This window comes from Aurantimonas sp. DM33-3 (genome assembly GCF_014334315.1).
GTDB lineage: Bacteria > Pseudomonadota > Alphaproteobacteria > Rhizobiales > Rhizobiaceae > Aurantimonas > Aurantimonas coralicida.
The window spans coordinates 1-113,249 of the sequence record NZ_JACSGS010000015.1 but is presented as its reverse complement, the minus strand read 5'-3'; the positions used below and the strand labels follow the sequence as shown (position 1 = coordinate 113,249).

The 113,249-nt window shown below is 66.3% G+C and carries 93 protein-coding genes, 1 tRNA gene and 4 pseudogenes; 58 read left to right on the top strand and 40 right to left on the bottom strand.

The genetic code is table 11. The features are described from left to right. Positions 1-355: 355 nt before the first annotated feature. The 10 genes from H9Q09_RS17975 to groES form a co-directional block, all read right to left on the bottom strand. Complete coding sequence (locus H9Q09_RS17975) at positions 356-736, bottom strand: DoxX family protein (protein WP_187392162.1); 381 nt, start codon at positions 734-736, stop codon at positions 356-358. Between the two features lie 204 nt (positions 737-940). After that, positions 941-2,329 carry a class II fumarate hydratase gene (gene fumC, locus H9Q09_RS17970; RefSeq protein WP_187392161.1) on the bottom strand — a complete coding sequence of 463 codons (1,389 nt, stop codon included), beginning with the start codon at positions 2,327-2,329 and terminating at the stop codon, positions 941-943. 172 nt (positions 2,330-2,501) lie between these two features. Further along, positions 2,502-3,185, bottom strand: a complete 684-nt coding sequence (locus tag H9Q09_RS17965; RefSeq protein ID WP_024349267.1) for a hypothetical protein — start codon at positions 3,183-3,185, stop codon at positions 2,502-2,504. A gap of 26 nt (positions 3,186-3,211) precedes the next feature. Then, positions 3,212-5,368, bottom strand: coding sequence for a xanthine dehydrogenase family protein molybdopterin-binding subunit (locus H9Q09_RS17960; protein WP_187392160.1), 2,157 nt, complete (start codon positions 5,366-5,368; stop codon positions 3,212-3,214). A gap of 4 nt (positions 5,369-5,372) precedes the next feature. Then, complete coding sequence (locus tag H9Q09_RS17955; protein ID WP_009208293.1) at positions 5,373-5,831, bottom strand: (2Fe-2S)-binding protein; 459 nt, start codon at positions 5,829-5,831, stop codon at positions 5,373-5,375. Positions 5,832-6,103: 272 nt separating this feature from the next. Continuing rightward, on the bottom strand, positions 6,104-6,286 hold the full coding sequence (locus H9Q09_RS17950) for a CsbD family protein (RefSeq protein WP_187392159.1): 183 nt from the start codon (positions 6,284-6,286) through the stop codon (positions 6,104-6,106). Between the two features lie 95 nt (positions 6,287-6,381). Continuing rightward, entirely contained in the window at positions 6,382-7,152 is a 771-nt protein-coding gene (locus tag H9Q09_RS17945) for a sulfite exporter TauE/SafE family protein (protein WP_187392158.1), read from the bottom strand. A gap of 200 nt (positions 7,153-7,352) precedes the next feature. Further along, positions 7,353-7,772 carry an Rrf2 family transcriptional regulator gene (locus H9Q09_RS17940; RefSeq protein WP_187392157.1) on the bottom strand — a complete coding sequence of 140 codons (420 nt, stop codon included), beginning with the start codon at positions 7,770-7,772 and terminating at the stop codon, positions 7,353-7,355. Positions 7,773-7,905: 133 nt separating this feature from the next. Next, positions 7,906-9,564 carry a chaperonin GroEL gene (groL, locus tag H9Q09_RS17935; protein WP_024349262.1) on the bottom strand — a complete coding sequence of 553 codons (1,659 nt, stop codon included), beginning with the start codon at positions 9,562-9,564 and terminating at the stop codon, positions 7,906-7,908. An 83-nt stretch (positions 9,565-9,647) separates the two neighbouring features. Beyond that, on the bottom strand, positions 9,648-9,944 hold the full coding sequence (gene groES / locus H9Q09_RS17930) for a co-chaperone GroES (RefSeq protein WP_024349261.1): 297 nt from the start codon (positions 9,942-9,944) through the stop codon (positions 9,648-9,650). Between the two features lie 299 nt (positions 9,945-10,243). Here groES and H9Q09_RS17925 point away from each other — a divergent pair, with 299 nt between their 5' ends. From H9Q09_RS17925 to H9Q09_RS17910, 4 genes are all read left to right on the top strand, one after another. Then, a complete protein-coding gene (locus tag H9Q09_RS17925; RefSeq protein WP_187392156.1) occupies positions 10,244-11,134 on the top strand; it encodes a TIGR01459 family HAD-type hydrolase in 891 nt (296 codons plus the stop codon). After that, on the top strand, positions 11,134-12,114 hold the full coding sequence (locus H9Q09_RS17920; RefSeq protein WP_187392171.1) for a bifunctional riboflavin kinase/FAD synthetase: 981 nt from the start codon (positions 11,134-11,136) through the stop codon (positions 12,112-12,114). Before H9Q09_RS17925 ends, H9Q09_RS17920 begins: the two co-directional genes overlap by 1 nt. A 239-nt stretch (positions 12,115-12,353) precedes the next feature. Further along, positions 12,354-15,353, top strand: a complete 3,000-nt coding sequence (gene ileS, locus H9Q09_RS17915) for an isoleucine--tRNA ligase (RefSeq protein WP_246716221.1) — start codon at positions 12,354-12,356, stop codon at positions 15,351-15,353. 181 nt (positions 15,354-15,534) lie between these two features. Continuing rightward, positions 15,535-16,218, top strand: a complete 684-nt coding sequence (locus tag H9Q09_RS17910; protein WP_187392154.1) for a hypothetical protein — start codon at positions 15,535-15,537, stop codon at positions 16,216-16,218. 57 nt (positions 16,219-16,275) lie between these two features. Here H9Q09_RS17910 and H9Q09_RS17905 read toward each other — a convergent pair whose 3' ends face one another. After that, entirely contained in the window at positions 16,276-16,758 is a 483-nt protein-coding gene (locus H9Q09_RS17905; RefSeq protein ID WP_246716220.1) for a nucleoside deaminase, read from the bottom strand. A gap of 192 nt (positions 16,759-16,950) precedes the next feature. Here H9Q09_RS17905 and H9Q09_RS17900 point away from each other — a divergent pair, with 192 nt between their 5' ends. The 5 genes from H9Q09_RS17900 to H9Q09_RS17880 all read left to right on the top strand — a co-directional run bounded on the left by H9Q09_RS17900 (position 16,951) and on the right by H9Q09_RS17880 (position 22,947). Continuing rightward, on the top strand, positions 16,951-18,579 hold the full coding sequence (locus H9Q09_RS17900; RefSeq protein ID WP_246716219.1) for a pseudouridine synthase: 1,629 nt from the start codon (positions 16,951-16,953) through the stop codon (positions 18,577-18,579). Positions 18,580-18,585: 6 nt separating this feature from the next. Then, positions 18,586-19,146: a 16S rRNA (guanine(966)-N(2))-methyltransferase RsmD gene (rsmD, locus tag H9Q09_RS17895; protein ID WP_187392153.1), complete on the top strand. Its 561-nt coding sequence runs from the start codon at positions 18,586-18,588 to the stop codon at positions 19,144-19,146. A 108-nt stretch (positions 19,147-19,254) separates the two neighbouring features. Then, positions 19,255-20,709, top strand: coding sequence for a pitrilysin family protein (locus H9Q09_RS17890; RefSeq protein WP_187392152.1), 1,455 nt, complete (start codon positions 19,255-19,257; stop codon positions 20,707-20,709). 28 nt (positions 20,710-20,737) lie between these two features. Next, positions 20,738-22,069, top strand: a complete 1,332-nt coding sequence (locus H9Q09_RS17885; RefSeq protein ID WP_187392151.1) for a pitrilysin family protein — start codon at positions 20,738-20,740, stop codon at positions 22,067-22,069. Positions 22,070-22,074: 5 nt separating this feature from the next. Then, positions 22,075-22,947: a patatin-like phospholipase family protein gene (locus H9Q09_RS17880; protein WP_024349251.1), complete on the top strand. Its 873-nt coding sequence runs from the start codon at positions 22,075-22,077 to the stop codon at positions 22,945-22,947. Between the two features lie 18 nt (positions 22,948-22,965). Here the strand turns inward: H9Q09_RS17880 and H9Q09_RS17875 are convergent, their stop codons facing one another. Further along, positions 22,966-24,096, bottom strand: a complete 1,131-nt coding sequence (locus tag H9Q09_RS17875; RefSeq protein ID WP_187392150.1) for a DNA topoisomerase IB — start codon at positions 24,094-24,096, stop codon at positions 22,966-22,968. 177 nt (positions 24,097-24,273) lie between these two features. Between H9Q09_RS17875 and H9Q09_RS17870 the strand changes: the two genes are divergently transcribed. Beyond that, complete coding sequence (locus H9Q09_RS17870; protein WP_187392149.1) at positions 24,274-24,492, top strand: DUF2945 domain-containing protein; 219 nt, start codon at positions 24,274-24,276, stop codon at positions 24,490-24,492. Positions 24,493-24,555: 63 nt separating this feature from the next. Here H9Q09_RS17870 and H9Q09_RS17865 read toward each other — a convergent pair whose 3' ends face one another. Continuing rightward, entirely contained in the window at positions 24,556-26,448 is a 1,893-nt protein-coding gene (locus H9Q09_RS17865; RefSeq protein ID WP_187392148.1) for a monovalent cation:proton antiporter-2 (CPA2) family protein, read from the bottom strand. Between the two features lie 119 nt (positions 26,449-26,567). On the opposite strand from H9Q09_RS17865, the gene H9Q09_RS17860 reads away from it, so the two are divergent. The 6 genes from H9Q09_RS17860 to lpxK all read left to right on the top strand — a co-directional run bounded on the left by H9Q09_RS17860 (position 26,568) and on the right by lpxK (position 32,233). Beyond that, complete coding sequence (locus tag H9Q09_RS17860; protein ID WP_187392147.1) at positions 26,568-27,911, top strand: TldD/PmbA family protein; 1,344 nt, start codon at positions 26,568-26,570, stop codon at positions 27,909-27,911. Continuing rightward, complete coding sequence (locus tag H9Q09_RS17855; protein WP_187392146.1) at positions 27,908-28,705, top strand: 3'(2'),5'-bisphosphate nucleotidase CysQ; 798 nt, start codon at positions 27,908-27,910, stop codon at positions 28,703-28,705. The genes H9Q09_RS17860 and H9Q09_RS17855 overlap by 4 nt, the downstream gene beginning before the upstream one ends. Positions 28,706-28,815: 110 nt before the next feature. Further along, positions 28,816-29,052, top strand: coding sequence for a DUF4170 domain-containing protein (locus H9Q09_RS17850; RefSeq protein ID WP_009208313.1), 237 nt, complete (start codon positions 28,816-28,818; stop codon positions 29,050-29,052). Positions 29,053-29,106: 54 nt separating this feature from the next. Continuing rightward, positions 29,107-29,880 carry a lysophospholipid acyltransferase family protein gene (locus H9Q09_RS17845; protein WP_246716218.1) on the top strand — a complete coding sequence of 258 codons (774 nt, stop codon included), beginning with the start codon at positions 29,107-29,109 and terminating at the stop codon, positions 29,878-29,880. Beyond that, positions 29,877-31,205 (top strand): lipid IV(A) 3-deoxy-D-manno-octulosonic acid transferase, encoded by a 1,329-nt coding sequence (gene waaA / locus H9Q09_RS17840; RefSeq protein ID WP_187392144.1) that lies wholly within the window; start codon positions 29,877-29,879, stop codon positions 31,203-31,205. Before H9Q09_RS17845 ends, waaA begins: the two co-directional genes overlap by 4 nt. After that, entirely contained in the window at positions 31,202-32,233 is a 1,032-nt protein-coding gene (gene lpxK, locus H9Q09_RS17835; RefSeq protein ID WP_187392143.1) for a tetraacyldisaccharide 4'-kinase, read from the top strand. Before waaA ends, lpxK begins: the two co-directional genes overlap by 4 nt. Positions 32,234-32,250: 17 nt before the next feature. On the opposite strand, the gene H9Q09_RS17830 is transcribed toward lpxK, so the two are convergent. The 12 genes from H9Q09_RS17830 to H9Q09_RS17775 all read right to left on the bottom strand — a co-directional run bounded on the left by H9Q09_RS17830 (position 32,251) and on the right by H9Q09_RS17775 (position 55,599). Next, positions 32,251-32,463: a DUF2093 domain-containing protein gene (locus H9Q09_RS17830; protein ID WP_040325093.1), complete on the bottom strand. Its 213-nt coding sequence runs from the start codon at positions 32,461-32,463 to the stop codon at positions 32,251-32,253. Between the two features lie 97 nt (positions 32,464-32,560). Continuing rightward, the gene (gene mutL / locus H9Q09_RS17825) at positions 32,561-34,429 is read right to left on the bottom strand and encodes a DNA mismatch repair endonuclease MutL (RefSeq protein ID WP_187392142.1); all 1,869 of its coding nucleotides are present in this window, start codon (positions 34,427-34,429) and stop codon (positions 32,561-32,563) included. A gap of 122 nt (positions 34,430-34,551) precedes the next feature. Next, positions 34,552-36,606 (bottom strand): glycogen debranching protein GlgX, encoded by a 2,055-nt coding sequence (gene glgX, locus H9Q09_RS17820; RefSeq protein ID WP_187392141.1) that lies wholly within the window; start codon positions 36,604-36,606, stop codon positions 34,552-34,554. A gap of 13 nt (positions 36,607-36,619) precedes the next feature. Then, complete coding sequence (locus H9Q09_RS17815; protein WP_187392140.1) at positions 36,620-38,248, bottom strand: alpha-D-glucose phosphate-specific phosphoglucomutase; 1,629 nt, start codon at positions 38,246-38,248, stop codon at positions 36,620-36,622. After that, positions 38,245-39,696 (bottom strand): glycogen synthase GlgA, encoded by a 1,452-nt coding sequence (gene glgA, locus H9Q09_RS17810; protein ID WP_187392139.1) that lies wholly within the window; start codon positions 39,694-39,696, stop codon positions 38,245-38,247. Before glgA ends, H9Q09_RS17815 begins: the two co-directional genes overlap by 4 nt. Beyond that, positions 39,696-40,967, bottom strand: coding sequence for a glucose-1-phosphate adenylyltransferase (gene glgC / locus H9Q09_RS17805; protein WP_187392138.1), 1,272 nt, complete (start codon positions 40,965-40,967; stop codon positions 39,696-39,698). The genes glgA and glgC overlap by 1 nt, the downstream gene beginning before the upstream one ends. Positions 40,968-41,124: 157 nt before the next feature. Continuing rightward, a complete protein-coding gene (locus tag H9Q09_RS17800; RefSeq protein ID WP_187392168.1) occupies positions 41,125-43,611 on the bottom strand; it encodes a glycogen/starch/alpha-glucan phosphorylase in 2,487 nt (828 codons plus the stop codon). Between the two features lie 8 nt (positions 43,612-43,619). Continuing rightward, entirely contained in the window at positions 43,620-45,218 is a 1,599-nt protein-coding gene (pgi, locus tag H9Q09_RS17795; protein ID WP_246716225.1) for a glucose-6-phosphate isomerase, read from the bottom strand. A gap of 275 nt (positions 45,219-45,493) precedes the next feature. Further along, positions 45,494-46,855 carry an NAD-dependent succinate-semialdehyde dehydrogenase gene (locus H9Q09_RS17790; protein ID WP_187392136.1) on the bottom strand — a complete coding sequence of 454 codons (1,362 nt, stop codon included), beginning with the start codon at positions 46,853-46,855 and terminating at the stop codon, positions 45,494-45,496. A gap of 136 nt (positions 46,856-46,991) precedes the next feature. Then, a complete protein-coding gene (locus tag H9Q09_RS17785; protein WP_024349233.1) occupies positions 46,992-47,216 on the bottom strand; it encodes a hypothetical protein in 225 nt (74 codons plus the stop codon). A gap of 170 nt (positions 47,217-47,386) precedes the next feature. Further along, positions 47,387-53,662 carry a translocation/assembly module TamB domain-containing protein gene (locus H9Q09_RS22705; protein WP_187392135.1) on the bottom strand — a complete coding sequence of 2,092 codons (6,276 nt, stop codon included), beginning with the start codon at positions 53,660-53,662 and terminating at the stop codon, positions 47,387-47,389. Beyond that, complete coding sequence (locus H9Q09_RS17775; RefSeq protein ID WP_187392134.1) at positions 53,662-55,599, bottom strand: autotransporter assembly complex family protein; 1,938 nt, start codon at positions 55,597-55,599, stop codon at positions 53,662-53,664. Before H9Q09_RS17775 ends, H9Q09_RS22705 begins: the two co-directional genes overlap by 1 nt. A gap of 524 nt (positions 55,600-56,123) precedes the next feature. Between H9Q09_RS17775 and H9Q09_RS17770 the strand changes: the two genes are divergently transcribed. The 5 genes from H9Q09_RS17770 to H9Q09_RS17750 all read left to right on the top strand — a co-directional run bounded on the left by H9Q09_RS17770 (position 56,124) and on the right by H9Q09_RS17750 (position 63,013). Then, a complete protein-coding gene (locus H9Q09_RS17770) occupies positions 56,124-56,612 on the top strand; it encodes a (2Fe-2S)-binding protein (RefSeq protein ID WP_024349230.1) in 489 nt (162 codons plus the stop codon). A gap of 94 nt (positions 56,613-56,706) precedes the next feature. After that, the gene (locus H9Q09_RS17765) at positions 56,707-59,052 is read left to right on the top strand and encodes a xanthine dehydrogenase family protein molybdopterin-binding subunit (RefSeq protein WP_187392133.1); all 2,346 of its coding nucleotides are present in this window, start codon (positions 56,707-56,709) and stop codon (positions 59,050-59,052) included. Between the two features lie 136 nt (positions 59,053-59,188). Next, positions 59,189-59,995 (top strand): xanthine dehydrogenase family protein subunit M, encoded by an 807-nt coding sequence (locus H9Q09_RS17760; RefSeq protein WP_187392132.1) that lies wholly within the window; start codon positions 59,189-59,191, stop codon positions 59,993-59,995. Positions 59,996-60,201: 206 nt separating this feature from the next. Then, on the top strand, positions 60,202-61,446 hold the full coding sequence (locus tag H9Q09_RS17755; RefSeq protein ID WP_024349227.1) for a putative DNA modification/repair radical SAM protein: 1,245 nt from the start codon (positions 60,202-60,204) through the stop codon (positions 61,444-61,446). A gap of 103 nt (positions 61,447-61,549) precedes the next feature. After that, positions 61,550-63,013 carry a UdgX family uracil-DNA binding protein gene (locus H9Q09_RS17750; protein ID WP_187392131.1) on the top strand — a complete coding sequence of 488 codons (1,464 nt, stop codon included), beginning with the start codon at positions 61,550-61,552 and terminating at the stop codon, positions 63,011-63,013. Here the strand turns inward: H9Q09_RS17750 and H9Q09_RS17745 are convergent. Genes H9Q09_RS17745 through H9Q09_RS17735 form a run of 3 tightly spaced genes read right to left on the bottom strand, consistent with a single transcriptional unit; the run spans position 63,010 to position 65,595 of the window. After that, entirely contained in the window at positions 63,010-63,159 is a 150-nt protein-coding gene (locus tag H9Q09_RS17745; RefSeq protein WP_187392166.1) for a DUF2474 domain-containing protein, read from the bottom strand. The genes H9Q09_RS17750 and H9Q09_RS17745 overlap by 4 nt on opposite strands. After that, entirely contained in the window at positions 63,159-64,160 is a 1,002-nt protein-coding gene (cydB, locus tag H9Q09_RS17740; RefSeq protein ID WP_024349225.1) for a cytochrome d ubiquinol oxidase subunit II, read from the bottom strand. Before cydB ends, H9Q09_RS17745 begins: the two co-directional genes overlap by 1 nt. A 13-nt stretch (positions 64,161-64,173) precedes the next feature. Continuing rightward, the gene (locus H9Q09_RS17735; protein WP_024349224.1) at positions 64,174-65,595 is read right to left on the bottom strand and encodes a cytochrome ubiquinol oxidase subunit I; all 1,422 of its coding nucleotides are present in this window, start codon (positions 65,593-65,595) and stop codon (positions 64,174-64,176) included. Positions 65,596-65,813: 218 nt separating this feature from the next. Between H9Q09_RS17735 and H9Q09_RS17730 the strand changes: the two genes are divergently transcribed. The 7 genes from H9Q09_RS17730 to H9Q09_RS17700 all read left to right on the top strand — a co-directional run bounded on the left by H9Q09_RS17730 (position 65,814) and on the right by H9Q09_RS17700 (position 74,750). Continuing rightward, positions 65,814-67,130, top strand: coding sequence for a DUF4147 domain-containing protein (locus H9Q09_RS17730; RefSeq protein WP_187392130.1), 1,317 nt, complete (start codon positions 65,814-65,816; stop codon positions 67,128-67,130). Next, positions 67,127-67,810 carry a D-lyxose/D-mannose family sugar isomerase gene (locus H9Q09_RS17725; RefSeq protein ID WP_187392129.1) on the top strand — a complete coding sequence of 228 codons (684 nt, stop codon included), beginning with the start codon at positions 67,127-67,129 and terminating at the stop codon, positions 67,808-67,810. The genes H9Q09_RS17730 and H9Q09_RS17725 overlap by 4 nt, the downstream gene beginning before the upstream one ends. Positions 67,811-68,007: 197 nt before the next feature. Then, complete coding sequence (locus tag H9Q09_RS17720) at positions 68,008-69,567, top strand: ATP-binding protein (RefSeq protein WP_187392128.1); 1,560 nt, start codon at positions 68,008-68,010, stop codon at positions 69,565-69,567. Positions 69,568-69,774: 207 nt separating this feature from the next. Then, positions 69,775-71,052, top strand: a complete 1,278-nt coding sequence (locus H9Q09_RS17715; RefSeq protein WP_187392127.1) for a glycosyltransferase — start codon at positions 69,775-69,777, stop codon at positions 71,050-71,052. Between the two features lie 11 nt (positions 71,053-71,063). Beyond that, positions 71,064-72,248: a lycopene beta-cyclase CrtY gene (gene crtY / locus H9Q09_RS17710; protein ID WP_187392126.1), complete on the top strand. Its 1,185-nt coding sequence runs from the start codon at positions 71,064-71,066 to the stop codon at positions 72,246-72,248. Beyond that, the gene (locus H9Q09_RS17705) at positions 72,245-73,759 is read left to right on the top strand and encodes a phytoene desaturase (RefSeq protein WP_210315415.1); all 1,515 of its coding nucleotides are present in this window, start codon (positions 72,245-72,247) and stop codon (positions 73,757-73,759) included. The genes crtY and H9Q09_RS17705 overlap by 4 nt, the downstream gene beginning before the upstream one ends. Before the next feature lies 1 nt (position 73,760). Further along, the gene (locus H9Q09_RS17700) at positions 73,761-74,750 is read left to right on the top strand and encodes a phytoene/squalene synthase family protein (RefSeq protein ID WP_187392125.1); all 990 of its coding nucleotides are present in this window, start codon (positions 73,761-73,763) and stop codon (positions 74,748-74,750) included. 109 nt (positions 74,751-74,859) lie between these two features. Here the strand turns inward: H9Q09_RS17700 and H9Q09_RS17695 are convergent, their stop codons facing one another. After that, positions 74,860-75,816 (bottom strand): polyprenyl synthetase family protein, encoded by a 957-nt coding sequence (locus tag H9Q09_RS17695; protein WP_187392124.1) that lies wholly within the window; start codon positions 75,814-75,816, stop codon positions 74,860-74,862. A 148-nt stretch (positions 75,817-75,964) separates the two neighbouring features. Between H9Q09_RS17695 and fni the strand changes: the two genes are divergently transcribed. Beyond that, positions 75,965-77,035: a type 2 isopentenyl-diphosphate Delta-isomerase gene (gene fni / locus H9Q09_RS17690; protein ID WP_187392123.1), complete on the top strand. Its 1,071-nt coding sequence runs from the start codon at positions 75,965-75,967 to the stop codon at positions 77,033-77,035. A 10-nt stretch (positions 77,036-77,045) separates the two neighbouring features. On the opposite strand, the gene H9Q09_RS17685 is transcribed toward fni, so the two are convergent. Continuing rightward, entirely contained in the window at positions 77,046-78,038 is a 993-nt protein-coding gene (locus tag H9Q09_RS17685; protein ID WP_187392122.1) for a LysR family transcriptional regulator, read from the bottom strand. Between the two features lie 129 nt (positions 78,039-78,167). Here H9Q09_RS17685 and H9Q09_RS17680 point away from each other — a divergent pair, with 129 nt between their 5' ends. The 9 genes from H9Q09_RS17680 to H9Q09_RS17640 all read left to right on the top strand — a co-directional run bounded on the left by H9Q09_RS17680 (position 78,168) and on the right by H9Q09_RS17640 (position 87,667). Continuing rightward, the gene (locus H9Q09_RS17680) at positions 78,168-79,205 is read left to right on the top strand and encodes a class 1 fructose-bisphosphatase (RefSeq protein ID WP_187392121.1); all 1,038 of its coding nucleotides are present in this window, start codon (positions 78,168-78,170) and stop codon (positions 79,203-79,205) included. A 56-nt stretch (positions 79,206-79,261) separates the two neighbouring features. Continuing rightward, the gene (locus H9Q09_RS17675) at positions 79,262-80,137 is read left to right on the top strand and encodes a phosphoribulokinase (protein WP_187392120.1); all 876 of its coding nucleotides are present in this window, start codon (positions 79,262-79,264) and stop codon (positions 80,135-80,137) included. 26 nt (positions 80,138-80,163) lie between these two features. Continuing rightward, complete coding sequence (gene tkt, locus H9Q09_RS17670) at positions 80,164-82,164, top strand: transketolase (protein ID WP_187392119.1); 2,001 nt, start codon at positions 80,164-80,166, stop codon at positions 82,162-82,164. 34 nt (positions 82,165-82,198) lie between these two features. Beyond that, the gene (gene fba, locus H9Q09_RS17665; RefSeq protein WP_024349211.1) at positions 82,199-83,281 is read left to right on the top strand and encodes a class II fructose-bisphosphate aldolase; all 1,083 of its coding nucleotides are present in this window, start codon (positions 82,199-82,201) and stop codon (positions 83,279-83,281) included. A gap of 174 nt (positions 83,282-83,455) precedes the next feature. Continuing rightward, positions 83,456-84,916, top strand: a complete 1,461-nt coding sequence (locus H9Q09_RS17660) for a form I ribulose bisphosphate carboxylase large subunit (protein ID WP_187392118.1) — start codon at positions 83,456-83,458, stop codon at positions 84,914-84,916. A gap of 114 nt (positions 84,917-85,030) precedes the next feature. Next, entirely contained in the window at positions 85,031-85,453 is a 423-nt protein-coding gene (locus H9Q09_RS17655; RefSeq protein WP_024349209.1) for a ribulose bisphosphate carboxylase small subunit, read from the top strand. 130 nt (positions 85,454-85,583) lie between these two features. After that, entirely contained in the window at positions 85,584-86,525 is a 942-nt protein-coding gene (cbbX, locus tag H9Q09_RS17650; protein ID WP_029702687.1) for a CbbX protein, read from the top strand. Between the two features lie 21 nt (positions 86,526-86,546). Next, the gene (rpe, locus tag H9Q09_RS17645; RefSeq protein WP_187392117.1) at positions 86,547-87,227 is read left to right on the top strand and encodes a ribulose-phosphate 3-epimerase; all 681 of its coding nucleotides are present in this window, start codon (positions 86,547-86,549) and stop codon (positions 87,225-87,227) included. A gap of 134 nt (positions 87,228-87,361) precedes the next feature. Next, on the top strand, positions 87,362-87,667 hold the full coding sequence (locus tag H9Q09_RS17640; RefSeq protein WP_187392116.1) for a hypothetical protein: 306 nt from the start codon (positions 87,362-87,364) through the stop codon (positions 87,665-87,667). 55 nt (positions 87,668-87,722) lie between these two features. Here H9Q09_RS17640 and guaB read toward each other — a convergent pair whose 3' ends face one another. Beyond that, the gene (gene guaB, locus H9Q09_RS17635; RefSeq protein WP_187392115.1) at positions 87,723-89,228 is read right to left on the bottom strand and encodes an IMP dehydrogenase; all 1,506 of its coding nucleotides are present in this window, start codon (positions 89,226-89,228) and stop codon (positions 87,723-87,725) included. Positions 89,229-89,419: 191 nt separating this feature from the next. On the opposite strand from guaB, the gene H9Q09_RS17630 reads away from it, so the two are divergent. Next, positions 89,420-89,659: an excalibur calcium-binding domain-containing protein gene (locus H9Q09_RS17630; RefSeq protein ID WP_246716217.1), complete on the top strand. Its 240-nt coding sequence runs from the start codon at positions 89,420-89,422 to the stop codon at positions 89,657-89,659. A gap of 67 nt (positions 89,660-89,726) precedes the next feature. Here H9Q09_RS17630 and H9Q09_RS17625 read toward each other — a convergent pair whose 3' ends face one another. Beyond that, positions 89,727-90,764: an MBL fold metallo-hydrolase gene (locus H9Q09_RS17625; RefSeq protein WP_187392114.1), complete on the bottom strand. Its 1,038-nt coding sequence runs from the start codon at positions 90,762-90,764 to the stop codon at positions 89,727-89,729. A 193-nt stretch (positions 90,765-90,957) separates the two neighbouring features. Between H9Q09_RS17625 and H9Q09_RS17620 the strand changes: the two genes are divergently transcribed. Beyond that, positions 90,958-92,346, top strand: a complete 1,389-nt coding sequence (locus H9Q09_RS17620; protein WP_187392113.1) for an MFS transporter — start codon at positions 90,958-90,960, stop codon at positions 92,344-92,346. A 51-nt stretch (positions 92,347-92,397) separates the two neighbouring features. Here H9Q09_RS17620 and H9Q09_RS17615 read toward each other — a convergent pair whose 3' ends face one another. Further along, entirely contained in the window at positions 92,398-93,165 is a 768-nt protein-coding gene (locus H9Q09_RS17615; protein WP_024349201.1) for an RlmE family RNA methyltransferase, read from the bottom strand. Continuing rightward, a complete protein-coding gene (locus H9Q09_RS17610; RefSeq protein ID WP_246716223.1) occupies positions 93,162-94,487 on the bottom strand; it encodes a Ppx/GppA phosphatase family protein in 1,326 nt (441 codons plus the stop codon). Before H9Q09_RS17610 ends, H9Q09_RS17615 begins: the two co-directional genes overlap by 4 nt. An 809-nt stretch (positions 94,488-95,296) precedes the next feature. On the opposite strand from H9Q09_RS17610, the gene H9Q09_RS17605 reads away from it, so the two are divergent. From H9Q09_RS17605 to H9Q09_RS17585, 5 genes are all read left to right on the top strand, one after another. Continuing rightward, positions 95,297-95,370: transfer RNA gene (locus H9Q09_RS17605), tRNA-Gln, on the top strand. A 64-nt stretch (positions 95,371-95,434) separates the two neighbouring features. Beyond that, positions 95,435-96,004, top strand: coding sequence for a DUF6538 domain-containing protein (locus tag H9Q09_RS22805; protein WP_348646324.1), 570 nt, complete (start codon positions 95,435-95,437; stop codon positions 96,002-96,004). A 108-nt stretch (positions 96,005-96,112) separates the two neighbouring features. Further along, positions 96,113-96,436, top strand: a complete 324-nt coding sequence (locus tag H9Q09_RS17595; RefSeq protein ID WP_187392111.1) for a metalloregulator ArsR/SmtB family transcription factor — start codon at positions 96,113-96,115, stop codon at positions 96,434-96,436. Next, entirely contained in the window at positions 96,433-96,822 is a 390-nt protein-coding gene (locus H9Q09_RS17590) for a VOC family protein (RefSeq protein WP_246716216.1), read from the top strand. The genes H9Q09_RS17595 and H9Q09_RS17590 overlap by 4 nt, the downstream gene beginning before the upstream one ends. A 13-nt stretch (positions 96,823-96,835) precedes the next feature. Then, positions 96,836-97,351, top strand: a complete 516-nt coding sequence (locus tag H9Q09_RS17585) for an SRPBCC family protein (RefSeq protein ID WP_187392110.1) — start codon at positions 96,836-96,838, stop codon at positions 97,349-97,351. Between the two features lie 412 nt (positions 97,352-97,763). Here the strand turns inward: H9Q09_RS17585 and H9Q09_RS22800 are convergent, their stop codons facing one another. Continuing rightward, entirely contained in the window at positions 97,764-98,030 is a 267-nt protein-coding gene (locus H9Q09_RS22800; protein WP_348646323.1) for a LysR substrate-binding domain-containing protein, read from the bottom strand. Further along, positions 97,952-98,617: a LysR family transcriptional regulator gene (locus H9Q09_RS17580; protein ID WP_348646326.1), complete on the bottom strand. Its 666-nt coding sequence runs from the start codon at positions 98,615-98,617 to the stop codon at positions 97,952-97,954. The genes H9Q09_RS22800 and H9Q09_RS17580 overlap by 79 nt, the downstream gene beginning before the upstream one ends. Positions 98,618-98,840: 223 nt before the next feature. Between H9Q09_RS17580 and H9Q09_RS17575 the strand changes: the two genes are divergently transcribed. Beyond that, positions 98,841-99,998 (top strand): MFS transporter, encoded by a 1,158-nt coding sequence (locus H9Q09_RS17575; protein ID WP_246716215.1) that lies wholly within the window; start codon positions 98,841-98,843, stop codon positions 99,996-99,998. 64 nt (positions 99,999-100,062) lie between these two features. On the opposite strand, the pseudogene H9Q09_RS17570 reads toward H9Q09_RS17575, so the two are convergent. Further along, a pseudogene (locus H9Q09_RS17570) lies at positions 100,063-101,018 on the bottom strand (IS3 family transposase). A gap of 180 nt (positions 101,019-101,198) precedes the next feature. Further along, positions 101,199-101,960 (bottom strand): sulfite exporter TauE/SafE family protein, encoded by a 762-nt coding sequence (locus H9Q09_RS17565; RefSeq protein ID WP_187392108.1) that lies wholly within the window; start codon positions 101,958-101,960, stop codon positions 101,199-101,201. Positions 101,961-102,218: 258 nt separating this feature from the next. Between H9Q09_RS17565 and H9Q09_RS17560 the strand changes: the two genes are divergently transcribed. After that, the gene (locus H9Q09_RS17560; protein ID WP_348646325.1) at positions 102,219-102,416 is read left to right on the top strand and encodes a DUF2945 domain-containing protein; all 198 of its coding nucleotides are present in this window, start codon (positions 102,219-102,221) and stop codon (positions 102,414-102,416) included. Between the two features lie 83 nt (positions 102,417-102,499). Here H9Q09_RS17560 and H9Q09_RS17555 read toward each other — a convergent pair whose 3' ends face one another. Together H9Q09_RS17555 and H9Q09_RS17550 are read right to left on the bottom strand one after the other, a co-directional pair. After that, positions 102,500-103,030, bottom strand: a complete 531-nt coding sequence (locus tag H9Q09_RS17555; RefSeq protein ID WP_187392107.1) for an NUDIX hydrolase — start codon at positions 103,028-103,030, stop codon at positions 102,500-102,502. Then, positions 103,027-103,563 carry an NAD-binding protein gene (locus tag H9Q09_RS17550; protein WP_187392106.1) on the bottom strand — a complete coding sequence of 179 codons (537 nt, stop codon included), beginning with the start codon at positions 103,561-103,563 and terminating at the stop codon, positions 103,027-103,029. The genes H9Q09_RS17555 and H9Q09_RS17550 overlap by 4 nt, the downstream gene beginning before the upstream one ends. Before the next feature lie 561 nt (positions 103,564-104,124). Between H9Q09_RS17550 and rnk the strand changes: the two genes are divergently transcribed. The 11 genes and pseudogenes from rnk to H9Q09_RS17490 form a co-directional block, all read left to right on the top strand. Then, positions 104,125-104,541 carry a nucleoside diphosphate kinase regulator gene (gene rnk, locus H9Q09_RS17545; protein ID WP_187392105.1) on the top strand — a complete coding sequence of 139 codons (417 nt, stop codon included), beginning with the start codon at positions 104,125-104,127 and terminating at the stop codon, positions 104,539-104,541. Positions 104,542-104,606: 65 nt separating this feature from the next. Next, a complete protein-coding gene (locus H9Q09_RS17540; protein ID WP_187392104.1) occupies positions 104,607-105,149 on the top strand; it encodes a GreA/GreB family elongation factor in 543 nt (180 codons plus the stop codon). Between the two features lie 481 nt (positions 105,150-105,630). Next, a pseudogene (locus tag H9Q09_RS22520) lies at positions 105,631-105,780 on the top strand (DUF1127 domain-containing protein); the annotation flags it as partial. 881 nt (positions 105,781-106,661) lie between these two features. Continuing rightward, a complete protein-coding gene (locus H9Q09_RS17525) occupies positions 106,662-107,756 on the top strand; it encodes a carboxynorspermidine decarboxylase (RefSeq protein ID WP_187392101.1) in 1,095 nt (364 codons plus the stop codon). Positions 107,757-107,796: 40 nt separating this feature from the next. Next, positions 107,797-109,038, top strand: coding sequence for a saccharopine dehydrogenase family protein (locus tag H9Q09_RS17520; protein ID WP_187392100.1), 1,242 nt, complete (start codon positions 107,797-107,799; stop codon positions 109,036-109,038). A gap of 120 nt (positions 109,039-109,158) precedes the next feature. Then, entirely contained in the window at positions 109,159-110,034 is an 876-nt protein-coding gene (locus H9Q09_RS17515) for a DMT family transporter (RefSeq protein WP_187392099.1), read from the top strand. Positions 110,035-110,206: 172 nt separating this feature from the next. Then, positions 110,207-111,557, top strand: a pseudogene (gdhA, locus tag H9Q09_RS17510) (NADP-specific glutamate dehydrogenase). Between the two features lie 211 nt (positions 111,558-111,768). Continuing rightward, positions 111,769-112,203 (top strand): MucR family transcriptional regulator, encoded by a 435-nt coding sequence (locus H9Q09_RS17505; protein WP_348646322.1) that lies wholly within the window; start codon positions 111,769-111,771, stop codon positions 112,201-112,203. 260 nt (positions 112,204-112,463) lie between these two features. Further along, a complete protein-coding gene (locus H9Q09_RS17500) occupies positions 112,464-112,760 on the top strand; it encodes a hypothetical protein (RefSeq protein WP_187392097.1) in 297 nt (98 codons plus the stop codon). 46 nt (positions 112,761-112,806) lie between these two features. Then, the gene (locus H9Q09_RS17495; RefSeq protein ID WP_187392096.1) at positions 112,807-113,034 is read left to right on the top strand and encodes a hypothetical protein; all 228 of its coding nucleotides are present in this window, start codon (positions 112,807-112,809) and stop codon (positions 113,032-113,034) included. Positions 113,035-113,118: 84 nt separating this feature from the next. Next, positions 113,119-113,249: pseudogene (locus H9Q09_RS17490) on the top strand (IS481 family transposase); the annotation flags it as partial.

Below are 113,249 nucleotides of genomic sequence, written 5' to 3'. Positions count from 1 at the left end.
GCCGACAGGTCCTCGTTGATTCTTACGGCCATCGCTCTTTCCCTCCCTTCGCCAGACAGGGAATCACGAACGCCCAGGACAGGAAAATCACAGCTGAGTCAGATCAAGCGCAGGCGGGTATGACACGTTCCGTCATATTTCCCCCATCGAACCTGCTGGCCGGCGTCACGTGGCGAATCTCACGCGCCGCGATGCTATAAGAAGAAAATTCGATAAGGCAACAGAACTTACGTAAAGGCATCTCCGTTCGGCGGATGCCGGTTGGGGGTGCGGTTCGGGGGAGCGCACACGAAAAAGCCGCCCCGGCGCGTTGGCGACCGGAGCGGCTGAGGTGTTCCTTGGACCTTTAGGCCTGTCAGGCGTAGCGGCTTTCGCGCTTCGGCTTGTCGACGGCCAGCGCGCCGGCACCGGCGCCGGCAAGGGCGAGGAAGCCGCCGGCGAGGGCGATGTTCTTGAGCAGCGCGGTCTGGTCGTCGATATGGGCGAGGAGACCGGTGGCGACGCAGAAGGCGGCCAGCGCGATCGCCACGGCCCGCGTCTGGAAGCCGACGAGGACCGCGATGCCGGCGAGGAGCTCAAAGGCGCCGACGACATAGGCCATCACGAGCGGAGCGGGCACGCCGAGGCTGGACAGATAACCCGAGAAGCCTGCGGCACCGGCGAGCTTGCCGAAGCCCGACAAGATGAAGATGATCGACAGGAGAATCCTGCCGAGAAGGATGAGATTGGCGTTCATGGCGATGTCTCCTGGGCGGCGTCGTTGCGGTGGATGATGTTCCGCAGTGCCTTTGTTGGTTGAACCGATGCACAGGTAAACTGCCGCGCGGGAACTTGCATCCCGGCCTGGCGCCGACAATTCGTCAACCAAAAACGATACAATCCCAGTTCGGGTGGCGACGACCGATAGGCAGGCATCGATCGTCGCCGTCTGTCGGGCGGATCAGCCCGGCGCGATCATGGTGCGCGGGTCGACGATCCGGTCGTAATCCGCCTCGGATACGAGGCCGCTCGCGACGGCTTCCTCGCGCAGGGTCGTGCCGTTCTGATGCGCCGTCTTGGCGATCTTGGCAGCCGCATCGTAGCCGATGGTCGGCGCCAGCGCGGTCACCAGCATCAGCGACTGCTCCATCAGGCTCTGGATGCGCTCCTCGTTCGCCTCGATGCCGTCGACGCAATGTTCGGCGAAGCTGACCATGGAGTCGGCCAGAAGCCGGATCGAGGACAGGACGGCGTTGGCGATGACCGGCTTGAAGACGTTCAACTCGAAATGGCCCTGCGAGGCGGCGACCGTCACGGTCGTGTCGTGGCCAAAGATCTCGGTGGCGACCATGGTGATGGCCTCGGCCTGGGTCGGGTTGACCTTGCCCGGCATGATCGACGAGCCGGGCTCGTTGGCCGGCAGGTTGAGTTCGCCGAGGCCGGAGCGCGGGCCGGAGCCGAGGAAGCGGATGTCGTTGGCGATCTTCATCAGATCGGCGGCCAGCGAGTTGAGCGCGCCGTGGAAGAAGGTCAGCGCGCCGTGCGAAGCCAGCGCCTCGAACTTGTTGGTCGCGGTGCGGAACGCCTCACCGGTGAGCTTGGCAACCTCGGCGGCGACCGCCGTATCGAAGCCCTCGGGCGCGTTGAGGCCGGTGCCGACGGCGGTGCCGCCCTGGGCCAGCGCCAGGACACCGTCGAGAGCGTCGTTGATGCGCTTCTTGGAGAGTTCCAGCGCCGCGGCGTAGCCGGAGAATTCCTGGCCGAGCGTCACCGGCGTGGCGTCCTGGGTATGGGTGCGGCCGATCTTGATGATCGACGCATATTGCTTCGCCTTGGCGTCCAGCGAGCCGTGCAGCCGGTCGAGCGCCGGCAGCAGCAGGCGGCGGGTCTCCAGCACCGTGGCGACATGCATGGCCGTCGGGAAGACGTCGTTGGACGACTGGCTCATGTTAACGTGGTCGTTGGGATGGACCGGCTTCTTGCTGCCCATGGTGCCGCCGAGCATCTCGATCGCCCGGTTGGAGATGACCTCGTTGACGTTCATGTTGGTCTGGGTGCCCGAGCCGGTCTGCCAGACGACGAGGGGGAAGTGGTCGTCGAGCTTGCCGGCGACGATCTCGTCGGCGGCGCTCTCGATGGCGTCGGCGACCTGGCCGTCGAGGCGGCCCATTGAGGTGTTCACCCGGGCGACGGCCTTCTTGACGAGGGCAAGGGCGTGGATCAGCGGCAGCGGCTGGCGGTCGCCGCCGATGCGGAAATTGTTGCGCGACCGTTCGGTCTGGGCGCCCCAGTAGCGGTCGGCCTCGACTTCGATGGCGCCGATGGAATCGGTTTCGGTACGGGTGCTCATCTTCTGCCCTTCGCAGCTCGTGTACAGGTCGGGCATGGCTTACCGGGCGCGCCGCCGGATCGGAAGGGGCGGACGCAGGGTAAAATCGGTTTAGGCCGGCGGCGGAGCCCCAAACGAAACAGGCGGGCCCCGGGGGACCCGCCTGCAAGCTGTCGTCATGGATGCTGGCCGGTCAGCCGGCCGGGCAATGCGCCCCGGTCGCGGCCCAGGCCTCGTAGAGCGCGCCGAACTGCTCTTGCGTGCCCGGTACCTTCTCGCGGCCCTGGCCCGGATTCCAGCCCCAGCCGACCAGATCGTCGGCGGCCATGTGCTCGACGAGCTCGGCCAGGGTCTTGCCGCCATTGCGGTCCTGATCCTTGATCTGCACGCAGATCTCGGCCAGCGAACGGCCTTCCCAGGCCATCTCGATCGGCGCGACATGCCAGTTCGGATTGCCGGGGATCGAGCGGATGCCCTCGGCCTGCGCCACCACCTCGACATTCTCGGGGCCATGGCAGGTGTTGCACATCATGCCGGGGGCGCCGAAATTGGAATCGCCGCGCACGACAGGCGGCTGGTGCTCGCGCATCTCCATGCCCTGGAGCGGCGAATTGCCCGCCGGATGGCAGTTCACGCAGCGCGGATGCAGAAGCACCTTGCCGGTTTCCTCGAAGATGGCGATCGAGCGCTGGGTCTCGTCGGCGATCCCGTCGAAGGCCGAGACCGGCTTCAGGGTCCGCTCGGGATCGGCCTGCGGTGCGACGGCGGGCGTCGAGGGTTCGGGCGCTGCGGGCGCGCGTTCCTGCGCACCGGCCGGACCCATGACGAGGCCGGCGGCGACGAGGATGCCGGCGAAGCGGCCGGCCAGGGATGTCATTGACGTCACAGATGCTGTCCTGTCGTTCACGAGACGAGGTTGCCGACGATCGGCAGGCGGCGCACCGGCTGGCCGGTCAGGCGACGCCAGGCATTGGCGACGGCCGGTCCGATCGGCGGAGTGCCGGGTTCGCCGACACCCGTCGGCGGCTCGCTGGAAGGGATGATGGCGACCTCGACCTCGGGCATCTCGTTGATGCGCAGCGAACGATAGTCGTGGAAGTTGGACTGGACGACGCGGCCGCCGTCGCCGAGCGTGATCTGGTCGTAGAGGATCGCCCCGAGGCCGTAGCCGATGCCGCCCTCCATCTGAGCCCGGATGATGTTCGGATTGACGGCGACGCCGCAATCGACCGCGCACCAGACCTTGTGGACCTTCGGAGCCCCGTCCTCGCCGATGGAGACCTCGGCGATCTCCGCGACATAGGTGTTGAAGCTCTTGTGGACGGCGACGCCGCGCTGGCGGCCTTCCGGCGCGGGCGTGCCCCAGCCGGCGATCTCGGCGACCTTCTTCAGGACGGCCGTGTGGCGCGGATGCTCGCCGAGCAGTGCCAGGCGCCCCTCGACAGGATCCTTGCCAGCCTTTTCCAGCATCTCGTCGAGGAAGGTCTCGACGGCGAAGGCGGTGTGGGTGTGGCCCACCGAACGCCACCACAGGATCGGCACCGGCAGCTCGGTCTGATGGGCGTAGACCCGGCGATTGGGGATCGCATAGGGCAGGTCCGAGGCGCCCTCGACCGTCGTCTCGTCGAGCTCGGTCTTGTTCATGATCGACTGGCCGGCGATCTTGTGGTCCCAGGCGACGATGTTGCCCTCGGAATCGATGGCGCCCTTGATCGCGTGGACGTAGATCGGGCGGTAGAAGCCGCCGCGAATGTCGTCCTCGCGGGTCCACATGTGCTTGATCGGGCGGTCCATGCCGGACGCCTTGAAGGCGGCGGCGGCCTCGCGCATGTAGGGCGAGCCGAACTGGGCGCGGCGGCCGAAGCTGCCGCCGGCGAGCTGCATGTTCACCCGCACCTTCGACGCGTCGACGCCGCAGACCTCGGCGATCGCGGCCTTGTCCTGGCCGGGGAATTGCGAGCCGTTGTAGCAGTCGATCGAGCCGTCTTCCTGCTTGATCAGCACCGCGTCGAGCGGCTCCATCGGGGCATGGGCGAGGAAGGGGAAGACGAGGTCGGAGTGCATCGTGGTAATGCCGTTCGCCGAGGACGCGCCGTCGACGTCGCCCTCATTGGCAGCCTCGAGCCCTTCGCCGGAGAACAGCGCGCGGTAATCCTCGTAGATCTCCTCGCTGGAGCGCGACTCGGCGGTGGTCAGGTCCCAGACGATCTTCAGCGCATCGCGCGCCTTCAGGGCGGCGTAGGTGTTCTCGGCATAGACCGCGATGCCCTGCGGGATCTGCTGGATGTCGACGACGCCGGGGATCTGGCGGGCCGCCGTATCGTCGAAGCTCTGCACAGTGGCGCCGAAATGGGCCGGATGCGCGACCATGGCGATCATCATGTTGTCGGCGAGGACGTCGAGGGTGAAGACCGCCTTGCCGTTGGTCTTTTCCGGCGTGTCGAGCTTCGGCCGGTCGGTGCCGATCAGGACGAAGTCCTTCGGGTCCTTGAGGACCGGATCGGACGGCGCATCCATGGTGGCGGCCTTGTCGGCGAGTTCGCCGAAGCCGGATTCCTTGCCGGAGGCCGCATGGGCGATGCGACCCTTGGAGACGGTGATCTCCTCGGCCGGCACGCCCCATTCCTCGGCCGCCGCGGCGACCAGCATGGCTCGTGCCGTGGCGCCGGCCTTGCGCATCTGCTCGTAGGAATTGGCAATCGACGTCGACCCGCCGGTGCCCTGCAGGCCGAAGGCGAGGTTCTTGTAGGTCTCGTCCGCGGGCGCCGCGGCGGCGCGCATCTGGCTCCAGTCGGCGTCGAGTTCCTCGGCGACCAGCGTGGTCAGGCCCGTATAGGGCCCCTGGCCGAACTCGATATGCTTCGACAGGACCATGACCGTGCTGTCCGGGGCGATGCGCACGAAGGCGTTGAATTCGCTGGCCGGGCCGGCGGGGCCGGCCGGCGCACCCTGGATCAGGGCAGCGGCGGCCTTCGCCCGCGAGGCCAGCGCCACGCCGATGACGAGACCGGTGCCGATCAGGAAGTTGCGGCGGGTCGGGTTGATGGTCTGGATACCCATGGGATCAGCCCTCCAGCGTGTCGGAGGCGTCGTGGATCGCCTGGCGTATGCGTTGATAGGTGGCACAGCGGCAGATGTTGCCGGCCATGGCGTTGTCGATGTCCTCGTCGCTCGGCGTCGGATTGAACTGCAGCAGCGAGACGGCCGACATGATCTGGCCGGACTGGCAATAGCCGCATTGCGGCACGTCGATCGCGGTCCAGGCGGCCTGCACGGCCTCCGCTTCCGCGCCCTCGACACCCTCGATGGTGGTGACGCTGGAGCCGTCGACGGTGGAGATCGGCGTGATGCAGGAGCGCCGGGTCATGCCGTCGAGATGCACGGTGCAGGCGCCGCACTGGGCGATGCCGCAGCCATATTTGGTGCCGGTCAGGCGCTCGGCGTCACGGATGACCCAGAGCAGGGGCGTGTCGGGATCGCCGTCGAACGTCTTCTGTTCGCCGTTGAGTGTGAAACTGATCAAGGGAAGCCTCCTTCAGGGCGGCCGGTCAGGCAGGTGCCGCTGTGCGGCTCCGTCATGATTTGGATTGATTCCAAAATAGCCGAACAACGGGAAACGGCAACCACAATCGGGTGTCCGCACCGTCGTCGAGAGGGGAGGAGGGTTGGGAATTGCTGCGGCGCACACAGTGCGTCGAGTCGGGCTGTGACGGCGTGGTGCGCGGCGGGAATCCGTAAATGAAAAAGGCCGCCCCATGGGGCGGCCTCTCGATACGTCTTCGGCTCGTGGCGCGATCAGCTGGTCTGGTCGTTGACCGCGTCCTTGACCTTGCCGTAATTCTTCTGGGTCTTGCCTTCGACTTCGTCGGCCGCACCCTCGCCCTTCAGGCGCTCGTTGCCGGTCAGGTCGCCGGCAGCCTGCTTGAGCTTGCCACCGGCTTCGGTGGCGGCACCCTTGACTTCGTTCTTGTCGACCATTGGACATTCCTTTGCTTCGTTGCCGGCAGTGTCTGCCAAGCTTCGATATCCAAACGGCTTTCGGGTGCGGTTGTTCCGGGAAAACTGCGGCGGGTTCAGCGTATGAGGCCGACGATCTGCGTGATGGCCAGGCCGCAGACGAGAAGACCGACGATGCGCAACAGGGCCGTCTCGGGGATCCGGCGCACGATCACGCCGGCGAAGGGCGCCGCCGCGACGCCGCCGACGATCAGGCCGAGAATGGCGAGGCCGTGGGTCGTCAGATCACCGGCCTCCTCCCAATGTCCGGTGACGAGCGCGAAGACGAAGGTCAGCGAGACCGAGAGGGTGACGAGGAACTCGGCCGTGTTGACCGTGCCGATGACGTAGCGCGGCTGGCCGCCGGCGCCGAGCAGGCCGGAGGTCACGATCGGTCCCCAGCCGCCGCCGCCGACCGCGTCGAGGAAGCCGCCGCAGGCGGCCAGCGGCATGGAGGTCGCAGGCGAGACCGGCTTGCTGGGGATTTTCCGGAACGAGCGGACGAGAAGATAGACGCCGATCACCGCCAGATAGGCGCCGACATAGGGGCGCAGGATGCTGCCGGAGATGCTGGTCAGGACGTAGGTGCCGAGAACGCCGCCGAGAATGCCGAGAGGCACGAGGCGCCAGAACAGCTTCCAGTCGACATTGCGGTTGGCGAGATGCGCGGTGCCCGACGCGGCGGTGGTGAAGAGTTCGGCCGTGTGGACCGAGGCCGAGGCCGCGGCGGGCGCGACGCCGAAGGACAGGAGCACGGTGGAGGAGACGATGCCGTAGGCCATGCCGAGCGCGCCATCGACGAGCTGGGCGAGGAAGCCGACGGCAAGGAACAGGAAAAAGTCGCTCATGGAAGACCCGGTCGTTGGAGACCGGATCAGGCTATCTTATTCCTATCTCCTGGATAGGAATAGAAGTTCGGCGGAGGGGCTGCCGCGCGCACATCCTGTGCGTATTTCGCCGACCCATGAGATCGCTCATCTTCGACGCCGCGAGCGGTGCGACCGCATATGCCTGGGCGGACGCCGGGGCGGATGGGGCGCATCCCGGCCTAGGCAGGATCATCGGTCCGGTCCCCTTCGCCGAAATGCCGGGCTTCGAGAATGGCGGCGGTGGCGTCGCGCACCGCCAGAAGCGCGGTGCGGGTCTCGCAGGTCTCCACGTCGCGGCAATCCTCGCAGCGGCGATAGGCGGTGCGGGACGCGCAAGGGGCGAGCGCCAGCGGACCGTCCACGACGCGCAGGACATCGGCGAAGCTGATCTCGTCGCCGGGCCGCGCCAAGCGGTAGCCGCCACGCGCGCCCCGCAGGCTGACGAGGAGGCCGGCCTGTTTCAGCTCGGCCAGGATTGCTTCGAGGAACTTGCGCGGAATCTGCTCTTCGGCGGCGATGACGGCGGCCGATACGGGCGCGGCCCGCGGCGCGAGGTTCCTCAAGGAGCGGATGGCGTAGCGGGCGCGCTGCGAGATCATGGCTTGTCTATCGCAAGGCGGGCGCGGCCGGGCAAGCCGGTGCTGCCCGCGGCGGGCAGGGCGCATGAAAAAGGGGCCCGGCGATGCCGAGCCCCTCGATAGTCCGGATGAATGTCCGGCCGGTTCGGACTTCTTAGAAGTCCATACCGCCCATGCCACCCATGCCGCCCATGCCGCCGGGCATGCCGCCGCCGCCGCCGCCGGCCGACTCCTTCTTCGGAGCCTCCGAGATCATGGCTTCGGTGGTAACCAGCAGGCCGGCGACCGATGCCGCGTCCTGGAGAGCCGAGCGAACAACCTTGACCGGATCGACGATGCCCATCTGGATCATGTCGCCATACTCGCCCGTCGCGGCGTTGTAGCCGAAGGACAGGGACTCGTTCTCGAGGATCTTGCCCACGATGATCGAGCCTTCCGCACCGGCGTTCTGGACGATCTGACGGATCGGAGCCTGAAGCGCCTTGCGGACGATGGCGATGCCGGCGTCCTGGTCGGCATTGATGCCCTTGATGGTGACGGCGTTGGAAGCGCGCAGCAGCGCGACGCCACCACCGGCCACGATACCTTCTTCGACGGCCGCACGGGTCGCGTTGAGGGCGTCGTCGACGCGGTCCTTCTTCTCCTTGACTTCGACTTCCGTCGCACCGCCGACGCGGATGACGGCGACGCCGCCTGCGAGCTTGGCGAGACGCTCCTGCAGCTTCTCGCGGTCGTAGTCCGAGGTGGTCTCCTCGATCTGACCCTTGATCTGGCCGACGCGGGCTTCGATCTGGGTCTTCTCACCGGCACCATCGACGATGGTGGTGTTTTCCTTGGTGATCGAGACCTTCTTGGCACGGCCGAGCATGTCGAGGGTGACGTTCTCGAGCTTGATGCCGACGTCCTCGGAGATGACCGTACCGCCGGTCAGGACGGCGATGTCCTCGAGCATGGCCTTGCGGCGATCGCCGAAGCCCGGCGCCTTGACGGCCGCGATCTTCAGGCCGCCACGCAGCTTGTTGACGACCAGCGTGGCCAGGGCCTCGCCCTCGACGTCCTCGGCGATGATGAGGAGCGGCTTGGAGGACTGCACGACGGACTCGAGGACCGGCAGCAGCGCCTGGAGGTTGGAGAGCTTCTTCTCGTGCAGGAGGATGTAGCAATCCTCGAGCTCGGCGACCATCTTCTCCGGGTTGGTCACGAAGTACGGCGACAGGTAGCCGCGGTCGAACTGCATGCCTTCGACGACTTCGAGCTCTGTCTCGGCGGTCTTGGCTTCCTCGACGGTGATGACACCCTCGTTGCCGACCTTCTGCATGGCCGAGGCGATCATCTCGCCGATTTCCTTCTCGCCATTGGCGGAGATGGTGCCGACCTGGGCGACTTCGTCCGAGGTGTCGATCGAGCGGGCGGCAACGCCGAGCGCCTCGACGACCTTCAGGACGGCCGCGTCGATGCCGCGCTTGACGTCCATCGGGTTCATGCCGGCGGCAACGGCCTTGGCACCCTCGCGGACGATCGCCTGGGCGAGAACCGTCGCAGTGGTCGTGCCGTCACCGGCCTTGTCGTTGGTCTTCGAGGCCACTTCGCGCACCATCTGGGCGCCCATGTTCTCGAACTTGTCCTCGAGCTCGATCTCCTTGGCGACCGAGACACCGTCCTTGGTGATGCGCGGGGCGCCGAAGGACTTGTCGATGACGACGTTACGACCCTTCGGGCCGAGGGTCACCTTGACCGCGTCGGCAAGAATGTCGACGCCACGCAGCATGCGCTCACGTGCGTCGCGGCCGAACTTTACTTCTTTAGCTGCCATGTTCGTATTCTCCCGGGCGCGCCATCTGATCAGGCCGCGCCGTTTCGAAGTTTCGTGGAATTACGGAAATCGCAGGCGCCTGATCAGGCGACGACGCCCATGATGTCGGATTCCTTCATGATCAGGAAGTCTTCGCCGTTCAGCTTGACCTCGGTGCCCGACCACTTGCCGAAGAGGACGCGATCGCCCGCCTTCACGTCCAGCGGCACGACCTTGCCCGAATCGTCACGAGCACCGGAACCGACGGCGACGATCTCGCCTTCCTGCGGCTTCTCCTTGGCGGTGTCCGGAATGATGATGCCGCCAGCCGTCTTGGCTTCGGATTCCACCCGACGGACCACGACGCGGTCGTGCAGAGGACGGAAATTCACAGCTGCCATGTTCGTTGAACCCTTCGTTGACGGATATGGCCGGACCCGCTTTTCGGCATCCGGCGTGAACAACTGGCACTCACCTGGGGCGAGTGCTAACGACGATGGAGATAGTGTCGCAGCCGGCGCGGTGTCAAGCGGTCGGCGCATCGCGTCATCGAAGTTTCGTTAATCGCCGGCCGGATCGGTCCGGCATCCCTGGGCGGTGTTGACGCGGCAGGTGCGGGCGCTTGCGACAGCGCTTCGCCTTGACCGGTCGGCAGGCCGCCTCTATCGGCACGGGACAGGCAATGGCAGCGTGGACACCGATGGAAACTTCTCTCTCCGACACCGGCCGCGGGGCGGATACCGTCCGACCGCCGCAGGACGTCCGGCCGATCGCCGCGCTGGCCGAGATCGCCGGCGACTACGACGCGATCTTCTGCGACGTCTGGGGCGTCGTCCACAACGGCGTCGTCAAGCATCCGGCCGCCGAGGCGGCGCTGACGGCGGCGCGTGCGGCAGGCGTCAAGGTGGTGCTCCTGACCAACTCGCCGCGCCCGTCGGCCGGGGTGGTCGCGCAGCTTGGCACGATGGATTTCTCCCACGACGCCTATGACGCCATCGTCACCTCCGGCGACGCCACGCGCGCCCTGATCGCCGATGTCGCGGGACCGGTCTTCCACATCGGGCCGGAGCGCGACTACGACCTCTTCGCCGGCATCGACGTCGATCTGGTCGGTGAGGCCGACGCGAGGGCCGTGATCGTCACCGGCCTCTACAATGACGAGGTCGAGACGCCGGCGGATTATGCCGACATGCTGGCCCGGCTCCACGCGCTCGACCTGCCGATGATCTGCGCCAATCCGGACATCGTCGTGCATCGCGGCGAACGGCTGATCCCGTGTTCCGGGGCGCTGGCGCGCGACTACGGCCTGATCGGCGGCACGGTGCGCCTCGCCGGCAAGCCGCACCGGCCGATCTACGACGTCGCGTCGCGCGTCCTCGATCTCGGGTCCTCGTCGCGGGTGCTGGCGATCGGCGACGGGCTGATGACCGACGTGAAGGGCGCCAACGATTTCGGCGCCGACGCGCTGCTGATCACCGACGGCATCCATGGCGAGGAACTGGCGTCGGCGGATTCGGCGACGCAGACCGTCGCCGCCGTCCTGTCGGAACGCGGCCTGACGGCGCGCTACTTCATGGCTGCCCTGACATGATGCCAGACGCGATCGCGCGTCTCGGCTCGGTCGCGGACGTGCCGGCGGCTCTGCGCGGCGCCGTCGTGGCGGTGGGCAATTTCGACGGCGTGCATCGCGGCCATCAGGCCGTCCTGGAACAGGCCCGGACCATCGCGGCGGCCGCGGGGCGGCCGCTCGTCTGCCTGACCTTCGAGCCGCATCCGCGGTCGGTGTTCCGGCCCGACCAGCCGGTGGCGCGGCTGACGCCGGCGCCGATGAAGGCGCGCCTCCTGGAGATGCTCGGTTTCGACGCGGTGGTCGAACAGGGGTTCACCCGGGAGTTTGCCGGTCTCGCGCCGGAAGCCTTCGTCGAGACCGTGCTGGTGGAGGCGATGGGCGCCCATCACGTGGTCGCCGGCTTCGACTTCCATTATGGCGCCAAGCGTGGCGGCACGCCCGAGACGCTGGCCGAGGCCGGCCGGGTGCATGGCTTCGGCGCCACCCTTGTGCCGGCCTTCGTCGACGAGGGCGGCGAGACGGTGTCGTCGAGCCGGATCCGCGACTGCCTCGGGGAGGGCGCCGTCGCCGAGGCCGCGGGGCTGCTCGGCTACCGCTGGACGATTGCCGGCGAGGTGGTTGGCGGTGCCAGGCTCGGCCGCACGCTCGGCTATCCCACCGCCAACATGGTGATCGAGCCGGACAGCCTGTTGAAGCACGGCATCTACGCGGTGCGCCTGCGCCGTGCCGACGGCACACTGCATGACGGCGTGGCGAGCTTCGGCCGCCGTCCGACCTTCGACAATGGCGCGGCGCTGTTCGAGACCTTCCTGTTCGACTTTTCCGGCGATCTCTATGGCGAGACCGTTTCGGTGTCGCTGTTCGGTTTCCTGCGCGGCGAGGCGCGGTTCGACGACGCCGAGGCGCTGATTGCCCAGATGGATCGCGACGCGGACGAAGCCCGGGCGATGCTCGCCGCCGTCGCGCCGTTCGGTGACCTCGACCGCCGCATGGCGTTCTGAGCCTTCACCTGCGAGCGGCGACGCCAGCCCTGCAGCGGGGCGTTCTTTCCATCCGGGCTCGGAGTTGCTAAAGCCACGCCATGTTGGATCCACGCGCAATACTCCGTCCGGGCCGAATTAGTCGCCCGGCCTTCTGACCGGCCAAGCCGGAGAAGGTCCGGGTTGCCGGCCATTTGCGCCACCACGCCTCCTTTTCTCGCGCCGCCGTCACGACCGCGGCAGACGACATGGCTGAATTCATGAGCGACACCAAGAACGACACTGCGGCCGGTTCCGCCACCGGGATCGACTACGCCAAGACGCTGTTCCTGCCCGAAACGCCGTTTCCCATGCGCGCCGGCCTGCCCAAGGCCGAGCCCGAATGGATCGGCAAGTGGGACGCGATGGACCTCTACGGCACCCTGCGCCGGGAATCGGCCGGCCGGCCGAAATACGTGCTGCATGACGGGCCGCCCTACGCCAACGGCAACCTCCATATCGGCCACGCCCTGAACAAGGTGCTGAAGGACGTCATCACCCGCTCGTTCCAGATGCGCGGCTACGACGCCAATTACGTGCCGGGCTGGGACTGCCACGGCCTGCCGATCGAGTGGAAGATCGAGGAGCAGTACCGGGCCAAGGGCAAGAACAAGGACGAGGTGCCGGTCAACGAGTTCCGCAAGGAATGCCGCGACTTCGCCGCCCATTGGGTGGGCGTGCAGACCGAGGAGTTCCGCCGCCTCGGCGTCGAGGGCGACTTCAAGGACCCGTATCTGACCATGGCCTACGGGGCGGAGTCGGTGATCGCCGGCGAACTCCTGAAATTCGCCATGTCCGGCCAGCTCTATCGCGGCTCCAAGCCGATCATGTGGTCGGTGGTGGAAAAGACCGCGCTGGCCGAGGCCGAGGTCGAGTATCACGACCATGAGTCCGATACGATCTGGACCAAGTTCCCGGTGCGCGGCAGCGAGGCGCTTGCCGGTGCGGCCGTGGTCATCTGGACGACCACCCCCTGGACGATCCCGGGCAACCGGGCGATCGCCTATTCACCGCGCATCGCCTACGGCCTCTACGAGGTGACCGCCCGCGAAGACGCCGAGAACCCGCGCTGGGCGAAGGCCGGTGACCGGCTGGTGCTGGCCGACGCGCTGGCTGCCGACGTTCTGTCGAAGGCGCGGGTGCCGGAGGACGGCTATCGCCGCGTTGCGGACGTTCCGGCCGGCGATCTCGCGGGCCTCGTCTGCGATCATCCGCTGAAGGGTGTCGGCGGCGGCTACGACTTCGCCGTGCCGCTGCTCGAGGGCGACCACGTCACCGACGATGCCGGTACCGGCTTCGTCCACACCGCGCCGGGGCACGGCCGCGAGGATTTCGACGCCTGGATGGATGCGCGCCGCGATCTCGAAAAGCGCGGCATCGACACGACCATCCCCTTCACCGTTGACGACGACGGCTTCTACACCAAGGACGCGCCGGGCTTCGGCCCGGACGCGGACGGCGGAGCCGCGCGGGTCATCGACGACAAGGGCAAGAAGGGCGACGCCAACAAGCGGGTCATCGCCGCGCTGATCGAGCAGGGCAACCTGATCGCCCGCGGCCGGCTGAAGCACTCCTATCCGCATAGCTGGCGGTCCAAGAAGCCGGTGATCTTCCGCAACACGCCGCAATGGTTCGTCCATATGGACCAGGACCTCGGCGGCTACGGCCTCGACGGCCAGTCGGCAAACGCCGGCACCGAGGACACGCTACGCAACCGCGCGCTCGGCGCCATCGACGCGACGCGCTTCGTGCCGGCGTCGGGCCAGAACCGGCTGCGCGGCATGATCGCCGACCGGCCGGACTGGGTGCTGTCACGCCAGCGCGCCTGGGGTGTGCCGATCTGCGTCTTCGCCGACGAGAATGGCGAGGTGCTCAAGGACGAGGCGGTCAACGCCCGCATCCTCGAAGCCTTCGCGGCCGAGGGCGCCGACGCCTGGTTCGCCGACGGGGCCAAGGAGCGCTTCCTCGGCAACGAGCACGATGCCGACAAATGGACCATGGTCCGCGACATCCTCGACGTGTGGTTCGATTCCGGCTCCACCCACGCCTTCTGCCTGGAGAAGCGGCCCGACCTGAAATGGCCGGCCGACCTTTATCTGGAAGGCTCGGACCAGCATCGCGGCTGGTTCCATTCCTCGCTGCTGGAATCCTGCGGCACCCGCGGCCGGGCGCCCTATGACGCCGTCCTCACCCATGGCTTCGTCATGGATGAGGAGGGGCGCAAGATGTCGAAGTCGCTCGGCAACGTCGTCACCCCGCAGGATGTCATCAAGCAGTCCGGCGCCGACATCCTGCGGCTCTGGGTGGTCAGCTCCGACTATTCGGAGGATATGAGACTCGGCAAGACGATCCTGCAGACCAACATCGACAGCTACCGCAAGCTGCGCAACACGCTGCGCTGGATGCTGGGCACGCTCTCCCACGACGAGGGCGAGACGGTGCCGCTGGCCGAGATGCCGGAGCTGGAGCGGCTGATGCTCAACCGGCTGGCCGAGATCGACGAGATCGTGCGCAAGGGCTACGATTCCTTCGACTTCAAGCGGATCAGCCGGACGCTGCTCGATTTCGTCGTGGTGGAACTGTCGGCCTTCTATTTCGACATCCGCAAGGACGCGCTCTATTGCGATCCGCTGTCCTCGACGCGCCGCAAGGCGTCGTTGCAGGTGGTCCGCATCCTGTTCGACCACCTGGTGACCTGGATGGCGCCGATGCTGCCCTTCACCATGGAAGAGGCATGGCTGTCGCGTTATCCGGAGGCCAAGTCCGTGCATCTGGAGAGCTTCCGCGACGTTGATCCGGCCTGGCGTGACGGCGAGCTTGCTGCCCGCTGGCAGAAGCTGCGCCGGGTGCGCCGCGTCGTCATGGGCGCGCTGGAGGAAAAGCGCCGCGAGAAGGTGATCGGCTCGTCGCTCGAAGCCTCGCCGGTGGTCCATGTCGAGGACGCCGAATTGCGGGCAGAGGCGGCCTCGGTCGACTTCGCCGAGATCGCCATCACCTCGGGTCTCGTCATCTCGGCCGAGCCGGCCCCGGCGGATGCCTTCCGCCTGGCCGACACGCCGGGCGTCGCCGTTGTCTTCCGCAAGGCGGAGGGCACCAAATGCGCCCGCTCGTGGAAGATCACCGGCGATGTCGGCTCCGACCCGGCCTTCCCGGACGTGTCGGCGCGCGATGCGGCGGCGCTGCACGAGCTGAAGGCCGCGCGGCGGCTGACGGCGGCCTGAACGCGGCGGTCAATCACAGCGTGCGGCGGCCCCGACGGTGGCCGCACGCTTGCAGAACCCATTGCAGCAGCCTAGAACTGCGCCCGGAATTCGCCAGATTTCCGTGACATGCGCAGGGTCTGCCCGACCGGCCGCATGCCGGTATGGGGGGCGGAAATGATCGGCTAGGGGGCCGTACCGGATGACATCGAAGACAGTCCGCAATGCGCTTCGCGCTACGGCTATCGGAGCGGCCAGCCTGGCGCTGACCGGCTGTCTGGGACCGACCTACGGCACCGGCAAGTCGCAGGGCGAGACGCTGTTCGACGATCTCAACAACGTCGTCAGCCTCGGCGGCGACAACAAGAGCGCCGAGATCGCCTATGCGCCGCGCCCCGAGCTGGTGAAGCCCGAGAACACCGGTGTTCTGCCGGCGCCGCAGACGGCGCGCAACACGACCGGTGATCCGAACTGGCCGGAATCACCCGAACAGCGCAGCGCCCGCCTGCAGGCCGCCGCCTATCAGGGCGACGGGCCGATGCCGGCGGATGTCGCGACCGCCCGCAAGGAAGGCGTGACGCAGGCCTATCTCGATCGCACCAGCAGCGACGGCTTCGACTTCGGCAAGAACAACGACGACGCGCCCTTGTTAACGCCGCAGCAGCTGCGCAGCCGCGGCGAACTCGTGCGTGCCCGCCTCAAGGAGCGCGCACAGGGCAGCCCGGCCCAGCGCAAATATCTGAGCGAGCCGCCGGTCGCCTATCGCCAGCCCGCGGCCACCGCCCCGGTCGGCGATCCGGGCGTCGACGAGAGCGTCAAGGAACGGCGCCTGCGCGGCAGCGGCGAGGGCCTAGGCTCGAAAATCCGCGACCTCCTGCCGTTCTGATCACGCCCGTTCGCCCTTAAGACACGCGCATGGGATGTCGCCGGTTGGCGGAGGCGGTCAGGGCCGCCGCGCCCGGAAGAAACCGCGCAGAAGCTCCGCGCTCTCGCGGGCCGCGATGTCGGAATAGACCTCGGGCGCATGGTGGCAGGTGGGCTGGCTGAAGAAGCGCGGCCCGGCATCGACGCCGCCGCCCTTCGGATCGGCCGCGCCGTAATAGAGCCGCCGGATGCGCGCAAACGAGATCGCCGCCGCACACATGGCGCAGGGCTCCAGCGTCACATAAAGATCGCAGTCCGGCAGGCGTTCGGAGCCGAGCCGGGCACCCGCCGAGCGGATCGCGACGATCTCGGCATGGGCGGTGGGATCGTTGCGCTGGCGGGTCTCGTTGCCGCCGCGGGCGATGACCTCGTCGCCGCGCACGATGACCGCCCCGACGGGCGTTTCGTTCCGCGCCGCGGCCAGCCGGGCTTCCTCGAGGGCGATGTCCATGAAGGTCGGGCGGGGCAGAGGCGGCTCCTTGGTCTGTCGATCCGGCCTCATGGCGCGGTCCGAATCCCGTTCCCCTTTGACGGGCGATGCTGTAGAGCCACCTGCTAATCCATTCGCGGGTCGGCGCAAGCGTTCCAGCTCCTCAGGGGCGAACCGCTCCGCCGATCCTTTCACCATCTCGACGGTGGTGAGCCGGCGCGAGCGCCGGTCCGAGCAGATAGCCGCCGCATGAGAGGCAGTTGCATGAGCGATACGACGAACGGCGACGACGGAAAAGGTCGCGGACGCGGACCCGGTGGCAAACGGGGCGCAGGTGGCGGGGACCGCGAGCGCGGTGACCGGCCGAAGCCGCGCGAGGGCGGCAAGCCATTCACGCCGAAGAGCCGAGGCATGTTCTCCCATGGCGGCGCGCGCGACGACAAGGGCGAGGGGGCCAAGCCCCGCAGCTTCGGACGGCTGCAGCATGACGCGCCGAAAGGCGATCGCACGGAGCGGTCCGGCGGCGAGCGCCGCCCGGTGCGTGACGACCGGCCGAAGCGGGCGCCGCGCGACGACCGTGCGCCCCGCGCCGAGACCGAGTCCGCCGTTGGCGAGATGCGGATCGCCAAGCGCCTGGCGCGCGCGGGCATTGCCTCGCGCCGCGACGCCGAAGGCATGATCGCCGACGGCCGCGTCAAGCTGAACGGCAAGGTCCTCGACACGCCGGCCGTCGTCGTCACGGCCTCCGACCGGATCGAGATCGACAATGCGCCGCTGCCGGCCATCGAGCGGACACGGCTCTGGCTGTTCCACAAGGCCGCCGGCACGGTGACCACCAACCGCGACCCGGAAGGCCGGCCGACGATCTTCGACCGCCTGCCCGGCGACATGCCGCGGGTGCTCACCGTCGGACGCCTCGACATCAACACCGAGGGGCTGCTGCTCCTGACCAATGACGGCGGGCTCGCCCGAATCCTGGAGCTGCCGGCGACCGGCTGGCTGCGGCGCTACCGCGTGCGCGCCCATGGCGCGATCACCCAGGCGCGTCTTGACGAGCTGCGCCAGGGCATCGCCATCGACGGGGTCTTCTACGGCGCCATCGAGGCGACGATGGACCGCGAGCAGGGCTCCAATGTCTGGCTGACGCTCGGCCTGCGCGAGGGCAAGAACCGCGAGGTCAAGAAGGTGCTGGCGCATCTCGGCCTCGAGGTGAACCGGCTGATCCGCCTGTCCTTCGGCCCGTTCCAGCTGGGCGACCTGAAGGAAGGCTCGGTGCAGGAGATCAAGGGCCGCATGCTGCGCGACCAGCTCGGCGAGCGGCTGATCGAGGAATCGGGCGCCGATTTCGACGCGCCGGTGGCCAAGCCCTTCTCCAACCGCCCGGTCGAGGCCGAGCGCACGGAGCGGCCGAAGAAGTCCGACGAGTGGATTTCCGCCAGCGAGACCGCGCCGAACAAGAAGCGGGTCCGCGAGGCCAAGCGAGAGGATGCGCTGGGCCGGCTCGATACCCGTGCCGGACGGCCCGAGCGCGGCGACCGCAAGCCGTTCGGCGAGCGTCCGGGCAAGCGCTTCGAGGGCCCGAAGAAGCCCTATGGCGACCGCGAGGCCGCCGGCGGCCGCGACGACGCGGCAAGCCCGCCCAAGCGTCCGATCGATGCGCCCAAGCGCAGTGCCAATGTCTGGATGGCGCCGGGCGCACGGCCGCAGGGCACCAAGAAGGCGCTGGGCTCGCAGGCCGGCCGGACCGACCGGGGCCCGTCCCGCGGCGAACGGCCGTCCGGGCCGTCGGCGCCGCGTGGTGGGGCTGGCAAGCCCGCCGGTCGTCCGCCGCGCTCCGGCGGCGACGCGCCGCAGCGTCCGGGGCGCCCGCCGCGTCCGCCGCGCAAGGGCTGATCCGGCATGCGCATCGTCGGGGGTGACCTGAAGGGGCGGCGGCTGGCCGTCCCGAAGACCGATACGATCCGGCCGACCACGGACCGCAACCGCGAGACCTTGTTCAATATCCTGACGCACCGGCCCGGCTTCCAGCTCGACGGGGCCCGGGTGCTGGACCTGTTCTCCGGCACCGGTGCGCTCGGCATCGAGGCGCTGTCGCGCGGCGCCCGCTTCTGCCTGTTCGTCGAGGAAGGCGTCGAGGGCCGCGGTCTCATCCGCGAGAACATCGAGGCCTTCGGCCTGCAGGGGCGGTCCAAGATCTTCCGGCGCGACGCCACCAGCCTCGGCATCGTGGGAACAATGGAGCCATTTGACTGCGTCGTCGCCGATCCGCCCTATGGGCGCGGTCTCGGCACGGCGGCGCTCGTCTCGGCGCGCGATGGCGGCTGGCTGAAGCCGGGGGCGCTGGTGATCGTCGAGGAAGCCTTGTCCGCGCCGTTCGAGGTGCCGGGCGGGTTCGAGCAGACCGACGAACGCGCCATGGGCGAGACGGTGCTGCGCTTTCTTGTCGCCCCGGGTCGCTGACGCCATCCTCACGGCGACCTAAACAAACCTTAATTGGCAAGGATTCTCGGCATCCGGCATAGTCGCGAGGCTTGCAACAGGGTGCAACAACGAGGATCAGACCGAACGATGACGCATCACTTCCGCCCCATCGGCCTGCCGACGCTCGCCGTCGCTTTCGTGCTGCCCCTGACCTTGTCGGCCGGTGCCCAGACAGAGCCGGCCCCGGCGCAGGCCGAGGTGACCGGCCCGTCCGACACGGCGCCGACGACGCCCGAGACCGCGGCGCGCGAGAACGGGCCGGATCTCACCACCTTCACCCTCGACAACGGCCTGCAGGTCGTGGTGCTGCCCGACAATCGGGCACCGATCGTCACCCAGATGGTCTATTACCATGTCGGCTCGGCGGACGAGGCGCCCGGCAAGAGCGGCATCGCGCATTTCCTCGAACACCTCATGTTCAAGGGCACCAAGAATCATCCCACTGGCGAGTACTCGCGCCGCGTCGCCGATATCGGCGGCCAGGAAAACGCCTTCACTACCTCCGACTATACCGGCTACTACCAGCAGGTGCCGGCCGACGCGCTGGCAATGGTGATGGAGATGGAAGCCGACCGGATGGAGAACCTCGTTCTCTCCGAGGAGGCGGTCCTGCCGGAACGCGACGTCATCCTGGAAGAGCGCCGCATGCGGATCGACAACGATCCGGGCTCGCAGCTCTCGGAAGCCGTGCAGGCGGCGCTGTTCCAGAACAGCCCCTACGGCACGCCGGTCATCGGCTGGCGGCAGGAGATGGAAGGCCTGACGCGCGACGACGCGATCGCCTTCTACAACAAATACTACACGCCGAACAACGCGACCTTGCTGATCGCCGGTGACGTCGACGTCGCCGAAGTCCGCGATCTCGTCGCCGAGACCTACGGCAAGGTCGAGCGGCGCGCCGATCCGGGCGACCGGGTCCGTCCGGTCGAGCCGGAGCCGCTGGCTGAGCGCACCGTCACGCTGACCGATCCGCGCGTCACACAGCCGTCGCTGCAGACCGCCTATCTGGTGCCGTCGGAAACGACGGACGAGAACGGCGAGGCCGAGGCGCTGGACATTCTGGCGGACATTCTGGGCGGCGGCACCACCAGCCGCCTCTATCGCGGACTGGTCGTCGACCGGGCGCTGGCGGCCGCCACCGGCACCTATTACGGCGGCACGGCGCTCAAAGAGGCCCAGTTCGTGGTCTATGGAACGCCGCGCGACGGCGCCTCCCTCGATGCCGTCGAGGCGGCGCTCGACGAGGAAATCGCGACGCTGACCGAAGACGGCGTCACCGAGGCGGAACTGGACCGGGCCAAGAACCGGGTGCGCAAGAATATGATCTATCTGCGCGACAGCCAGACCTCCATGGCCCGCCGCTACGCCGCGGCCCTGGCCACCGGCCGCACCATCGAGGATGTGGAGGCATGGCCCGAGCGCATCGAGGCGGTGACCGTCGAGGACGTCAACGCCGTCGCCCGCAAATATCTGCGGCCGCAGCGCTCGGTCACCGGCTATCTCAGACCCGAGGCCCAGCCGGATGCCGACACGCGCTCCTGATCTTCCCCTTCGCAGAAGGAATCCCCCGTTGAAGTCATTCGTCCCCGCGCTCGGTGGCACGATCGCCGCCCTGGCCCTGTCGTTCAGCCTGTCCTTCGCATCGGTCGGCACCGCCGAGGCCGTCGATATCCAGACGGTCACCAGTCCCGGTGGCATCAAGGCGCTGCTCGTCGAGGATCACACCAATCCGCTGATCGCGATGAAATTCGCCTTCAAGGGCGGCGGCTCGACCCAGGACGAGCCCGGCAAGGAAGGCACCGCGAACCTGATGTCCGGTCTGCTCGACGAGGGGGCCGGCGACATCGACAGCCAGGAATTCCAGGCGCGGCTCGACGATCTCGGCGTGTCGCTGAGCTATGACGCCAGCCTCGACAATTTCTCGGGCAGCTTCCGGACCATCACCGAGGTCAATGACGACGCCTTCGCGCTTCTGAAGGCATCGATCAACGATCCGCGCTTCGACGAGGAGCCGGTGGCGCGGATCCGCGGCCAGATCATGGCCGGGATCCTCGCCGAGCAGAACGACCCCGGCGAGCTCGCCGGCAAGGCGTTCTCGCGCACGGTCTTCGCCGATCATCCCTATGCGCGGCCGACCAAGGGCACGCTGGAGACGCTGGCAACCGTCGGCGCCGCCGACCTCGAGGCATTCAGAAAGCGCATCTTCGCGCGCGACAATCTCTACGTCGGCGTCGTCGGCGACATCACGCCGGACGAACTCGGCAAGCGGCTCGACGAAGTCTTCGGCGCGCTGCCCGAAACGCCCGAGCTGAAGCCCGTGGCCGATATCCAGCCGGTCCTCGGCAAGACCGAGGCCGTCGACCTGGCGGTGCCGCAGACCACGATCCAGATGGCCCTGCCGGGCGTGATGCGCGACGATGACGAGTTCTTCGCCGCCTATCTGATGAACCACATCCTGGGCGGCGGCTCCTTCACGTCGCGGCTCTACGAGGAAATCCGCGAGAAGCGCGGCCTTGCCTATGGCGCCGGCTCGTTCCTGGCCAGCTACGACCATGCGGCGCTGCTCGGCATCCGCACCGCGACGCGGGCGGAAAAGGCCGAGGAAAGCATCGCGATCATCCGCGAGCAGCTGGCCGATCTCGCCGAAAACGGCCCGACGGCCGAGGAACTGGCGAAAGCGAAAGCCTATGTGAAGGGCGCCTATGCCATCCGCAATCTGGATTCCTCGGCGGCGATCGCCTCGACGCTGCTCGGCATCCAGCTCGACGATCTCGGCATCGACTATATCGACAAGCGCCAGGACCTGATCGACGCGGTCACCCTCGACGACGTCAAGGCGCAGGCCGAGGCGCTGCTGTCGGCTCCGCCGACGATCATCACCGTCGGTCCCGCGGGAGCCTGACGGCGGTGACGACGCTCGGGCTCGCCCTCGGCGGCGGCGGCGCGCGCGGGCTCGCCCATATCCACGTGCTCGAAGCCTTCGACGAACTCGGGCTCGTGCCGGATCGCATCGTCGGTTCGTCGATCGGCGCCATCATGGGCGCCGGCCGCGCCTCGGGCATGAGCGGCCGCGACGTCCGCGACTTCGTCCTCGACTGCTTTGCCGGCAAGAGCCTCGTCTTCGGCCGGCTCTGGCGCACCCGTCCGGGCAGCTTCCAGGAATTCCTTGCCGATGGCGGACTGCGTCTCGGCCAGCTCAATGCCGAGCGCGTCGTGCGGGCCTTCCTGCCGCTCGATCTGCCGCTGCATTTCAGCGAGCTGAAGATTCCGCTCGGGGTGATGGCCACCGATTTCTACGGCAAGCTGGAATGCGAGATCGATTCCGGCGAACTGTTCAGCGCGCTGGCCGCGACGGCCGCCCTGCCGGCGGTGTTCCGGCCGGTGCGCCGCGACGGGCGGATCCTGATCGATGGCGGCATCTTCAACCCGCTGCCCTTCGACCGGCTGCAGGGCAAGGTCGACAAGGTCATCGCCGTCGACGTCAATGGCGGACCGAAGGGCGGGCCGGACATCATGCCGACGCCGCTGGAGGCGCTGTTCGGGGCGTCGCAATTGATGATGCAGTCAATCATCGACACCAAGGTCCACATGCACCCGCCGGACCTCCTGATCTGCCCGCCGGTCTCGCATTACGGCGTCCTCGACTTCCTGCGCACCAAGCAGATCCTCGACGAGACCAGCCCGGTGAAGGAAGAGACCAAGCGGTCGCTCGACGCGCTGCTCTCGTCCAGGAACAGCGGTCGGCGTCAACACGGGATCACGTCGGTCAAGGCCGGATAGGCCAAACCGCCGGCCCGCCTATTCGGCGGCTTCGAGGATCCGCTCGTCCAGCCGACCGGTTTGCGGCGGCGTTTCCGCCGCCTCGCTCATGGTCTCGTCCTGCCCGGCCGTGACCGGCTTGCGGGCCGCCTGTTCGAGGAAGCGCATCAGCCCGGTCTCGACGCGGGTGAGTCCCTCGCGGCAGCGACCCTTCAGGAGGTCGGGCGACAATTCGCCGGCCTCGAAGGCGGCGACGATCTGCGGGTGGACATAGGACGCGCGGGCAACGGCCGGCGTGTTGCGCAGCACCTGTGACACTGATCGCATGGCCGCGGCGACGGCGCGCTTGCGCTTCGACTTGCTGTTCACCTTGTCCTCGGCATCCTCGACCAGATAGCGCAGCGCCTCGGCCGAGCCGTGGAAGGTGCGGAAGTCCTTGGCCGAGACCGGCGCGTCGGCGGCCTCGTGCAGATAGTCGTTGAGAAGGTTCGCGGTCAGCTCGCGCTGCTCCTTGCGGGCATCGGGGAAGCGGAACAGGCGCTTGCCCTTGCCCTTGCGGACCCGCTTCAGCGACTTGACCATCGGCCGGTCGACGATCTCGATGCGCTGCGGCTTGTTGGACTTGGCGACGAACTTCAGCACCGCCGCCTTCTTGAGGATGCGCAGATTGTCCTTGCGCAGGGAGGCGACGCCGCGCCCGCCATCGCTGGCATATTTCTCATGGCCGGGCCGCATGGCGGTCAGGTCGATCAGCCGGGTGGCGATCGCCGAGGTGGTCAGGCGGTCGAGCTTGCGGCGACGCATGTCCTTCTCGACGCGGCGGCGCAGCCGGGGCAGGGCATGGCCGAAGCGCAGCAGCCGCTCGGTCTTCACCGCGTCGCGCACATTCACCCATTCGTTGTGATAGCGATATTGCAGCCGGCCCTTCTCGTCGCGACCGATTGCCTGGATGTGGCCGCTCTCGTCCATGCAGATCTTCACCTCGGTCCAGGCCGGGGGAATGGCGAGCGCCTTCACCCGCTTGCGCAGGCGCTTGTCGGCGATGGGCTCGCCGTTGGAAAAGCAGATCTTGAACCCCTTGCCGCATTTGCGGCGCTCGACCTCGAACCGGTGCGGATCGGTGAGGGCGAGGCCGAATTGTTCGGCGTGAAAGGCAAGGCGAGGGTTCATGGACGGGGCCGATGGATGGAAGGCCGCAAGGGCCGGGACGAGTCTGCAAACGGCGGCCTTCGGGCTCCGGTTCCGCGCCCGGTCTGCGGCGATTTGGCCGGTCTGTACGCAAAGCCCTGCGGGAACGCATCCGCCGCGAAATCGCTTCGCGCCTATCCAATCAACAGGAGGCGAGCGATGGCGAAGTACCGCAAGGGCGAATGGGTCGAATGGAACTGGGGGGGCGGGACCGGCACCGGCAAGGTCAGCGACACCTTCACCGAAAAGGTCACGCGCACGATCGAGGGCAGCGAGATCACCCGCAATGCCGACGCGGACAACCCCGCCTACATGATCGAGCAGGAGGATGGCAGCCGGGTGCTGAAGTCGGAATCGGAGCTGTCCAAGCCGGACTGAGCTCCGGCTCCCGGACGCCTCGCAGGGCCGGGGTCGGCGGGTGATGCTTCGGCCTGTCGCGTGTCAGCGCGACTGGATCTTGCCGAAGTCGCGACGGCGCCCGCGGAAGGGGCGGCCGCGGCGGCGCTTGATCGGCGCCCCGTCCTCCGGGCTCGCGCCGGCATCGTCATCACTCGGCGAGCGCTCGATGTCCTTGAGGGCCGGGCGCGGCTTGACCAGCGGTTCGGGCGTCACGACGCGGTTGGTGATCATGTCGGTGCCGGCATAGAAGCCCTCGGCCTCCTGCAGCTTGAGACGGGCGAGATCGCGCCGGCGCACATCCTCGGTGATCCGGTCGGCCAGCTCGTCCTCGATGCCCAGGGCGTCGAGCGTCGCCCGCCCGAAGGCGAGGGCGGATTCCACCGTCTCGCGGATCTCGTAATCGACGCCCCGGGCGCGCAGCGACAGAGCGTGGCTGCGGTCATAGGCGCGGACATAGAGGCGGACATTGGGAAAATCGGCGCGGATCAGATCGACGATCCGATCGGTGGTTTCGCGCTTGTTGGTACAGATGGCGACCAGCCGCGTCTTGCGGATGCCGGCCGCTTCCAGGACGTCCTTGCGCAGCCCGGAGCCGAAATAGATGCGGAAGCCGAAGGCCTCGGCCGTGCGGATGCGCTCGGCCGAGGAGTCGATGATGGTCACGTCGGTACCGCTCGACAGCAGCACCTGCGCCGTCATCTGCCCGAAGCGCGAGAAGCCGATCATCAGCACCGAGGCACCGGCGCCGGCGAAATCCTCGTCCAGCACCTCCTCGTCGCCATTCGCCTCGGCGCTGAGCCGGCGTCCGAGCCAGGTGGTCAGCGGCGTCAGCATCATCGACAGGGTGACGATGGCGATGAGGAACGAAGCCGTTGCCTCGGAGATGAGCAGCCCCGCCGAGGCCGCGGTGAACAGCACGAAGCCGAACTCACCGCCTTGGGCGAGCAGGCCGGAGACGCGGGTGGCGGTGTTGCCGGTTTCGCCGAAGGCCCGCGACAGAAGATAGATGATCGCCGCCTTCGCCAGCATCAGCGCCGGCGTCAGGGCGAGGATCGCCAGCCAGTCGCGCATGACGACGGCGAGGTCGAGCGACAGCCCGACCCCCATGAAGAACAGGCCCAGCAGCAGGCCGCGAAACGGCTCGATATTGGCTTCGAGCTCGTGGCGATAGGTGGATTCGGCCAGGAGCACGCCGGCGATGAAGGCGCCCATGGCCATGGAGAAGCCCGCCGCCTCCATCAGCATGGCCGATCCCAGCACCACGAAGAGCGCGGCGCCGAGCATGACCTCGCGGGCGCCGGAGGTGGCCATGAGGCGGAACAGCGGATTGAGCAAATAGCGCCCACCGACCACCAGCGCCGCGACCGCACCGATCGAGATGGCGATTTCCACCGGGTCGATCGCCGTGTCGCCCGAGGCGGGCGCCAGGAAGGGGATCGCGGCGAGAAGCGGCACCACCGCCAGATCCTGGAACAAAAGGATCGAAAAGGCCGACTGGCCGTGGCGGGTATTGGTCTCGCCGGCCTCGTCGAGCAATTGCAGGCCGAAGGCGGTGGAGGACAAAGCGAGGCCGAAGCCGATCAGCACGCTCGCCTGCCAGGTAAAGTCGAACAGGAAGGCGACGCCCGCCAGCACCAGGCCGGACAGCACCACCTGGGCAAGGCCGAGGCCGAAGATCTGGCGCCGCATCGCCCACAAGCGGCCGACCTTCAGCTCCAGTCCGATGATGAACAGCAGGAAGACGACGCCGAGTTCGCCGATATGCAGGATTTCCTCGCCATCGGCGACGACGCGGAAGACCGGGCCGAGCAGAATGCCGGCAAACAGATAGCCCAGAACCGTGCCCAGCCCGATGCGCTGGAACAGCGTGCCTGCGACGATTCCGCCGCCGAGAAGCAGCACGACTTCCAGAAAGATCGAGGTTGTGTGCTCCACCGAAGCTCCCGTTCCCGGTTGCTGCACGCGCGGCCGGCTGCAATCGCGTGCAATGACGCCTTGATGGCTATGGCATCGCACAATAAATGGTTCGGTGACGAACACCAGCAGGCAGGTTCATGGACGACGACAGCACGCGGCTCCTTTCGGTCGCCGAGCGGCTCATCGAGACCGCACGAAAGGCCGGGGCCGACGCCTGCGACGTGGCGGTGGTCCGCTCCTTCGGGCGATCGGTTTCGGTCCGGCTCGGCGCGGTCGAGGATACGGAGAATTCCGAGAGCGAGGACATGTCGCTCCGCGTCTTCGTCGGTCGGCGCGTCGCCACCGTCTCGGGCGACATCCACAGCGATCCGCAGCCGCTGGTCGAGCGGGCGATCGCCATGGCGAAGGTTTCGCCGGAAGATCCCTTCGCGCGCCTCGCCGATGCCGACCGCCTGGCCGACGGCCGCGACGATCCCGGTCTCGATCTCTACGACGACACCGACCTGGCGACGACGGCGATGATCGAGGAGGCGCTGGCGATGGAAGAGGCGGCGCGCGGCGTTGCCGGCGTGACCAATTCCGGCGGGGCCTCGGTCTCGGCGGGGGCGGCAGGCCTCGTGCTGGCGACCTCGTCGGGCTTTGCCGGCCATCGCATGCGCTCGGGCTTTTCGCGCTCGATCAGCGTCATCGCCGGCACCGGCGTCGGCATGCAGCGGGACTATGATTTCGATTCCCGCATCCATTACGCCGATCTCGACGACCCCGAGGCCATCGGCCGGCGCGCCGGCGAGCGGACCGTACGGCGCCTCAACCCCGGCACGGCGGCCACCGGCCGCATGCCGATCCTCTACGATCCGCGCATCGCGCGGGGGCTGATCGGCAGCATCGTGGCCGCGGTCAACGGCGCCGCGATCGCCCGCGGCACGAGCTTCCTGAAGGACCGCATGGGGCAAGCGATCCTGCCGGAAAGCTTCACGCTGACCGACAACCCGCTTTTACCGCGGCGACCGGGCTCGCGCCCCTTCGACGGGGAGGGCGTGCGCGGCGCGCCGATGGCGCTGGTCGAGAACGGCATCCTGCGCAACTGGCTTCTCGACACGGCGACCGCGACGGAGCTGGGCCTTCAGAGCAACGGCCGGGCGGCGCGGGGCGGCAACGGCGTGTCGCCCTCGTCGAGCAATGTCCTCCTGTCGCCCGGGCAGATGTCGCGCGAGGCGCTGATCCGCGAGACCGGCACCGGGCTCTATATCGACGAGCTGATCGGCCACGGCACCAATCTGGTGACCGGCGACTACAGCTGCGGCGCCTCGGGCTATCTCATCGAGAATGGCGAGCTGACCACGCCGGTGTCCGAGCTGACCATCGCCGGCAACCTCACCGACATGCTGGCCTCGCTGACGGCGGCGGACGATCTCGACGAACGGTTCTCCACCGTGGTGCCGACCCTGCGGATCGGCTCCATGACCGTGGCAGGCGCGTGATCTTGTCGGGCTATCAGGATGATCTGGAACTGGTGAAGGCGGCGGCCGTCGAGGCCGGCGAGATCGCGCTCGGCTTCTTCCGCCGCGACCCCAAGGTCTGGTGGAAGGAGGGCAACTCCCCGGTCAGCGAAGCGGATTTCGCCGTCGACCTGATGCTGCGCAACACGCTGGTGGGCGCCCGCCCGGACTATGGCTGGGTGTCGGAGGAGATGCAGCCGGGCGACGCGCGGACGGGCACCGGCAGCCGCTTCTTCGTGGTCGACCCGATCGACGGCACGCGGGCCTATCTGCGCGGCGAGGACACCTGGTGCGTGTCGATCGCCGTGGTCGAGAACGGCCGTCCGGTGGTCGGCGTCATCGCGGCGCCCTCGATGGGCGAGATCTTCGAGGTGACCGCCGACGGCACGCCGCTGATGAACGGGGCCCCTTGCGCCGTCGCCGAGCCGGGGCCGGGCGAGCGGATGCGGCTGGCGATGCCCGATTCCATGCGCAAGCGCGTCGAGGCCTCCGATGGCGAGGCCTTCGCCAGCGAGAAGGCCGTGCCGTCGCTGGCCTACCGGCTGGCGCTGGTCGCCTGCGGGCGGCTCGACGGCACGCTGATCCGGCCGCGCGCCAGCGACTGGGACATCGCCGCCGCCGATCTCCTGATCGAGCGGGCCGGCGGCCTCCTGTGCGGCCGGGCCGGCCTGCCGACCGTCTATCGCAGCGAGGGGCGCCGGCACGAGATCCTGATGGCCGCCTCGCTGGCGGCGATGCCGCGGCTGCAAAGGCTCGCCGAGGCCGTTCCCGACTGAACGGCGCCGCCGCCTTGGAGCGGACGGTATTTTGGTGCAGGACAAGGCTGCACCCGGTAACAACACCCCAGTCTGCGCCGCGCGCGGCGCGGTGCAGGACGAAAGAGGACATGATGGAAGAGCAGAAACCCAAGCAGCTTCTTCACCTGGTCTTCGGTGGCGAACTGGACGATCTCCAGAGCGTCGATTTCAAGGACCTCGACAATCTCGACATCGTCGGCATCTTTCCCGACTACGCCTCGGCCCTGGCGGCCTGGCGGTCGAAGGCGCAGCAGACCGTGGACAACGCCGCCATGCGGTATTTCATCGTCCACATGCACCGGCTGATGGACCCGGACAAGCAGTGAGATTGGTCTGTCCCCGGACAGGCGGTCAGGCTGACGTCGATGTCGGATGAATTGATGGCACAGGCTCAAACCGGCGAGGACGGCGCTCCGTCGAAACGCCCGCGGGGGACCCTGCGCGCGTGGCGCAAGCGCGTCCGGCGCCTGCTCCGCAGCCCGGCGACCATGGCGGTCGGCGGCAGCGCGATCTATCGCGGCCTGCGCCTCGTCCATGCGACCCAGAGGGAAGCCCCCGGCTCGACCGACTGGCGGGCCCGGCTGACCGCCGAGCATCCGGCGATCGTCGGCCTGTGGCACGGGCAGCATCTCCTGGCGCCGTTCTTCCGGCCGGCCGAACTGCCCTATGTCGCGCTCCTGTCGCGCAATGCAGACGCGGAGATGAACGCCGCCGTGGTCGCGCGCTTCGGCATCGAGACGGTGCGCGGCTCGGGCGGACGCGCCGGGCCGGTGCGCGCCCAGAAGGGCGGGGCCAAGGCGCTGATCGCGCTGCGCCGCTATCTCGCCCGCGGCTTCGGTGTCTGCATGATCGCCGACGTGCCGAAGGGCGTGCCCCGCGACGCGGGGCTCGGCATCGTGACGCTGGCGCGGATCTCCGGCCGGCCGGTCCTGCCGTCGGCGGCGGTCACCAGCCGGCGCTACGTGGTCGAGAGCTCCTGGGACAAGACGACGGTGCCGCTGCCCTTCGGCCGCATCGCGGTGGTGGTCGGCGATCCGATCCATGTGGCGGCCGATGCCGACGCGGAGGAGATGGAGGCCAAGCGCCGCGAGATCACGCTGGCGATCGAGGCGGCGAATGTCGCGGCCGAGCGGCTGGTCGGGAGGGTTGCGTGAGCGATTTCCTGGCACGCGCCGCACTCGCCTCCTATCGGGCGGCGGGCACGCTCGTCTATCCGCTGCTCGGCCCCTATGTCGGCTACCGCACCTCGCGGGGCAAGGAAGACCCCCTGCGGCGCCGCGAACGCTACGGCCATGCCAGCGTCGAGCGCCCGGCCGGTCCGCTGGTCTGGGTGCATGCGGCGAGCGTCGGCGAAAGCGCCGCGGTCACGCCGCTGGTGCGGGCGATCGCGGCGGACGGCATCTCCGTCCTGATGACCACCGGCACGATGACCTCGGCAACGCTGGTCGCCGAACGGCTCGGCGACTGCGTCATCCACCAATATGTGCCGCTGGATCTCGGCCCCTCCATCCACCGCTTTCTCGACCATTGGTGCCCGGACGTGGCGATCGTGGCGGAGAGCGAGATCTGGCCGACGACGCTGATGGAGCTGAACCGGCGGCGCATCCCGCAGGTGCTGGTCAATGCGCGCCTGTCGGACCGGTCCTTCAAGCGCTGGAAATCGGCGCCGTGGCTGGCCGAAGCGCTGATGGAAACACTGGCGCATGTGGTCGCCCAGTCGGATGTGGACGGCGAACGCTTCCATCTCCTGGGCGCGCGGGCCGTCTCGGTGGCCGGCAATCTGAAGGCGGATACTGCTCCGCCGCCAAACCCCGGCGCGGCGCTGGACGAGATGATCGCGGCGCTGGGCGCGCGGCCCCGCTGGGCGGCGCTCTCCACCCATGCCGGCGAGGAGACGCTGGCCGGCGAGGTGCATCGCAAGCTGGCCGCGAGCCATCCCGGCCTTCTGAGCATCATCGTGCCGCGCCACACGACGCGCGGCGACGAGATCGAGGCCGAGCTGACCGGCGCCGGCCTCAAGGTCGCGCGGCGCAGCCGGGGCGACCTTCCCGATGCGGAAACCGATATCCTGCTCGGCGACACGATGGGCGAGATGGGGCTCTATCTGCGGCTCACCGACATCGCCTTTCTCGGCAAGTCGGTGACCGGCGAGGGCGGCCAGAACCCGCTCGAGGCAGCGATGCTGGGCACCGCGATCCTGTCGGGCCGCTATGTCCAGAATTTCCGCGACGCCTATCAGCGGCTGTTGAAGAATGGCGGCGCCAAGATCGTGCGCGACGGCGGCACGCTGGCCGCCTGCCTTGCGCAGATCCTCGACGATCCCGCGGCGCTCGCCCGCATGAAGCGGGCCTCGGCGACGACGGTGGAGGAGATGCGCGGCGCGCTGCCGCGGACCATGCAGGCGCTGCAGCCGTTCCTGCATCCGCTGAAGCTGTCGGTGGGCCTCGACCGCTGCAACCGTCCGGCGGCGCCGCGATGATGCGGGCCGAGACGCCGCCCTTCTGGTGGCGGCCGAAAGCCTGGCAGAGCCTGATGCTGGCACCGGCGGCGGCGGTCTACGGGCGGGTGGCCCGGCGCAATCTGGAGCACGGCGAGCGCGCCGATGTCGGGGTGCCGGTGCTGTGCGTCGGCAATTTCACCGTCGGCGGGGGCGGCAAGACGCCGACCGCCATGGCGCTCGGGCGCGCCGCGCTCGCCGAGGGGCTGCGCCCCGGCTTCGTGTCGCGCGGCCACGGGCGAGCCAGCCGCGGCGCAGTGCTGGTCGATCCGGCGCATCACAGCGCGGCCGAGGTCGGCGACGAGCCGCTGCTTCTGGCGAGTGTCGCGCCGACCTGCGTCGCGGTGAACCGCCGGCAGGCCGCGCAGAAGCTGCTCGCCGAGCTCGGGGTCGACTTCATCATCATGGATGACGGCTTCCAGAGCGCCCGGCTGGCGATCGACTTCGCGCTGATCGCGGTGGATGCGCGGCGCGGTCTCGGCAATGGCGCCGTGGTGCCGGCCGGACCGGTCCGCGCTCCGCTCATCGACCAGATCCGCTATGCCGACGCACTATTGGTGATCGGCGAGGGCAGCGCCGGCGACGCCGTCATCCGGCAGACGGCGCGGGGCAACAAGCCGATCTTCGAGGCGGCACTGGAGCCGGAGAACGGCGCCCGTTTCGCCGGTCTGCGGGTGCTGGCCTTCGCCGGCATCGCCGATCCGGCGAAATTCTACGCCAGCCTGACCGCACTCGGCGCCGAGATCGTCGAGACCCGCGACTTTCCCGACCACCATGTCTTTTCCAGCGACGACATGGACGATCTGTCGGCCTCGGCCTGGCGCGAAGGCCTGCAGATGGTGACGACGCGCAAGGATGCGGTGCGGCTGGCGACCGGATCCGCCGCGATGCAGCTGTTCCTGAAGGAATGCGAGGTGCTCGACGTGGCGCTCGGCTTTGCGCCGCAGAGCCTCGGCGCCCGCATCATCCGCGACACGCGGCGCGCCTTCCGGCGGCGCAAATTCGGCTGAACGCCGGAGCCGGCCGTTCAGCCCTTGCCGGCGACTTCCTTTTCGCGGCGGAACGAGGCCTCGCCGTCGACATAGGCTTCCTGGCGCTCGACGCTCCAGTAGCGCAACAGGTCGAGCGGGATCGCCTCGCCGGTCACGGCGCAGCGCACATAGGCGCCGGGCCGCACGACCTGAAAATCGGGCGTGCCGTAGCGCAGCTTCGCCTCGCCGCCATTCTCCATGCGGTTCATGGATGTCTCCGCTGTCGGTGGACCGGCCTCGCCAGCCGGTCGGTCGGCTTCTGACTAACGCCGGGCCGGGGAGCCGTCAAATGGCACCGCGCCGCGTTCAGCGGCGGCCGAACATCTTCTCGATGTCGGCGAGCTTCAGCTCGATGAAGGTCGGCCGGCCGTGATTGCACTGGCCCGAACCGGGCGTCACCTCCATGTGGCGCAGGAGCGCGTTCATTTCTTCCGGCTTCATCAGCCGTCCCGAGCGCACCGAGCCGTGGCAGGCGATGGTTGCGGCGACATGGTCGATGCGGCCGCGCACGGCATCGGCGGTGCCGGCCTCGGCGAGCTCGTCGGCGAGATCGCGCACCAGACGCTGGCAATCGACGCTGCCGAGGATCGCCGGCGTCTCGCGCACGGCCACCGCGCCGGGACCGAAGCGCTCGATGCCGAGGCCGAGCCGGGCAAAGGTCTCCGCCTGCTCGGCGAGGCGATCGACGTCGTCCTCCGGCAGATCGACGATCTCGGGGATCAGCAGCAGCTGCGAAGGGAGGGGGCGGCCGTGCAGGGCCGTCTTCAGCGTTTCGTAGACGAGGCGCTCATGGGCGGCGTGCTGGTCGACGATGACGATGCCGTCCTCGGTCTCCGACACGATGAAGTTGCGATGAAACTGCGCCTTGGCCGCGCCGAGCGGATGGTCGGCCCCGTTTGTCACGTCCTCGGCGGGCTCGGTGTCGGAGGCAGCGGAGGCGACGGGCGCCGGCGAGGTGGCGGAGCCGGCGTCAACTGCGCGGTCGAGGGTCGCGGCGTCGGCGCCCATATCGAAGGGCCGGTAGGGCGAGGCCTCGGCGGCATAGGCGGCCTGGCGCGGCGCGGCGAAGCCGCCGGGCGCGAAGCCGTCGAAACGGCGCGGGGCGGGCGTCACCGGTGCCGGCTCGGCCGGGGCGGCGCCCCGGAAGCGGGCCATCAGGCCGGAGGCATTGGTGGTCGCCGAACGCAGGCCGGCCTCGTTGAAGGCCTGGCGCAGCGAGCCGACGATCAGGCCGCGCACCAGCCCCGGATCGCGGAACCGCACGTCGGCTTTGGCCGGATGGACATTGACGTCGACAAGGGCCGGGTCGAGGTCGAGAAACAGGACTGCGACGGGATGGCGGTCGCGGGCCAGAACGTCGGCATAGGCGCCGCGCAGGGCCGAATGCAGCGTCTTGTCGCGGACCGGGCGGCCATTGACGTAGAAGAATTGCTGCTGGCCATTGCCGCGATTGTAGGTCGGGATGCCGGCAAAGCCGCGCAGCCGCACGTCCTCGCGCATGGCGTCGACGGGAATGGCATTGTCGGCGAAGTCCGGGGTCAGCACGTCGGCGATGCGCGGCAGCGGTGCGTCGCCGGGCACCGCCTCGAACACCGTCGTCGTGCGGTCGGGGCCGGACAACTCGAAGCGGACGCCCGGAAAGGCGATGGCGATGCGCCGGACGATCTCGGTGATGGCGCTGGATTCGGCCCGGTCGCTTTTCAGGAATTTCAGCCGGGCGGGCACGGCGTGGAAGAGATCACGGACCTCGATCACCGTGCCCCTGGACAGGGCGGCCGGGCGCAGCTCGGAGGGGCGGCCGGCCTCGACGCAAATCTCGTAGGCTTCATCGCTGCCTGCGGCCCGCGACTTCAGGCTGAGCCGGCCGACCGAGCCGATCGAGGGCAGGGCCTCGCCGCGAAAGCCGAGCGTGCCGATGGCGTCGAGGCCGCCGGCGAGCTTGGAGGTGCAATGGCGGCGGACCGCCAGCGGCATCTCGGCGGCCGGAATGCCGCAGCCGTCGTCGCTGATCCGGATGAGGTTCTTGCCGCCGCCGGCCGTGGCGATCTCGATGCGCCTTGCGCCGGCATCGAGGGCGTTCTCGACCAGCTCCTTGACGACGCTGGCCGGCCGCTCGACGACTTCGCCGGCGGCGATCTGGTCGATCAGGGCATCGGAGAGCTGCTGGATGGGCATGGGAAACGGGCCCGGTTCGCGGTCAATGGGGCGCGGAGCATCGCCGCGCGCCTGCCGTTCTTAACGGCTCGCCGGGGCGGCGGCAAACCGGTCCGGTGCCACGCCTGTGGACGGCGCCGCGATCAGAGCCGCTCCTCGAGGATGACGAACACCGAACGTGACTGGACGATGAGCCCGTCCGTCACGTCGATGCGCCGGGGCTCAAGCTGCGGCCAGTCCGACTGAAGATGCAGGCAATAGGCGTGGTCGGCGCGCGGCGACGGCAGCATCACCGCGACATCGGCGTCGCCGGCATTGAGATAGATCACCGCCCGTTCGCTCTCGATGTCGTCGGCGCCGCGCGGCGCATAGACCGACATGCCGAGGAAGCGCCGCTCCGGATCGGACCAGTCGCCCGGTTCCATGGGGGCGCCATCCTCGCGCAGCCAGACGACGTCCTCGACGTCGCCGCCCTCGACCGGGCGGCCGGTAAGGAAACGGTCGGCATTCAGCGCCGGATGGGCGCGGCGCAGTTGCGACAGCCGGGCGACGAAGGCGGCGAGATCGGTGTCGGCCCGCGCCCAGTCGAGCCAGGTGATCTCGTTGTCCTGGGCATAGCCATTGTTGTTGCCGCCCTGGCTGCGGCCGAATTCGTCGCCGGCGACGATCATCGGCGTGCCGCGCGCGATCATCAACGTCGCCAGCATGGCGCGGATGTCCTTGCCGCGCGCCTCAATGATGGCCGGATCGTCGGTGTCGCCCTCGACGCCGTTGTTCCAGGAGTGATTGTCGTTGTGACCGTCGCGATTGTCCTCGCAATTGGCGGCGTTGTGCTTGTCGGCATAGGCGGCGATGTCGGCGAGCGAGAAGCCGTCATGGGCGGCGATGAAATTGACGCCGCTCGACGGGCGGCGGCCGTCGCGATCGTAGAGATCGGCCGAGCCGGCGAGGCGCGTCGCCAGCGCTCCGACCATGCCGGCATCGCCGCGCCAGAAGCGGCGGACATCGTCGCGGAACTTGTCCTGCCACTCGAACCAGGGCCTGGGAAACCGGCCGACCTGGTAGCCGCCGGGGCCGATGTCCCAGGGTTCGGCGACATGGATGCGGTGCTTCAGGACGGGATCGGCGGCGAGCATGCGGAAGAAGGGCGCGTCGGTGGAGAAGCCGTCGTCCAGCCGTCCCATCACCGGGGCGAGATCGTAGCGGAAGCCGTCGAGGCCCGTCGCCTCGACCCAGGTCCGCAGCACGTCGATGCACAGCCGCGCCACCGGTTCGCGGTGGGTGGCGAGGGTATTGCCGGTGCCGGTGTCGTTGACGAGCAGGCCCGGCTCGTCCTCGGCGTGGCGGTAGTAGAGAAGATTGTCGAGACCGCGATAGCAGACCGTCGGCCCGTCCTCGTCGCCCTCGCCGGAATGGTTCAGCACAACGTCGAGCAGCACCTTGATGCCGCGCGCATGGAAGGCGTCGACCACCCGGCGGATTTCGGGAAAGCCGCCCGGCGCAAGCCGCGGATCGGGCGCCATGTGGGTGATCGGGTTGTAGCCCCAGGCATTGGTCAGGCCATGCGCCGAGAGGTGGCCCTCGTCGATCCAGGCGGCGAGGGGCATCAGCTCGACGGTCTCGACGCCGAGCTTTTCCATGTGGTCGAGGAAGACCGGTTCGGCGAGGGCGGCGACGGTGCCGCGGATTTCGGCCGGGACATCCGGATGGCGCTGGGAATAGGCGCGGACCAGCACCTCGTAGGTCAGGCCGGGGTCGGCGAAGGGCAGGGGCGTGGCATTGCGATCGAGCGCGGTGACGAGCGCCCGCGGCATGTAGGGCGCGCTGTCGAGCTGGCGCTCGGGCGGCGCTGCCAGCACCGGATGATAGAGGAAGGGGCGGTCGAGCTGCACCGCATAGGGATCGGCGAGGAGCTTGGACGGATCGAAGCGATGGCCGTCCATCGGTCGGTAGGGGCCAAGCGCCCTCAGCCCATAGCGGGCGCCGGCCGCCAGCCCCGGCACGAAGCCGTAATGCTGGCCTTCCTTTTCGCCGGGCAGGACGAGCTGCGCGGTTTCCCGCGTTCCGGTCGCGTCGAAGAGGCAGAGCTGGATGGCGTCGGCATTTTCGGAATGGACGGCGAAATGGACGCCGTCGCCGTCGAGCGTCGCGCCGAGCGCGGCGGGCCTGCCGCGCTCGGCCGTGATTGCGTAGGTCATGCCGTCCCTGCGGTCAGGTGATGACGTCCGGCGCGGTGCGGCCGGTGCGCTTGCCGATCTCGCCGATCGCCGAGGCCGTGTCGATGAGCTCGGCCAGCGCCTGTTCGGGGGCAATGTCGTGGCGGGTGCGGTCGGGCTCGTAGCGCTCGATATAGACGCGCAGGGTGGCGCCCTTGGTGCCGGTGCCCGACAGGCGGTAGACGATGCGCGAGCCGCCGGAGAAGACGATCCGCACGCCCTGGCCGGTGGCGACCGAGCCGTCGACCGGGTCCTTGTAGGAAAAATCGTCGGCCTCGGAGACGACCAGCGTGCCGAAGCGCTGGCCGGCCATGGAGGCGAGGCGGTCGTGCAGCGAGCCCATCAGCCCCTCGGCCGCCTTGGCGTCGACCTCCTCATAGTCGTGGCGCTGGTAGTAATTGCGCCCGAACTCGGCCCAGTGGCTTTCCAGGATCGCCTGCACGCTTTCGCGGCGCACGGCCAGGATGTTGAGCCACAGGAGCACCGCCCACAGGCCGTCCTTCTCGCGGACATGATCGGAGCCGGTGCCGGCGCTCTCCTCGCCGCAGATCGTCACCTTGCCGGCATCGAGCAGCGTGCCGAAGAACTTCCAGCCGGTGGGCGTCTCGTACATGCCGATGCCGCGCTTGGCGGCGACCCGGTCGGCGGCCTGGCTGGTCGGCATGGAGCGGGCGATGCCGGCAATGCCGTCCTTGTAGGCCGGCGCCAGATGGGCGTTGGCGGCCAGCACCGCCAGCGAATCCGACGGCGAGACGACGATGCCCTTGCCGACGATCAGGTTGCGGTCGCCGTCGCCGTCGGAAGCCGCGCCGAAATCCGGGCCGTTGGGCGCCATCAGCTGGTTGATCAGCGTCGCGGCGTGGACGGCGTTGGGGTCGGGATGACCGCCGCCGAAATCCTCCAGCGGCTCGCCATTGATCACCGTGCCGAGCGGTGCGCCGAGCCGGTTCTCCAAAATTTCCTTGGCATAGGGGCCCGTCACGGCGTGCATGGCGTCGAAGCGCAGGGTGAAGCCTGAGGCGATCAGGTCGCGGATCTGGCCGAAATCGAACAGTTTCTCCATCAGCGCGGCATAGTCGGCGACCGGATCGATGACCTCGACCACCATGTCGCCAAGCTTTGTCTCGCCGAGTTCGGCAAGGCTCGGGGCGTCGCCGGACCAGATGCGGTACTGCGACATCGTCCGCGTGCGCTCGAAGATCGCGGAGGTGATCTTCTCCGGCGCCGGACCGCCATTGGCGACATTGTACTTGATGCCGAAATCGCCCTTCGGGCCGCCGGGATTGTGGCTGGCCGACAGGATGATGCCGCCGGCCGCCTTGCGGATGCGGATCAGGTTGGAGGCGGCTGGCGTCGACAGGATGCCGCCGCGGCCGACGACGACGCGGCCATAGCCGTTGCCGGCAGCCATGCGGATCGCGGTCTGGATCACCTCGCGATTGTAGAAGCGGCCGTCGCCGCCGATCACCAGGGTCTCGCCGTCATGGCTGTCGGCGGCGTCGAAGATCGCCTGGATGAAATTCTCGGCGTAATTGGCCTGGCGGAAGTGCGGGACGCTCTTGCGCAGGCCCGAGGTGCCGGGCTTCTGGTCGTTGAAGGGCTTGGTGGCGATCGTCTCGATCATGGCCGCTGGTCTCCGATAAGATCGCGGAAGAGTTGGGCGTAGTGCCCGGCGCTGCTGCGCCAGGATACGTCGGATTGCATCGCGCTGAGCTGTAGCTGGCGCCAGGCAGCCGGGTCGGCATACAGCCGCTGCATCCGGTCGACGGCGTCGATGAGGTCGTCGCGCGTGGGCGGCGCGAAGATGAAACCGGTGGCAACGCCGGCGGTGATGGCGGCGTGGTTGGCGTCGATCACCGTGTCGGCGAGGCCGCCGACCTTGGCGACCACCGGAATGCAGCCATAGCGCAGGCCGTAGAGCTGGGTGAGGCCGCAGGGCTCGAAGCGCGACGGCACGAGGATCGCGTCGCCGCCGGCCTGGACCCGGTGGGACAGGGCCTCGTCATAGCCGATGCGCACGCCGATCTTGTTCGGATGCCGGGTATGGGCGGCCTGGAAACTGCCCTCGATCATCGGCTCGCCGGAGCCGACCACGACCATGCGCACGCCGCGTTCGACGAGGTCGTCGCAGGCGTCGGCGACGAGGTCGAGGCCCTTCTGCCAGGTCAGGCGGCTGACGACGGCGACGATCGGGCCGTCCTCATGGGCGAGGCCGAATTCGGTCTCCAGCGCGCGCTTGTTGCGCTGGCGCGCCTTGGGCGAGCGGGCGCTGTAATGATGCGGGATGTCGGGATCGGTCTTGGGGTTCCAGACGTCGGTGTCGATGCCGTTGACGATGCCGACCAGCCGTTCGCCGCGTCCGCGCAGGAGGCCGTCGAGCCCCATGCCGCCGCCCGGCGTCAGGATCTCCTCGGCATAGGTCGGGCTGACGGTGGTGACCGCGTCGGCGGCGTGCAGGCCGCCCTTCAGGTAGCCGACATTGCCGTAATATTCGACGCCCTCGATCGACCATGCGGATGGCGGCAGGCCAAGGCACGGGAAGATCTGGTAGGGAAAATTGCCCTGGAAGGCGAGGTTGTGGATAGTCACCACGGTGCGCGGCCTCGGCTTGCCGGACACGGCGAGATAGACCGGCGTCAGCGCGGCCTGCCAGTCATGGGCATGGACGATCGCCGGTGCGAAACCGGGGATCGCACCCTGGCCGATCTCGGCGCCGGCCTTCGACAGCGCCGCGAAGCGGGCCCAGTTGTCGGCGTGGTCGTGGCCGGCGCTCGACACATAGGGACCGCCGGTCCGATGGAAGAGATGCGGCGCGTCGAGGACGAGAAGGTCGAGCCCGCCGGCGGTCGCCGCAAGGACACGCGCCGGCCCGCCGAAGAGATCGTCGAAACGACAGGCGATGTCGGCGTTGTCGATCTGCCGCATGACATCGGGATAGCCCGGCATCAGCGTGCGCACGGCAAAATCGTGGGCCGCCAGCGAGGCGGGAAGCGCCCCCGCCACGTCCGCCAGCCCGCCGGTCTTGATCAGCGGGAAGACTTCCGAGGCGACGGAGAGCACGCCGGTGGTCATCAGTAGGTGAGCCTGTCGATCATCGGCTTGGTGACGAGGCAGATGCCGTTCGCCGTGCGGCGGAACCGCTTGGCGTCGAGCTCGGGATCCTCGCCGATCACCAGGCCGTCGGGGATTTCCACGCCGCGGTCGAGCACCGCCCTGGTGACGCGGGCATGGCGGCCGATACGGCACTGGGGCAGCACGACCGCGTGGTCGAGCATGGAATAGGAGCGCTGGCGCACCCCGGTGAACAGCAGCGAGCGGTGCAGCTGACCGCCGGAGATGATGCAGTCGCCCGAGACCAGCGAGGAGATCGCCGAACCCCGGCGGCCGTCCTCGTCATGGACGAACTTGGCCGGTGGCACCACGTCGGCATAGGTCCAGATCGGCCAGTCGCGGTCGTAGATGTCGAGCGGCGGAATGATGTCGGTCAGGTCGATATTGGCCTGCCAGTAGGCATCCACCGTGCCGACGTCGCGCCAGTAGGCCTCGTCGTCCGGCTCGTTCTCCGAGCGCACCACCGACAGGTTGAAGCGATGGGCGACGGCGCGGCCGTGCTTGACGATATGCGGGATGATGTTCTTGCCGAAGTCGCGGCTCGAGCCCGGATCGGCGGCGTCGCGGCGCAGCTGGTCCATCAGGAAGTTGGTCTCGAAGACATAGATGCCCATCGAGGCCAGCGCCGTGTCGGGACGACCCGGAATGGCGGGGGGATCGGCCGGCTTCTCGACGAAATCGGTGATGTTGTAGTTCTCGTCGACATGCATGACGCCGAAGGCGACAGCCTCCATGCGCGGCACTTCGAGGCAGCCGACCGTCACGTCCGCACCCGAATCCACATGCTGCTGGAGCATGATCTCGTAGTCCATCTTGTAGACGTGGTCGCCGGCCAGGATGACGATGTAGCGCGGCGCGTAGGATTCGATGATGTCGATGTTCTGGTACACGGCGTCGGCGGTGCCGGCGTACCACTGGTCCTCGGACACGCGCTGGCTGGCCGGCAGGATGTCGAAGCTCTCGTTGCGGCCCGGCCGCAGGAAGTTCCAGCCGTTCTGCAGGTGCCGGATCAGGCTGTGGGCCTTGTACTGGGTGGCGACGCCGATGCGGCGGATACCGGAATTGATGGCGTTGGAGAGCGCGAAGTCGATGATCCGCGTCTTGCCGCCGAAGAAGACGGCCGGCTTGGCGCGGCTGTCGGTCATCTCCATCAGCCGACTGCCGCGTCCGCCGGCCAGTACGTAGGCCATCGTCTCGCGGGCCAGCGGTCCGGCGCGTCTGTTCTCTGCCATGAACTCCTCCCTGGATCATCCATGGGGCAGACGGCTCTCCGGATGGCCGGCTGACTGGCCCGGCGCCCGAACGTTCCTCCCCCACGCATGTCGAACATAGCGCAGACGCGGCCCGACGCCATGCCGGATCGCGATCAATCGCCTCCGGCGACGGGAATCAGGCGTCCGGACCGGCCTTCCAGATGTCGCGGGCATATTCGCGGATCGAACGGTCGGAGGAGAACCAGCCCATCCGCGCCGTGTTGTGCACGGCCTTGGCCTGCCACTCGTCCTGGTCCTGCCAGAGCACGTCCAGACGGCGCTGGGTGTCCCAATAGGCCTGGAAGTCGGCGCAGGTCATCCACCAGTCATTGTTGTAGAGGTTGGAGACCAGGTCGTGGTAGCGCGCCGGGTCCTCCGGCGAGAAGACGCCCGAGGAGATCGCGTCCAGCGCCTCGCGCAGCAGCGGCAGTTCGGCGATGATCGAGCGGCCGCTATGGGCCTCGCGACGCCGCTGGGCGACCTCCTCGGCGGTCAGGCCGAAGATGAAGATGTTGTCCTCGCCGACATGCTCCAGCATCTCGACATTGGCGCCGTCGAGAGTGCCGATGGTCAGCGCGCCGTTCATGGCGAACTTCATGTTGCCGGTGCCGGACGCCTCGAGGCCGGCCGTCGAGATCTGCTCCGACAGGTCGGCCGCCGGCATGATGATCTCGGCGAGGCTGACATTGTAGTTCGGGATGAACACCACCTTCAGGAGGTCGCGGACCGCCGGATCGCTGTTGATCGTGCGGGCGACGTCGTTGGCGAGATGGATGATCTCCTTGGCCTGGGCGTAGCTCGGCGCCGCCTTGCCGGCGAAGATCTTGACGCGGGGCGACCAGTCGCGCTCGGGATGCGAGCGGATCTGGTCGTAAAGCGCGATCGCCTCGATGATGTTCAGGAACTGGCGCTTGTATTCGTGGATGCGCTTGACCTGGATGTCGAAGATCGCGCCCGGATCGACCTGCGTCGCCATGCGCTCGCCGATCAGGTTGGAGAGCTGCTCCTTGTTGCGGCGCTTGACCGCCGCGAAGCGCTCGCGGAAGGCGGCATCGTCGGCCAGCGGATCGAGATCGGCGATCTTCTCGATATCGTCGAGGAAGGCCGGGCCGATCGCATCGGTCACGAGTTCGGTGAGGCCGGGATTGGCCTGCATGAGCCAGCGGCGCGGGGTCACGCCATTGGTCTTGTTCTCGATCCGATCGGGATAGAGCAGGTGGAGATGATGGAACACCGTCTCCTTCATCAGTTCGGTGTGCAGCGCCGAGACGCCGTTGACGGCATGGCTGCCGACAAAGGCGAGCTGGCCCATGCGCACGCGCCGGCCATTGCCCTCGTCGATCAGCGAGATCGCGGCGATCCGGGAATCATCGAAGCCCTTCTCCTGCGCCGCCTCGCGGATGACGCCGGCATTGATGGCGTAGATGATCTGCATCTGACGCGGCAGGAGTCGCTCGAACAGATGGATCGGCCAGTGCTCCAGCGCCTCGGGCAGCAGCGTGTGGTTGGTATAGGAGAAGGTGTTGCGGGTGATCTCCCAGGCCTCGGCCCATTCATGGCCGTGCACGTCGATCAGGAGCCGCATCAGCTCGGCGACCGAGACCGCCGGATGGGTGTCGTTGAGCTGGATCGAGAACTTGTCGGCGAGGTTCGACAGATTCTCGTTGGCGTGGAGATGGCGCCGGATGATGTCCTGCAGCGAGGCGGAGGAGAAGAAGTACTCCTGCCGCAGGCGCAGTTCCTGGCCGGCCTGGTGCGAGTCGGCCGGATAGAGGATGCGGGTGATCGCCTCGGCCTTGTTGGATTCGACCAGGGCGCCGATGTGATCGCCGGAATTGAAGGCGTCGAGCAGGATCGGGTCGAGCGGCTGGGCGCTCCACAGGCGCAGCGTGTTCACGCGGCGTCCGCGCCAGCCGACGATCGGCGTGTCGTAGGCGACGGCGAGAACGCGCTCGGCCGGGCGCCAGACCTGGCGGGCCGGGCGGCCGGGCTCCTGGATGGTGGTGACCTTGCCGCCGAAGCCGATCTCGTAGGCGAGCTCGCGGCGCTCGAATTCCCAGGGATTGCCATGGGCGAGCCAGGTTTCCGGCAGCTCCACCTGGGCGCCGTCGGCGATTTCCTGGCGGAAGAAGCCGTGGACGTAGCGGATGCCGTAGCCGAAGCCGGGAATGTCGGTGGAGGCCATCGACTCCATGAAGCAGGCGGCGAGGCGGCCGAGGCCGCCATTGCCGAGCGCGGCGTCGGGCTCCAGCAGCTCGACGAGATCGAGATCGACGCCGTAGCGCGACAGCGCCTCGCGGATCGGCTCGGTCAGGTTGAGATTGTTGATCGCATCGCGCAGCAGGCGGCCGATCAGGAATTCCATCGACAGGTAGCAGACGCGCTTCTCGCCGCTGGTCTTGGCGCGCTGGGAGGATTCCATCCACTGGTCGATGATCCGGTCGCGGATGACCAGCGTCGTCGCCTCGAGCCAGTCGTAGCGCCGCGCCTCGGCCGGGGTCTTGCCAACGGCGTAGGTCAGCTTCTCGACGATCTGCCGGGCCAGCGTCTCCGGGTCGTTCTTGCGGGGTGCAGGTGTCGGGGCACCGGTTCCGTCCAGGGCGGAATCGACCTCGTTCGTCATGTCGGCCATCATGACCCCCTCAGTTTGTGGATTGCTGCAACGAGGCCGGCGGTGGAGCTGTCGCGCCCCTCTGCCGAGGTCTCGCCGGTGATGACGGGAACCAGCCGGTTGGCCAGTTCCTTGCCGAGTTCGACGCCCCACTGATCGAAGGCGTTGATGCCGTAGAGCTGGGCCTCGACGAAGACCCGGTGCTCGTAGAGCGCGATCAGGCGGCCGAGCGTGGCCGGGTCGAGCTGGCGGTAGAGAAGGGTGATCGACGGCCGGTCGCCCGGGAAGACGCGATGCGGCGCGATCCGCTCGGCCTGTTCGGGCCTCATGCCGGCGCCGAGAAGCTGCTGGCGCGCCTCGTCCAGCGTGCGGCCGCGCATCAGCGCCTCGCTCTGGGCCAGGCAATTGGCCAGCAGCAGATCCTGATGGACCCGCATCTCGGCCGGCTCGTGGGCATTGGCGCCGACCAGGAACTCGACCGGGATGATGTCGGTGCCCTGGTGGATGAGCTGGAAGAAGGCGTGCTGGCCATTGGTGCCGGGCTCGCCCCAGACCACGGGACCGCTCACGGGAACGGTTTCGCCGTCGAGGCCGACGCGCTTGCCGTTCGATTCCATGTCGAGCTGCTGGAGATAGGCGGGGAAGCGCGACAGCCGCTGGTCGTAGGGGATGACGGCGCGGGTCGGATAGTCGCAGAGCGCCCGGTGCCAATAGCCGACGAGCCCGAGCAGGACCGGCAGGTTCTGGTCCAGCGGCGCGGTGCGGAAATGCGTGTCCATCTCGCGGGCGCCGGCGAGGAAGTCGCGGAAGCCAGACGCGCCGATGGCGATCATCAGCGGCAGGCCGATCGCCGACCAGATCGAATAGCGACCGCCGACCCAGTCCCAGAAGCCGAAGATGCGCTCCGAGGCGATGCCGAAATCGGCGACCTTGTCGAGCGCGGTGGAGACGGCGACGAAGTGCTCGCCCACCGCGTCCTCGCCCAGCGCGTCGCTGATCCAGCGGCGGGCGGCGGCGGCGTTGGTCATGGTCTCGATGGTGGTGAAGGTCTTCGACGCGATGATGAAGAGCGTCGACGCCGGGTCCAGCGTCTTCAACGTGTCGGCGATATGCGCGCCGTCGACATTGGAGACGAAATGCGTGCGCGCTCCGTCGTGATAGGGCGCCAGGGCGAGTGTCGCCATGGCCGGGCCGAGGTCGGAGCCGCCGATGCCGATATTGACCACGTCGGTGATCTGCGTGTCGCGGGCGCCGGTGATGGTGCCGTTGCGCACGCCCTCGGCGAAGGCGCTCATCGCCTTCAGAACGTCCGCCACGGCGCCGCTGACCGGGTTGCCGGCGGCGCGGAAGCCGTCCATCGGCTCAGCGCGCAGCGCCATGTGCAGCACCGAGCGGTCTTCGGTGAAATTGATCGGCTCGCCGGCGAACATGGCGTCGCGCCGGGCCTCGACACCGCGGCTGCGGGCCAGTGCGATCAGGGCGTCACGGGCATCGTCGTCGATGGCCGTCTTGGAATAATCGAGGACGAGATCGCCCAGCGCGGCGGAAAATTCCGAATAGCGGCTCGGATCGTCGGAAAACAGCGAACGGATGCCGCGGTCGGCGGCCTGCCGGGCCATGCCGGTCAGTTCCGCAGCCGCAGGAGAAGCGCCGGAATCGGACGTCTGGCTCATGAATTGCCCTGCCATGATGTGTGATGCGGTCGTCGCAAGAAAGCGCCTGCCTGCGGCCTTTTATGCCGGTTGTGGATAGGAGGCAAACGCCGGGTCGGCGCCGCTCATGGCCTGATGTGCCCTATTATAGTGCACATTTTTGCGATGCTGCAATTCGCGCCGCTCTATTTCATGAAAGAGGGCCGGCAGTTGCAAAACCTGCCGGCCCCTTAGCTGTCGTCTCAGTCGATCGTGACGGTCTTCACATTCATGAATTCCAGCATGCCCTCATGCGCCAATTCGCGGCCGTAGCCGGAGCGCTTCACGCCGCCGAAGGGCAGACGCTGGTCGGAGGCGGTCATGCGGTTGATGTGGGTGCCGCCCTGGTCGAGCTCGCGAATGAAGCGTTCCTGCTCCGCGGGCTCCGTCGTCCAGGCCGAACCGCCGAGACCGAATTCCGAATCATTGGCGAGGTCGATGGCCTCGTCGATCGATTTGACCTTGAACATGATCGCGCAGGGGCCGAACAGCTCTTCGCGATAGGCTGGCGCGCTTTCCGGCACGTCGGCGAGGATCGACGGCTGGAAGAAATAGCCCGGGCCCTCCGGCGCCTTGCCGCCGGTCACGAGCTTGGCCCCGGCACTGACCGATCTGTCGATCTGGTCCTTCAGGTCGTCGACGCCGGCCTTCATGGCCAGCGGGCCCATGCCGGTGTCGTCGGCCATCGGGTCACCGAGCTTGATGGCTTCGACGGCCTCGGTGTAGCGGCCGAGATAATCCTCGTAGACGTCCTCATGGACGATGAAACGCTTGGCGGCGATGCAGCTCTGGCCGTTGTTCTGCATGCGGGCGGTGACGCCCACCTCGACCGCCTTGGCGATGTCGGCGGAGGGCATGACGATGAAGGGGTCGGAGCCGCCGAGTTCGAGCACGGTCTTCTTGATCTCGGAGCCGGCGGTGGATGCGACCGCCGAGCCGGCGCCCTCGCTGCCGGTCAGGGTGGCGGCGCGCACGCGGCTGTCCTTGAGGATCCCCTCGACCTTGGAGGAGGAGATCAGAAGGGTCTGGAAGACGCCCTGCGGCGCGTCGGCGTCGAGGAAGATGCGCTCGATCTCCAGCGCGCACTGACTGACATTGGAGGCGTGCTTCAGGATGCCGACATTGCCGGCCATGATCGCCGGGGCGGCGAAGCGCATGCACTGCCAGTAGGGGAAGTTCCAAGGCATGACCGCCAGAACCGGGCCGATCGGCAGGTAGGTCACGAAATTGCGGCCGGCGGGACCGTCCCGCACGTCGTCGGCGACGAATTTCTCGGCGTTCTCGGCGTAGAAGCGCAGGGCGTTGGCGCATTTGCCGACCTCGGCCTCGGCCTCCTTCAGCCGCTTGCCCATCTCCATGGTGGCGATGCGGGCGAGCTCGCTCTTGCGATTGTCCATCTGGTCGGCGGCCCGCATCAGGACCTCGGCGCGCCGGGCGAAGGAGGTCTTGCGCCAGTCGCGGAAGGCCAGTTCGGCATTGGCGAGGGTGCGCTCGATATCGGCGTCGGTGTGCGCGGCGAATTCCTCGATGGTCTCGCCCGTCGCCGGATTGATGCTCGTGGGCATGGTCTCTCCTGATGGTCACGCGTCGTTTCATGCACCGGTCCGCGCCGTCCGGCCGGGCCGCTCCGCTAGTTAGCACGAAGCCGGCGCGCGGACAGAGGCGCGGATCGGACCGTCGGACGAAGCCGACGGCGACGGATCAGGTGCGTGCGGCCGACAGCTTCTCGATCGCGGCATCGAGGGACTCGCTGGTGGCCTTCACCTCGGGCACGTTCGGGTCGTTCTTCAGGATCTGCTGCAGCGACGAGCGCCATTCCGACAGGATGGTTTCCTTCTCGCCGTCGGACAGCCGGTCGTCCTTCAGGACGTCCTCGGGCTTGTCGTACGAGCCATGGGTCGGGTGATCGAATTTCGACGACATCATTGTCGGTCTCCTGCCTGTCGTTTCGGGGCGGGCGCGGCGGGCCGGACATGCCGGCGCGCTCGTGCCTTCTGGGTCCCCAACGGGCCGACGGCGAGAAAGGTTCATCCGAGAATGTCGTGGCAAAGCCCTGGCGGTGGCGACACTGCGTCACCGCGCTCCGGGTCGGAAGGCTAGAACTCGCCTTCGTAGAAGACGCCGACCTCGCCGCCGCCGGAGGAGGTCACCGCGCCGCGGGCGCTGAGGCCCGAGCCGAGATCGAGGTCGATGGTCACCCGGCCGCTCGTGTCGACGCCGACATAGGTGTTCTCGTTCAGATACTTGCCGACACCGACCGCGGTGGTGCCGTCGGCGGCGGTGCGGATGTCGAGATCGTCGACGCCGAGCTGCGAGCGCAGATTCTCCAGAAGGCCGCTGCTGCCGCCGACGCCGGCGAGCGAGGCCGCGGCTTCAGCGAGCTGGGCGATCTGCAGCGGCGACAGGTCGGAGGTGCCCTGGCCGAAGATCAGCCGCGCCAGCACCTCGTCCTGGGGCAGGGTCGGCTCGGAGGAGAAGTTGAAGCTCGGATCGTCGGCCGGACCGGTGACGGTGATGAATACGGTGGCGTCGCCGGCGGTGGAACGGGCCACGAGGTCGAGATAGGGCGTCAGGCCACCGGTGAAGCTCAGCCGACCGCGATCGAAATCAAGGCGCTTGCCGAGGATGGAGAAGCGGCCACGCTGCAGGTCGAAGCCGCCGACGACATTCGGGAAGGCGGCCGAGCCGGTGATGGTGATCCGGCCGCCGAGTTCGACGTCGAGGCCGCGGCCGCGCACGAACACCCGGTTGGGCGCGTTGAAGGTCAGGTCGAGATCGATGCCGCCGCCGCTGTTGCCGCCATCGGCGCGCTCGGGCGAGATCTCGCGCTGCTGCTCGTAGACGGCGGGGGCGGCGTTGCGATGGGTCACGTCGATACGGGCGAGCGAACTCGGCAGGTTTTCCGGCACGAGGACGTTGATCTCCTCGGCATTGATCGTGCCGGCCAGACGCGGCGTGCCGGTCAGCGGCCCGGTGATGGTCAGTTCGGCGTCGAGCCTGGCGGTGACGAGTTCGCCCTTGTTGTAGCGGCCGTCGTCGAGGCGGATCGTGATGTCGGCCGGGAAGCCGCCGTCGAGACCGACCGTCCCGGAGACGTCTAGCGTGCCGCCGGCGGACAGGTTCGCGTCGAAGGCGCGGATCGTCGCGGTGCGTCCGTCGAGCGAGATGGTCGTCGAGATGTCGTTGAGGGCGAGGTTGGCGCCGGTGTCGATGAAGCGGGCGCCGGTGGTCGAGACCGTGCCGACGATCGCGGGCTGGGACACGGGACCGGTCACGCGGGCATCGACGAGCACGGTGCCCTGCACCGAACGTCCGCCTTCGGCGAGGATCCGGTTGGCGAGCGACAGCGGCGCCGAGCCGTTCAGCGAGAGGTCGAGCTGCGGGCCACCGGCAAGGTTGACCGAACCGTTGGCGCTGAAGTCGAGGCCGTCGCCGGTCAGGCTGGTGTCGGTGGTGACCACCTGGTCGGCGAAACGGCCGCTGGTGGTGACGGCCAGGGCGCCGACGCCGGCGGCGCGGGTCTGCTGGATCGACACGCCGCTGGCATTGATGTCGTAGGTGACCGACGGATTGGACGGGGCGCCGGTGGCGCGGACCGTGCCGTTGATGGTGCCCTGCGGGGCGATGCCGGCCGCCGCGGCGCTGGCGATCGAGGCGGGCAGGGCGCTGATCTCGGCGGTGATGTTGAGGGCGTCGGCGCCGGCCGAACCGGTGACGGTGATGGCGCCGCCGCCAACGTCGATGCGGGCATTGCCGAGGTTCAGCGTGCCGCCGGCATAGCGGCCCTCCGCGACCGCCTGCAGCGCCGGCGCGCCGGCGGCCCGGCTCTGGGCGACGGACACGTCGGAGGCGGTGATGTCGAAGCTGGCGTCGGGATCGGTGAGCGAGCCCGTGGCCGATGCCGAGCCGGAGATGGTGCCGCGGGCGCCAAGGCTGTCGACGAAGCCGTTGGCGAGCCCGACGGGCAAGGCGTCGATGGCTACATCGATGTCCAGCTGCTCACCGACTGTGCCGGTGGCCCGGAGCGAGCCGTCACCCACGGTGACGTCGGCGCGCTCGATGGTGGCCGTCCCATCGGCATAGGAGCCGGCGGCGTCGAGGACGAGGGGCGCGACGCCGGACTGGGCGATCTGCCGCGTGGTGATGCCGCTGCCGGCGAGATCGAAGCGGGCCTGCGGATCGGACAGAGAGCCGGTGGCGGTGGCCGAACCGGTGATCGTGCCCTCGGCGTCGAGGCCGTCGACGAAACCGTTGGCGAGGCCGACGGGCAGGGCGTCGATGCCAAGGCTTAGGTCGAGCTGTTCGCCGACGGTGCCGGTGGCCCTGAGCGAACCGTCGCCGACGGTCAGGTCGGCACGCTCGATGGTGGCGGTACCGTTCGCATAGGCGCCGGCGGCGTCGAGGGCGAAGGGGGCGACGCCCGACTGGGCGATCTGGCGTGTCGTGATGCCGGTGCCGGAAAGGTCGAAGCGGGCCTGCGGATCGGCGAGCGAACCGGTGGCGGTCGCCGTGCCGGAGATCGTGCCCTCGGCGCCGAGATCGGGGGCAATGCCATTGGCGAGGCCGACCGGGATGGCATTGACGGCGACGCGCAGGTCGAGGGTCTCGCCGATTGTGCCCTCGGCGGTCAGCGAGCCGTCACCGACGGCGATCTCGGCTTCGGAGAGGGTCAGCGTGCCGTCGGCATAGCGGCCGGCGGCGTCCACCGTCAGCGGGTCGATGCCGCTCTCGGCGATGGCGTCGGCGGTGATGCCCGAGCCGGTCAGGTCGAAGCTGGCGGTCGGATTGTCGAGCGTGCCGGTGGCGGTGCCCTTGCCGGAGACCGTGCCGCGGGCGGCGAGGCCATCGACGAAGCCGTTGGCGAGACCGACCGGCAGATTGGTCATGGTGACGTCGAGGTCGAGGTTCTGGCCGACGCGGCCGGTGGCGACCAGCGAGCCGTCGCCGACATTGATGACGGCGGTTTCCAGCGCGGCGGTGGCGTCGGCGTAGGTGCCGGTCAGGCGCAGGGCCAGCGGCGCGACGCCGGAGCGGGCGATCTGCCGGGTGGTGATGCCGGTGCCCGAGACGTCGAAGACGGCTTCAGGGTCGATGGTGGAACCCGACGCGGAGGCGGTGCCGGACAGGGTGCCGCTGGCGTCGAGGCCGGGGACGAGGCCGTTGATCAGGCCGACCGGCAGGCGGCGCATGGCCAGTTCGATGTCGAGCTCTTCGCCGATTGTGCCGGAGGCGCTCAGCGAGCCGTCGCCGACGATCAGTTCGGCGCGGTCGAGGGTCGCGGTGCCGTCGGCATAGGCGCCGGCGACCTCAAGGGTCAGCGGATCGATGCCGGCCGCGGCGATCTCCTCGGCTGTGATGCCGGTGCCGGACAGGGCGAAGGTCGCATGGGGATCGCTGCGCGGACCGGTGGCGGTCGCCGTGCCGGTCAGCGTGCCTTCGGCGTCGAGCCCGTCGACGAAGCCGTTGGCCAGCGCCACCGGGACGGAATCCATCGCGACCTCGATGTCGAGCTGGTCGCCGATCGTGCCGGACGCGTCGAGCGAGCCGTCGCCAAGATCGAGCCTTGCGGTCTTCAGCGTCAGCGTTCCGCCGGCATAGCTGCCGGTGAGGTTCGCCTGGATCGCCGGCACGCTGGCGGCCCGCGAACTGGCGACGGCGAGGTCGGTGCCGACAATGGCGAAGGTCGCTGCGGGATCGTTTGCCGCGCCGGAGACGGTGGCGGTGCCGCCGATGGTGCCGGTTGCGGCAAGGCCCGGCACGAAGGGATTGGCGGCGGCGGCCGGCACGTCGGTCAGGCGCAGCGCGAGGTCGAGGCTTTCGCCGGCGCTGCCGTCGAGGGAAAGGTCGCCGTCCCCGACATCGACGCGGATGCCGGAGAGGGTCGTCACGCCGTCCTCGATCCGCACGATGGCCTCTTCTGCGAGACGGATCGCGGCGTTCTCGATGTCGGCGGTCAAGCGGGTCAGGCGGACCAGGGTCGTGTCGGGCTCGAACAGCATATTGCCGGCCAGCGCGAAGGGCACGGCGTTGACCTTCGCCTCGGCGACGAGATCGGTGCCCTGTTCGTCCTCGCGCAGCGCCACGTCGAGGTCGCTGACGGCGATGCCGGGTGCTGCAATGGTGCGGGCGGTGACGGTGCCGGTCGGGCGCGGAATGCCGAGATAGTCCTTCACCGACAGGTCGATGCGAGCGCCATCGAGCGTGTTGCCGGCAACGGAAAGGCGCTCGCCGGTCAGGTCGATGGCGGCGACGGGCATGCCGTCGTTCTCGACGGTGAGGTCGACCTGCCCGACCACGTCGCCGGAGGCGTCGAGGCTGCCGAGCGCGGCCAGCGGGCCGATGTCGCTGACGTCGATGGCGAGGGTGCCGACCGGGGCGAAGGCGTCGGTCAGGCGCAGATCGCCGGTGATGCTGTTGGGACCTTGGCGGATGGCGAGGTCGGTGATCCGGCGGTCGCCATTGTCCAGCGTCTCGACGGTGGCATTGCCCGACAAGGGCTGGCCGTCGAGCGTGCCGGTGATGGCGACGCTGCCCGAGGGCGAGGCAGGGTTGAGCGTGCCGCGGGCCTCGACCTTGAGATCGGCGAGTTCGCGGCCGTTGATCGACAGGCCGTTGCCGGAGATCTGCAGATCGAGGTCGGGCTTTTCGACCGGGCCGGAGGCGGTCAGGCTGAATGTCGCGGCACCGGCGAGGGCACCGCTGACGGAGCCGGCCTCGTTGAGGGAACCGGAAATGTCGGCGGAGACCGTATCGTCGGTGAGGGCGGCGGTGCCCTCGATCGTCAGGCCGTCGCCGCGCACGGTCAGCGCCTCGGCGCTCAGCGCGCCGTCCGGGGTGCGGGCGAAGCGGCCGCCCACGGCGAGTTCCTCGCCGGCCAGCGGCACGACGGCGGCCGACAGGGCGCTGGTCTGGAAGCGCGACTGCACGTCGAGGGCGAAGGTCGAGAAGTTCAGCGCGGCCTCGCCCTCGAGCTGCAGATTGGCGACGTCGGTCACCGCCTCGCTCGGCCGGAAGGTCAGTCCTGTGTCGGTCAGGTTGCCGGCAAGCGCGATCTTCACCGGGCCGTTGAGGAAGCGCTGCTGGATGCCGTCGGGCGCGGCGACGGACTGGGCTTCCAGATCGGCGTCGAAGGCGCCCTTGAAGCCTATCAGGTCGAAGCCGGCGCTGGCGATCTTCGCGCTGATTCCCTGGGCCTGATATTCGCCGGAACCGGCGCGCGGCAGGCGCAGCGTCAGGTCGAGCGCTGTGGCGGAAAGCGCACCCTTCAGCGTGCCGTCGATGCCGGCAAGCTCGATCGTGGTCTCGCCCGGCGCCTCGCCGAATACGAAGGGGATCGGATCGCCGTCGCGCGAGGCGACCGACAGATTCAGGTCGTTGGCGGTGCCCGACAGGTCCAGCGTGCCGCCGGCCGTCGCCGAGAGTGCATCGGAGGAGAGGACCGCCTGCTCGATGGCGTAGGTGCCGTCGTCGCGGATCACCATCTGCAGGTCGAGCGCCGTGCCGCCGGCGACGTAGCGCTGGAACTGTTCGGGCACGAAGCGTTCGGCGGCGACATTGAGCGAGGCCGAGATGCGCAGGCCGGCATCGACGTCGTCGACGCGGGCGGTGAGGGTGGCGGCGGTCTCTGCGCCGACTTCCAGCGAGCCGTTGGCCATGAAGGCCGAAAGCGGCCCGGAGCCGTTGATGGTCAGGTCGACGGCCGGGCGGTCGGGAATATCGAGCAGCGTCGCGACGAGGCCGCCTGCCGGCTCGCTGGCCTTGACGTCGATCTTCAGCTGGTTCTCGGCCGGCGCATAGCCGATCTCCAGCGCGATCTGGCCGGGCTGGTCGAGCCGCTCGATGTCCGCCTTCACGTTCAGATCGGTTGGATCGGCGGCAAGCTGCAGGCTGGCATCGGCGCGCAGCCGGGCGCGGGTTCCGGCGATCGCCTCGCCGAGCACGAATTCGTCGATCGCCAGGCGGCGGATGTCGGCGGTGATCGAAGGCAGCGAAAAGCCGCCGGATCCCTCGTCGGGCGCGGCTTCCGGCTGGCCGGTCGGCAGGCGTTCCAGGACGATGCTGCCGGCGGTCAGCGCGTCGATCGAGACGTTGGAGCGGACGAGAGACAGCGGCGACCAGTCCATGGCGAGGTCGCTGGCGGTCAGGAACACGCCCTGCGGATCGGAGACGGTGACGTTCTCGATGCGGATGTCGCCGCTCAGCGCGCCCGACAGGCCCTCGATCTTCACCTGCATGGTGTCGGTCGAGACGAGGTTCTCGATCTGGGTCGCGAGGAATTGCTGGGCCTGCGCCGGGCGGCTCGGGGCGAGCGCCACGAAGCCACCCAGGACGAGGGTCGCCGCGATCTGCAGGAGACGTCCGGCACGTATCATCAGAAGGCCTGTCCGATTCCGGCGTAGAACTGGAAGCTGGCGTCGCGCGGGCCCGGATCGAGCGGCACCGCGACGTCGACGCGGATCGGCCCGAAGCTGGTCAGGTAGCGCAGGCCGACGCCGGCGCCGAGCTTGAACTCGTTGAAGTCGGGCACGAGGTCGTCCGACACGGTGCCGCCGTCGACAAAGGGCACGATCTGGATCTTGTCGGTCACCGCGACGCGGGCTTCGAGCGAGGCTTCGAACAGCGACAGGCCGCCGGTGGGCGTGTCGGTGAAGTCGGGATTGAAGCCGCTGCCGGCCGGCACGCTGGACGGATAATAGGGGCCGATCGACTGGAATTCGTAGCCGCGGACCGAGCCGCCGCCGCCGGCGAAGAAGCGTCGGTCGTTGGGCACTTCGCCGAGATCGGCGCCGAAGATGGTGCCGTAGCCGACGCGGCCTGCGAGAACGAGCCTGTCGTTCTCGGTCAGCGACAGGTAGCTCGACGCATCGACGCGCGTCTTCACGAAGGCGGCGCCGTCATCGACATTGTAGGTCGGCTCGGCGAAGGCCTTGGCGAAGATGCCCTCGGTGGGGTTCAGCTCGTTGTCGCGGCTGTCGAAGGTGTAGGTCACCGGCACCGAGGCGAGCAGATAGTCCCGCTCGCCGAGGAAGTCGCCGATGGTCTCGTATTCGCCGCGCACCGTGGCGCTCAGCTTCTGCTGCTCGTCGATCTTGTATTCGACGCCGCTGGTGACGGCGACGAATTCGCGGTCATAGGCCAGCGGCTGCTGCCGGCCGGCCTCGATGGAGCCGATATAGACCGAATCGGGACCGAGCACGCCGGGCTTCTTGAACACCAGCGAGGTGGCATAGTCCGGGCCGCTGATCTCGCGGGCCTCGTCGCTGATCGCGGTGGCGCCGATGCGCGAGATCGAGGCGTCGAGGCGGATCGATTCCGCCCGGCCGAACAGGTTGCGATAGCCGACATAGCCGGAGGCGCCGGCGCCCTCGGTGTTGGAGTAGGTGGCGCCGAGGCCGTAGAAGCCGAATTTGCGCTCGGCCACCTCGACCTGCACCGGCAGGGTACCGTCGGCGGCCTGGGCCGCGCCGGGTTTCACCGTCACGCTGGAAAACACGCCGAGCTCGACGAGGCGCTTACGGGCCGCGGCCAGCTCGTCGGGCGAGAAGACCTCGCCGGCCTTCACGCCGGCCATGTAGGCGACAAAGCCGGGATCGACATCGGTGGTGCCGTCCACCCAGGTCTCGCCGAAGGGGACGATGTCGCCGGGCGACACGTCGAGGGAATAGTCCAGCTCGTCCGTGGCGGCATCCGCCACGGTCTCGCGGCCGGTCACGGCGACGAAGGGGCGGCCCTGGTTGCGCAGGTCGCGCAGGAGGTTCGCCTCGCCTTCCAGGACATCGACGGAGTTCGCCGAGCCGCCGCGCACCAGGCCGTATTCGGCCGGATCGACGGGCAGGCCGCCGGTGGTGATCGCCACGCGGCCGAGTTCGTAGACCGGGCCGGGCGTCACGCGGATCGTCACCGGCACGGGGCGCGAGGTATCGAATTTCGTGTCCGGCGGCAGGTCGGCGAGGTTGCGGCCCTCGATGAAGATGTCGACGAGGCCGTCGTATCGGGCGTTCTCGTAGAGCGTCGCGACAAGCCGCTTGCGGTCGGTCTTCGCCTTGGCGATCAGGCCCAGCGATCCGGAGACCGGGTCGCTGGCGTCGGAGACCAGGACCGAGGCATCGTTCAGGGCGGTTTCGATGTCGCCGTCGGCGGTCACGCCCGGCGCCAGCGACAGGGATGCCGTGTAGGAGATCGGGTTGATGATATCGGTGGCGTCGTCGGTCTCGTCCTCGAAGAACTTGAATCCGAAGATCTCGAAGGCCGCGGCGCGCTGCGGAGCCGCCATGACGAGCACCGCCCCGAGGGCAGCGCGTGCAAGCATGTGGCTGGTGTGGAACCGATACCGCAAAGACGCCAGTTTCCCGTTGACCGCATTGACCGTTGGAGCGGCACCCGAAGCCGGCTTCACGATGTCCGGTGACGGCGCGCGAAAGGCTGCCGCGACCCCTCCTCGGGCTGGCGGTCAGCATGCTGGGATTTGATGAAATAACAACCTACTGGCGGGGATATTTCGTCCGGTGACGTTAACGTGTAGCTGATTTTCGCCCGTCCCGTGCCGCCGGGGTCACACCTGTCGGAACGTCACTGCGACGCTTGGCCGCGAGGTCGGGCGGCGGACGATTTGAAGGGCAGGCGCCGGCCTCTCCGCGCCGGTGGTTTCGGCTGCAACCAGACCCGCGCCGGCGACGCCGTACCATGGAACGATTCTGAAAAGCGCTTGAAGCGATCCCCGGCAAAGGGCAAGCTCGCGCCGGAGCCGCGGCGTGGGTAGTCGACGCCGCGCAGATATTCGCCCGTCCGGCAGCGATGCGGGACGATGCGATCAGACCCCCGGGGAGGATATCGATGAGTGACGTGACGATCACGGTGAACGGTCGGGAGATGAAGGGCGCGGTCGAAGACCGCACGCTGCTCGTCACCTTCCTGCGCGAAAATCTCGGCCTGACCGGCACCCATGTCGGCTGCGACACCTCGCAGTGCGGGGCCTGCGTGGTCCATGTGGACGGCAAGGCCGTGAAGTCCTGCACCATGCTGGCCGTCCAGGCCTCGGGCGCCTCGGTGACGACGATCGAGGGACTGGCCGACGGCGCCGAGCTGCATCCGGTGCAGACGGCCTTCCGCGAGCATCACGGCCTGCAGTGCGGCTTCTGCACCCCGGGCATGATCATGACGGCGGTGGATCTGATCCGCCAGCACGGCAGCGCGCTCGACGAGAAGGCGGTGCGCGACGGCCTCGAGGGCAATATCTGCCGCTGCACCGGCTACCACAACATCGTCAAGGCGATTCTGGCCGCCGCCGGCGCATCGCAGCCGCAGCAGGTCGCGGCCGAATAGGGAGGCAGGGCGGCCTTCGGGTCGCCACGGATCAGGGCGGCCGCAGCGATCCCGACGGTGATCCCGGCCCCCAGCGAAAATTGGGAGGTTTTCTATGGGTATCGAAGGCATCGGCGCAAAGGTTCTGCGCAAGGAGGATCGCCGGTTCATCACCGGGCGTGGCCGCTATGTCGACGACATGGTCGTGCCGGGCATGAAATACGCGGCGTTCGTGCGCTCGCCCCATGCCCATGCCACGATCTCCGGCATCGACATGGACGAGGCCAAGGCGATGCCGGGCGTCATCGGCATCCTGACCGGCGAGCAGCTGCAGGGCGACGGCATCGGCAATCTGATCTGCGGCTGGGCGGTCTCCTCCAAGGACGGCACGCCGATGAAGATGGGCGCCTGGCCGGCGCTGGCGGTCGAGAAGGTCCGCCATGTGGGCCAGGCCGTCGCGGTGGTCGTCGCCGAGACCCAGATGCAGGCACGCGACGCGGCCGAAGCGGTGATGGTCGACTATAACGAGCTGCCGGCCGTGGTCAGCGCCGTCGAGGCGCTGAAGGATGGCGCGCCGCAGCTCCATCCGGAAGCCGAGAACAACCTGATCTTCGACTGGGAGCTGGGCGACAAGGGCGCGACCGACGCGGCCTTCACCAATGCCGCGCACGTCACCAGGCTGCACATCGTCAACAACCGGCTCGTGCCGAACCCGATGGAGCCGCGCGCGGCACTCGGCCATTACGACGCCGCCGACGACCACTACACCTGCTGGACCACCTCGCAGAACCCGCATGTCGCCCGGCTGGTGATGAGCGCCTTCTACAATGTCGCGCCGGAGCACAAGCTTCGGGTGATCGCGCCGGATGTGGGCGGCGGCTTCGGCTCCAAGATCTACATCTATCCCGAAGAGATCGTCTGCCTGTGGGCATCCAAGCGCACCGGCGTGCCGGTAAAGTGGACGTCCGATCGCACCGAGGCGTTCCTGACCGACGCCCATGGCCGCGACCACGTGACCGAAGTCGAGATGGCGCTGGACGCCGACAACAAGATCCTCGGCCTCAAGGTCGACACGGTGGCCAATCTGGGCGCCTACATGTCGCTGTTCTCGTCGGCGACGCCGACCTATCTCTACGCGACGCTGCTGTCGGGCCAGTACGACATCCCGGCGATCCACGCCAATGTCAGGGCCGTCTACACCAACACCGTGCCGGTGGATGCCTATCGCGGCGCCGGCCGGCCCGAGGCGACCTACGTCATCGAGCGGACCATGGAGACGGCGGCGCGCGAGCTCGGCGTTTCGCCGGCGGAACTGCGCCGCAAGAACTTCATCCGCTCCTTCCCGCACCAGACGCCGGTCATCATGGCCTATGACGCCGGCGATTTCGACGCGACGCTGGATGCCGGCATGCAGGCGGCGGACGTCGCCGGCTTCGAGGCCCGCCGGGCCGAGGCACAGTCGCGCGGCAAGCTGCGCGGCCTCGGCATGAGCTGCTACATCGAGGCCTGCGGCATCGCGCCGTCGAAGGCCGTGGGCTCGCTCGGCGCCGGCGTCGGCCTGTGGGAATCGGCCGAGGTCCGGGTCAATCCGGTCGGCACGATCGAGATCCTCACCGGCTCGCACAGCCACGGCCAGGGCCACGAGACGACCTTCGCCCAGCTCGTCGCCGAGCGTTTCGGCCTGCCGGTCGACAACGTCCAGGTGATCCATGGCGACACCGACAAGGTCCAGTTCGGCATGGGCACCTACGGCTCGCGCTCCGGCGCGGTGGGCATGTCGGCGATCCACAAGGCGCTCGACAAGGTCGAGGCCAAGGCCAAGAAGATCGCCGCGCATCTCCTGGAAGCCGACGAAGGCGACATCGTCATCGAGAATGGCGAGGTGAAGGTCGCCGGCACCGACAAGTCGCTCGGCTGGCACGAGGTCTGCCTCGGCGCCTATACCGGCCACAATCTGCCGGACGGCATGGAGCCGGGCCTGAAGGAAGGCGCGTTCTACGATCCGACCAACTTCACCTTCCCGGCCGGGTGCTACATCTGCGAGGTCGAGGTGGATCCGGAGACCGGCACCACCGAGATCGTGCAGTTCGTCGCCGCCGACGATTTCGGCCGGGTGATCAACCCGATGATCGTCGAGGGACAGGTGCATGGCGGTCTCGCCCAGGGCATCGGCCAGGCTTTGCTGGAAGGCGCCCATTACGACGAGACCGGCCAGCTCGTGACGGCGTCCTACATGGACTACGCCATGCCGCGGGCCTGGGACCTGCCGATGTTCGACGTGTCGACCAACGAGACGCTGTGCCCCGGCAATCCGCTTGGCATGAAGGGCTGCGGCGAGGCCGGCGCGATCGGTTCGCCGCCGGCCGTCATCAACGCCATCACCGATGCCATCGGCAACAACGACCTGACCATGCCGGCGACGCCGCAGAAGGTGTGGCGGGCGCTCCACGCCGTCACCTGACGGCGACCTGATCGTCCGGCGGCCGCAGACCGGCCGCCGGCAGCCTTCCGGGACCCCTGGTCCCATCGAGACAGCCGCGCCGCGCGGCCCGCGCCTGGACAGGACAGGCGCGACCCGGCGCCAAGGGAGACCTGAGATGTACGAGACCACCTATCATCGCCCCTCGACCCTCGACGAGGCCGTCCGGCTGGTCGGCGACAGCGGCGGGGAGGGCAAGTTCCTCTCCGGCGGCATGACGCTGATCCCGACCATGAAGCAGCGTCTGGCCGCGCCGACGGCGCTGGTCGATCTGCGCCATGTCGCCGAGCTCAAGGGCATCAGCGTCGAGGGCCGCTCGATCCGCATCGGCGGCGGCACGACCCATGCCGAGATCGCCGCCCATGAAGGGATCAAGTCGACCTGTCCGGGCTTTGCCTCGCTGGCCGGGCTGATCGGCGACATCGCCGTGCGCCACATGGGCACGATCGGCGGCTCGGTCGCCAACTACGATCCTGCCGCCGACTATCCGGCCGCCCTGAAGGCGATGGGCGCGACGATCCACACCTTCAAGCGCGAAATGCCGGCGGACGAATTCTTCGTCAGCCTGTTCGAGACCGCGCTGGAAGAGGACGAGATCGTCACCGCGGTGTCCTTCGAGGCGCCGGACCAGTGCGGCTACGAGAAGTTTCGCAACCCGGCCTCGCGCTACGCCATGTGCGGCGTCTTCGTCGCCAGGCGCGGCGATGGCGTGAAGGTCGGCGTCACCGGCGCGGGCTCGAACGGCACGTTCCGCTGGGAAGCCGCCGAGCAGGCGCTGTCGGCGAATTTCGACGGCTCCGCCATCGAGGGGCTGTCGGTCGATCCGAGCGACATGCTGGCCGATCTGCACGGCTCGTCGGATTATCGTGCCAACCTCGTCAAGGTCGTCACCAAGCGCGCGGTCGCCAAGGCGCAGTCGCACTAGGCGCCGGCAACCCTTCCATGATGCGACGGCCGGGTTTTTGCCCGGCCGTTTTCGTTTGTGGCGTCGTCGCGCAGGACGGTTTCCCGCCTCCGATGCAGGCCGAAGCGCCCAAGGCGGCTCCGGGGCCACCACCTGCGACAGCCTGTAGCAGGGCAATCCGGCCGCGACCGCTCGCAGGAACATTCCGAGAACCCTATACAGGCGGGATGGCCAAGACCACGCTCATCGACAAGCTGGCGATCCTCTCGGACGCCGCCAAATACGACGCCTCCTGCGCGTCCAGCGGCTCGACCCGCCGCGACTCGTCGAAGTCCGGCGGCATCGGCTCGACCGAGGGCTCGGGCATCTGCCATGCCTACGCCCCGGACGGGCGCTGCATCTCGCTGCTCAAGATCCTGATGACGAATTTCTGCGTCTATGACTGCGTCTATTGCGTCAATCGCTCGTCGTCGAACGTGCCGCGGGCGCGTTTTTCGGTGCAGGAGGTCGTCGACCTGACGATGTCCTTCTACCGGCGCAACTACATCGAGGGGCTGTTTCTCTCCTCCGGCATCATCCGCAGCTCCGACTACACGATGGAGGAGATGGTGCGGATCGCCCGCAAGCTGCGGCTGGAGGAGAATTTCCGCGGCTACATCCACCTGAAGACGATCCCCGACGCCGCACCGGCGCTGATCGAGGAGGCGGGGCTGTTCGCCGACCGCCTGTCGATCAACATCGAGCTGCCGACCGACGTGACACTGGAAGCCTTCGCGCCGGAAAAGAACCCGCGCGATATCCGCAGGTCGATGGGGCATCTGCGCGCCAAGATCGAGGAGCACAAGGGCGAGAAGCGGGACCGTGCCAAGCCGAAGCGCTTTTCGCCCGGCGGCCAGTCGACCCAGATGATCATCGGCGCCGACGGATCGGACGACGACGCGATCCTTGGCCGGTCGGAAAATCTCTACGGCAATTATCATCTGAAGCGCGTCTATTACTCGGCCTTCTCGCCGATCCCCGACGCCTCGAGCCGGCTGCCGCTCTCCAAGCCGCCGCTGATGCGCGAGCACCGGCTTTACCAGGCCGACTGGCTGATGCGCTTCTACGGCTTCGACCGCGGCGAAATCGTCGCGGGCGGCGACGGGGGCATGCTGGATCTGGCGATCGACCCGAAGCTCGCCTGGGCGCTGAAGCATCGCGAGCGGTTTCCCGTCAACGTCAACCGTGCCGACCGCGAGATGCTCTTGCGGGTGCCGGGTCTCGGCACGCGGGCGGTGAACCGCATCCTGTCGACGCGGCGGCATCGCAGCCTGCGCCTCGACGACGTGGCGCGGCTCTGCCAGTCGGTGGACAAGGTTCGGCCGTTCATCGAGGCGCTCGACTGGTCGCCGGGCGCGGCGACGGACAGCGCCGGTTTGCGCGAACGCTTCGTGCCGAAGGTGCAGCGGACGGCCCAGCTCGAACTGTTCTGAGCGTCGCGCCTTACACAAGCCGCCGGCCGGGCCGCGGGGCATCGGCGGGAACCGCGGCACCGTCATGCAGGTTTCATTTCGTCCCGCAGGCGAGCCCGATCCCATGTATGTTGCGTGTCTTTCCTTCTCCGCCGATTTCGACGCGTGGCGCCAGGCGGCGCGCACGGCGCTGGCGCTCGGCGTGCCGCCGGATGAGATGAGCTTCACGGTCGGTGACGAAACCGCGGGCCTCTTCGCCGAGCCGCTGCCCCCGGCGCCCGCCGGCGCGCCGCAGCCGACCGCGCCGAAGGCGTTTCCCGAACTGGCGGCCAAGCTGGTCTGCCATGCCGATGCCGACCGCTTCGTCTTCGCCTATCGCCTGCTGTGGCGCCTGCAACGCGAAAAGAAGCTCCTGGAGATCGCGTCGGACCCGGACATCCTGCGCGCCGCCGAGATGGAAAAGGCGGTCCGCCGCGACAGCCACAAGATGAAGGCCTTCGTGCGCTTTCGCGAGATCGAGGACGACGAAGGCCGCCGCCACTACGTCGCCTGGTTCGAGCCGTTCCACCACATCGTCGAACACACCGCGCCGTTCTTCGCCCGGCGCTTCGCCGGGATGGTCTGGACGATCCTGACGCCGGAACGCAGCGCTCATTGGGACGGCTGCGAGCTGACCTTCCTGCCCGGCGCGACGAAGGACATGCGGCCGGAGGGCGACGACATGGAGGCGCTGTGGCTCACCTATTACGCGTCGATCTTCAACCCGGCGCGGCTCAAGGTGAACGCCATGCGCGCCGAGATGCCGAAGAAATACTGGGCAAACATGCCCGAGACGGCGCTGATCAAGCCGCTGATCGCCGGGGCCGAGGCGGCGTCGCGGCGAATGATCGAGACCGCGCCGACCTTGCCGAGCCTGCGGCACGAACGCCAGAAGGAGCGCGACATGGCACGACAACCCGATCTGGCGGCGCAGCCGGCAGACAAGCGCCCGACATCGATCGCCGCGGCGCGCGAGGCGGCCAGCCACTGCCGCGCCTGCCCGCTCTGGGAGCCGGCGACCCAGACGGTGTTCGGGCGAGGGCCGGAGGATGCACCGGTCATCTTCGTCGGCGAGCAGCCGGGCGACCAGGAGGACATTGCCGGCGAGCCCTTCATCGGGCCGGCGGGAAAGGTGTTCGACGCGGCGTTGGGCGAGGCCGGGATCGACCGCAGCCGCGCCTATGTCACCAATGCCGTGAAGCACTTCAAGTTCGCGCCGCGCGGCAAGCGGCGCATCCACGCCAAGCCGAATGGCGGCGAGGTGCGGGCCTGCCGCTGGTGGCTGGACCTCGAACGCGACCTGATCCGGCCGAAGCTGATCGTCGCGCTGGGCGCGACGGCGGCCTCCGCCGTCCTCGGCAAGACCGTGACGATCCGCAACACGCGGTCGAAGCTGATCGACCTCGACGAGGGGACCCGGGCGCTGGTCACCGTGCATCCGTCCTACATCCTGCGGCTGCCCGACAAGGCCACGCAGGAGCGCGAGCGCGAAGCTTTTCACGCGGACATGGCGCTGGTGCGCGAGACGGTGCCGGAACTGGCGCTCTAGCCGATCAGGACCAGACGGATGCCGTAGCCGACCGTGGCGACGGCGGCCACGCCGCCGAGCCACAGGAGCGCGAACCATCCGAGCCGGCTTTTCAGGCTACCCGGCGCCGGGTCCTCGTTCGCCGGGCGGTCGCCGTGCCGCGCCATCAATGGTGATACCCCTCGCCCTCGCGGACCTTGCCGCGGAAGACCCAGTAGGAATAGCCGGTATAGGCGAGGATCAGCGGGATCAGCACCGTCGCCCCGACCAGCAGGAACATCAGCGAGGATTCCGGTGCGGCCGCCTCCCAGATGGTGACGTGGGGCGGGATGATGTCGGGATAGAAGGTGATCCCGAGCCCGGCAAAGGACAGGACGAAGATCGCCAGGGCCGACAGGAACGGCCGGATCTCCTTGCCGGTCGCCAGCGACTGGAACAGGCTGAAGGTGGCCAGCGCGACGAGGATCGGCACCGGCGCCACGTAGAAGATCTGCGGGAAGGTGAACCAGCGCAGATAGAACTGGTCTTCCATGAACGGCATCCACAGGCTGACCACGCCGATCAGGACCATGGTGCCGACCGCCGAGATCCAGGCGTAGCGGCGGGCGATGTCGTGCAATTCGCCCTCGGTCTTCATGACCAGCCAGGTGGCGCCGAGCAGCGCGTAGCCGACGACGACGGCAACGCCGGTCATCAGCGAGAAGGGCGTCAGCCAGTCGAACCAGCCGCCGGCATAGGCGCGCCCGTCGATGTCGATGCCCTGGACCAGCGTGCCGAGGGCGACGCCCTGGCTGAAGGCGGCGACGATCGAGCCGACGAAGAACGAGACGTCCCACATCCAGCGCCCGCGCACGGTCTTGAAGCGGAACTCGAAGGCCACCCCGCGGAAGATCAGCGCCAGGAGCATGGCGATGACCGGGGCGTAGATGGCCGGCATGATGATGGCGTAGGCCAGCGGGAAGACCGCGAACAGGCCGCCGCCGCCCAGCACCAGCCAGGTCTCGTTGCCGTCCCAGATCGGCGCCACCGTGTTCATGGCGGTGTCGCGGTTCTCGTGCCGGCCGAGCAGCGGGAACAGGATGCCGGTGCCCAGGTCGAAGCCGTCGAGAATGACATAGGCAATCACCGCGAAGGCGATGATGAAGGCCCAGAGTACAGCGAGATCCATCTGCGTCGGCCTCCTATTCCGCCGGTTCGGGTTTGTTGCGGCCTTCCAGCGAGAAGGCGGGCGTGATGCCGGCCGAGCGCGTCGGATGATGATCCGGCGTGTCGTCCTCTGCCGGGCTTGGCAGCTTCGACATCAGGCGCATGATGTAGAATGTCCCGGCCCCGAACAGCACGAAATACACCACGATGAACGCCACCAGCGAGGTGCCCACCGCTTCGGCGGCGATCGGCGAATGGCTCTCGGCGGTCCGCAGCAGGCCGAAGACGGTGAAGGGCTGGCGCCCCATCTCGGTGGTGACCCAGCCGCAGATCACCGCGACGAAGCCCATCGGCCCCATGGCGATCATGGCGCGCTGCAGCCAGGGCGAATCGTAGAGCGAACCGCGGAAGCGCTTGAACAGCGACCACAGGCCGATGCCGAGCATGGCGAAGCCGATGCCGACCATTACGCGGAAGGTCCAGAAGATCACCGTCGAGTTCGGCCAGTCCTCGCGCGGGAAGGCGTCGAGGCCCTGCACCTCGCCGTCGAGCGAATGGGTGAGGATCAGCGAGCCGAGATAAGGCACGTTGACGGCATAGTCGGTCCGGCCTTCCTCCATGTTCGGGATGCCGAACAGGGTGAGCGGCATCGCACCGTCGGAATTCGTCTCGAAATGCCCCTCGATCGCGGCGATCTTGGCGGGCTGGTGCTCCAGCGTGTTGGTGCCGTGCAGGTCGCCGGCGACGATCTGGATCGGCGCGACGATGGTCGCCATCCACAGCGCCATCGAGAACATCGTGCGGGCCATCTGGTTGCTGCGGTCGCGCAGCAGATGGAACGCCCCGACCGCGCCGACGATGAAGGCCGTGGTGAGATAGGCGGCCAGCACCATGTGCACCAGCCGGTAGGGGAAGGACGGGTTGAAGACGATCGCCCACCAGTCCTCGGGCACGAACTGGCCGGCGGCGTTGTAGCTGAAGCCTGCCGGCGTCTGCATCCAGGAGTTCACCGATAGGATCCAGAAGGCCGAGAACAGCGTGCCGAGGGCGACGACGACCGTGGCGGCGAAGTGCAGCTTGTCGCCAACGCGCTTGCGGCCGAACAGCATGATGCCGAGGAAGCCGGCCTCCAGGAAGAAGGCGGACAGCACCTCGTAGCCCATCATGGGGCCGAGGATCGGACCGGTCTTGTCGGAGAAGACCGACCAGTTGGTGCCGAACTGGTAGCTCATCACGATGCCGGAGACGACGCCCATGCCGAAGCTCAGGGCGAAGATCTTGATCCAGTAATTGAAGGTGTCGATGTAGACCGACCGCCCGGTCGCCAGCCACAGGCCCTCGAGCACCGCGAGGAACGAGGCGAGGCCGATGGTGAAGGCCGGAAATATGATGTGGAACGAGATGGTGAAGGCGAACTGGAAGCGGGCGAGGGTGACCGGGTCGAAACCTTCGAACATGGTTTTGCCTTCAACATTTATCTGGCGCGTGGATGCACCCAAGATGGACGCTGCGACAAGGTCAGAGTAGGCCTCTGCGACCATTTTGCCAGCGTATGGGCGCAAGCCCCCGCGGCTTTTTCCGCGCGCCGTGACCCGATCTCGATCGCCACTTGTGCGGTTTCCCCGTGCCGTTCTTCTGGTATGGATGCCCCGGGACGATGCGGGGAGGGATTTGCATGAACACGACGGGATGGTCGGGGGACCTGACGACGATCTTCGAGGCGGCCGTTGCGGCGGCGCATCCGGCGAGCATTCTCGCCGCGCATCTGCCGCCGCCGCCGCCGGGGCGCATCGTCGTCCTCGCCGCCGGCAAGGCCGCCGCCTCGATGGCCGCCGCCGCAGTCGCCCACTACACGCAGACGCATGGCGTGCCCGCCGACCGGCTCACCGGCATCGCGGTCACCCGCGACGGCTATGCGCTCGATGCCGGGCCGATCCCGGTGGTCGAGGCCGGTCATCCGCTGCCCAACGAACACGGGCTGGCGGCGACGGCGGAGGTCGTTGCGCTCGCCGAAGCGGCCGGGCCGGACGACCTCGTGCTGGCGCTGATTTCCGGTGGCGGCTCGGCCAACTGGCTGCTGCCCGCCGAGGGCATTTCGCTCGCCGACAAGCAGGCGGTCACCAAGGCGATGCTTCGCAGCGGTGCCGGCATCGGCGAGATCAACTGCGTGCGCAAGCATCTGTCGCAGATCAAGGGCGGGCGCCTCGCCCATGCCTGCGGCGACGCGCGGCTGATCACCCTGGCGATCTCCGACGTGCCCGGCGACGATCCGAGCGTCATCGCCTCCGGCCCCACCGTGCCGGACGCAACGACCCTCGCCGATGCGCGGGCGATCATCGAGAAGCGCAGCATCGACCTGCCGGCCTCCTGCAAGGCCGCGCTGGACGATCAGGCCAACGAGACGCCGAAGCCGGGCAATCCGGTCTTCGAGCAGGCCGAATACAAGATCGTGGCGACCCCTGCCGCCTCGCTCGACGCCGCCGCGAAGATGGCCGAGCGGCTCGGCTACAGGGTGGTCAGCTTCGGCGCCGACGTGGAGGGCGAGGCGCGCGACGTGGCGGCCGAACATGCCCGCATCGCGCTGGAGGCCGTCGAGGCCGGCGACCGGGTCGCGATCCTGTCGGGCGGCGAACTGACGGTGACGATCCGCGGCGAGGGCCGCGGCGGGCCGAACCAGGAATACGCCCTGGCCCTGGCGCTCGCGCTCGGCGCCCATCCCGGCATCGCGGCGCTGTCCGGCGACACGGACGGCACCGATGGCGGGACCGGCCTTGCCAGCGATCCGGCCGGCGCCTTCGTCCTGCCGGACACGCTGGCAAGGGCGGCGGCTGCCGGGCTCGACGCCGAGGCGGCACTGGCGGCGAACGATTCGACCGGCTTCTTCGAGGCCATCGACGGCCTGTTCGTGCCGGGCCCCACCCACACCAATGTCAACGACTGCCGGATCATCCTCGTCGATCCGGCGGCGAGCTCCGAAGGGAGGCCGGCATGAAGCGTTCCCGCGTCAACGAGATCCTCAGGGAAGCGGATTCCTACATCCGCTCCTTCGGCTACGTCATGCCGCCCTTCGCCTATCTTTCCCCGAACGAGATGAAGGCGCGGCGGGCCGATCTGTCGACCATCGTGGAGCGCCGGCTCGGCTGGGACGTGACCGATTACGGCAAGGGCGATTTCGACCGGATGGGGCTGTTCCTGTTCACCACGCGCAACGGCGACGCGGCGGATCTGAAAGCCGGCGGCGGCATGCTCTATGCCGAGAAGATCATGATCTCCCGCCACGACCAGTATTCGCCGATGCATCGGCACATCGTCAAAGCCGAGGACATCATCAATCGCGGCGGCGCCAAGCTGGCGATACAGATGCATGAAAGCGCGCCCGACGGCTCCGTCGACGAGAGCGCCGAGGTCACCGTCGTCACCGACGGGATCACCCGGCGGCTGCCGGCCGGCGGCGTGCTGATGCTCGAGCCCGGCGAAAGCGTGACGCTGCTGCCCGGCAACTGGCACGCCTTTTGGGGCGAGGGCGGCGACGTCCTGATCGGTGAGGTCTCGACCGTCAACGACGATCTCACCGACAATGTCTTCCGCGAGCCGCTCGGCCGGTTTTCCGAGATCGAGGAGGACGAGGACCCGATGCTGCTGCTGGTCTCCGACTACGACAAGTGGCTCTGAGCCTGCCACGGCTTCGCTGAACGCTGTTTCGACGCGGGACGCCGGCCGGCGGTCGCGCCTTCCTGTGGACAGGTCGTCGCCGTCTCGACTCTCGCCGGGGCGGGCGTGATAGGTTCCGGCCACGTCCCCTCGACGACCGGACCGCGCCGCCAAGGCGGGCGGTCGTTCACGACATCGCCAGCACCGAAAGGCCTGCAATGACCGTTGCCGTCGATCTCGGCACGACCCAAACCGGCGAACCGGCGGAGCTCGATCTGGAGGAGCTGCTGTCGACGCGCCTGCTCGTCCAGGGCAATTCGGGCTCGGGCAAGTCGCATCTCCTGCGCCGCCTTCTGGAGCGCAGCGCGGACTGGGTGCAGCAGGCGGTCATCGACCCGGAAGGCGACTTCGTGTCGCTGGCCGAGCGCTACGGCCATGTGGTGGTCGATGCCAATCGCACGCCGGCCGAGCTGACCCGCATCGCGCGGCGCATCCGCGAGCATCGCGCCTCGGTGGTGCTCGATCTGGAAGGGCTCGACGCCGAGGTGCAGATGATGTGCTCGGCGGCCTTCCTGAACGGCCTGTTCGACGCCGACCGGGCGCACTGGTTCCCGATGCTGATCGCCGTCGACGAGGCGCATCTGTTTGCGCCGGCCATGTCCGGCGAGCATTCGGAAGAGGCCCGTCGCGCTTCGCTGGGCGCGATGACCAACCTGATGTGCCGCGGCCGCAAGCGCGGCCTCGCCGGGGTCATCGCCACCCAGCGCCTGGCCAAGCTCGCCAAGAACGTCGCCGCCGAGGCGTCGAACTTCCTGATGGGCCGGACGTTCCTCGACATCGACATGCAGCGCGCCGCCGACCTCCTCGGCATGGACCGGCGCGCCGCCGAACGCTTCCGCGACCTGGAGACCGGAAATTTCGTCGCGCTCGGACCGGCATTGTCGCGGCGGCCCATGCCGATCCGCATCGGTCCCGTCGAGACGGCGGGGCGCAGCGGACGTCCGTCGCTGATGCCATTGCCGGAGACGCCGCGCGAGGCGATGGAAGACCTGATCTTCACCGCCACGGAAGAGGACAAGGCAGCCGAGCGGCGCGCCATCGAGCGACCGCACTCCAACGCCGCCCCCCGCATCGAGGGCGCCGCCGCGGCGATCGCCACGCGCGAGCTTCTGGAGCGGGTGGCCGCAGCGCCGTCCGTCTCCGAGCGGCACGAGCCGATCGACGACGATCCCCGCTCGCCGGAAGAGCGCGCCGCCGCCGTGGATGCGATCTTCGCCGAGATGCTGCAGGACCCTGACGCGGCCTTCCGGCCGGTGCCGGTGCTCTACCAGGACTTCCTCACCCATTGCCGGCTGAAGCGCCTGCGCGGCGCCGAGACCGACATGGCGGCCTTCCGCCGGCGCCTGTCGCTGGCACGGGCCGGCGTGTCCTGCGAGACCGACGACGAGGAATGGCAGGGCGTCGTCGACCGGGCCGCCGATCTGCCGGAGGAGATGCAGGGCGTCTTCATGATGCTGGCGCGCGCGGCCCGCGACGAGGCGGAATGCCCCGAGGATGCGGCGCTGGCCCGCGCCTATGGCAGCCATTCGCCATCGCGCGGCCGGTTCCTGTTGTCCTTTATGGCCGAGCGCGGGCTGATCACCGCTGAAGCCGATTTCCGCGGCAACCGTGTCGTCGGCATCACCGGCACCGACTGGCGGACGAAACTGCCGCAGGTCAAGCTGGACGCGGCCGACGAGGCGCGAGCCCGCCGGGCGGCGCGTCTGGCACGCGGCTGAGGCCGGGACGACCGCGCTCGCCTTGATACGCCGAGCCGCAGTCCTGCGATCATCACGCCGGGACCTGACGCCGCAGGGATGGCTTCGCGCGGAAACGTGGTAGCAGGCGGGCAGCCGATCCTGTGGGTGTCGGTGCTCGGCCGGGCTGCAGGGCCGTCACTGCATGTCTTTCGCCATTCACGCTGAACCGGACGCAATATCGCCGCCATGGCTCATTTCGCCCTGATCTGTCCGCCCTATTACAGCCATCTGCAGGTCTTCGCGGTGCTCGGCGCGGAACTGGTGCGGCGCGGGCACCGGGCGAGCTTCGTCGTCAATGGCGGGGCGGGCGAACTGCTCGCGGCCAAGGCTCCGGCGGGGATCGCGATCCACGAGGTCGGGGCGGGCGGCCCAGATCGCCTTGAGCGGATCATCGCCCGGGCGGCACGGCCGAGCGGGCCGCTCGGCATCCTGCGCACGGTTTCCGATGCGGCCGGCCTGACCGACCAGCTCTGCCGCTTCGCCCCGGACATCCTGCGCGGGATGGGCGCGACGGCCATCCTCGGCGACCAGATGGAGCCGGCCGCCGGGCTTCTCGCCCGGCATCTCGGCCTGCCCTTCGTTTCGGTCGCCGCCGCCCTGCCGGTACATGCCGATCCCGCCGTGCCGCTCCCCTTCCTGCCCTGGCCGTACGATCCGAGCGGGAAGGGCCTGAAGCGCAATCGCGGCGGCGAACGCGTCGCCGACCTCCTGATGACCGCGCAGCGCCGCATGATCGCTGAATGGGCGGAGCGGTTTGGTCTTGGGCCGCACGCCGGGCACGCCGATTGCCTGTCCTCGCTGGCGCAGATCTCGCAGCTCGTGCCCGGCTTCGACTTCCCGCGCCCCGCCAACGCCCACCGCCACGCCGTCGGCCCGATCCGCCCGCCATCGGAAGGCCCACCGGACCTGCCGGCCACGCTTCAGGCGCGGCTCGACCCGGAACGGCCGCTGGTCTTCGCCTCGCTCGGCACGCTGCAGGGCCACCGCGCCGGCATCTTCCGCGCCGTGGCCGGGGCCTGCCGCGACCTCGGCGCGCAATGCGTCGTCGCCCATTGCGGCCGGCTGGATGCGCGACAGGCGGCGCGCATCGATGCCGATATCGTCACCGACTTCGTGCCGCAGCGGGCAATGCTGTCGCGCGCCGCGGTCTGCGTGACCCATGCCGGCATGAACACGGTGCTGGATTCGCTGGAAGCCGGCGTGCCGATGCTGGCCTTGCCGATCGCCTTCGACCAGCCGGGCATCGGCGCGCGGATCGTCCATCACGGTGTCGGCGAGCGGCTGCCCCGCGTCCTTCTGTCCCGCGCGAAACTGCGCAATTCGCTTGAGCGGCTGCTGGCGGAGCCTAGGTTCCGCAACGCGGCGCAGCGGATCGGCCAGGACATCCGCATGTCCGGCGGCACGCGACGCGCGGCGGACATCATCGAGGAGGCGGTGGCCGGCAAACCGGCCGGCGCCGGGTAGGAAGGCAAGGCATGAACGGCGTCGAGCGCCACGACAGACCGATCGACGTGGCGTTCGTGGGCGGCGGCCTGGCCAATGGTCTTGCCGCATACCGGCTGGTGCGTGCGCGGCCGGAGCTGTCGATCCGCGTTTTCGAGGCCGGCGAGGAAGTCGGCGGCAACCACACATGGTCGTTTCACGCCGGCGACCTCAGCGCCGCCGAACACGACTGGCTGGCGCCCTTCGTCCGCTATCGCTGGGATGCCTATGACGTGCGCTTTCCCCAGCGCCGACGCCGGATCGAAACGGGCTATCGCAGCGTGTCCTCGGAACAGTTCCGGGCGGTGATCGACGCAGAACTCGGCGACCGGATCGAGACGCAGGCCCCAGTGCGGGCGGTCACGCCGACGACGCTCAGCCTGGAGGACGGGCGCGAGATCGCCGCTGCTTGCGTCATCGACGGCCGCGGCCATGCGCCGAGCCCGCATCTGACCCTCGGCTTCCAGAAATTCCTCGGCCAGGAGATCGAACTTGCAGCGCCGCACGGTCTGTCGCGGCCGATCATCATGGACGCGACGGTGGCGCAGGAGGACGGCTATCGTTTCGTCTACGTCCTGCCGCTGACCGCGACGACGCTGCTCGTCGAGGACACCTATTACGCCGACGGGCCGGCCCTGTCCGAGGACCGGTTGCGCGCGACCATCGCGGATTACCTCGCAACCCATGGCTGGACGGCGAAAGCGGTGCTGCGCGAGGAACGCGGCGTCCTGCCGATCGCGCTCGACGGCGACATCGACGCCTTCTGGGCCGACAGAAAGGGCGTTCCGGCGACGGGACTTGCGGCGGCGCTGTTTCACCCGACCACCGGCTATTCGCTACCCGACGCGGTGCGCCTTGCCGACCGGCTCGCGGGCCTCACCGACCTGTCGGCCGGCGCGGTCTTTGCCGCGACGCGGGCGCATTCGGTGGCGGCGTGGCGGGGGCGGGGCTTCTTTCGCCTGCTCAACCGGCTCCTGTTCTTCGCCGGTGTCCCGTCGAGGCGCTACGAGATCCTGCAGCATTTCCACCGGCTGCCCGACACGCTGATCGGCCGCTTCTACGCGGCGCAGCTGTCACGGCTGGACATGGTCCGCATCATGACGGGGCGGTCGCCCGTGCCCGTCGGCAACGCATTGAAGGTGCTGGCACGGCACCGCCTCACAGGGGAACTGGCATGAGCGCTACGATGAACGGCGCGGGAGCGGGCGAGCGCACGGCCATCGTCATCGGCTCCGGCTTCGGCGGGCTGGCGCTGGCCATTCGCCTGCAGGCGTCCGGCATCCAGACGACGCTTCTGGAGAAGCGCGACAAGCCGGGCGGCCGCGCCTATGTCTACGAGGATCAGGGCTTCGTCTTCGATGCCGGTCCGACGGTGATCACCGATCCCTCGGCGCTGGAAGAGCTGTTCACGGCCGCCGGCCGGAAGATGGCGGACTATGTCGAGCTCCTGCCGGTAAAGCCCTTCTACCGCCTCTGCTGGGAAGACGGCTACAGCTTCGACTATGCCAACGACCAAGACGAGCTGGATCGCCAGATCCATGCGAAGAACCCGGCCGACATCGAGGGCTATCGCAAATTCCTGGCCTATTCGCGGGAGGTGTTCCGCGAGGGCTACGAGAAGCTCGGCACGGTGCCGTTCCTCAATTTCCGCGACATGGTCAAGGCCGGGCCGCAGCTGGCGAAGCTGCAGGCCTGGCGCAGCGTCTATTCCAAGGTTTCGCAATATATCGAGGACGAGCAGCTTCGGCAGGCCTTCTCCTTCCATTCGCTGCTGGTCGGCGGCAATCCCTTCGCCACCTCCTCGATCTACGCGCTCATCCATGCGCTGGAGCGCGAATGGGGCGTCTGGTTCCCGCGCGGCGGCACCGGCGCGCTGGTTCGCGGCCTCGTCAGGCTGTTCGAGGATATGGGCGGCCGGGTCGAACTGTCGGCCGAAGCGGCGCAGATCGAGGTGGAGGGCGACAGGGCGAAGGCCGTGGTGCTGAAGGACGGTCGCCGCTTCGAGGCCGACCGCATCGCCTCCAATGCCGACGTGGTCCATACCTACGGCACGCTGATGGCGGGCACCCGGCGCGGCGAGAAGGAGGCCAAGCGCCTCAAGGCGCGGCGCTTCTCCATGTCGCTCTTCGTGATCTATTTCGGCCTCAAGCGTCACCGGCCGGAGCTGCAGCATCACACGGTCTGCTTCGGGCCGCGCTACCGGCCGCTGATCGACGAGATCTTCAAGGGCGGTGAACTGCCCGGCGATTTCTCGCTCTATCTGCACAGCCCCTGCGCCACCGATCCCTCGCTGGCCCCGGAGGGCGCGGGCAGCTATTATGTCCTCGCCCCGGTTCCGCATCTCGGCAATACCGACATCGACTGGGAGATCGAGGGGCCGAAATACCGGGACCGCATCCTCGACTATCTCGAAGAACGCTACATTCCCGATCTCAGGGCCGACCTCGTGACCAGCCGCATCTTCACGCCATTCGATTTCCGCGACGAGCTGAACGCCCATGTCGGCTCGGCCTTCTCGCTCGATCCGGTGCTGACCCAGAGCGCCTGGTTCCGGCCGCACAATCGCGATGCCGACATTCCCAATCTCTATTTCGTCGGCGCGGGCACCCATCCGGGCGCCGGCGTGCCGGGTGTCGTCGGGTCCGCCAAGGCGACGGCCGGGCTGATGATCGCCGATTCGAGAGCCTGAGATGCTCGCCTCCCAACCCATCGCCGTGCCGCTGGACCCGGCGGCGCGGGCCGATCTGGCGGCCATGGCCGAGGATACGATCGCCAAGGGCTCCAGGAGCTTCGCGGCAGCGGCCAGACTGTTCGATGCCGAGACCCGGCGCAGCGCCATGATGCTCTATGCCTGGTGCCGGCATTGCGACGACACCATCGACGACCAGGTGCTGGGCTTTGCCCGGCGGCCGCTCGGCACGCTCGGCTCGGGCGCGGAACGGCTGGCGCTGCTGGAAGCGGAGACGCTGGCGGCCCTGCGCGGCGAGCCGACCTCGCATCCCAGCTTTCGCGCCGTCGCCGATGTCGTGGCCCGGCACGGCCTGCCGCAGGAGCTGCTGCTGCAGCATCTCGAAGGCTACCGGATGGATGTCGAGGAGCGGCATTACGCGACCGTCACCGACACGCTGACCTATTGCTACCATGTCGCCGGCGTCGTCGGCGTGATGATGAGCATGGTGATGGGGGCGAAGGACGAGACCACCCTCGACCGCGCCAGCGATCTCGGCATCGCCTTTCAGCTCACCAACATCGCCCGCGACATCGTCGAGGATGCGAGGGCCGGCCGGGTCTATCTGCCGACCGAATGGCTGGCCGACGCCGATCTGAAACCCGGCGATCTCGCCGATCCGCGCCAGCGTCCCGTGGTCTCGCTGGTCGCCAACCGGCTGATCGATCTCGCCGAGCCCTATTACGCCTCGGCCTTCCACGGCCTGCGGGAACTGCCGCCGCGCTCGGCCTGGGCGGTCGCGACGGCGCACGGCGTCTATCGCGAGATCGGCATGCAGGTGAAGGGGCTGGGCGCCAATGCCTGGGACGCGCGCGTCTCTACCGGGCGGCGGCAGAAGCTCGGCCATGTCGCCCGCGGCGCAGCCAAGGCGGCACTGGCGCGGCGCGGCGGACCGGCCGGTCGCTCCGAGGCGTTGTGGACCCGGCCCCGGCTGACGGGCCCCGCGCGCTAGGCCGGCTCAGGCCACCGGGCAGCCCGGCGGTATCGGCACAGGCTTCGGATGCAAACGAGATCGGGGCGTGCGTAGTCGGCTGTCTGCGCTGACCCGGTGAACCGGATCGTCAGCGTGCGCCGGCTTCGGGTTCGCGAAATCGCGTCTCGTCGCACGCCGTGTCGGCGACGGTTCTGCCGGGCAGGGCGACGATCGCGTCGGTGAGGCGATGCAGCCGGCTCGACGCGCCGAACACCAGGGTCAGCTCGCCATGGGCAGCTTCCACATGCCGTTCGATCCGATGCTCCACCGAGGCACGGCCCAGCATCGAGACGATGGTCGACTTGCCGGCGTCCTTGTTGACGTCCTTGCCGATGGTGGCGGCGCTCGGGCCGCCATCGAGCAGGTCGTCGAGGAGCTGGAAGGCGTGACCGAGCTCGGTGGCAAAGCCGCGCAGATGCGCGCGGGTCGTCTCGCCGGCACCTGCCGCGATCGCGCCGATCTCGACGGCGGCCAGGAACAGCGCGCCGGTCTTGCGGCCGTTGGTCGCCGCGATCTCGTGGAGCGGTCGTTCGGCGCGGCCGCCGCGCAGGTCGGCGAACTGGCCACCGACGAGGCCTTCGACGCCGACGGCGCGGGTCAGCACCGTCACCGCCTCGAGCCGCGCGGCCGGCGACAGGCCCTCTACCCTGGCGAGCATCTCGTAGGCGCCGGACAGGATGGCGATCGCCGACAGGACGGCGACATCCTCGCCGTGGGTGACATGGGCCGCCGGTCTGCCGCGGCGCATCGTGGCGTCGTCCATGCAGGGCAGATCGTCGAGAATCAGCGAGGAGGCATGCACCATCTCCACGGCGCAGCCGGCATCGACCGCCACGCCCTCGTCGCCGCCGAGATCGCCTGCCGTCAGCGCCGCCATCATCGGCCGCAGGCGCTTGCCGGGTGCCAGGACGCTTTCGCGGATCGCCAGGTCGAGCCCGGTCTGGCCGGGCAGGGCGCGGGGCACCAGCACCGCCAGCCGCGCGTCGATCCTGGCGATCAGGGCGGCAGCCTCGGTCCTGAAGCCGTCGGTTTCATTGCACGTCATGCCGGGAGGGTCGCCTTCGGTTCTGGCATTTTGTCACGGGTCATTCGCTACACGTGACGTTGCAACTGATGCTAACACGATCATTGGCAAACGCGACGACCGGGGAGCGTCCGGTTTCGCAATCTGCGACGATAGGACATAGGGTTACGTGAGCGTCTCAGGAGACACACCGGCCGCCGGCGACATCGCCGCGCGCAAGAGCGATCATCTCGACATCGTGCTGCATCCCTCGCTGGCGGCGCGGCGGGCCGACAGCGGCCTGTCGCAGATCGTCTTCGAACATGTCGCGCTGCCGGAGATCTCGCTGGCCGAGATCGACCTGTCGACGCAGTTTCTCGGCCGCCGGCTCGCAGCGCCGCTGCTGATCTCGTCGATGACCGGCGGGCCCGAACGGGCGGCGCGCATCAACCGCAATCTCGCCGAGGCGGCACAGGCACTCGGCATCGCCCTTGCGGTCGGCTCGCAGCGCATCGCCATCGAGGGCCGCGCCTCGGGCGGGCTCGACCGGCAGTTGCGCGATGCGGCGCCGGACGTGCCGATCCTCGCCAATGTCGGCGCGGCGCAACTGGTGCTCGGCTACGGCCTGGCGGAGGTGCGGCGGGCTGTGGACATGATCGATGCCGACGCGCTGATCGTGCATCTGAACCCGCTGCAGGAAGCGGTGCAGTCGGGCGGCGACACGAACTGGCGCGGCGTCCTTGCGGCCATCGGCGAGCTGGCGCGCACGCTGCCGGTGCCGATCGTGGTCAAGGAAGTCGGGGCCGGCATTTCGGCGACGGTCGCCCGGCGGCTGGTCGATGCGGGCGTCCACGCCATAGACGTTGCCGGCGCCGGCGGCACGAGCTGGGCCGCCGTCGAGGCCGAGCGTTCGCCGGACCCCGCGCAGCGCGCCACCGCGCTGGCCTTCTCCGACTGGGGCATCTCGACTGCAAGGGCGATCATCGACGTGCGGGCCGCCTGTCCCGAGACCATCGTCATCGGCTCGGGCGGCATCCGCGACGGGCTCGACGCCGCCAAGGCGATCCGCCTCGGCGCCGATCTCGCCGGCCAGGCCGCCGCCTCGCTCGGCAGCGCAGACGCCTCGCCGGAAGCCGCCGTGGCGCATTTCCGGCAGGTGATCGCGCAGTTGCGGATCGCCTGCTTCTGCACCGGATCGGCCGATCTGGCCGCCCTGCGGCGCGCCGTGCTGCTGTCGCCCGCCGGGCCGGGATCGTTCTGACTGGTCGGTCTTACGCGGGGGAGGACGCTTCTGCGGTCTCGCCTGCGGCCTGCGGTGAAGCTGCATCGCCGGCGTCGGCCGGATAGAGCCGGTCGAGCAGCGGCAGGTAGCTGGCGCCGCGCTGCATCAGAAAATTCTTGAAGGCGATGTCGGCGGGCGCGGGAATGCGCTCCTTGCGGCTGACGGCGAACCATTGCCGGCGGATCGGCATGTGCGACACGTCCAAAATCGCCAGCCGTCCGGTTTCCACCTCGAAGGCGATGGTGTGGGCCGAGATGAAGGCGATGCCGAGCCCGGCCATCACCGCCTGCTTGATGGTCTCGTTGGAGCCCATCTCGGCCGTGCGCGTCTCCAGGGCGTCGGGATGGTCGCCGAAGAAGATTGCCAGCGCCGCGCGCGTGCCCGAGCCGGGCTCGCGGATGATGATGGTCTCCTCGAGCAGGCGCTCGCGGGTGATCTCGCGGGCTGCGGCCAGCGGATGGTCGGGCGGCGCGATCATCACCAGCGGATGATCGCCGAACACCGTCGCCTCGGCCGGAAACTCCACCGGCGGGCGCCCCATCAGGGCGATGTCCAGCCGGTAGGCGCGCAATTGCTCGATGATCTCCAGCCGGTTGCCGACGATCAGCCGGATCTCGATGTCGGGATAGTCGCGCCGGAAGGCGGCGATCAGCCGGGGCGCGAAATATTTCGCGGTGGAGACCACGCCGAGCCGGATGGTGCCCGACCTCACGCCCTTGATCGCCTGGATCTCGTCGGCGAGCGCGCGCAGGGTCGTCTCGATGGCGTTGGCCGAGCCCAGAACCGCGGCGCCGGCGGCGGTGAGGCGCATGCCGTCATTCGTGCGGTCGAACAGCGCCAGGCCGAAATCGTCCTCCAGCTGCTTCACCTGCAGGGTGACGGCCGGCGGGGTCAGACCCAACTGGCGCGCAGCTGCGGCGATGGTACGGTGCTCGTTGATCGCCTGGATCGATCGCAACTGGCGCAGTGTCAGGGTTCGCATGGCCTCTTCTAAAAGAACTTACTGATGCCGTAAAGAGAATGAATTTTACTTATGCGCTCGCAGAATCCACCATCCACCCATAGACGAGTGGACGGAGCCGAAGCGCTCGACGCCACTCAGGAGGAATGCATGTCATCGTCTCTCGACGCACATCTGGGATCCGAATGCGGGTCCGACCCGATCGGCCGGCAGGTCGCCGATACCATTCGCCAGCTGTGCGCCGCCTCGATCAAGCTTCGCAACACGATCATCGCGGGGGGCGTCGAAGCCCGGTCCGGCGGCGGCGACACCAATGCCGGCGGCGACGTGCAGAAGCCCCTCGACATCGTCGCGGACCAGATGTTCCTCGATGCCGCCAAGGCCTCGGCGATCGCCGTCTACGGCTCGGAGGAGCAGGACGCCGCGGTGGTGATCGACCCGGCTGCGCCGCTGGCCCTGGCCATCGACCCGCTGGACGGCTCGTCCAACATCGACACCAATGTCTCGATCGGCACGATCTTCTCGCTCTTGCCGGTGGGCGAGGAGCATCGCTCCGATCCGACCAGCGCGCTGCTGCAGCCGGGCAACCGGCAGCTTGCCGCCGGCTTCTTCATCTACGGGCCGCAGCTCCTGCTGGTGCTGTCGGTCGGCAAGGGAACGCGGGTGTTCCTGTTCTCGCCGAGCTTCGGCGGCTTCGTCGAGCATATCGGCTCGGTGGCGATCCCCGAGGAGACCAGCGAGTTCGCCACCAATGCCGCGAACTACCGCCACTGGGACCCGCAGATCCGCAGCTATATCGACGATTGCCTGGCCGGCGAGGAAGGCCCGCGCGAGCGCAATTTCAACATGCGCTGGATCGCCTCGATGGTGGCCGACTGCTACCGCATCTTCGTGCGCGGCGGCATCTTCCTGTATCTGGGCGACGGTCGGAAGGGCTACACCGAGGGGCGCCTGCGCCTCGTCTACGAGGCCAATCCGGTCGCCTTCTGCGTCGAGCAGGCCGGCGGCGCCGCCACCGACGGGTCGTCGCGCATTCTCGACATCGTGCCGCGTGACCTGCATGCCCGCACGCCGCTGGTCTTCGGCTCGAAGCACGAGGTCGACCGCGTCGCCCGCTACGTGGCCGATCCGTCGGCACTGACCGATCGCTCGCCGCTGTTCGGCAAACGCAGCCTGTTCAGGACCTAGGCAGGAGGAATGGCCCGGCGCGAGGGAGCGTGTCGGGCCGGGGGGGAGGACATCGCATGTCGACCAAGCATCCGATCATCGCGATCACCGGTTCGTCCGGAGCAGGCACGACGTCGGTCAAGAACATCTTCGACCAGATCTTCCGCCGCGAACACGTCAAGGCGGCCTATATCGAGGGGGACGCGTTCCATCGCTACGACCGCCAGGCGATGAAGGAGAAGATGGCCGAGGAGGAGCGGAACGGAAACCGCAACTTCTCCCATTTCAGCCCCGAGGCGAACATTCTCGACAGGCTGCAGGAGGTGTTCTCGGAGTTCGGTCGCAAGGGGCGTGGCCAGACCCGGCACTACATCCACGATGAGGCGGAAGCGAAGATCTACGGCAGCGCGCCGGGCACCTTCTCGCAGTGGAGTTCGCTTGGCGAGGAGTCCGACCTACTTTTCTACGAGGGCCTGCATGGCTGCGTGAAGACCGATACAGTCGATCTCGCGCCGCTGGCCGATCTGAAGATCGGCGTGGTGCCCGTCATCAATCTGGAGTGGATCCAGAAGATCCACCGGGACAAGGCCAGCCGGGGCTATTCGACGGATGCGGTGATGGACGTCATCCTGCGTCGGATGCCCGACTATGTGAAATATATCTGCCCGCAATTCGCGCGGACCGATATCAACTTTCAACGGGTGCCCATCGTCGATACATCCGATCCGTTCATCGCTCGCTGGATTCCGACGGCCGACGAGTCGATGATCGTCATTCGCTTCGCCAACCCGCGCGGGATAGACTTTCCGTATCTGCTCTCGATGATCCACGGCAGTTTCATGTCCCGTGCCAACTCCATCGTCGCGCCTGGCAACAAGCTCGACATCGCCATGCAACTGATCCTGACGCCGCTGATCCTGCAGCTGATGGAAAGACGCCGACGGGCCTCCTGAGGCCTTCGACGAAAGGAATGCAAACCATGTCTTCGACCGCGAAACCATCGCCCGAAACCACCGACCGCAATCCTCGCGACATGGCCAACGCCATCCGCGCCCTCGCCATGGACGCCGTGCAGCGGGCGAAGTCCGGTCATCCCGGCATGCCGATGGGCATGGCCGACGTCGCCACCGTCCTGTTCCAGAAGTTCATCAACATCGACCCGTCGCGCCCCGACTGGCCGGATCGCGACCGCTTCGTCCTGTCGGCCGGCCACGGCTCGATGCTGCTCTACGCGCTGCACCATCTGGTCGGCTATGCCGACATGGACATCGAGCAGCTGAAGAATTTCCGCCAGCTCGGCAGTCGCACGGCCGGCCATCCCGAATACGGCCACGCGCTGGGCATCGAGACGACCACCGGGCCGCTCGGCCAGGGCCTGTCCACCGCCGTCGGCATGGCGCTCGCCGAGCGCATGATGCATTCCCGCTTCGGCGGTGATCTCGTCGACCACTACACCTACACCATCGTCGGCGACGGCTGCCTGATGGAGGGCATCAGCCACGAGGCCATCGACCTGGCCGGCACGCTGAAGCTGTCCAAGCTCGTGGTCCTGTGGGACGACAACGGCATCTCCATCGACGGCAAGGTCGACATCGCCACCGCCACCGACCAGATCGCCCGCTTCAAGGCGGCCGGCTGGAACACCTGGGCCGTCGACGGCCACGACGCGGACGCCGTCGAGGCGGCGATCGCCGAGGCGCGCAAGAGCGACAAGCCGGCCTTCATCGCCTGCAAGACCATCATCGGCTACGGCGCGCCCAATCGCGGCGGCACCGCCAAGGCCCATGGCGAGGCGCTGGGCGACGAGGAGATCGCGCTGGCCCGCGAGCAACTGGTCTGGAAGTCCGAGCCGTTCGAGCTGCCCGAGGCGGTCGTCAAGGGCTGGCGCGAGGTCGGCACACGCGGCCGCGAGGCGCGCGAGACCTGGGAGAAGCGGCTGGCGTCGAGCGCCGATCGCGAGCGCTTCCAGTCCGCCGTCGCCACGACCCTGCCGTCGGGTCTTGCCGGCGAGCTCGCCTCCTTCCGGCAGGCCCTGTCGGCCGATGCACCGAAGGTCGCCACCCGCAAGGCGTCCGAGATGGCGCTGGAGGTCATCAACCGCGTCACCGACATGACCATCGGCGGTTCGGCCGATCTGACCGGCTCCAACAACACCCTGACCAAGGGCATGCAGTCGATCACCCCGGACGACTTCTCCGGCCGCTACATCCATTACGGCGTGCGCGAGCACGGCATGGCCGCGGCGATGAACGGCCTCGCCCTGCATGGCGGCTTCGTGCCCTATGGCGGCACGTTCCTGGTCTTCGCCGACTATGCCCGCGGGGCGATCCGCCTGTCGGCGCTGATGGGGCTGCGCGTCGTCTACGTGCTGACCCACGATTCCATCGGGCTTGGCGAGGACGGTCCGACCCATCAGCCGATCGAGCATCTGGCGATGCTGCGGGCGACGCCGAACCTCCTGGTGTTCCGGCCGGCCGACGCGATCGAGACCGCCGAGTGCTGGGAGATCGCGCTGACCGAGCGCCATCGTCCGTCGGTGCTCGCGCTGACCCGCCAGGGCCTGCCGACGGTGCGCGCCGGCGATGTCGGCGAGAACCGCTCGGCCCGCGGCGGCTACGTCCTGAAGGAGGCCGACGGCCCGCGCGACGTGACCATCATGGCCACCGGTTCGGAAGTCGAGATCGCGCTCGCCGCAGCCAAGACGCTGGCCGAATCCGGCAAGCAGGCGGCGGTGCTGTCGATGCCCTGCCTCGATCTCTTCGAGGAGCAGGACGAGGCCTACCGCAAGTCGGTCCTCGGCACGGCGCCGCGCATCGCCATCGAGGCGGCCGCCCGGCTCGGCTGGGATCGCTGGATCGGCGAGAATGGCCGCTTCATCGGCATGACCGGCTTCGGCGCCTCGGCACCCGCGCCGCAGCTCTACGAGAAGTTCGGCATCACGCCGCAGGCCGTCGTCGACGCGGCGCTGGAGATCGCGTGATGGCACCGGATCGGTTCAGGAGGGACATCTAGACATGGCAAAGATCACACTTCGCCAGCTTCTCGATCACGCCGCCGAGAACGGTTACGGCGTGCCTGCCTTCAACATCAACAACATGGAGCAGGGTCTCGCGATCATGGAGGCGGCGGCGAAAAGCGACGCCCCCGTCATCATGCAGGCGTCGCGCGGCGCCCGCTCCTACGCCAAGGACATCATGCTGGAAAAGATGATGGAGGCCCTGGTGGAGATGTTCCCCCAGATCCCGGTCTGCATCCATCAGGACCATGGCAATGACGAGCAGACCTGCCTGACGGCGATCCGCCACGGCTTCACCTCGGTGATGATGGATGGTTCGCTCGAGGCCGACATGAAGACGCCGGCCTCCTACGAGTACAACGTCGCCATCACCGAGCGGGTGACGCGCATGGCGCACTGGGTCGGCGCCTCGGTCGAGGGCGAGCTCGGCGTCCTCGGTTCGCTGGAAAGCGGCGAGGGCGAGAAGGAGGACGGCCACGGCTTCGAGGGCAAGCTGTCGGAAGACCAGCTGCTCACCGATCCGGACCAGGCGGTGGACTTCGTGCGGCAGACCCATGTGGACGCCCTGGCCATCGCTATGGGTACCTCGCATGGCGCCTACAAGTTCACCCGCAAGCCGGATGGCGACATCCTCGCGATGAACATCATCGAGGAAATCCACGCCAAGCTGCCGAACACCCATCTCGTCATGCACGGCTCCTCCTCGGTGCCGGAAGAGCTGCAGGCCATCATCAACCAGTATGGCGGCCGCATGCGCGAGACCTACGGCGTGCCGGTGGACGAGATCGTGCGCGGCATCAAGCATGGCGTGCGCAAGGTCAATATCGACACCGACTGCCGGATGGCGATGACCGGGCAGTTCCGCAAGGTGGCCATGGAGAAGCCGGAGGAGTTCGATCCGCGCAAGTTCATGATCCCCGCCATGGACGCGCTGAAGACCCTCTGCCTCGACCGTTACGAGCGCTTCGGCTGTGCCGGCCAGGCCTCGAAGATCCGCGTATTGTCGCTCGACGCGATGGCCGCCCGCTATGCCGGCGGCGAACTCGACCCGCGCATCGAAGCGCACGCCGCCGCCGCCTGAGGCGACAACTCTCCCGGCCGGTAACCTAACCGGCCGGGCCCTGCGGCACCGAAACTGACAGACTTGCCTGAATGGACGGCGCGAAACCCCTTTCGTGCCGAAGGGAGACGCTTGTCCGAAATTCGCCGGAAACGGCGCTGCGGACGCAACCGGGATCAACGAAGGAGGACCGTCATGGATCAGGGCTCGCAGACCATCAAGGGCAAGGACCGCTACAAGTCCGGTGTCATGGAATACCGCAAGATGGGCTATTGGGAGCCCGACTATGAACCCAAGGAAACGGACGTCATCGCCTGTTTCCGGATCACGCCCCAGGACGGCGTCGATCCGATCGAGGCGGCGGCGGCGGTGGCCGGCGAATCTTCCACCGCGACCTGGACCGTCGTGTGGACCGACCGGCTGACGGCAGCCGAGAAGTACCGGGCCAAGGCCTACCGCGTCGACCAGGTGCCGAACACCGACGACCAGTATTTCGCCTATATCGCCTACGATCTCGACCTGTTCGAGAACGGCTCGATCGCCAATCTGACAGCCTCGATCATCGGCAATGTCTTCGGCTTCAAGCCGCTGAAGGGCCTGCGGCTGGAGGACATGCGCCTGCCGACCGCCTATGTGAAGACTTTCCAGGGGCCGGCGACCGGCATCGTCGTCGAGCGCGAACGCCTGGACAAGTTCGGCCGGCCGCTGCTCGGCGCCACGGTGAAGCCCAAGCTCGGCCTGTCGGGCCGCAATTACGGCCGCGTCGTCTACGAGGCGCTGAAGGGCGGGCTCGACTTCACCAAGGACGACGAGAACATCAACTCGCAGCCCTTCATGGATTGGCGCGAGCGGTTTCTCTACTGCATGGAAGCGGTGAACAAGGCCCAGGCCGCCACCGGCGAAATCAAGGGCACCTATCTCAACGTCACCGCCGCCACCATGGAGGACATGTACGAGCGCGCCGAGTTCGCCAGGGACCTCGGCTCCAACATCATCATGATCGACCTCGTCATCGGCTGGACCGCCATGCAGTCCATGGCCAAATGGGCGCGGCGCAACAACATGATCCTGCATCTGCACCGGGCGGGCCACTCGACCTATACCCGCCAGAAGACCCACGGCGTGTCGTTCCGCGTGATCGCCAAATGGGCGCGGCTGGCCGGTGTCGACCACATCCATGCCGGCACGGTCGTCGGCAAGCTGGAGGGCGATCCGGCGACGACCAAGGGCTATTACGACATCTGCCGGGACGAGTTCACCCACCAGAAGCTCGAGAACGGCATCTTCTTCGACCAGCCCTGGGCCTCGCTCAACAAGATGATGCCGGTGGCCTCGGGCGGCATCCATGCCGGCCAGATGCACCAGCTCCTCGATCTTCTCGGCGAGGACACCGTGCTGCAGTTCGGCGGCGGCACGATCGGCCATCCCATGGGCATCGCCGCCGGCGCGACCGCCAACCGGGTGGCGCTGGAATGCATGGTTCTCGCCCGTAACGAGGGCCGGGACCTCGTCAATGAGGGACCGGAGATCCTGCAGGAGGCGGCGAGGAGCTGCACGCCGCTGCAGCAGGCGCTCGAGACGTGGAAGGACGTGACCTTCAACTACACCTCGACCGATTCCCCCGACTACGCGGTGACGGCAACGGCCTCGGCCTGATCCATCCCGCGTCAGGACGGGGCGAGCCTCCCAACGCCCCGTCCTCCCCATCGATCGAACCCGGCCGGCGCGGCTTGCGAAGCCTGGCGCCGCAACCCGAAGAGGATATCGACCATGCGCATCACCCAAGGGGCCTTCTCTTTCCTGCCCGACCTCACCGACACGCAGATCACTGCGCAGATCCAGTACTGCCTCGACAATGGTTGGGCGGTGAATCTGGAGCACACCGACGACCCGCATCCGCGCAATACCTACTGGGACATGTGGGGCCACCCGATGTTCGACATCGCCGATGCGGCCGGCGTGATGATGGAATTCACCGAGTGCCGCAAGGTCCATGGCGACCGCTACATCCGCATGTCGGCCTTCGATTCCACTGCGGGCTGGGAGTCGGTGAAGCTGTCCTTCATCGTCAACCGGCCGGCCAACGAGCCGGGATTCCGGCTTCGCCGCTCGGAAATGGAAGGCCGCACCATCCGCTACACGACGGAATCCTACGCTGCCGACAGGCCGGAAGGCGCCCGCTACGCCGAGTAGCCGTCGGTTGAGCAGCGCTCCCTCTTCCTGGCGGGAGAGGGAGGATGCGGGCAGAGCAGCAGACGGGGAGGGCGGCTTCGCCCGCCCTTCCAGCCTGTGACCGCTGCATGATGGATCGAGGAGCAGGACGATGGATGCAGAATCCGAGACCCAGGACGCGCCGGGCGAGGACACGCCGACGGCCATCGATCTTCGGCAGGAATATCGCGATGCCGGCGTCGCGGATGTTCTCGACGAGCTCGACCGCGAACTGATCGGTCTGGCGCCGGTCAAGAAGCGCATTCGCGAGACGGCGGCGCTGCTGCTCGTCGAGCGGGCCCGCAAGCGGCTGGGACTGGCCCACGACACGCCGACGCTGCACATGAGCTTCACCGGCAATCCCGGCACCGGCAAGACCACGGTGGCGATGAAGATGGCGAACCTCCTCCACCGCCTCGGCTATATCCGCAAGGGGCATCTGGTGTCGGTGACCCGCGACGATCTGGTCGGCCAGTATATCGGCCATACGGCTCCCAAGACCCGCGACATCCTGAAGAAGGCGATGGGCGGCGTCCTGTTCATCGACGAGGCCTATTATCTCTACCGGCCGGAGAACGAGCGCGACTACGGCCAGGAGGCGATCGAGATCCTGCTGCAGGTGATGGAGAACCAGCGCGACGACCTCGTGGTGATCCTCGCCGGCTATGCCGACCGGATGGACACCTTCTTCGCGAGCAATCCCGGCTTCCGGTCGCGCATCGCCCACCACATCGACTTTCCGGACTATTCCGACGACGAATTGCTGGAGATCTCGGTCGGCATGCTGGAACGCCAGAACTACCATCTGACCGGGGACGCCAAGGCCGTTCTCGCCCGCTATATTGCGCGGCGCCGGACGCAGCCGCATTTCGCCAATGCCCGCTCGATCCGCAACGCCCTCGACCGGGCGCGGCTGCGCCAGGCGAACCGATTGTTCGAACTGGATGGCGGGCCCTTGAACGCGGAGGCGCTTTCGCGCATCGAAGCAGCCGACATCGCCGCCAGCCGCGTCTTCGCCGGCGCGGACCCGGAACCGGCCTCGGCGCCGGGCTGACAGAACAGGCAGGAGACTGAAATGGCCAAGCCCGTCATCATCGCCCCCTCGATCCTTTCGGCGGATTTCGCGCGCCTCGGCGAAGAGGTGGCAGCCGTCGACCAGGCCGGGGCGGACTGGATCCATCTCGACGTGATGGACGGGCATTTCGTGCCGAACATCACTTTCGGCCCGCCGGTCATCAAGGCGGTGCGCGGCGCTTCGCCGAAGATCTTCGACTGCCATCTGATGATCGAGCCGTGCGATCCGTATCTGGAAGCCTTCGCCGAAGCCGGCTGCGACTACATCACCGTCCATGCCGAGGCGACGAAGCATCTCGACCGGTCGCTCCAGGCGATCCGCAATCTCGGCAAGAAGGCCGGCGTCTCGCTCAACCCGTCGACCCCCGAGGACGTCATCGCCTATGTGCTCGACCGGCTCGACCTGGTGCTCTTGATGACCGTCAATCCGGGCTTCGGCGGCCAGGCCTTCATTCCTTCAGTCGTGGAGAAGGTGCGGCGGGTGAAGGCGATGATCGGCGATCGCGACATCCATATCGAGATCGACGGCGGCGTGACGCCCGAGACCGCCCCGCTGGTGGTCGAGGCCGGCGCGAACGTGCTGGTCGCCGGATCGGCGGTGTTCAAGGGCGGCACGCCCGAGCACTACCGCGCCAATATCGCGGCGATCCGCGCGGCGGGGAGCGGAGTCGTCGCCGCCTGAGCGGACGGCGAGCGGGGCGAGTTGCTTCGACTGCCAGCGTCGTTAGCCGGACAGTGATTTCGGCGGTATTAGCAAGGGAACCGACAGGAATATTCTCTCGTTCCGTCCTTGGCTATACCCGGGATGGAGAGTTGATGATGCCTGTTCAGAAGCTGAGAAACGGAACCGGGCGGACGCGGCACCTCGACAACCTCGTCGATGTGACGGAAATCCTGCAGGTCGATATCGCCAGGCGAGAGATCACGGTGCGCGATGCCGAAGGCCCGCGGATCGTTCCGGTGCGCGAAAGCTTCTTCATGCGCTCGATCCCGCGACCGGGCGACGTCCTGATCGCCTATGCCGACGGTCACCTGTCCCATGCGCGGACCTGGCCGAAGCCGATCGCCAATTCGAACCTGGTGCCGCCGGTGCAGCAGACCGAGCGGGTCGCCCGGGTCTGATACCCGGACCATCGCAGCGCTTCCCGCCATAAGCAGGAAGCGCCGACTTCTCTTCTCAGACCAGCTGGCCCGGATAGTTCGGGCTCTCTCGGGTGATGGTCACGTCATGGGCGTGGCTCTCGCGCAGCCCCGCATTGGAGATGCGCACGAAGCGCGCATCGCGCCGGAAATCCTCCAGCGTCGCCGCCCCGACATAGCCCATCGCCGCGCGCAGGCCGCCGGTCAGCTGATGCAGCACGGCCGCAACCTGCCCCTTGTAGGCGACCTGTCCCTCGATGCCCTCGGGCACCAGCTTCAGCGTGTCGCGCACTTCCGCCTGGAAGTAGCGATCGGCCGAGCCGCGCGCCATGGCACCGACCGAGCCCATGCCGCGATAGGCTTTGTAGGAACGGCCCTGGTGCAGGTAGATCTCGCCGGGGCTCTCGTCGGTGCCGGCCAGCAGCGAGCCGATCATCGCGGCCGACGCACCCGCGGCCAGCGCCTTGGCCAGATCGCCCGAGAACTTGATGCCGCCATCGGCGATGACCGGGATGCCGGCCTTGTTGGCTTCCTCGGCGGCGCCCATGATGGCCGACAACTGCGGCATGCCGACGCCGGCGACGATGCGGGTGGTGCAGATCGAGCCGGGGCCGATACCGACCTTGACGCCGTCGGCGCCTGCGTCGATCAGCGCCTTGGTGCCGTCCGGGGTCGCCACGTTGCCGGCGAGGATCTGGACCTCGTTGGACATGCGCTTCACCCGCGCGACGGCGTCCAGCACCTTCTGGGAATGGCCATGCGCGGTATCGATGACCAGGAGGTCGATGCCGGCGTCGATCAGCCGCTCGGCGCGCTCGAAGCCGTCGTCGCCGACGCTGGTGGCGGCGGCCGCGAGCAGCCGGCCATGGACGTCCTTCGAGGCGCTCGGATTGAGCTGCGACTTCTCGATGTCCTTGACGGTGATCAGCCCGATGCAATGGTGCTGGTCATCGACGACCAGCAGCTTCTCGATGCGGTGATGGTGCAGGAGCCGCTTGGCCTCGTCCTGATCGACATTGTCGCGGACCGTGATCAGCTTTTCCTTGGTCATCAGCTCGTGGATCGGCTGGCGATCGTCGGAGGCGAAGCGCACGTCGCGATTGGTCAGGATGCCGACCAGCCTGCCGCGGTTCTGGCCGCCCGAACCGCCGTTCTCGACGACCGGAATGCCGGAGATGTTGTGCTGGGTCATCAGCGCGCGGGCGTCGCCCAGCGTCGCGTCCGGGCCGATGGTGACCGGATTGACCACCATGCCGCTTTCGAACTTCTTGACCTGGCGGACCTCCTCGGCCTGCTCGACCGGGGTGAGATTGCGGTGGATGACGCCGATGCCGCCGGCCTGCGCCATCGCAATGGCCAGCCGCGCCTCGGTGACCGTGTCCATCGCCGCAGACAGGATCGGGATGTTGAGCTTCAGCGTGCGGGTGATTGCCGTGCGCACGTCGACCTGGCCCGGCATGACTTCCGAATGTCCCGGCTGCAGCAGGACGTCGTCGAAAGTCAGTGCTGTGCCGCCGGTTGCGGTGTCGATGATGCGGGCCATGCCAGTCCTCTTGAACGATGCGTCCGCCGGCAGGAGCGCGAGTCGGCGGGAGAAGGATTGGCAAGGGCTGCTAGCACGCCATCATGACATTGGAAAGCGGGGCTGACATTCGGCGCTTCCGACCGCTTGACGCAATGTGCCGGCTCTGGGAGATGGTCGTAAGGACAGCTTAGGAACGGTATCTTCCAGACATGACGATCAGACAATTGCGCGCATTGGGGCTGGCGGCCCTGATGATTCTGGCGCTCGGCGCCGAAGCACATGCCGCCAGTTGCAAGTCTTATCGGAGCTGCCGCGAGGCCGTCATCGCATGGTGCGCGGGCCAGCATCGGGGCGCTGATCGCGACAAGGACGGCATCCCTTGCGAGAATGTCTGCCGGTCACGTGCCGATGTCGTGGCGATCATGGCCGAGATCGGCTGTTCGCGCTGATTCTAAGCATCAAGGACCGGGGCGGAGCCGATGGCTCCGCCCTGGTCTGGAAACGTCGGATGGCCGATCAGGCGTCTGCGTCGACATCCAGCTGGTAGGTTTCCGGAATGAACCGGTAGCCGCCGCCGTCCAGCTTTTCGGCATAGCCGATGGCCGGGAAGGGCATGTGGTAGCCGATGAACGGAATGCGCTCCTCGGCGATCCGGTCGAAGACGCGCTTGCGGGTCGCGGCCGCAGCGTCCTTGTCCTGGTCGAACCTGACCTCCCAGTCCGGCTTCTGCAGCGAAGCGACGAAATGGTTGGCGGTGTCGGCGGTCAGCCACAGGCGGCGGTCGCCCGAGGCGATCTCGAAGATCAGGTGGCCGGGGGTGTGGCCGAAGGCCTCCATGGCGGTGATCCCGGACACGACCTCGTCACCCTCGGCGACGAAGGTCATCTTGTCCTTCAGCGGCACGACCATCTGTTCGACCAGCTTGGCGCCACCGGCGCGGTCGCCGTTTTTGGCCTCGTCCGACGTCCACCAGTCGAACTCGGCCTGGCCGGCGACATAGCGGGCATTGCGGAAGGTCGGCTCGCCTCCGGTCATCAGGCCCTGGATATGGTCGCCGTGGAAATGCGTGAGGACCACGATGGTCACGTCGTCCGGCCCGTAGCCGGCTTCCGCCATCCGCTCGACCAGCTTGCCGAAGCCGTTCTCCTTGCCGGATTCGCCAAAGCCGGTGTCGAACAGGACGAGATTGTCGTCGAGTTCGACGAGCACCGGCGTGAAGCCGTTCACGAACTGGGTCTCGGGCAGGTAGTTCGCCCGCATCAGCTCGGCCATCGCCTCCTGGCTCTGGTCGGCGCCGAAGGTGGGGTAGGGGCCTTCGCCCGGCCGCAGCCCGTCGAGGATCGTGGTGATGCGGGCATCGCCGAGTTCGATCCGGTGCCAGCCCGGCGACGGCATGCGCGCCCGTTCGCTGGCCGCCGCGGCGGCCGTCGACTGGTCCTGCGCATGGGCGGCGCGGCCCTGCATGATGCCGGTCATGGCCGCGCCGCCGGCGGCCGCGAGTTGCAGGGCGGTGCGGCGGCTGAAGAGAGATCGTGCATCGGTGGGCTTGCTCATGGAAACCTCGTATCGTCGAAGATCGGAATGAGAATGGGTGCAGGAACGTCAACTGGCCCGTCGAAGACGGCCGGCAACCATTCGCACGGCTTGTTGAAGAGGCGCCGGGCGAACGGGCTGCCATTTCGCCCGCTTCGGCCTATGTCTTCTCGGCGTCCCTAAGCCCGCCTTATCCATACCCCGAGGACCGCAGTTGAACCGCATCGTTCCGGTCGTGCTCGCCGTCGCGCTGTTCATGGAGAACATGGACTCGACGGTCATCGCGACCTCGCTTCCGGCGATCGCCGCAGACATCGGCACGAGCCCGATCGCGCTCAAGCTCGCCCTGACCAGCTATTACGTGTCGCTGGCGGTGTTCATCCCGATCTCCGGGCGGATCGCCGATCACTGGGGGCCGAAACTCGTCTTCCGGCTGGCGATCGCGGTGTTCGTCGTGGGATCGCTCGCTTGCGCCATGGCCGATTCGCTCGGCGCCTTCGTCGTCGCCCGTTTCCTGCAGGGCATGGGCGGGGCGATGATGACGCCGGTCGGGCGGCTGCTGCTGGTGCGGGCCGTGCCGAAATCCGACCTTGTCGGCGCCATGGCCTGGTTCACCATCCCCGCGCTGATGGGACCGCTGATCGGCCCGCCGGTGGGCGGCGCCATCGCCACCTATGCCGACTGGCGCTGGATCTTCCTGATCAATCTGCCGATCGGCGTCGTCGGCATCTGGCTGGCCGGACGGTTCCTGCCCAAGGTCGACCGGGTGGCGGGCGTGCATTTCGATTGGCCGGGGTTTCTCCTGTCCGGCTTTGCCTGCGCCGGCATCGTCTTCGGCCTGTCGGTGGTGTCGCTGCCGGCGCTGCCGCCGGCCTTCGGCGTCGCCATGGCGCTCGCCGGCGCGGTCGCGGCGGGCCTGTTCGTACGCCATGCGCGCCGCATCGACCAGCCGGTGCTGCGGCTGTCGCTCTTGCGGATCACCACGCTGCGCGCGGCCGTCACCGGCGGGGCGCTGTTCCGCATCGGTTCGGGCGCGGTTCCCTTCCTCCTGCCGCTGATGCTGCAGCTCGGCTTCGGCTATACGCCGCTGGAATCGGGGCTGGTCACCTGCGTCGCCATCGGCGGCGCCATGGCCATGAAGCTCCTGGCCAAGCCGATCCTGCAGCGCTTCGGCTTCCGCACCACGCTGGTCGTGACGACCATCGTCGGCGGCGCGCTGACGGCGGCCCTCGGGCTCTACCGGCCCGACATATCGCTGGCCGTGCTGATCCCGTTGCTGCTCGTCGGCGGGTTCTTCCGTTCGCTGTTCTTCACCTCGATCAACGCGCTGGCCTTCGCCGACGTGCCACGCGAATCGACGGGCGACGCCACCGCGATGATGGGCGCGCTGCAGCAGGTGGCGATCGCCACGGGGGTCGCGGTGGCCGGTGCGGTGCTGGAAATCGGCATGGTGATGTCCGGCCGCGAAATGGCTGCGCCGGTGGATTTCTCCGCCGCCTTCCTCGTGGTCGGGCTGATCACGGTATCGGCGGCCTTCGCCTTCATCCCCATGGGCCGCGAGGCCGGCAGCGAGGTATCCGGTCGCCGCGTTCCCGCCGAGTAGGGCGGCGCGGCTCCCGGCACGTCTGGCGCAAGCCGTATCCGGGGTCCCGTCTCAGCCGAGCGGGCCGGCGTCCTCGTCGGCCTGGTCATGGATCCTCGGATCCTCGACCTCGTCGCCCAATTCCTCGGCTTCGGCGCGTTTGCCCTTGAAGCTCTTGGCGAGGATGTAGAGCTCCACCGATCCCTCGCGGGAGGCGGGTGGTTTGACGTGATGGACGCTGACGAAGTGGCGCTTCAGCAGCGTCAGCAATTCGCGCTCGGTGCCGCCCTGGAAGGTCTTGGCGAGGAAGTGCCCGCCCGGCTTCAGGGTGCGGATGGCGAAGTCGGCGGCGACGTCGCAGAGATGCATGGTCCGGATATGATCGGTCGGACGATGGCCGGTGGTCGGCGCCGCCAGATCCGACAGGACGATGTCCGGCGCCTCGCCGAGGGTTTCCATCAGCTTGTCAGGCGCCGCATCGTCGAGGAAGTCCATGAGCAGGATCGTCGCGCCGGCAACCGGCTCAACGGTCAGATAGTCGATGCCAACGACCCGGACGTCGGCGGCCGTCGAGCCGGTCCGATCGACGGCGACCTGGCACCAGCCGCCGGGCGCCGCGCCCAGATCGACAATCCGGTGGCCGGGCTTCAGCAGCTTGTAGCGGTCGTCCATCTCGATCAGCTTGTAGGCCGCGCGCGAGCGATAGCCGTCAGCCTTGGCGCGCCGCACATAGGGATCGTTGAGCTGGCGCTCGAGCCAGCGCCGGGACGAGAGCTTGAGCCCGCGCTTCTTCTTGACCTTGACGGTCATGCCTCGACTGTCGCTGCGTCCGCCGCTCATGTCCCGGTATTCCTTGTCGGATCCCTGCGGCGCCAGACGCCGTCAGCGACCATCATTTCCATCAAAAGGCCCTCGCGCAGGCCGCGATCAGCCACGCGCAGGGTCGGGGCCGGCCAGACCCTGCGGATCGCCTGCAGGATCGCGCAGCCTGCCAGTACCAGATCGGCGCGATCGCTGCCGATGCAAGGGTTGGCGATCCGTTCCTCGAAGCTCCAGCCGGCAATTCGGGCGACCAACTCGTCGGCTTCCAGGTCCGTCAGCCAGAGGCCGTCGACCTGGCGCCGGTCGTAGCGCTCCAGCTTCAGGTGCACGCCGGCCAGCGTCGTCACCGTGCCGGAGGTGCCCAGGAGGTGGAAGCGGTCGGTGCCGACCAGCGCGCCGAGCTTGTCGCGGCCCTTGAAGCCGCGGATCATCTCGACGGTTTCCTGGATCATCGCCTCGAAGATCTCGGGCGTCACGTCGCGGCCGCCATGGCGCTCGGCCAGGGTCACCACCCCGACCGGCAGCGAGGTCCAGGCGACGATCTGCTTCGACAGCCGGCGGGTGTCGCGGCCGCGCAGGTCGAGCAGCGCGATCTCCGACGAGCCGCCGCCGATGTCGAACAGCACCGCGCCGCGGGCCGAGCGCTCGATCAGCGATCCGCAGCCCGACACGGCCAGCCGCGCCTCTGTCTCGCGGGAGACGATCTCCAGTTCCAGCCCGGTCTCGCGCGCCACCTGCTCGATGAATTCGGCGCCGTTGGCCGCGGCGCGGCAGGCTTCCGTCGCGATCAGGCGGCAACGCACGACATCGCGGGCCGACAGCTTCTGGGCGCAGATCGCCAGCGCCGCGATCGCCCGGTCCATGGCGCCGCGCGACAGGCTGCCGGTGCGGCTGAGGCCTTCGCCAAGGCGCACGATGCGCGAGAAGGCGTCGATCACCCGGAACTGCCCGGGCCGGGTCGGAATGGCGATCAAGAGCCGGCAATTGTTGGTGCCGAGATCGAGGGCCGCATAGACCGGCGCCCGCCGCACGGGCGGCGGCATGGGCGCGGCAGGCACCGTGGGCGCCGCGTGGTCGTTCGCTGCGGGGCCGGGGGCAGGCTGACTGAGCGGCGCGGCTGGCGAGCCGGCATCCGCATGCGCCGGCGCGGGCGGTCCGCTGGCCCCGGCAAAGCGCCGCGACCGGCGCCGACGCGGCTTGCGCCCCGGCTTCGGCCGAGCCGGTGCATCCGCCGGCGCCTCGTTCGCGGCGGTGTCTTCAGGCGCGTCGACGCGCGCCGCCGGTTGCGCCGCGGCGTTCTTGCCAGTCTTGCGCCGCCGGCGGCGCTTGCGCTTGGTCAGCGGCGCGCCGTCGACGGTAGTCGAGGAGGCGGAATCAGCCTGCGCGCCCGTCGGCGACGCATCGGCGGATGCTCCGCGCGGGGCGGCTTCATCCTTGCGGGCGTGCGACGTCGCCGGCGCGCTCGACCCGGATGTCTCGGGCGCAGAGGCGCGCTGCCCGGAAGCGGCCCCTTGGCCGGGGCGGGCCCGTTCCTTTCGCTGATCCTTCCGTCCGGAGCCGGACGGGCCGCGCGGGCCCTTGTCGCCCGGCCCATCGGCATTGCCGGGTTCAGGGGCATGGCGGTCGTTCAGGGTGTCCGCCGTCCCACGCTCATGCCCGTGCCGGCTTCCGGCGTCCGGTGCAGCAGCTAAATCGGCCGCCTTCCGTGCCGGGCTGTCGGCGCTGCCGGGCGCCTGCGCCGACGAATGCACGGCCGTGCGGCGTTCCGGACCCGTCGCGGCGTCGGGCGAGGGCGTCTCGGCATGCGGACGATAGGCCGGGGCTCTGGGCCTTCCGGCTGGAATCAGCGATGGACGGTTTCTCCCACCGATTTCATGGTCACTCACACTGTCTCTCCGGCGCCGCGCTCGAACGGGCAACGCCTCAGGTTGCTTGGTTAAGGCGAGTGTACCAAGCCGGGGGTGAGGTGCAAGGGCAGGCGAAAAACGGGGCGACGATTGCTGCCGGAAGCCCCGGAGCCCGGCATCGGGAAGGCCGCCGAACGCGCGCATGACGCCGGATGCGAAATTTTCCCCGACAGAGGGTTCACAGCCGCCCCTCACATGAGTATATGGAGGCCGTCACGCCGCGGCGACGTTCGGCTGACCGTTGGGGAATAGGTTAACGGTAGACCCACGGACTCTGACTCCGTTAGTCCTGGTTCGAATCCAGGTTCCCCAGCCAACGCTCTCCCGATCACTGATTTCATTGCCAGATTCCCTCTCACTGGGAACCCCTTTCGCTGCCAATGTCCGGTTTGATGCACCAAACTGAGGCACAGGACTGGGGCACAAGCCGCCCGGTCCCTGGTGGGGCGCACGAGGCAATGGCCGTACGACATCATGTTTCAAACCTCGTTCGCCGGGGTAACGTCTATTACTGGCGGCCAAGACTTCCAGCCGGCGCGAGCCGTACTGGCAGGGGGAAACACCTTTCGCTGAGCTTGAGAATCACAGATCATGCTCATGCCAAGTCATTGGCCATGCAGTTGAACGCGCGGTTGGAAGGCATTCGGTCGATGGTTGTGACGGAAGCGTGGAACAAGGAGCAGCTTGCCATCCTGTTTCGCGAGGAGATCGAACAGGCATCGCGCGAACTCGAAGGCTTCGCTGTTGCAGCACGTCGGGTCGGGTCGCCATCCGAGGATCAGCTCAAGGCAGACGAGGACGTAGGCTGGGCCTATCGGTTGTTTGCCGTATTCGGCGCATCTTCGATGCTGGACGCAAGTCCGTGTTCGCCTGTTTCCGCAAACATCGCGTCCGGGTGCCGCCGGGCTGTGAACCGGTTCGCCCAGACGGCCATCTCCGGGCTGGATTGAGAGGGCTGGGCGTTCGGCTATCCGGACAGAGCTTCCTGTAGAGGCCCTCCGACCCTGCATACTTAACCCAGTGGTTGACAATAGGCTCGACCGACATTATTAATTCGCATGGTTGATGATAATCTCGACACGACGTTCACTGCCCTCTCGGATCCAACGCGGCGCGGAATGCTGGCGGACCTGATGCAAGGTGAGAAGTCCGTGGGCGAACTTGCTGCTCCATACGGAATGAGCTTCGCGGGGGCCTCCAAGCACGTCGCTGTCTTGGCGCGCGCGGGGCTGATTGATCGGCGTAAGGTGGGACGCAAGCAGCTTTGCCGCCTGCGTGCAGAGCGGCTGAAAGAAGCCAACGACTGGCTCCGCCAGTGGGAACGCTTCTGGAATACCCGCCTCGATGCTCTTGAAGCGGCCGTGAGGAGGGATGGAACTTGACCGCTAAGCCAGTTCTGATGTTCGCGGGACGTTGCGAGGAAGCGCTAGGCTTCTATGCGACGACCATTCCCGAGAGCCGCATCGACACCATCGACAGGTATGGCGAAGAGGGGATCGCTCCCGCCGGTTCCGTACGCACGGCGACTGCGACCATCGCAGGGCTGACGATCAAAGCGCTTGATAGCCCGATTGTTCATGATTTCGGGTTCACGCCCGCAATCTCATTCTGGATCGACTGTGCCGGTGAGGCGGAGATCGAAAGTCTCGCAGCCAAGCTTGGCGAAGGTGGCAAGCTACTCATGCCGCTCGGCAACTACGGGTTCAGCACATGTTTTGCGTGGGTCGAGGACCGCTTCGGTGTTTCGTGGCAGCTCAACCTGGACTGAGGAGGAGAATGCAATGCAAGACCGGATTGCTCCGAATGCGCTGCGCTTCGAACGACTGCTTGATGCGCCCATCGAGAAAGTCTGGCGCTACCTGACCGAGCCAGACCTGAGGGCACAATGGTTCATGGCAGGGCCAAGCGACATGAGGGTCGGTGGAACGCTGGGTCTTACCATGAATCACGACCGGCTTTCCGACCAAGCCGTGCCGACGCCTGAACGATACCGCGCTTACAGCGGCCATAGCTGGAAAGAACGCATCACCCGCTTCGAGCCGCCGTTCCTTCTTGCGTTCACATGGGAGGACGGGGAGGCCGGCGAGGTCATCTTCGAACTGAGCCAGCAGGGGGCACAGACCCTGCTCGTCCTGACGCACACGGGATTGCGCGGCAGCGCCGACGCGATCAGTTTTGGCGGTGGTTGGCATTCCCATCTGGCCGCCCTCAAAAGCCGCATCAAGGGCGAAAGCGTACCCAACTTCTGGGCGCTCCATGAGAAAGCGGAAGCTCTTATGCAAGAGGCGTTTCGCTAAGACCGATAGAATCAAACGCGAGGTGGAGTGGGGGATCTCCGGCGCGAGCTCGGGGCGAAGCAGCAGCGTCCGCCAGGAGGATGCGTGCGGCGAATGCGTCCGCGCCGTTCCCAAGCGGCGCGACGCCAGTCAGGCCGGGCCGGTTCCGCGCAGCCCGCTCGGCGAGCGGACCGTCTATTGGTGATGGCAGTGCGACAGTGCCCCCCCGACCGTTGACGACTGGGACCGAAAAAACCATCCGCGCCAGAAGGACTGAAAATTCGGCGCCGACTAAGAGGACTACCAAAGCTTTCAGAAGCCACGTCATCTCGGGTCCTTTTTCGGTTGATTGGAATGCTTGCGACGAGCGACGCGAGAGAACCTCGATCGCGGCGTGGCACCCGCGCCATAGGAACAATAGTCCGCTTTGATCTCAAGCCTCGTCATGCATGGAAAAGGTGTCGATACACCATTTCCAAACGGCGTCAGTTACTTGCCGAGGATGGCGAGATTTCCTACGGACGAGATAATAATCAACGTCCGGCGCATATCCTGCCTTTCCAGCATTAACTAACCGCCCGGATTCCAAGTCGGCTTGAACGAAAGCGCGGCTGACAATCGCTAATCCCTGTCCCGCCAATGCAGCGTCGAGTGCGTGGGAGATGTGATTGAACGTGGCACCCGGTAATTTCCCGGACACGCCGAAGTATCTAGTCCAGTATCGTAAGCGTCGTGAAGAAGAGGGAATTGCCGAACCTGTTCCGGCGTTAGGGGGGCAGCGAGAGTTCCTAGGATGTGTGGGCTGGCCACCAGAATGAGTTGCTGCCGAAACAACAGCTTAGCTTCCAGCGAAGCCGCAAACGGTGGATGGCTCTCGCGCACTGCGATGTCTACTTGACCACCGGTTAGATCCGATATGGCGATTGTCGCGATGGTTCTGATTGCAATATCCGGGAGCAGAGCACTAAGGGACGATAGTCTTGGGATCAGCAACCTCGTCGCAAAGGTGGGAGTCACGCTCAGTGTGATGCTTTTATCTTGGCCATCAAGTTGTTCGGTTGCTCCTCTCATTATATCGAAAGCGCGTGCAATTTCGGCATGATACGCGACGCCGCTGGTGGTGAGTGCGATGCCTCGGGGCAAGCGCGTAAAAAGGGTCAGTCCCAAATGGTCTTCCAAAAGACGAACCTGTTGCGCGACAGCGCCCTGGGTAACTCCGAGCTCGTCAGAAGCCGCTCGAAAGCTCAAGCACCGCCCAGCGGCTTCAAAGGTACGGATCGCGTTCATGGGCGGAAGAGATTTGCGTGGTTCCCGCATCAGCTGCCTTTAGTTTTTCTACAGCCAGCGACATTTCTTCTGGCGCGAAAGTCAGTCGATAAACCGGCATTGTGGTCGGTGAAACCCGTCACTGCCTGACTGCTCTCCTCTGCCAGATTGCAGCGGATGGAGCAAAGCGGACACTACCACCTGCGTGCTGAGGCTTGCCATGATCCAACAACGAACAGCAGTAATGCCGACCTCCTATGCAGTCATACTAGCCGTAAGCGGAACCCACCTGATCAACGATCTGATCCAGTTTCTCCTGCCCGCGCTGTACCCGTTGTTAAAGTCACAGTATGCGCTGACCTATTTTCAGTTAGGTCTGTTGACGTTGGCGCAACAGATCACCGCATGCATTCTGCAGCCCGTATTGGGCTTGTATGGGGACCTGCGACCAAAACCCTATGCGCTAGCCGTATCAATGGCGGTAGTCGCTATTGGCATCGTACTCCTCGCGACGGCGGGTGACTTCCCGTCGCTCCTCTTCGCTTCGGCAGTTCTGGGGCTTGGATCGGCGATATTTCACCCCGAAGCGTCACGTGTGTGTCGCATGGCGTCGGGTGGTCGTCTGGGATTTGCGCAATCAAGTTTCCAGGTCGGCGGGAATGCGGGAACGGCGCTTGGTCCGCTTGCGGCCGCGCTCATCGTGGTCCCGCTCGGTCAGTTCAGCACTGTCTGGTTCGGCCTGCTCGGCGTCTGCGGGATTATCGTTCTGCTTTGGATCGCGCGTTGGTTCGCGCATCATCAGCGCATGACGGCTGCTGCCGGGGCGCGGCAGATGGATGGCCCGAGTTTCTCGTACAGGCACATCAGCATTTCGTTCTCGATTTTAGGCGCGCTCTTGCTTAGCAAATTCATATACATTGAGACATTCAAAAGCTATTATGCATTCTTCCTGATTGAAAGGTTTGGCCTTGGGGTGGCCCAAGCACAGAGCCTCCTGTTTATCTTTTTAGCAGCGGTTGCTTTCGGCACCTTTTTCGGTGGCCCAGTGGGAGATCGGATCGGACGAAAGAAAGTTATTTGGGTCTCGATCGTCGGCGCTCTTCCTTTTGCACTGATGCTGCCATTTGCTGAGCTATGGGTAGCAGTCGGGTTGAGTATCATTGTGGGGGTGATTCTATCGTCGGCTTTCTCAGCGATAGTGGTATTTGCGCAGGAGTTGATGCCGCAGAATGTCGGCATGGTGACAGGCTTTGTTTTTGGATTCGCGTTCGGTGTGGGGGCGCTCGGTGCTGCCGCATTCGGTGCTCTGGCGGACCACATCGGGATAGAGCAGGTCTTTACCTATCTTTCTATGCTGCTTTTCCTCGGGTTCCTCACAAAATTTCTTCCGGATCTAAAATGATATCCAAAGATCTGCTCAAACCGAACGTTGGACTTGCTCCGACAAAATGGAGAGCGTTTCCAGTTTATGCGGCCAGCCTTTCGAACTGAAGGGGGCTGATGAAGTCGAGCGCCGAATGGCGCCGGATGGGGTTGTAGAAGTTGCTGATGTAGCGAGCGATCGCGTGGGTGGCCTCTTCCCGGCTTTGGAACGCCCCGCGCCAGACGAGTTCGGCCTTCAACGTCTTGAAGAAGGTCTCTACCATCGCGTCAAAACAGTTTCGCTTCCCCGGCACCGAGATCAGGATGTCGTGCTTCCTTAGCTCCGCCTGGTACTCGATGGCGGAGTATTGGCTGCCGCGGTCCGCATGGTGGATGAGGCCGGCGACAGGACCCCGCACGGTGACGGCTCGGCGAAGGGCCGACAATGCCAGTTCCTTGTGAAGCAGATCGCTGGTTGCCCATCCGACGACGCGCCGGGCAAAGAGATCGACGATGACAGCGAGATACAGCCAACCATCGCGGGTCCAGACATAGGAGACGTCGGCGCCCCACTTCTGGTTCGGCCCCGTGGCGGTGAAGTCCTGATCGAGGAGGTTCGTGCCCACCGGGAAGGCGTGCAGGCTGTCGGTCGTCCGCTTGAAGCGCCGCTTCTGCCGTGCCTACATCCCGTTCTCGCGCATCAAACGGGCGATGCGTCGGCGGGCGATCGGCAGGCCATTGTCGCGTAGCTCATGCACCAAGTGCGGGCTTCCATAGGTCCCGCTCGACAGGGCAAAGGCCGAGCGGACATGCGCCAGCAACACCATGTCGTCGCGCTGTCGGCGGCAGGCCGGACGCTCCTTCCAGGCGAAATAGCCGCGCGGACTGACGCCGAGGACCTTGCACAAACGCTGTACGGGGAATTCCTTCTTCGCCGCAGCGTCGACAGCCCGATACCCGGATACTCTGAAACCTCGCGCTGCGTTCGCCCGCTCATCTCGACCAGACGTACGGCCTCCTCCTCGAATTCCTCGTCGAACCGGCGATGTGGCTTGCCCATGGAATGCTCCTCCTTTCATCAGAAGAAATCTCCAGTTTTGCGAGGCAAGTCCAGTCACAAGGTGAAACAAGTTTTCCACATCCTTGCAGAAGATAACTTCAGCCCGGCGGATCTGACAGAAGGCGCCAAGTTGCACAAAGACGGCTGAGTGTACTATGAGGGCTGTTTGAATAAAACATACTAATCCGTAAAAAGATAATATGCGGTCAGTAATGTGCCGATTGCCACAACAAAAGCGCGAATGAGCGGTTGTGGAATTCTGCGGGCGGCGTGAACGCCCCCATACCCCCCAATGCCTACGGCAATCAACATTATCGTGGCTTGAGGCCACGCTACCGCGCCGCCACTGGAGAACACAATCAGTGTCACGAAGGCGGTCACAGTTGAGAGGATGGTCTTCAATGCGTTCAGGCGATGGAAGTCGGAAGTATTTTCGGTAAGGCCGAGGGAGGCCAACATCATGATTCCCATCCCTCCGCCAAAGAACCCCCCGTAAATAGCAACTAGAAACTGCACCAACCAGCCAATCATGGGGGGCGCCGAGAATTCGCGCCGTTGCAGGCATTTGGTAAGGGAGGGACCTGCTGCAAATAGCGTCGTCGCGCCGATTAGCAGCCAAGGGACGACGGCACGAAACGCATCGTTGTCTATTGCCAACAGGCCAAGTGCGCCTAAGAGGCCTCCAAAGATTGAAGCCAGTGCATACGGGACGACCCGGAGGCCGATCTCACGCAGTTCATGCAGATAGGCTACGGCACTTGTGGCATAGCCGGGAAACTGAGCGATCGAACTCGTGGCGTTGGCTGTAATCGCAGGTAGGCCAACGAGCGTGAGTGCTCCGAAGACAATGAATGTTCCACCGCCGGCCAACGCGTTGATCGCGCCTGCGCTGAACCCAGCAAGGACCAGTAGCAGTGCATCGAGGAATGTGACTGTCGTCAAGAAAGCCGCTTTCTATGGTATCTGTGCAATGGTGAATCGAGTTCGACCAGAGCGTTCGCACTACACCATACGAGAAACTCTAGACCTCGCATGGTGTAGATAATTTCGGATCACGTATTGAAGAGCATGAACGGCGAGGGGGCCCATTTCGACCATCAAGCCGCCGAGTTTGAATCGTTGGATGGTCGAACCTGAGCATGTCACGACTTGCCGTGAGAATGTGATTTGCTCCAGTGACCAGGAGATAAGAAGGGCCGAATTTTCCGTCGGCCATCATGTGAGTGGGATTCGGAGGCCGAAACGGTCTCTGGTCATATCAAGACGGTTCATGAGGAAGACCTCACCTACAAGGGTCATGCGTGTCGTGCCTCGAAGGAGGAGCCGCAGTATGAGACTGTCAGCGATAAGACAGAACATATCGCTGCGCATCGAGAGGATGCAGCGAAGAAGGTTTGATAACGTACGTATCGGTCGGATGAACGGTGCTGGCTGAAAATTATCACCTGGTTCTGTTGTGGGTTACGCTTATAGAATAGGGCTTATCTAACCAATGATCTCCAAGGAATGCGCCACAAGTGGAGACCTCGATCTGCATCGCTATCTTGGAGCTCTTCATTGAATGATCTGATAATCTTCGCGAGACCAGGTTCATCGACAGCGCTGGCCGCGCGTTCGGGTGAAACCCAGGCGCGTACGCGCTCTTGCTGTTCCGGCCAGCTCTTCAGCTCTTCATGCACGTGCAGCGGGAAAACAAACACTTCGCAAACGACTCGGCGACCGCGCTTCAAGCGCTTCTCGTATCTGTAGCTTCCAAGCGGTTCTTGGGCGATCGATCCGTCGACCCCAGCTTCTTCGAATGCCTCCTGCGCTGCGGCTTCCGATGATGAGCACCATTGCATCGGCCACCCTTTAGGGATCACCCAACGACGCGAACCGCGAGAGGTGATGAGGAGGTTCTGAAGATCGCCGTCGGGCGTGAACCGATAGGGCAGCGCGCCGTATTGCCTCTGTGGCATAGAGGTTGCGTCAGGATTTGTCCGAAACTGGTTCGAATGGGGCTGCCACGTCATTTGAAATTTCTCCGGTAGTGGGCGTCCGGGCACGGATCGACGAGATCCGTGCCGGCGCCGACCGCTATGGCGAGTTCTGCTACCCGGCACGCGTGTAAGAGATCGGAGAGTCCTGAAGAGGAGGCATCTGTCAGGATAAGTCTCGGGTTGAGGCGTCTAGCGGAAGAAACGATACGAGAGGCGTGGACCAGATCCGTAACAGCTATCACCAGCCGGCGTGCGCTCACGACACGTGCGCGCGAAAGCACACTGTACTGCGTCGCATTGCCGTGGACGCCGCATACGCCGATTGCATGCAACGCCGCGATACGCTCGCGACATTCGCTGATGACCACAAACGGCGCGGAGCGACGTCGAAACCTCTCAATAACGTGGTTGGCAGCCTCCCCATCCTCCACAACGATGGCATGACCCATGCCGCGGCGGAAATTCGATTCCGAGCGAGAGGCGTACTTCCCAGTTTCCGAACGGCCCGAATTCTTCGATGCGAAGACATCGGCCGAGCCGATGATAGGCGACAGCGGTAGCAACATGACTTCCCCCGGCTGATGGACGCAGATATACTTGCGTGACAAACAGCCCTAACAGGCAGACAAGATGTCAATGGTCAGGATGGATGACGAGCCTACCCGGACGCGAAGCGAGGCTTCTTGTGCGTCCGGGCTACATTCCCGCTTTGAGGCGCTGAGGCTCTCGCGGTGCTATGATCAGGAGGTCGTTCATGGTCCTAAGGTTGGCCATATGTTCATGGAAGTCAAGAAGGCTGTTATCGGGTGTAGAGGTTGAATTTCGCTGGGGTTGACAACCTCAAGCGAAAGGCCAATCTTCCATCCATGATGATTCCAATCGACCTCCGCAGATTGATGATGGACAGGAAGCTCCTGATCGCAGGATCTTAAGCCCCAATCCGGTCGCCTAGCGCTCCCGGATCCGGGGGCGGGTAATCATATATTCTTCCATCGTATTTTCCGTCTTGAAAGCAATTTTGCTTGCGGAGGATGTACGTGGACGCACATTCCCATTTTCTGAAGTCTTGAAACGGAACGTTCAATCGACGTTCCGCATCTCGACGCGGCACAACTGCGAGTCACGACATGCGTCATCCTTTCAAATCACAACGTCTTCCGAAAATCAGCATTAGTCGTGGTGACTATGAGCGCCTGACACGGCTCGGCGCGGCTATGCTCGAGCGCATTCCAGATGTAGCGGAGGAACTCTTGTCCGAATTGGAACGCGCCAAAGTCGTCCCGGATAAACGCATGCTATCCAGCATCATCAGAATGGGCTCCACGTTGGAGTTTCGATCAGATGATGGCCAGCAACGGCAAGTGACGCTTGTTTATCCTGGGGATGCCGATATCGAGCGTGGCAGGGTTTCGATCCTGACTCCGATCGGCGTTGCTCTCATCGGGCTGTCGGACGGTCAGTCGATCATGTGGTCGGGACGTGACGGGCGTCGTCGTCAGTTGACGATCTTGTCGGTGCGGCAGCCGACAGCGGTCCCAGCCTGACATACGGCCTTCTTCGACTCTGCCTGGTATTCCTTTGACTTATAACCTGCTTGGAGGCGAATCTGATGTCGGTTGTAGAGCCCAGTATACTGACTGTTCGTGACTATAATTTCCTTAGATCGCGGTTAGCGTTCGCAACAGGTTATAATGACACGATATACCGTCAAATTCGCGGAAAACTGGCGGAAGCAATTGTGCATTTTGGTCAAGATTTCCCGCCGAACGTGGTTACGCTGGATTCTAGAGTCGACTTCCGCGTTGACGATACGATGTCGCAGACTCGAACCATCGTTGTGGACGGTGATCGTGAAATTGTGGGTATGACGCTTTCTATTGCAACACCACGCGGACTTGCTCTGCTCGGACGAACCGAGGGACAGAGCGTCGTGGTCTCGCGGCGCGATGGATCAAAGGAAGTATTGAGAGTCGAACGGGTGGCGTACCAACCGGAAGCTGCCCAGCGACTGTTTCACGCGGTGGAGGAAATGGCGCAAGGACAAGGTTCAGGAAGAGGCCAGAGGCAAGCCGCGATCATTCCGTTCAGAGCCAAACCTACGGCGACAGTTTCGCAGCACCTTGACGATGACCCGGACCCCTCTGCAGCCTAGACTACGTGAGATCTAGGCAGCACCGCGAAGTGATGAAAGAAAATACAGCGATGTGACCACTAACTAGAAATACAGTGGTACGCTGAACAGTCCAGTTACGAAGCGCGCAAGAATGCCGCACCGACTAGCAAAAGTTGTCGAGAGAGCCTATATAAAAATCATGTATTCAGTTTCTCATCACAGGCGGTTCCTGCGCCCAGCAGGAAGACTCGCGACGCGTAGCTAACCCCGAGGGAGGTCAGTAGGCGCCAAAGCCAGCCTGTCTCGGGGTCTGCAAGCAGCATCTCTAAATATTAAAACCCTTGTCGGGATCCCGAAGGTGTGTCCGTAGCTCGGATAGGCTGGTTTCGCGGCTGCGTTTCAGTTGGATGTGGTGGATATGAACATGACGAACGATCAGAAAATCCAGGTCATAGACCTCGGTCCGTCGAATGCGGCGGCCACTAATACTTCTACGCGCTTCGCGCGATGGCGTGCTACGCTTCATCGACAGCGCGAACTACGCAGAATGATCAATGAACTCTCACAGTTGGATGACCGTACGCTCGCAGACATTGGATTGTGTCGTAGCGATATACCCAGGGCAGTAAAGGGCTTTGAAGGGAAGAACAGATATGACAAGCAAAAGTAGAGTTACAATGACGCTTTGTAATTTCGGCTAGGAGTATGCCGGAATACTGTGAATCCCATACTGCTCTACGGACCTTCAATCGAATCCGTTTTCGAGGACGTCATGCTTTCATTTTGCGCAGAATTCACGATAGATTTTACGCGTGATCGAAGATCTAGTTCCAGAAAAGAGGCACTCTTTAGTATCGCGAGCCGTTGCCAAGAGTTAAACCGTGACCTTTCCGCCAGTCAGATCGCATTATCATTCGTCGAGCGCGAAAGAATCGGATCCACGGCATCTGACGGCGGCGTAGCGTTCCCGCGTGCTGTGATCGAAGGGGACCACCTTCCGCTGCTCGTCGTTACCAAACTAGAGAAGGAAATCCTCTTCGATCACGTCGAGTATAAAAAGGTCGACGTGATCATTAGCATAGTTGGGTCGTCAGCTGATTGCACAATTATGAATCAGGTCACAGGTAAATTACGACGAATATTGAGAGCTTCGGAGCTATTAGCGGAGATCCGCACGTCGGGGGACGCAGAGAAAATCAAGGGAAAAATACTTAATGCTCTAGGCTAGCGGATGTGTGGCGGGCGGGGAACTAGCGTGTTGCGGTGAATGAAAATGTCGTAGTGAAATGTCCGCCCGGCAACCGTGTATAGGTCGTGCGAAAGCAGGGCGGTCCGGGTTTCTCGCCTTATCAGCGCTTCGGTGAACGCGTCGTGTGTTCCGCAAGGGTGGCGCCTCCACGAAAGACGAGGTCATTCATTGAAGACGGCTACAGGCAATCTCGGTGGACCATGACGTCCGTCATGAAATCGCTGAAGCGTCGTCACTGATGGGCGGGCTGAGGTGTTGGCTGTTTAGGAACGTATAAATTGAGAAACACGGACGAGGCATCGATGAATACACCTTACTACCTGATAGATAAGGCGAGACTGCTGCAGAACCTGGAACGGATCGCGTATGTACGCAAATATTCCGGTTCGAAGGCACTGCTTGCGCTGAAATGTTTTGCAACCTGGTCGGTCTTTGAGTTCATGCGTCCCTATATGGATGGTACGACGTCGTCCTCGCTCAACGAGGTCAAGCTCGGTCGGACACGTTTCGGGGGCGAGACCCATGCCTACAGCGTTGCGTGGGCTGATCACGAGATCGAAGAGGCGCTAGGGCATGCAGACAAGGTAATCTTCAACTCGATTAGCCAGCTGAACAGGTTCCGCGATCGTACAGGTGGCATCGACTGTGGCCTGCGGATCAATCCAGGGGTCAGCTCGTCGACGTTCGATCTGGCGGATCCGGTGCGGCCATTCAGCCGACTTGGCGAAGGCGACATAGGCAGAATCGAAGCTGTACTCGACCGGATCAACGGTTTCATGATCCACAATAACTGCGAAAACGAGGATTTTGATCAGTTCTCAAGAATGCTCGATGAAATTGAGGAGCGTTTTGGTGAACACTTAGGATATGTGGACTGGGTCAGTCTCGGAGGCGGGATACATTTTACCGCCAATGGTTATCCGCGCGACGCACTTTGTGATCGTCTTCGCGCGTTTTCAGAGCGTTTTGGCGTGCAGGTTTATCTCGAACCGGGTGAAGCGACTGTCACCGGTTCCACAACCCTCGAAGTTTCCGTCGTCGACACTCTTTTCAACGGTCGGCATTTAGCGGTTGTCGATGCTTCCATCGAGGCTCACATGCTGGACCTCATCATCTACCGTGAAGAGGCGGATGTCCTCCCGAACACCGGACCACATGAGTACATGATCTGTGGCAAATCCTGTCTCGCGGGTGATGTCTTCGGTACCTTTCGGTTCGAGGCTCCGCTGAAGATCGGGGACCGTATTTCGATCCAGGACGCCGCCGGATATACGATGGTGAAGAAGAACTGGTTCAACGGCCTCGCTATGCCGTCCATCGGCGTGCGCGAAATTGATGGCTCGACAAAGACAATTCGAGAATTCGATTACACGGACTACGAGACAAGCCTTTCGTAGTGATCCCGCACGTACACAAACAAAGAGAAAATGCCCCTAAATGAAGAAACACGTCCTCATTATCGGTGCAGGCGGTGTCGCACAGGTCGTCGCGCATAAATGTGCACAGAACAACGACTTTCTCGGCAATATACACATTGCCTCGCGAACACTTGAGAAATGCCAATCCATCGTCGCTTCGATCCGGGATAGGAGAGCGTTGAAGACGCACGGACTGCTCGAGGCACACGAACTGAACGCGATGGACGTAACGGCGACTGAGGCCCTGATCCGGAGCACCGGCGCTGGCATTGTCGTCAATGTGGGTTCAGCTTTCGTTAATATGTCAGTGCTTTCGGCTTGCATAGCCACTGGTGCCGCCTACATCGATACCGCGATTCACGAGGATCCGTTGAAGATCTGCGAGACGCCTCCCTGGTACGCAAACTACGAGTGGAAACGTCGGGAGGAATGCGCCTCGGCCGGCATTACCGCAATACTTGGGGCCGGTTTCGATCCTGGAGTGGTCAACGCCTACGCGCGTTTGGCTCGGGACGACTATTTTGACCGTATCGACTCAATCGACATTATCGACATCAATGCTGGCAGCCACGGCAAGTATTTTGCCACGAATTTCGACCCCGAAATCAACTTCCGGGAGTTCACGGGGCAAGTGTGGTCTTGGCAAGATCGCGAGTGGGTCTCCAATCGGATGTTCGAGGTGGGAAAGGAATGGGATCTGCCGGTGGTCGGTAAGCAGAAAGCGTATCTGACGGGTCATGATGAAGTGCACTCGCTCTCTCATATCCTCGGTGTGCCGAATGTGCGTTTCTGGATGGGGTTCGGAGATCACTATATCAACGTATTCAACGTATTGAAAAATCTTGGCCTCTTATCCGAACAGTCGGTCACCACGTCAGAAGGAATCGAGGTCGTTCCGCTCAAGGTTGTAAAGGCAGTACTCCCCGACCCGTCCTCGCTCGCTCAAGGTTACAGAGGGAAGACCTGCATCGGCGACCTTGTCAGAGGCGCGAAGAACGGCGAGGAACGGACGGTCTTCATCTACAACGTTTCCGACCACCAGGACGCAAACGAAGAAGTTGGAAGCCAAGGGATCTCCTACACGGCCGGGGTGCCGGCTGCTGCTGCCGCGATTTTAGTGGCCACCGGTCGCTGGGATGTGAAGGGTATGGTCAATGTGGAAGAGCTCCCGCCACGCCCCTTCCTCGGATTGTTAGGACAACTCGGACTACCTACGCACATCAGCGAGGATGGAGACGACCGGGAACTGCTATTCCCCTAGGCCGTGTCGGCGCCAGAACCGATGGAATTTCAGTTCTTCGTGCGCGTGTCTACGCCGATCCTGCGCAACCCGTGACGGCCCTCTTCGATCTATTGAACGTACCATTACAGCGAGCGCAGCATGCGGATAACCTCGGATCTGAAATCCACGCCCGTGACGTCGGGTATGCTGTTGATGTGCGTCGGCGTCGCCTGCCTAAGCATGAACGATGCTTTTGCCAAACTGCTTGCCCCCGACTACTCGCCGCTTCAGATTCTTTTTCTGCGCAATCTGATCGCGTTGCCTTTTTCCGTCTCGATCGCGATTCGAATGGGCGGCAAAGGTGCAATGTACTCACATCGCCCGGTGGCGCATCTTCTGCGGGGGGTGATCTGGATCTGTGCCGCGTTTCTGTTCTTCACTAGCTTGCGCTACCTGGGGCTGGCCGAGGCGACGGCGCTGGTGTTCGTAGCGCCGCTCTTTATCACAGCAATCTCGGCTCTGTTTCTTCGTGAGCCCGTCGGGTGGCGGCGATGGGGGGCGGTACTAGTTGGTTTTTCCGGTGTGTTGATCGCAGTTCGGCCCGGAGCTGCTACCTTTCAGCCCGCTTCGTTGCTACCGGTCGCCACGGCTCTCTTTTACGCGCTTCTAATGGTCAGCGCCCGTTGGGTGGATAAACGTGAGAGCGTCTGGACACTGATGCTTTACCTCACCGGAGCTGGAACGCTTCTGTGCGCCGTCCTGATGCCGTTCGTCTGGGCTCCGGTGCAAGCGGCTGACCTCTGGCTTTTCGCAGCTATCGCACTGTTTGGAACCGCGGGAATGACATTGATTACCCAAGCTTTCAGGCTGGCGCCTGCGGTCGTGGTGGCGCCCCTCGACTATACGGCGCTGGTCTGGGCGACCGCTGCGGGGTGGCTTGTTTGGAATGAGTTGCCTGATCTGCCGATCTTTTTCGGAGCTACGATCATCATTGCGAGTGGTGTCTTCGTTATATGGCGAGAAAATCGAACCTAGGATCGCGCGACACACGGTGCGGGAACCAGTCGCTGCTTGAGCTTCAGCACGCTCATCAGCCTGCCATCCGTAGCACGTTAATCAGTCTGGATGGACCAGGCACACTCGATGATAAGTTACGCCTAGTATAGCGTATTCCAACCATTCGCCCGCTATTTCCGGAAGATAAAACATGAACTCGATCGACGAAAAATTGCGACCGATCCTTAGCACGGTTATTCACCGAAACTTCGGTGAGCAAGAATTCCATCAGGCCGTTCACGAAGTACTCGAAAGCCTCGGGCGGGTCATATCAAAGCATCCTGAATACGCAGACGAAGCATTGATTGAACGCATATGCGAGCCGGAGCGACAGATCATCTTTCGTGTTCCGTGGATCGATGATCAGAACGATGTGCAAATCAATCGTGGATTCAGGGTGCAGTTCAATTCCGCACTCGGACCATACAAGGGCGGTTTGCGGTTTCATCCTTCAGTGAACGTCGGCATCATTAAGTTCCTCGGTTTCGAACAGACCTTCAAGAATGCCCTGACCGGCCTTCCGATCGGGGGAGGGAAGGGAGGCTCCGATTTTAATCCGCGTGGACGCTCAGATCGTGAGATCATGCGCTTTTGCCAGTCCTTTATGATCGAACTGCACCGACATGTCGGCGAGTATGTGGACGTTCCCGCGGGCGACATAGGGGTCGGGGGCCGCGAGATCGGCTATATGTTCGGGATGTATAAACGCCTGACGAATAGATACGAAGCAGGTGTTCTCACGGGTAAGGGCCTCTCTTTCGGGGGCTCGCGTGCCCGCACCGAGGCGACCGGCTTCGGTAGCGCTTATTTCCATGCGCCGGATGCTCGGGACCCGCGACCAGACCTTCGAGGGCAAGCGTTGCGTGGTGTCCGGATCGGGCAACGTAGCAATCTATGCGATGGAAAAGATCGTGTCATTCGGCGGCAAGGTCGTGGCCTGCTCCGATTCGGACGGCTACATCGTGGATGAGACTGGCATCGATCTTGGTTTGGTCAAGGAGATCAAAGAGATCCGTAGAGAGCGGATATCTGAATATCCGCGTCTCAAGGGGCATGGGAGTTATTATATCAAGGACGGTTCGATTTGGGATGTGCCGTGCGACGTAGCTATGCCATCGGCCACCCAAAACGAACTCACCGGCGCTGACGCTGCAACGTTGGTAAAAAATGGAATGGTCGCAATCTGCGAAGGCGCCAATATGCCATGTACGCCTGAGGCCGTGCATATTTTTCAGGAATCTGGGGTGCTATTTGCGCCTGGGAAAGCGGCCAATGCGGGGGGGGTCGCAACTTCAGCGCTTGAGATGCAGCAGAACGCCAGCCGCGATAGTTGGTCTTTCGAGAAAACCGAGGAGCGCTTGGCGGCGATCATGCACAACATTCACGATGCCTGCGCCGAGACTGCGGCGGAGTACGGAGCGCCCGGCAACTATGTTTTGGGCGCGAACATTACCGGATTCGTTCGCGTCGCCGAGGCTATGCGAGCCATGGGCGTTGTCTAACGCAAAGCCAACCTCAAGTGAGGTACGATGTTGCAATCAATCACATCAGCAGCGCGGATATGGCCGGTAAGAGCACAGGATAGCGACGAGCAGCACCAGACGCAGAAGATTGCGCAGGGAAATCGAGGACGAATAAAGCCAAATGGGAGTGGGCAGTTGTGTACTGCAAGTATGCAATCCCATACTGAACGTGTCGGAAGCACCGAGGAGTGTGAACATTTTGACTGAAGATAACGATCATCAATATTTCATCACGGAACTGACGGCCGAGGTGGTCGCGGCCTATGTCTGCAAGAACTCGCTGCCGGCATCTGAATTGCCGGCGACAATCGCTTTGGTTCATGCTGCATTGGAACGATCGCGAGAAGCGCCGGGGGCGGAGTCCGTCGCCGAAAAGCCGAAACCCGCAGTTCCGATCAATCGCTCGGTGACCAATGATCACATCGTATGCTTGGAAGACGGGAAAACGTTCAAGTCCTTGAAAAGACATATAGCGACCCATCATGGAATGACGCCTGATGAATACCGAAGACGCTGGGGCTTGAAGGGCGAATATCCCATGGTCGCACCAGGTTACTCCGCGTCGCGATCAAAATTGGCCAAGTCGCTTGGTTTGGGCCGGAAGGTCGGGAAAAAGAACATTTGAACGTGTTCGCTACATCGCCTTGGCGGACGATGTAGTTGACGGGTGGGGCGGGCGTAACCATAGGTAGGATGAAGCACGATGTGCTCTTCTTCCGCGACGACGTTCTCGAACGATCGCCGAAAAGAGATCGGCTTTCCGCAGGGGCGATCAGGTTGACGAGCTTAGTGCCCCATGGAACTGGGATTATCTCTCCGATCAGGCGCGACAGCGCTACGCTGGATCGCGCAGGGTAGTGAGCGAGCAACCGGATGAATAGGCGCATGATCGTTCGCGTTATTGATGTTGCTAACCTCGGTCAGACAAAGCTGACGAACCTGCTGGCGCGGCTTTGCGGACTGTTCATAACGCCTAAACGCGTTCGGCGTGAAGCAACCGCTCTTATTGAAAAGCTCGGGCCTGAGGGAGCATTGGTGGCCGTCCGCGACAAGCATCGGATGGCTCAGGTGGTCGATGCCGAGAACGACGAGCGCCACTGGAGCGTCGTACTGCGAGAGATCGAGCGGCAGACCGAGTACGAAGATCAGACCGATATTGCCGGTCCGATCGGACATCCCTGACTACAGCGATTCTTGGCAGTCGATCTTCGAATTTTGAGAACAGTTGATGGAAGACGTCACCAAGGAGCTTGCTAAAAAGATCATGCTTGCTAAGCACGAGCGTACAGTTTGGGAAGCTGGCCGAGCAGCGTCCCTCGCACAAGGCACAACAGCTCTCAACCCTTACTCGCCCACCTCGTCGGATTATTCGATTTGGGCCGATGGCTACGAAGCCGTGAGGGGACTAAAGACGGCGGCCTTTTGTTTCGAAGATGACGAAACTCGCAAACCGTAATGACAGCGCAGCAAACATTCCTTTACCGTGTGACAGGAGATTGTGCGGGGGCGATAGCGTGATGTTTCACGGTAGCGATCCCACCGATTGCCAGGTGACAAGCCGGCAAAGAAGAAGTTCAAGGCCTACCCGATCGGCTTCTTCCACATTGACATTGCCGACGTGCAGACGGCGGAAGGCAAGCTGCATCTGTATGTCGGCATCGATCGCACCTC

Bases quoted from the DNA above. Each gene is read 5' to 3' on its own strand.
- H9Q09_RS17975 (WP_187392162.1), bottom strand. From the start codon at position 736: ATGAACGCCAATCTCATCCTTCTCGGCAGGATTCTCCTGTCGATCATC.
- fumC (WP_187392161.1), bottom strand. From the start codon at position 2,329: ATGAGCACCCGTACCGAAACCGATTCCATCGGCGCCATCGAAGTCGAG.
- H9Q09_RS17965 (WP_024349267.1), bottom strand. From the start codon at position 3,185: ATGACATCCCTGGCCGGCCGCTTCGCCGGCATCCTCGTCGCCGCCGGC.
- H9Q09_RS17960 (WP_187392160.1), bottom strand. From the start codon at position 5,368: ATGGGTATCCAGACCATCAACCCGACCCGCCGCAACTTCCTGATCGGC.
- H9Q09_RS17950 (WP_187392159.1), bottom strand. From the start codon at position 6,286: ATGGTCGACAAGAACGAAGTCAAGGGTGCCGCCACCGAAGCCGGTGGC.
- H9Q09_RS17945 (WP_187392158.1), bottom strand. From the start codon at position 7,152: ATGAGCGACTTTTTCCTGTTCCTTGCCGTCGGCTTCCTCGCCCAGCTC.
- H9Q09_RS17940 (WP_187392157.1), bottom strand. From the start codon at position 7,772: ATGATCTCGCAGCGCGCCCGCTACGCCATCCGCTCCTTGAGGAACCTC.
- groL (WP_024349262.1), bottom strand. From the start codon at position 9,564: ATGGCAGCTAAAGAAGTAAAGTTCGGCCGCGACGCACGTGAGCGCATG.
- groES (WP_024349261.1), bottom strand. From the start codon at position 9,944: ATGGCAGCTGTGAATTTCCGTCCTCTGCACGACCGCGTCGTGGTCCGT.
- H9Q09_RS17925 (WP_187392156.1), top strand. From the start codon at position 10,244: ATGGAAACTTCTCTCTCCGACACCGGCCGCGGGGCGGATACCGTCCGA.
- H9Q09_RS17920 (WP_187392171.1), top strand. From the start codon at position 11,134: ATGCCAGACGCGATCGCGCGTCTCGGCTCGGTCGCGGACGTGCCGGCG.
- ileS (WP_246716221.1), top strand. From the start codon at position 12,354: ATGAGCGACACCAAGAACGACACTGCGGCCGGTTCCGCCACCGGGATC.
- H9Q09_RS17910 (WP_187392154.1), top strand. From the start codon at position 15,535: ATGACATCGAAGACAGTCCGCAATGCGCTTCGCGCTACGGCTATCGGA.
- H9Q09_RS17905 (WP_246716220.1), bottom strand. From the start codon at position 16,758: ATGAGGCCGGATCGACAGACCAAGGAGCCGCCTCTGCCCCGCCCGACC.
- H9Q09_RS17900 (WP_246716219.1), top strand. From the start codon at position 16,951: ATGAGCGATACGACGAACGGCGACGACGGAAAAGGTCGCGGACGCGGA.
- rsmD (WP_187392153.1), top strand. From the start codon at position 18,586: ATGCGCATCGTCGGGGGTGACCTGAAGGGGCGGCGGCTGGCCGTCCCG.
- H9Q09_RS17890 (WP_187392152.1), top strand. From the start codon at position 19,255: ATGACGCATCACTTCCGCCCCATCGGCCTGCCGACGCTCGCCGTCGCT.
- H9Q09_RS17875 (WP_187392150.1), bottom strand. From the start codon at position 24,096: ATGAACCCTCGCCTTGCCTTTCACGCCGAACAATTCGGCCTCGCCCTC.
- H9Q09_RS17870 (WP_187392149.1), top strand. From the start codon at position 24,274: ATGGCGAAGTACCGCAAGGGCGAATGGGTCGAATGGAACTGGGGGGGC.
- H9Q09_RS17860 (WP_187392147.1), top strand. From the start codon at position 26,568: ATGGACGACGACAGCACGCGGCTCCTTTCGGTCGCCGAGCGGCTCATC.
- H9Q09_RS17850 (WP_009208313.1), top strand. From the start codon at position 28,816: ATGATGGAAGAGCAGAAACCCAAGCAGCTTCTTCACCTGGTCTTCGGT.
- H9Q09_RS17845 (WP_246716218.1), top strand. From the start codon at position 29,107: ATGGCACAGGCTCAAACCGGCGAGGACGGCGCTCCGTCGAAACGCCCG.
- lpxK (WP_187392143.1), top strand. From the start codon at position 31,202: ATGATGCGGGCCGAGACGCCGCCCTTCTGGTGGCGGCCGAAAGCCTGG.
- H9Q09_RS17830 (WP_040325093.1), bottom strand. From the start codon at position 32,463: ATGAACCGCATGGAGAATGGCGGCGAGGCGAAGCTGCGCTACGGCACG.
- mutL (WP_187392142.1), bottom strand. From the start codon at position 34,429: ATGCCCATCCAGCAGCTCTCCGATGCCCTGATCGACCAGATCGCCGCC.
- glgX (WP_187392141.1), bottom strand. From the start codon at position 36,606: ATGACCTACGCAATCACGGCCGAGCGCGGCAGGCCCGCCGCGCTCGGC.
- H9Q09_RS17815 (WP_187392140.1), bottom strand. From the start codon at position 38,248: ATGATCGAGACGATCGCCACCAAGCCCTTCAACGACCAGAAGCCCGGC.
- glgA (WP_187392139.1), bottom strand. From the start codon at position 39,696: ATGACCACCGGCGTGCTCTCCGTCGCCTCGGAAGTCTTCCCGCTGATC.
- glgC (WP_187392138.1), bottom strand. From the start codon at position 40,967: ATGGCAGAGAACAGACGCGCCGGACCGCTGGCCCGCGAGACGATGGCC.
- H9Q09_RS17800 (WP_187392168.1), bottom strand. From the start codon at position 43,611: ATGACGAACGAGGTCGATTCCGCCCTGGACGGAACCGGTGCCCCGACA.
- pgi (WP_246716225.1), bottom strand. From the start codon at position 45,218: ATGGCCCGGCAGGCCGCCGACCGCGGCATCCGTTCGCTGTTTTCCGAC.
- H9Q09_RS17790 (WP_187392136.1), bottom strand. From the start codon at position 46,855: ATGCCCACGAGCATCAATCCGGCGACGGGCGAGACCATCGAGGAATTC.
- H9Q09_RS17785 (WP_024349233.1), bottom strand. From the start codon at position 47,216: ATGATGTCGTCGAAATTCGATCACCCGACCCATGGCTCGTACGACAAG.
- H9Q09_RS22705 (WP_187392135.1), bottom strand. From the start codon at position 53,662: ATGATACGTGCCGGACGTCTCCTGCAGATCGCGGCGACCCTCGTCCTG.
- H9Q09_RS17775 (WP_187392134.1), bottom strand. From the start codon at position 55,599: ATGCTTGCACGCGCTGCCCTCGGGGCGGTGCTCGTCATGGCGGCTCCG.
- H9Q09_RS17770 (WP_024349230.1), top strand. From the start codon at position 56,124: ATGAGTGACGTGACGATCACGGTGAACGGTCGGGAGATGAAGGGCGCG.
- H9Q09_RS17765 (WP_187392133.1), top strand. From the start codon at position 56,707: ATGGGTATCGAAGGCATCGGCGCAAAGGTTCTGCGCAAGGAGGATCGC.
- H9Q09_RS17760 (WP_187392132.1), top strand. From the start codon at position 59,189: ATGTACGAGACCACCTATCATCGCCCCTCGACCCTCGACGAGGCCGTC.
- H9Q09_RS17755 (WP_024349227.1), top strand. From the start codon at position 60,202: ATGGCCAAGACCACGCTCATCGACAAGCTGGCGATCCTCTCGGACGCC.
- H9Q09_RS17750 (WP_187392131.1), top strand. From the start codon at position 61,550: ATGTATGTTGCGTGTCTTTCCTTCTCCGCCGATTTCGACGCGTGGCGC.
- H9Q09_RS17745 (WP_187392166.1), bottom strand. From the start codon at position 63,159: ATGGCGCGGCACGGCGACCGCCCGGCGAACGAGGACCCGGCGCCGGGT.
- cydB (WP_024349225.1), bottom strand. From the start codon at position 64,160: ATGGATCTCGCTGTACTCTGGGCCTTCATCATCGCCTTCGCGGTGATT.
- H9Q09_RS17735 (WP_024349224.1), bottom strand. From the start codon at position 65,595: ATGTTCGAAGGTTTCGACCCGGTCACCCTCGCCCGCTTCCAGTTCGCC.
- H9Q09_RS17730 (WP_187392130.1), top strand. From the start codon at position 65,814: ATGAACACGACGGGATGGTCGGGGGACCTGACGACGATCTTCGAGGCG.
- H9Q09_RS17725 (WP_187392129.1), top strand. From the start codon at position 67,127: ATGAAGCGTTCCCGCGTCAACGAGATCCTCAGGGAAGCGGATTCCTAC.
- H9Q09_RS17720 (WP_187392128.1), top strand. From the start codon at position 68,008: ATGACCGTTGCCGTCGATCTCGGCACGACCCAAACCGGCGAACCGGCG.
- H9Q09_RS17715 (WP_187392127.1), top strand. From the start codon at position 69,775: ATGGCTCATTTCGCCCTGATCTGTCCGCCCTATTACAGCCATCTGCAG.
- crtY (WP_187392126.1), top strand. From the start codon at position 71,064: ATGAACGGCGTCGAGCGCCACGACAGACCGATCGACGTGGCGTTCGTG.
- H9Q09_RS17705 (WP_210315415.1), top strand. From the start codon at position 72,245: ATGAGCGCTACGATGAACGGCGCGGGAGCGGGCGAGCGCACGGCCATC.
- H9Q09_RS17700 (WP_187392125.1), top strand. From the start codon at position 73,761: ATGCTCGCCTCCCAACCCATCGCCGTGCCGCTGGACCCGGCGGCGCGG.
- H9Q09_RS17695 (WP_187392124.1), bottom strand. From the start codon at position 75,816: ATGACGTGCAATGAAACCGACGGCTTCAGGACCGAGGCTGCCGCCCTG.
- H9Q09_RS17685 (WP_187392122.1), bottom strand. From the start codon at position 78,038: ATGCGAACCCTGACACTGCGCCAGTTGCGATCGATCCAGGCGATCAAC.
- H9Q09_RS17680 (WP_187392121.1), top strand. From the start codon at position 78,168: ATGTCATCGTCTCTCGACGCACATCTGGGATCCGAATGCGGGTCCGAC.
- H9Q09_RS17675 (WP_187392120.1), top strand. From the start codon at position 79,262: ATGTCGACCAAGCATCCGATCATCGCGATCACCGGTTCGTCCGGAGCA.
- tkt (WP_187392119.1), top strand. From the start codon at position 80,164: ATGTCTTCGACCGCGAAACCATCGCCCGAAACCACCGACCGCAATCCT.
- fba (WP_024349211.1), top strand. From the start codon at position 82,199: ATGGCAAAGATCACACTTCGCCAGCTTCTCGATCACGCCGCCGAGAAC.
- H9Q09_RS17660 (WP_187392118.1), top strand. From the start codon at position 83,456: ATGGATCAGGGCTCGCAGACCATCAAGGGCAAGGACCGCTACAAGTCC.
- H9Q09_RS17655 (WP_024349209.1), top strand. From the start codon at position 85,031: ATGCGCATCACCCAAGGGGCCTTCTCTTTCCTGCCCGACCTCACCGAC.
- cbbX (WP_029702687.1), top strand. From the start codon at position 85,584: ATGGATGCAGAATCCGAGACCCAGGACGCGCCGGGCGAGGACACGCCG.
- rpe (WP_187392117.1), top strand. From the start codon at position 86,547: ATGGCCAAGCCCGTCATCATCGCCCCCTCGATCCTTTCGGCGGATTTC.
- H9Q09_RS17640 (WP_187392116.1), top strand. From the start codon at position 87,362: ATGATGCCTGTTCAGAAGCTGAGAAACGGAACCGGGCGGACGCGGCAC.
- guaB (WP_187392115.1), bottom strand. From the start codon at position 89,228: ATGGCCCGCATCATCGACACCGCAACCGGCGGCACAGCACTGACTTTC.
- H9Q09_RS17630 (WP_246716217.1), top strand. From the start codon at position 89,420: ATGACGATCAGACAATTGCGCGCATTGGGGCTGGCGGCCCTGATGATT.
- H9Q09_RS17625 (WP_187392114.1), bottom strand. From the start codon at position 90,764: ATGAGCAAGCCCACCGATGCACGATCTCTCTTCAGCCGCCGCACCGCC.
- H9Q09_RS17615 (WP_024349201.1), bottom strand. From the start codon at position 93,165: ATGAGCGGCGGACGCAGCGACAGTCGAGGCATGACCGTCAAGGTCAAG.
- H9Q09_RS22805 (WP_348646324.1), top strand. From the start codon at position 95,435: ATGTCCGGTTTGATGCACCAAACTGAGGCACAGGACTGGGGCACAAGC.
- H9Q09_RS17595 (WP_187392111.1), top strand. From the start codon at position 96,113: ATGGTTGATGATAATCTCGACACGACGTTCACTGCCCTCTCGGATCCA.
- H9Q09_RS17585 (WP_187392110.1), top strand. From the start codon at position 96,836: ATGCAAGACCGGATTGCTCCGAATGCGCTGCGCTTCGAACGACTGCTT.
- H9Q09_RS17580 (WP_348646326.1), bottom strand. From the start codon at position 98,617: ATGAACGCGATCCGTACCTTTGAAGCCGCTGGGCGGTGCTTGAGCTTT.
- H9Q09_RS17575 (WP_246716215.1), top strand. From the start codon at position 98,841: ATGCCGACCTCCTATGCAGTCATACTAGCCGTAAGCGGAACCCACCTG.
- H9Q09_RS17555 (WP_187392107.1), bottom strand. From the start codon at position 103,030: ATGACGTGGCAGCCCCATTCGAACCAGTTTCGGACAAATCCTGACGCA.
- H9Q09_RS17550 (WP_187392106.1), bottom strand. From the start codon at position 103,563: ATGTTGCTACCGCTGTCGCCTATCATCGGCTCGGCCGATGTCTTCGCA.
- rnk (WP_187392105.1), top strand. From the start codon at position 104,125: ATGCGTCATCCTTTCAAATCACAACGTCTTCCGAAAATCAGCATTAGT.
- H9Q09_RS17540 (WP_187392104.1), top strand. From the start codon at position 104,607: ATGTCGGTTGTAGAGCCCAGTATACTGACTGTTCGTGACTATAATTTC.
- H9Q09_RS17525 (WP_187392101.1), top strand. From the start codon at position 106,662: ATGAATACACCTTACTACCTGATAGATAAGGCGAGACTGCTGCAGAAC.
- H9Q09_RS17520 (WP_187392100.1), top strand. From the start codon at position 107,797: ATGAAGAAACACGTCCTCATTATCGGTGCAGGCGGTGTCGCACAGGTC.
- H9Q09_RS17515 (WP_187392099.1), top strand. From the start codon at position 109,159: ATGCGGATAACCTCGGATCTGAAATCCACGCCCGTGACGTCGGGTATG.
- H9Q09_RS17500 (WP_187392097.1), top strand. From the start codon at position 112,464: ATGATCGTTCGCGTTATTGATGTTGCTAACCTCGGTCAGACAAAGCTG.
- H9Q09_RS17495 (WP_187392096.1), top strand. From the start codon at position 112,807: ATGGAAGACGTCACCAAGGAGCTTGCTAAAAAGATCATGCTTGCTAAG.